General features: G+C 66.8%; 98 protein-coding genes, 3 tRNA genes and 13 pseudogenes (2 of these 114 running past the window's edge). 52 read left to right on the top strand and 62 right to left on the bottom strand.

Features of this window, described 5'->3' with window-relative positions:
- The 6 genes and pseudogenes from C7T91_RS26485 to mgrA all read right to left on the bottom strand — a co-directional run.
- A protein-coding gene (locus C7T91_RS26485) for a hypothetical protein (protein WP_108262758.1) crosses the window boundary here: on the bottom strand, positions 1-109 show its beginning. It extends 575 nt beyond the left edge of the window; only the first 109 of its 684 coding nucleotides appear in the window; the start codon lies at positions 107-109; the stop codon falls past the left edge of the window.
- Between the two features lie 3 nt (positions 110-112).
- Complete coding sequence (locus C7T91_RS26490; protein WP_108262760.1) at positions 113-964, bottom strand: N-acetylmuramidase domain-containing protein; 852 nt, start codon at positions 962-964, stop codon at positions 113-115.
- Between the two features lie 36 nt (positions 965-1,000).
- Positions 1,001-1,315: pseudogene (locus tag C7T91_RS26495) on the bottom strand (hypothetical protein); the annotation flags it as partial.
- Positions 1,278-1,658: pseudogene (gene ssb / locus C7T91_RS26500) on the bottom strand (single-stranded DNA-binding protein); the annotation flags it as partial. The pseudogenes C7T91_RS26495 and ssb, both read right to left, overlap by 38 nt.
- A 1-nt stretch (position 1,659) precedes the next feature.
- Positions 1,660-1,848 (bottom strand): annotated as a pseudogene (locus C7T91_RS26505) (cyclic pyranopterin phosphate synthase); the annotation flags it as partial.
- An 84-nt stretch (positions 1,849-1,932) separates the two neighbouring features.
- Positions 1,933-2,961: an L-glyceraldehyde 3-phosphate reductase gene (mgrA, locus tag C7T91_RS26510; protein WP_108262762.1), complete on the bottom strand. Its 1,029-nt coding sequence runs from the start codon at positions 2,959-2,961 to the stop codon at positions 1,933-1,935.
- A gap of 147 nt (positions 2,962-3,108) precedes the next feature.
- Here mgrA and C7T91_RS26515 point away from each other — a divergent pair, with 147 nt between their 5' ends.
- The 6 genes from C7T91_RS26515 (at position 3,109) to C7T91_RS26545 (ending at position 7,509) form a co-directional block, all read left to right on the top strand.
- Entirely contained in the window at positions 3,109-3,846 is a 738-nt protein-coding gene (locus tag C7T91_RS26515) for a cell wall hydrolase (RefSeq protein ID WP_161556122.1), read from the top strand.
- Positions 3,847-4,284: 438 nt separating this feature from the next.
- A complete protein-coding gene (locus C7T91_RS26525; protein WP_108262766.1) occupies positions 4,285-4,749 on the top strand; it encodes an Hsp20 family protein in 465 nt (154 codons plus the stop codon).
- Between the two features lie 244 nt (positions 4,750-4,993).
- Positions 4,994-5,401 (top strand): DUF805 domain-containing protein, encoded by a 408-nt coding sequence (locus C7T91_RS26530; protein WP_108263105.1) that lies wholly within the window; start codon positions 4,994-4,996, stop codon positions 5,399-5,401.
- Positions 5,402-5,512: 111 nt separating this feature from the next.
- Positions 5,513-6,007 carry a DUF805 domain-containing protein gene (locus tag C7T91_RS26535; protein WP_108262768.1) on the top strand — a complete coding sequence of 165 codons (495 nt, stop codon included), beginning with the start codon at positions 5,513-5,515 and terminating at the stop codon, positions 6,005-6,007.
- A gap of 117 nt (positions 6,008-6,124) precedes the next feature.
- Positions 6,125-7,288, top strand: a complete 1,164-nt coding sequence (locus C7T91_RS26540) for a sirohydrochlorin chelatase (protein WP_108262770.1) — start codon at positions 6,125-6,127, stop codon at positions 7,286-7,288.
- Complete coding sequence (locus C7T91_RS26545) at positions 7,285-7,509, top strand: precorrin-8X methylmutase (RefSeq protein ID WP_108262772.1); 225 nt, start codon at positions 7,285-7,287, stop codon at positions 7,507-7,509. Before C7T91_RS26540 ends, C7T91_RS26545 begins: the two co-directional genes overlap by 4 nt.
- Before the next feature lie 38 nt (positions 7,510-7,547).
- Here the strand turns inward: C7T91_RS26545 and hpaR are convergent, their stop codons facing one another.
- The gene (gene hpaR, locus C7T91_RS26550) at positions 7,548-8,012 is read right to left on the bottom strand and encodes a homoprotocatechuate degradation operon regulator HpaR (protein ID WP_108262774.1); all 465 of its coding nucleotides are present in this window, start codon (positions 8,010-8,012) and stop codon (positions 7,548-7,550) included.
- Positions 8,013-8,242: 230 nt separating this feature from the next.
- Here hpaR and C7T91_RS26555 point away from each other — a divergent pair, with 230 nt between their 5' ends.
- The 3 genes from C7T91_RS26555 (at position 8,243) to hpaD (ending at position 11,201) form a co-directional block, all read left to right on the top strand.
- Positions 8,243-8,632 (top strand): 5-carboxymethyl-2-hydroxymuconate Delta-isomerase, encoded by a 390-nt coding sequence (locus C7T91_RS26555; RefSeq protein WP_108262776.1) that lies wholly within the window; start codon positions 8,243-8,245, stop codon positions 8,630-8,632.
- 10 nt (positions 8,633-8,642) lie between these two features.
- Positions 8,643-10,154, top strand: coding sequence for a 5-carboxymethyl-2-hydroxymuconate semialdehyde dehydrogenase (gene hpaE / locus C7T91_RS26560; protein ID WP_108262778.1), 1,512 nt, complete (start codon positions 8,643-8,645; stop codon positions 10,152-10,154).
- 66 nt (positions 10,155-10,220) lie between these two features.
- Positions 10,221-11,201, top strand: a complete 981-nt coding sequence (hpaD, locus tag C7T91_RS26565; RefSeq protein WP_108262780.1) for a 3,4-dihydroxyphenylacetate 2,3-dioxygenase — start codon at positions 10,221-10,223, stop codon at positions 11,199-11,201.
- Between the two features lie 242 nt (positions 11,202-11,443).
- Here hpaD and C7T91_RS26570 read toward each other — a convergent pair.
- From C7T91_RS26570 to C7T91_RS40045, 4 genes and pseudogenes are all read right to left on the bottom strand, one after another.
- Positions 11,444-12,055: pseudogene (locus C7T91_RS26570) on the bottom strand (TRAP transporter large permease subunit); the annotation flags it as partial.
- On the bottom strand, positions 12,055-12,567 hold the full coding sequence (locus C7T91_RS26575; protein WP_108262782.1) for a TRAP transporter small permease subunit: 513 nt from the start codon (positions 12,565-12,567) through the stop codon (positions 12,055-12,057). The gene C7T91_RS26575 and the pseudogene C7T91_RS26570, both read right to left, overlap by 1 nt.
- A 49-nt stretch (positions 12,568-12,616) precedes the next feature.
- Positions 12,617-13,660, bottom strand: coding sequence for a TRAP transporter substrate-binding protein (locus C7T91_RS26580; RefSeq protein WP_108262784.1), 1,044 nt, complete (start codon positions 13,658-13,660; stop codon positions 12,617-12,619).
- A gap of 249 nt (positions 13,661-13,909) precedes the next feature.
- Positions 13,910-14,410 (bottom strand): phosphatidylglycerol lysyltransferase domain-containing protein, encoded by a 501-nt coding sequence (locus C7T91_RS40045; protein WP_161556123.1) that lies wholly within the window; start codon positions 14,408-14,410, stop codon positions 13,910-13,912.
- Between C7T91_RS40045 and C7T91_RS26590 the strand changes: the two genes are divergently transcribed.
- The 3 genes from C7T91_RS26590 to C7T91_RS37090 all read left to right on the top strand — a co-directional run bounded on the left by C7T91_RS26590 (position 14,400) and on the right by C7T91_RS37090 (position 19,704).
- Positions 14,400-14,885 carry a type VI secretion system baseplate subunit TssG gene (locus tag C7T91_RS26590; protein WP_108262788.1) on the top strand — a complete coding sequence of 162 codons (486 nt, stop codon included), beginning with the start codon at positions 14,400-14,402 and terminating at the stop codon, positions 14,883-14,885. The two genes, C7T91_RS40045 and C7T91_RS26590, sit on opposite strands and share 11 nt — an antisense overlap.
- A gap of 10 nt (positions 14,886-14,895) precedes the next feature.
- The gene (gene tssH, locus C7T91_RS26595) at positions 14,896-17,583 is read left to right on the top strand and encodes a type VI secretion system ATPase TssH (RefSeq protein ID WP_108262790.1); all 2,688 of its coding nucleotides are present in this window, start codon (positions 14,896-14,898) and stop codon (positions 17,581-17,583) included.
- Positions 17,584-17,649: 66 nt separating this feature from the next.
- The gene (locus C7T91_RS37090; protein ID WP_108262792.1) at positions 17,650-19,704 is read left to right on the top strand and encodes a type VI secretion system Vgr family protein; all 2,055 of its coding nucleotides are present in this window, start codon (positions 17,650-17,652) and stop codon (positions 19,702-19,704) included.
- A gap of 350 nt (positions 19,705-20,054) precedes the next feature.
- On the opposite strand, the pseudogene C7T91_RS38745 reads toward C7T91_RS37090, so the two are convergent.
- From C7T91_RS38745 to C7T91_RS26620, 4 genes and pseudogenes are all read right to left on the bottom strand, one after another.
- Positions 20,055-20,669, bottom strand: a pseudogene (locus C7T91_RS38745) (class I SAM-dependent methyltransferase); the annotation flags it as partial.
- A 209-nt stretch (positions 20,670-20,878) separates the two neighbouring features.
- Positions 20,879-21,064: pseudogene (locus C7T91_RS26610) on the bottom strand (MFS transporter); the annotation flags it as partial.
- Positions 21,022-21,774: pseudogene (locus C7T91_RS26615) on the bottom strand (DUF1365 domain-containing protein); the annotation flags it as partial. The pseudogenes C7T91_RS26615 and C7T91_RS26610, both read right to left, overlap by 43 nt.
- Entirely contained in the window at positions 21,771-23,066 is a 1,296-nt protein-coding gene (locus C7T91_RS26620) for an NAD(P)/FAD-dependent oxidoreductase (protein WP_108262796.1), read from the bottom strand. The pseudogene C7T91_RS26615 and the gene C7T91_RS26620, both read right to left, overlap by 4 nt.
- A 273-nt stretch (positions 23,067-23,339) precedes the next feature.
- Here C7T91_RS26620 and C7T91_RS26625 point away from each other — a divergent pair, with 273 nt between their 5' ends.
- Together C7T91_RS26625 and C7T91_RS26630 are read left to right on the top strand one after the other, a co-directional pair.
- Positions 23,340-23,852 carry a sigma-70 family RNA polymerase sigma factor gene (locus C7T91_RS26625; protein ID WP_236638544.1) on the top strand — a complete coding sequence of 171 codons (513 nt, stop codon included), beginning with the start codon at positions 23,340-23,342 and terminating at the stop codon, positions 23,850-23,852.
- Complete coding sequence (locus C7T91_RS26630) at positions 23,849-24,202, top strand: cupin domain-containing protein (protein ID WP_145963028.1); 354 nt, start codon at positions 23,849-23,851, stop codon at positions 24,200-24,202. Before C7T91_RS26625 ends, C7T91_RS26630 begins: the two co-directional genes overlap by 4 nt.
- Positions 24,203-24,207: 5 nt before the next feature.
- Here the strand turns inward: C7T91_RS26630 and C7T91_RS26635 are convergent, their stop codons facing one another.
- The gene (locus C7T91_RS26635) at positions 24,208-24,912 is read right to left on the bottom strand and encodes an HAD family hydrolase (protein WP_108262802.1); all 705 of its coding nucleotides are present in this window, start codon (positions 24,910-24,912) and stop codon (positions 24,208-24,210) included.
- Positions 24,913-25,064: 152 nt separating this feature from the next.
- Between C7T91_RS26635 and clpS the strand changes: the two genes are divergently transcribed.
- Together clpS and C7T91_RS26645 are read left to right on the top strand one after the other, a co-directional pair.
- A complete protein-coding gene (gene clpS / locus C7T91_RS26640; protein WP_108262804.1) occupies positions 25,065-25,385 on the top strand; it encodes an ATP-dependent Clp protease adapter ClpS in 321 nt (106 codons plus the stop codon).
- A gap of 67 nt (positions 25,386-25,452) precedes the next feature.
- Positions 25,453-26,454, top strand: a complete 1,002-nt coding sequence (locus tag C7T91_RS26645) for a helix-turn-helix transcriptional regulator (RefSeq protein ID WP_161556124.1) — start codon at positions 25,453-25,455, stop codon at positions 26,452-26,454.
- A 304-nt stretch (positions 26,455-26,758) separates the two neighbouring features.
- On the opposite strand, the gene glpK is transcribed toward C7T91_RS26645, so the two are convergent.
- The 4 genes from glpK to C7T91_RS26665 all read right to left on the bottom strand — a co-directional run bounded on the left by glpK (position 26,759) and on the right by C7T91_RS26665 (position 32,166).
- Positions 26,759-28,246: a glycerol kinase GlpK gene (glpK, locus tag C7T91_RS26650; RefSeq protein ID WP_108262808.1), complete on the bottom strand. Its 1,488-nt coding sequence runs from the start codon at positions 28,244-28,246 to the stop codon at positions 26,759-26,761.
- A gap of 207 nt (positions 28,247-28,453) precedes the next feature.
- The gene (locus C7T91_RS26655) at positions 28,454-29,548 is read right to left on the bottom strand and encodes a site-specific DNA-methyltransferase (RefSeq protein ID WP_108262810.1); all 1,095 of its coding nucleotides are present in this window, start codon (positions 29,546-29,548) and stop codon (positions 28,454-28,456) included.
- Positions 29,549-29,661: 113 nt separating this feature from the next.
- Positions 29,662-30,303 (bottom strand): ribonuclease HII, encoded by a 642-nt coding sequence (locus tag C7T91_RS26660; protein WP_108262812.1) that lies wholly within the window; start codon positions 30,301-30,303, stop codon positions 29,662-29,664.
- A 183-nt stretch (positions 30,304-30,486) separates the two neighbouring features.
- Entirely contained in the window at positions 30,487-32,166 is a 1,680-nt protein-coding gene (locus C7T91_RS26665) for an acyl-CoA dehydrogenase family protein (RefSeq protein WP_108262814.1), read from the bottom strand.
- A 162-nt stretch (positions 32,167-32,328) separates the two neighbouring features.
- On the opposite strand from C7T91_RS26665, the gene C7T91_RS26670 reads away from it, so the two are divergent.
- Positions 32,329-33,105 carry a sulfite exporter TauE/SafE family protein gene (locus C7T91_RS26670; protein WP_108262816.1) on the top strand — a complete coding sequence of 259 codons (777 nt, stop codon included), beginning with the start codon at positions 32,329-32,331 and terminating at the stop codon, positions 33,103-33,105.
- Positions 33,106-33,166: 61 nt separating this feature from the next.
- Here the strand turns inward: C7T91_RS26670 and C7T91_RS26675 are convergent.
- Positions 33,167-34,764, bottom strand: a pseudogene (locus C7T91_RS26675) (phosphoenolpyruvate carboxykinase).
- 267 nt (positions 34,765-35,031) lie between these two features.
- Between C7T91_RS26675 and C7T91_RS26680 the strand changes: the two are divergent.
- The 3 genes from C7T91_RS26680 (at position 35,032) to C7T91_RS26690 (ending at position 36,815) form a co-directional block, all read left to right on the top strand.
- Positions 35,032-35,829 carry a response regulator transcription factor gene (locus tag C7T91_RS26680; protein ID WP_108262818.1) on the top strand — a complete coding sequence of 266 codons (798 nt, stop codon included), beginning with the start codon at positions 35,032-35,034 and terminating at the stop codon, positions 35,827-35,829.
- Positions 35,830-35,854: 25 nt separating this feature from the next.
- Positions 35,855-36,337 carry an acetate and sugar kinases/Hsc70/actin family protein gene (locus C7T91_RS26685; RefSeq protein WP_108262820.1) on the top strand — a complete coding sequence of 161 codons (483 nt, stop codon included), beginning with the start codon at positions 35,855-35,857 and terminating at the stop codon, positions 36,335-36,337.
- Between the two features lie 61 nt (positions 36,338-36,398).
- Complete coding sequence (locus C7T91_RS26690) at positions 36,399-36,815, top strand: hypothetical protein (protein WP_108262822.1); 417 nt, start codon at positions 36,399-36,401, stop codon at positions 36,813-36,815.
- Here C7T91_RS26690 and C7T91_RS26695 read toward each other — a convergent pair.
- The gene (locus C7T91_RS26695; protein ID WP_108262825.1) at positions 36,763-37,407 is read right to left on the bottom strand and encodes a GntR family transcriptional regulator; all 645 of its coding nucleotides are present in this window, start codon (positions 37,405-37,407) and stop codon (positions 36,763-36,765) included. The genes C7T91_RS26690 and C7T91_RS26695 overlap by 53 nt on opposite strands.
- A 229-nt stretch (positions 37,408-37,636) precedes the next feature.
- On the opposite strand from C7T91_RS26695, the gene C7T91_RS26700 reads away from it, so the two are divergent.
- From C7T91_RS26700 to C7T91_RS40480, 8 genes are all read left to right on the top strand, one after another.
- On the top strand, positions 37,637-39,703 hold the full coding sequence (locus C7T91_RS26700; RefSeq protein ID WP_108262827.1) for a hydantoinase/oxoprolinase family protein: 2,067 nt from the start codon (positions 37,637-37,639) through the stop codon (positions 39,701-39,703).
- Positions 39,700-41,442, top strand: coding sequence for a hydantoinase B/oxoprolinase family protein (locus tag C7T91_RS26705; protein WP_108262829.1), 1,743 nt, complete (start codon positions 39,700-39,702; stop codon positions 41,440-41,442). Before C7T91_RS26700 ends, C7T91_RS26705 begins: the two co-directional genes overlap by 4 nt.
- The gene (tnpB, locus tag C7T91_RS37095) at positions 41,439-41,630 is read left to right on the top strand and encodes an IS66 family insertion sequence element accessory protein TnpB (protein WP_108262831.1); all 192 of its coding nucleotides are present in this window, start codon (positions 41,439-41,441) and stop codon (positions 41,628-41,630) included. The genes C7T91_RS26705 and tnpB overlap by 4 nt, the downstream gene beginning before the upstream one ends.
- A 91-nt stretch (positions 41,631-41,721) precedes the next feature.
- Complete coding sequence (locus C7T91_RS37100) at positions 41,722-41,919, top strand: hypothetical protein (RefSeq protein ID WP_236638546.1); 198 nt, start codon at positions 41,722-41,724, stop codon at positions 41,917-41,919.
- Between the two features lie 17 nt (positions 41,920-41,936).
- Positions 41,937-42,011 (top strand) — tRNA-Asn (locus tag C7T91_RS26715).
- Positions 42,012-42,104: 93 nt separating this feature from the next.
- Positions 42,105-42,179 (top strand) — tRNA-Asn (locus C7T91_RS26720).
- A gap of 93 nt (positions 42,180-42,272) precedes the next feature.
- A tRNA-Asn gene (locus C7T91_RS26725) sits at positions 42,273-42,347 on the top strand.
- A 797-nt stretch (positions 42,348-43,144) separates the two neighbouring features.
- Positions 43,145-43,675, top strand: a complete 531-nt coding sequence (locus C7T91_RS40480) for a GGDEF domain-containing protein (protein ID WP_456237871.1) — start codon at positions 43,145-43,147, stop codon at positions 43,673-43,675.
- Between the two features lie 5 nt (positions 43,676-43,680).
- Here the strand turns inward: C7T91_RS40480 and C7T91_RS32950 are convergent, their stop codons facing one another.
- The 5 genes and pseudogenes from C7T91_RS32950 to betC all read right to left on the bottom strand — a co-directional run bounded on the left by C7T91_RS32950 (position 43,681) and on the right by betC (position 48,914).
- A complete protein-coding gene (locus C7T91_RS32950; RefSeq protein WP_161556127.1) occupies positions 43,681-43,833 on the bottom strand; it encodes a hypothetical protein in 153 nt (50 codons plus the stop codon).
- Between the two features lie 91 nt (positions 43,834-43,924).
- Positions 43,925-44,350: pseudogene (locus C7T91_RS26735) on the bottom strand (NAD(P)/FAD-dependent oxidoreductase); the annotation flags it as partial.
- 35 nt (positions 44,351-44,385) lie between these two features.
- Positions 44,386-45,531 carry an alanine racemase gene (locus C7T91_RS26740; RefSeq protein WP_108262837.1) on the bottom strand — a complete coding sequence of 382 codons (1,146 nt, stop codon included), beginning with the start codon at positions 45,529-45,531 and terminating at the stop codon, positions 44,386-44,388.
- Between the two features lie 98 nt (positions 45,532-45,629).
- Positions 45,630-47,306, bottom strand: a complete 1,677-nt coding sequence (locus tag C7T91_RS26745; RefSeq protein WP_108262839.1) for a BCCT family transporter — start codon at positions 47,304-47,306, stop codon at positions 45,630-45,632.
- A gap of 87 nt (positions 47,307-47,393) precedes the next feature.
- The gene (betC, locus tag C7T91_RS26750) at positions 47,394-48,914 is read right to left on the bottom strand and encodes a choline-sulfatase (protein ID WP_108263107.1); all 1,521 of its coding nucleotides are present in this window, start codon (positions 48,912-48,914) and stop codon (positions 47,394-47,396) included.
- Positions 48,915-49,038: 124 nt separating this feature from the next.
- On the opposite strand from betC, the gene C7T91_RS26755 reads away from it, so the two are divergent.
- Positions 49,039-49,956 (top strand): LysR family transcriptional regulator, encoded by a 918-nt coding sequence (locus tag C7T91_RS26755; RefSeq protein ID WP_161556128.1) that lies wholly within the window; start codon positions 49,039-49,041, stop codon positions 49,954-49,956.
- 11 nt (positions 49,957-49,967) lie between these two features.
- Here the strand turns inward: C7T91_RS26755 and C7T91_RS26760 are convergent, their stop codons facing one another.
- From C7T91_RS26760 to C7T91_RS40050, 3 genes are all read right to left on the bottom strand, one after another.
- A complete protein-coding gene (locus C7T91_RS26760) occupies positions 49,968-50,468 on the bottom strand; it encodes a pyridoxamine 5'-phosphate oxidase family protein (RefSeq protein WP_108263111.1) in 501 nt (166 codons plus the stop codon).
- A gap of 69 nt (positions 50,469-50,537) precedes the next feature.
- Positions 50,538-51,014: a UdgX family uracil-DNA binding protein gene (locus C7T91_RS26765; RefSeq protein WP_108262841.1), complete on the bottom strand. Its 477-nt coding sequence runs from the start codon at positions 51,012-51,014 to the stop codon at positions 50,538-50,540.
- 34 nt (positions 51,015-51,048) lie between these two features.
- The gene (locus C7T91_RS40050; protein ID WP_108262843.1) at positions 51,049-51,423 is read right to left on the bottom strand and encodes an FAD-dependent oxidoreductase; all 375 of its coding nucleotides are present in this window, start codon (positions 51,421-51,423) and stop codon (positions 51,049-51,051) included.
- Positions 51,424-51,640: 217 nt separating this feature from the next.
- Here C7T91_RS40050 and C7T91_RS26775 point away from each other — a divergent pair, with 217 nt between their 5' ends.
- Positions 51,641-52,480, top strand: a complete 840-nt coding sequence (locus tag C7T91_RS26775) for a LysR family transcriptional regulator (RefSeq protein WP_161556129.1) — start codon at positions 51,641-51,643, stop codon at positions 52,478-52,480.
- On the opposite strand, the gene C7T91_RS31890 is transcribed toward C7T91_RS26775, so the two are convergent.
- The 7 genes and pseudogenes from C7T91_RS31890 to C7T91_RS26810 all read right to left on the bottom strand — a co-directional run bounded on the left by C7T91_RS31890 (position 52,470) and on the right by C7T91_RS26810 (position 60,540).
- Complete coding sequence (locus tag C7T91_RS31890; protein ID WP_145963030.1) at positions 52,470-52,817, bottom strand: hypothetical protein; 348 nt, start codon at positions 52,815-52,817, stop codon at positions 52,470-52,472. The genes C7T91_RS26775 and C7T91_RS31890 overlap by 11 nt on opposite strands.
- Positions 52,818-53,204: 387 nt before the next feature.
- Positions 53,205-53,561, bottom strand: a complete 357-nt coding sequence (locus C7T91_RS26780) for a DUF1636 family protein (protein ID WP_108262847.1) — start codon at positions 53,559-53,561, stop codon at positions 53,205-53,207.
- Positions 53,562-53,567: 6 nt separating this feature from the next.
- Entirely contained in the window at positions 53,568-53,921 is a 354-nt protein-coding gene (locus C7T91_RS26785; protein WP_330848896.1) for an ArsR/SmtB family transcription factor, read from the bottom strand.
- Positions 53,922-54,059: 138 nt separating this feature from the next.
- Positions 54,060-55,034, bottom strand: a complete 975-nt coding sequence (locus tag C7T91_RS26790; protein ID WP_108262849.1) for a threonine ammonia-lyase — start codon at positions 55,032-55,034, stop codon at positions 54,060-54,062.
- Positions 55,031-56,602: a haloacid dehalogenase type II gene (locus tag C7T91_RS38750; RefSeq protein WP_330848897.1), complete on the bottom strand. Its 1,572-nt coding sequence runs from the start codon at positions 56,600-56,602 to the stop codon at positions 55,031-55,033. Before C7T91_RS38750 ends, C7T91_RS26790 begins: the two co-directional genes overlap by 4 nt.
- A 653-nt stretch (positions 56,603-57,255) precedes the next feature.
- Positions 57,256-57,363 (bottom strand): annotated as a pseudogene (locus C7T91_RS26805) (IS5/IS1182 family transposase); the annotation flags it as partial.
- Positions 57,364-57,597: 234 nt separating this feature from the next.
- Entirely contained in the window at positions 57,598-60,540 is a 2,943-nt protein-coding gene (locus C7T91_RS26810; RefSeq protein WP_108262851.1) for a hypothetical protein, read from the bottom strand.
- An 832-nt stretch (positions 60,541-61,372) separates the two neighbouring features.
- On the opposite strand from C7T91_RS26810, the gene C7T91_RS26815 reads away from it, so the two are divergent.
- The 3 genes and pseudogenes from C7T91_RS26815 to C7T91_RS40055 form a co-directional block, all read left to right on the top strand.
- The gene (locus C7T91_RS26815; protein ID WP_145963031.1) at positions 61,373-62,863 is read left to right on the top strand and encodes a hypothetical protein; all 1,491 of its coding nucleotides are present in this window, start codon (positions 61,373-61,375) and stop codon (positions 62,861-62,863) included.
- Positions 62,864-63,055: 192 nt separating this feature from the next.
- Positions 63,056-63,769 carry a hypothetical protein gene (locus tag C7T91_RS26820; protein ID WP_108262855.1) on the top strand — a complete coding sequence of 238 codons (714 nt, stop codon included), beginning with the start codon at positions 63,056-63,058 and terminating at the stop codon, positions 63,767-63,769.
- 205 nt (positions 63,770-63,974) lie between these two features.
- Positions 63,975-64,217: pseudogene (locus C7T91_RS40055) on the top strand (hypothetical protein); the annotation flags it as partial.
- Here C7T91_RS40055 and C7T91_RS26830 read toward each other — a convergent pair.
- From C7T91_RS26830 to C7T91_RS26845, 3 genes are all read right to left on the bottom strand, one after another.
- Positions 64,190-64,540 (bottom strand): hypothetical protein, encoded by a 351-nt coding sequence (locus C7T91_RS26830; protein ID WP_108262857.1) that lies wholly within the window; start codon positions 64,538-64,540, stop codon positions 64,190-64,192. The pseudogene C7T91_RS40055 and the gene C7T91_RS26830 overlap by 28 nt on opposite strands.
- A gap of 79 nt (positions 64,541-64,619) precedes the next feature.
- Positions 64,620-65,354 carry an HAD-IA family hydrolase gene (locus tag C7T91_RS26835; protein WP_108262859.1) on the bottom strand — a complete coding sequence of 245 codons (735 nt, stop codon included), beginning with the start codon at positions 65,352-65,354 and terminating at the stop codon, positions 64,620-64,622.
- Between the two features lie 372 nt (positions 65,355-65,726).
- A complete protein-coding gene (locus tag C7T91_RS26845; protein WP_201742269.1) occupies positions 65,727-66,494 on the bottom strand; it encodes an IS110 family transposase in 768 nt (255 codons plus the stop codon).
- Positions 66,495-67,669: 1,175 nt separating this feature from the next.
- On the opposite strand from C7T91_RS26845, the gene nifH reads away from it, so the two are divergent.
- From nifH to C7T91_RS40485, 5 genes and pseudogenes are all read left to right on the top strand, one after another.
- Positions 67,670-68,554: a nitrogenase iron protein gene (gene nifH / locus C7T91_RS26850; protein WP_108262861.1), complete on the top strand. Its 885-nt coding sequence runs from the start codon at positions 67,670-67,672 to the stop codon at positions 68,552-68,554.
- 86 nt (positions 68,555-68,640) lie between these two features.
- Positions 68,641-70,152 (top strand): nitrogenase molybdenum-iron protein alpha chain, encoded by a 1,512-nt coding sequence (gene nifD, locus C7T91_RS26855; protein WP_108262863.1) that lies wholly within the window; start codon positions 68,641-68,643, stop codon positions 70,150-70,152.
- 185 nt (positions 70,153-70,337) lie between these two features.
- A complete protein-coding gene (gene nifK / locus C7T91_RS26860) occupies positions 70,338-71,879 on the top strand; it encodes a nitrogenase molybdenum-iron protein subunit beta (RefSeq protein WP_108262866.1) in 1,542 nt (513 codons plus the stop codon).
- A 240-nt stretch (positions 71,880-72,119) separates the two neighbouring features.
- Positions 72,120-72,677 (top strand): annotated as a pseudogene (locus tag C7T91_RS37115) (cytochrome-c peroxidase).
- 191 nt (positions 72,678-72,868) lie between these two features.
- A complete protein-coding gene (locus C7T91_RS40485) occupies positions 72,869-74,446 on the top strand; it encodes a LuxR C-terminal-related transcriptional regulator (protein WP_456237870.1) in 1,578 nt (525 codons plus the stop codon).
- 6 nt (positions 74,447-74,452) lie between these two features.
- Here the strand turns inward: C7T91_RS40485 and C7T91_RS37125 are convergent, their stop codons facing one another.
- From C7T91_RS37125 to C7T91_RS26890, 3 genes are all read right to left on the bottom strand, one after another.
- Positions 74,453-74,641: an amidohydrolase family protein gene (locus C7T91_RS37125; RefSeq protein WP_236638523.1), complete on the bottom strand. Its 189-nt coding sequence runs from the start codon at positions 74,639-74,641 to the stop codon at positions 74,453-74,455.
- A gap of 445 nt (positions 74,642-75,086) precedes the next feature.
- On the bottom strand, positions 75,087-76,166 hold the full coding sequence (locus C7T91_RS26885) for a hybrid-cluster NAD(P)-dependent oxidoreductase (protein WP_108262868.1): 1,080 nt from the start codon (positions 76,164-76,166) through the stop codon (positions 75,087-75,089).
- A gap of 10 nt (positions 76,167-76,176) precedes the next feature.
- Positions 76,177-77,415, bottom strand: a complete 1,239-nt coding sequence (locus tag C7T91_RS26890) for an aromatic ring-hydroxylating oxygenase subunit alpha (protein WP_108263121.1) — start codon at positions 77,413-77,415, stop codon at positions 76,177-76,179.
- A gap of 158 nt (positions 77,416-77,573) precedes the next feature.
- Here C7T91_RS26890 and C7T91_RS26895 point away from each other — a divergent pair, with 158 nt between their 5' ends.
- Positions 77,574-78,494, top strand: a complete 921-nt coding sequence (locus C7T91_RS26895; RefSeq protein WP_108262870.1) for a LysR family transcriptional regulator — start codon at positions 77,574-77,576, stop codon at positions 78,492-78,494.
- A gap of 872 nt (positions 78,495-79,366) precedes the next feature.
- Entirely contained in the window at positions 79,367-81,388 is a 2,022-nt protein-coding gene (locus C7T91_RS26900) for an ATP-dependent nuclease (protein WP_108262872.1), read from the top strand.
- A gap of 298 nt (positions 81,389-81,686) precedes the next feature.
- Here C7T91_RS26900 and C7T91_RS31895 read toward each other — a convergent pair whose 3' ends face one another.
- The 4 genes from C7T91_RS31895 to C7T91_RS26915 form a co-directional block, all read right to left on the bottom strand.
- Complete coding sequence (locus C7T91_RS31895) at positions 81,687-81,950, bottom strand: hypothetical protein (RefSeq protein WP_145963032.1); 264 nt, start codon at positions 81,948-81,950, stop codon at positions 81,687-81,689.
- A 425-nt stretch (positions 81,951-82,375) separates the two neighbouring features.
- A complete protein-coding gene (locus tag C7T91_RS26905; protein ID WP_108262874.1) occupies positions 82,376-82,822 on the bottom strand; it encodes a RipA family octameric membrane protein in 447 nt (148 codons plus the stop codon).
- Positions 82,813-84,132: a WD40 repeat domain-containing protein gene (locus tag C7T91_RS26910; RefSeq protein ID WP_108262876.1), complete on the bottom strand. Its 1,320-nt coding sequence runs from the start codon at positions 84,130-84,132 to the stop codon at positions 82,813-82,815. The genes C7T91_RS26905 and C7T91_RS26910 overlap by 10 nt, the downstream gene beginning before the upstream one ends.
- A gap of 223 nt (positions 84,133-84,355) precedes the next feature.
- On the bottom strand, positions 84,356-85,561 hold the full coding sequence (locus tag C7T91_RS26915; RefSeq protein ID WP_145963033.1) for a GIY-YIG nuclease family protein: 1,206 nt from the start codon (positions 85,559-85,561) through the stop codon (positions 84,356-84,358).
- An 80-nt stretch (positions 85,562-85,641) separates the two neighbouring features.
- Between C7T91_RS26915 and C7T91_RS26920 the strand changes: the two genes are divergently transcribed.
- Positions 85,642-85,899 (top strand): helix-turn-helix domain-containing protein, encoded by a 258-nt coding sequence (locus C7T91_RS26920; RefSeq protein WP_108262880.1) that lies wholly within the window; start codon positions 85,642-85,644, stop codon positions 85,897-85,899.
- Positions 85,900-86,659: 760 nt separating this feature from the next.
- Positions 86,660-87,112 (top strand): hypothetical protein, encoded by a 453-nt coding sequence (locus C7T91_RS37130; RefSeq protein ID WP_236638524.1) that lies wholly within the window; start codon positions 86,660-86,662, stop codon positions 87,110-87,112.
- 918 nt (positions 87,113-88,030) lie between these two features.
- Here C7T91_RS37130 and C7T91_RS37135 read toward each other — a convergent pair.
- The 6 genes and pseudogenes from C7T91_RS37135 to C7T91_RS26950 form a co-directional block, all read right to left on the bottom strand.
- A pseudogene (locus tag C7T91_RS37135) lies at positions 88,031-88,557 on the bottom strand (helix-turn-helix domain-containing protein); the annotation flags it as partial.
- Positions 88,558-88,694: 137 nt separating this feature from the next.
- A complete protein-coding gene (locus C7T91_RS26930) occupies positions 88,695-89,252 on the bottom strand; it encodes a F0F1 ATP synthase subunit B (protein WP_108262882.1) in 558 nt (185 codons plus the stop codon).
- 4 nt (positions 89,253-89,256) lie between these two features.
- Positions 89,257-89,841, bottom strand: coding sequence for a F0F1 ATP synthase subunit B' (locus C7T91_RS26935; RefSeq protein WP_108262884.1), 585 nt, complete (start codon positions 89,839-89,841; stop codon positions 89,257-89,259).
- A gap of 83 nt (positions 89,842-89,924) precedes the next feature.
- A complete protein-coding gene (locus C7T91_RS26940; RefSeq protein ID WP_108262886.1) occupies positions 89,925-90,161 on the bottom strand; it encodes a F0F1 ATP synthase subunit C in 237 nt (78 codons plus the stop codon).
- Between the two features lie 55 nt (positions 90,162-90,216).
- Positions 90,217-90,972 carry a F0F1 ATP synthase subunit A gene (locus C7T91_RS26945; RefSeq protein WP_108262888.1) on the bottom strand — a complete coding sequence of 252 codons (756 nt, stop codon included), beginning with the start codon at positions 90,970-90,972 and terminating at the stop codon, positions 90,217-90,219.
- Positions 90,973-91,008: 36 nt separating this feature from the next.
- Complete coding sequence (locus tag C7T91_RS26950; RefSeq protein ID WP_108262890.1) at positions 91,009-91,362, bottom strand: AtpZ/AtpI family protein; 354 nt, start codon at positions 91,360-91,362, stop codon at positions 91,009-91,011.
- 236 nt (positions 91,363-91,598) lie between these two features.
- Between C7T91_RS26950 and C7T91_RS26955 the strand changes: the two genes are divergently transcribed.
- Positions 91,599-91,994 carry an ArsR/SmtB family transcription factor gene (locus C7T91_RS26955; protein WP_108262892.1) on the top strand — a complete coding sequence of 132 codons (396 nt, stop codon included), beginning with the start codon at positions 91,599-91,601 and terminating at the stop codon, positions 91,992-91,994.
- A 247-nt stretch (positions 91,995-92,241) separates the two neighbouring features.
- On the opposite strand, the gene C7T91_RS26960 is transcribed toward C7T91_RS26955, so the two are convergent.
- The gene (locus C7T91_RS26960) at positions 92,242-93,123 is read right to left on the bottom strand and encodes a LysR family transcriptional regulator (protein ID WP_108263123.1); all 882 of its coding nucleotides are present in this window, start codon (positions 93,121-93,123) and stop codon (positions 92,242-92,244) included.
- 602 nt (positions 93,124-93,725) lie between these two features.
- On the opposite strand from C7T91_RS26960, the gene C7T91_RS40490 reads away from it, so the two are divergent.
- Positions 93,726-94,214, top strand: coding sequence for a calcium-binding protein (locus tag C7T91_RS40490; RefSeq protein ID WP_456237872.1), 489 nt, complete (start codon positions 93,726-93,728; stop codon positions 94,212-94,214).
- Between the two features lie 16 nt (positions 94,215-94,230).
- Here the strand turns inward: C7T91_RS40490 and C7T91_RS26970 are convergent, their stop codons facing one another.
- The 5 genes from C7T91_RS26970 to C7T91_RS26990 form a co-directional block, all read right to left on the bottom strand.
- Positions 94,231-95,526: a Gfo/Idh/MocA family protein gene (locus C7T91_RS26970; protein ID WP_108262902.1), complete on the bottom strand. Its 1,296-nt coding sequence runs from the start codon at positions 95,524-95,526 to the stop codon at positions 94,231-94,233.
- 209 nt (positions 95,527-95,735) lie between these two features.
- Positions 95,736-96,803, bottom strand: coding sequence for an ABC transporter ATP-binding protein (locus C7T91_RS26975; protein ID WP_108262905.1), 1,068 nt, complete (start codon positions 96,801-96,803; stop codon positions 95,736-95,738).
- 18 nt (positions 96,804-96,821) lie between these two features.
- On the bottom strand, positions 96,822-97,700 hold the full coding sequence (locus C7T91_RS26980; RefSeq protein WP_236638525.1) for a carbohydrate ABC transporter permease: 879 nt from the start codon (positions 97,698-97,700) through the stop codon (positions 96,822-96,824).
- Complete coding sequence (locus C7T91_RS26985; RefSeq protein ID WP_108262907.1) at positions 97,693-98,628, bottom strand: carbohydrate ABC transporter permease; 936 nt, start codon at positions 98,626-98,628, stop codon at positions 97,693-97,695. The genes C7T91_RS26980 and C7T91_RS26985 overlap by 8 nt, the downstream gene beginning before the upstream one ends.
- Before the next feature lie 10 nt (positions 98,629-98,638).
- A complete protein-coding gene (locus tag C7T91_RS26990; RefSeq protein ID WP_108262910.1) occupies positions 98,639-99,925 on the bottom strand; it encodes an ABC transporter substrate-binding protein in 1,287 nt (428 codons plus the stop codon).
- Positions 99,926-100,113: 188 nt separating this feature from the next.
- On the opposite strand from C7T91_RS26990, the gene C7T91_RS26995 reads away from it, so the two are divergent.
- The 5 genes from C7T91_RS26995 to C7T91_RS27015 all read left to right on the top strand — a co-directional run bounded on the left by C7T91_RS26995 (position 100,114) and on the right by C7T91_RS27015 (position 105,423).
- Positions 100,114-101,055: a LysR family transcriptional regulator gene (locus C7T91_RS26995; protein WP_108262912.1), complete on the top strand. Its 942-nt coding sequence runs from the start codon at positions 100,114-100,116 to the stop codon at positions 101,053-101,055.
- 196 nt (positions 101,056-101,251) lie between these two features.
- Positions 101,252-103,429, top strand: a complete 2,178-nt coding sequence (gene katG, locus C7T91_RS27000; RefSeq protein ID WP_108262914.1) for a catalase/peroxidase HPI — start codon at positions 101,252-101,254, stop codon at positions 103,427-103,429.
- 195 nt (positions 103,430-103,624) lie between these two features.
- A complete protein-coding gene (locus tag C7T91_RS27005; RefSeq protein WP_236638526.1) occupies positions 103,625-104,260 on the top strand; it encodes an energy-coupling factor ABC transporter ATP-binding protein in 636 nt (211 codons plus the stop codon).
- On the top strand, positions 104,241-104,846 hold the full coding sequence (locus C7T91_RS27010; protein WP_108262916.1) for an energy-coupling factor transporter transmembrane component T: 606 nt from the start codon (positions 104,241-104,243) through the stop codon (positions 104,844-104,846). The genes C7T91_RS27005 and C7T91_RS27010 overlap by 20 nt, the downstream gene beginning before the upstream one ends.
- Positions 104,847-104,877: 31 nt before the next feature.
- Positions 104,878-105,423: a biotin transporter BioY gene (locus C7T91_RS27015; RefSeq protein WP_108262918.1), complete on the top strand. Its 546-nt coding sequence runs from the start codon at positions 104,878-104,880 to the stop codon at positions 105,421-105,423.
- Between the two features lie 50 nt (positions 105,424-105,473).
- Here the strand turns inward: C7T91_RS27015 and C7T91_RS38145 are convergent, their stop codons facing one another.
- The 3 genes from C7T91_RS38145 to C7T91_RS27025 all read right to left on the bottom strand — a co-directional run bounded on the left by C7T91_RS38145 (position 105,474) and on the right by C7T91_RS27025 (position 108,200).
- On the bottom strand, positions 105,474-105,791 hold the full coding sequence (locus C7T91_RS38145) for a TIGR00366 family protein (RefSeq protein ID WP_269102635.1): 318 nt from the start codon (positions 105,789-105,791) through the stop codon (positions 105,474-105,476).
- Complete coding sequence (locus tag C7T91_RS27020; RefSeq protein WP_269102636.1) at positions 105,686-106,771, bottom strand: short-chain fatty acid transporter; 1,086 nt, start codon at positions 106,769-106,771, stop codon at positions 105,686-105,688. Before C7T91_RS27020 ends, C7T91_RS38145 begins: the two co-directional genes overlap by 106 nt.
- Positions 106,772-106,940: 169 nt before the next feature.
- Positions 106,941-108,200 (bottom strand): replication initiation protein, encoded by a 1,260-nt coding sequence (locus C7T91_RS27025; RefSeq protein ID WP_236638527.1) that lies wholly within the window; start codon positions 108,198-108,200, stop codon positions 106,941-106,943.
- 598 nt (positions 108,201-108,798) lie between these two features.
- Here C7T91_RS27025 and C7T91_RS27030 point away from each other — a divergent pair.
- From C7T91_RS27030 to C7T91_RS27040, 3 genes are all read left to right on the top strand, one after another.
- Positions 108,799-110,169, top strand: coding sequence for an AAA family ATPase (locus C7T91_RS27030; protein ID WP_108262922.1), 1,371 nt, complete (start codon positions 108,799-108,801; stop codon positions 110,167-110,169).
- Positions 110,166-111,251, top strand: coding sequence for a ParB/RepB/Spo0J family partition protein (locus tag C7T91_RS27035; protein ID WP_108262924.1), 1,086 nt, complete (start codon positions 110,166-110,168; stop codon positions 111,249-111,251). Before C7T91_RS27030 ends, C7T91_RS27035 begins: the two co-directional genes overlap by 4 nt.
- 161 nt (positions 111,252-111,412) lie before the next feature.
- Positions 111,413-113,207 carry the 5' portion of a phosphoenolpyruvate carboxylase gene (locus tag C7T91_RS27040; protein WP_108262926.1) on the top strand. It continues 782 nt past the right edge of the window, so the window shows 1,795 of its 2,577 coding nt (coding positions 1-1,795); its start codon is at positions 111,413-111,415; the stop codon falls past the right edge of the window.

Here is a 113,207-nt window from a genome sequence, read left to right on the forward strand (position 1 = left end):
CGGTGTGCTTGACCGCATCGGCCTGCTTGTCGCCGACGAGGAAGCGGACCATCGGCGGCAGCACGTCGGCCACCAGCGGGATCAGCGAGGTGGCAAGGGCAAGGACCATGGTTCAGGCCTCCGCTTGCGCCGCTTCGAACTGGCGCATCATGTGATAGGCGGCCTGCACGGCCGCGCGGACCTCCAGCGTGAACTGCCCGGTGGGCGGCAGCTTGGCGAAGCGCTGGAACTTGGTGATCGCCGCCGTGGTCTTGGGGCCCATCTTGTTGTCGACGATGCCGGGATCGATGGCGAGGTATTGCAGCGCGCGCTGCAGGTCGCGCACGGTGCGGATCTCGAATGTGTCGGGCGCGGGCGCGGCGGCGGGCTTGGCCGGGGCGGAAGGTTCGGCCGCATATTGCTGGTAGGCGGCGGCCATCTTCTCGTCATATCGGTTCTGGCGGTAGTTCTGGCCGTTGTAGCCGAGCGCGAACTTGCGCCAGTTGAGCGAGCGCAGGTGCCGGTCGAGGTCGCAGCCCAGCACGAAATCGACGAAGGCGTCGAGATGGTTGTCGACATCCGCGACCAGCGCCTCGACGAAGCTTTCGACATCGGAATAGCCCGCGAGTTCGTGGTTGAAGCCCATGATCTGGAACTGGCCCCAGGAGGCGGATTTCAGCGCGGCCTCCTCGTCGAGCTTGAGCGCGTCGAGCATCTTCGGCCATTGCTCCGAGAACTTGCCGTAGTTTCCGGCCGGACCCGACAGCACGGGATGGCTCTGGCTGAACCGGCCGCCGGTATATTTCCGGAACTTGTGGCGCTCGAACAGGATGGTGGGGCGGCCGTCGCCGTCGAAGGGCGCGCGGCGGGATTCGACTTCGGCCACGGCCTTGATCGCGGCGATGTCGCAGTCCAGTTCCTCGGCGGCCTTCTGGTAGGCCTCCTCGGAAATGGCCTTGTTCGGGGTCGGGCAGGAAAATTCCATGGCAGTCCTCCTGCGGGTCAAATTCCTTACCTTACGTTAACAACTCGTGGGGCCATCGCAAACCGGATTCTGCGGCGGGTAGGGATTCCCTGCATCGGGCGGCGGAAAGCCGGGGGTCAGCCGGGCGCGCAGCAGGGCCATCGGATGGGCGCGCAGGCTGAGGCGCAGATGCACGTAATCCTCGACCATTTCCTCGCCCAGGCTCATCTGCGGCAGGGTCACGGCCGGCTCGGCGATGCCTTCGCCCTCCATGTCCCGGGCAAAGAGCGGCAGCGGGGCGGAGCCGGCCAGCGCGCGGGCCTGCCAGAGCGCTTCGCGCCGCGCCAGCGGGCCAGCCGCCGCCCGATCCGCCCGAACCGCCGCCATAGCCGCCGCGGTCATCGCCGTAGCCCGGATCGTTGCCGTAGCTGCCGCCCGATCCGCCGCCGTCGCCGCGGCCGCCCAGCAGGGTCATCTCGCCGCGATAGGGGCGCAGCACGATCTCGGTGGAATAGCGGTCCTGGCCGGACTGGTCCTGCCATTTGCGGGTCTCGAGCTGGCCCTCGATATAGACCGTGGAGCCCTTGCGCAGATATTGCTCGGCGATTTTCGCGAGGTTCTCGTTGAAGATCGCCACCGAATGCCATTCGGTGCGCTCGCGGTTCTCGCCGGAATTGCGGTCGCGCCAGCGCTCGGAGGTCGCGATGCGCAGGTTGCTTCTCCACGCCGAGGCGGATGAAGGCCGAGCAGACCCGGTCCAGTTCCTCCAGCGTCAGCAGTTCCTTCTTGGGAAGGAAGGTCATGTTCTCCGCCATGCAATACACGCAGCGGAAGTCGCAGCGATCCGTCACGGAGACGCGCAGATAGCTGATCGGACGGGCGAAGGGATCGATGAGCGGGGCCATGCGCGGAAACTAGGCGCTCCTTGCGCCGGGGACAAGGGCGCTGCGCATCACGTGGTGCGGCGCAGCGCCGGTTCCGGGCCGGTCTCAGACGCCTTCGGAGGACGAGGACCAGAGGGTTTCGTCCTTGGCCGGCTTCAGCGCGTCGATCGCGGCCAGCTCCGCGGCCGTGAAGGACGTGTTGCCGAGCGCGCCGCAGCTGTCGACCACCTGGTCGGGACGCGATGCGCCGATCAGCGCCGAGGTCACGCCGTCGCGCAGCACCCAGGCGATGGCCATCTGCGCCAGGCTCTGGCCGCGGGCCTTGGCGATTTCGTTCAGCCCGGCGATGCGCTCGCCCAGGTCGGGGGTGATCTTTTCGCGCGCCAGGAACCGGTCCTCCGAGGCGCGGCTGCCCGGCGGGACGCCCTTGAGGTATTTCAGCGTCAGCATGCCCTGGGCCAGCGGCGAGAAGGCGATGCAGCCGAGCCCGAGCCCGGCCAGCGTGTCCTTGAGCCCGTCGCGCTCCACCCAGCGGTTGAGGATGTTGTAGGCCGGCTGGTGGATGACCAGAGGCGTGCCCATCTGCTTCAGAATGGCGGCGGCTTCGCGGGTGCGGCGCGAATTGTAGGAGGAAATGCCGACATAGAGCGCCCGGCCGGAGCGCACGATATGGTCGAGCGCCGCCATGGTTTCCTCCAGCGGCGTATTCGGGTCGAAGCGGTGGCTGTAGAAGATGTCGACATAGTCGAGTCCCAGCCGTTTCAGCGAGCGGTCGCAGGAGGCGATCAGGTATTTGCGGCTGCCCCATTCGCCGTACGGCCCGGGCCACATGTGGTATCCGGCCTTCGAGCTGATGATCAGCTCGTCGCGGTGGTCCCTGAAGTCGCGGCGCAGGATCTCGCCGAAGGCGGTTTCCGCGGCACCGGGCGGCGGCCCGTAATTGTTCGCGAGGTCGAAATGGGTGACGCCGTGGTCGAAGGCCGCGCGGCAGATCTGGGCCTTGCCGTCCGGCGCGCGGTCATCGCCGAAGCTGTGCCACAGTCCGAGGCTGATGCGGGGCAGCTTCAGCCCGGACGTGCCGCAATGGGCGTACTCCATCCGCTCGTAGCGGTCCTGCGCCGGAACATAGCTCATGCGGGCTCCTCCCTTTCGGCCAGCTTTAGGGTGAAGAAATCACCAAGACGCAAACGCGGGCAATGTTTTTTGCCGGACCGGCATGCACCATTCGTTAGCCATGCCTGCGCTAGGACAGGGCATTCCAGAACGGATGGACGGTTCGCGATGTACCTGTACCTGTTCCGGGCCCTCCTGGGGTCCCTCCTGTTTGCCTGCCTCCTTGCGGCTCCGCTCCCGGCGCAGAGCCTGTTCCAGCCCGGCGGCTTCGGTGCCAGGCCCGCATCCGACGGCGGCGCGCCGTTCTTCTCCCGCGCCGCGGCGCCGATCCGGGCGTCAGCGCCAGTGCCGCTGATCGAGCAGAGGGCGCTTGCCCTTGCCGATACAGGCGGGCTGGCTGCGCGCCGCCGCAATTTCCTCGCTCCCTTTTCCGGCCAGGGCTACAGCCCGCCGAACGCGCGGGCGGTCCGGGAGGAGGCCGCCTGGCTCGCGGCGAATCCGCCCAGGGACTTCTCGCGCGAGACCGACCTCATGTGCATTGCCGTCTCGATCTATCACGAGGCGCGCAACCAGCCGCGCGACGGCCAGGCGGCGGTGGCCAGCGTGATTCTGACCCGCGCGGCAGATCCGATGCGCTGGGGCATGACGCCCTGCTCGGTGGTGGTGCCGGTGCAGTTCTCCTATCTGACGCCGAAGCGCGGTTTCGCCCCGATCCGGGATCTCCATTCCTGGAGCCTGGCCGTGGAAATTGCCGCCGAGGTCCTGATGGCGGGTCCTGATCCGCGGCTCAAGGGGGCGGATCACTACCATGCGACCTATGTCGATCCGGTCTGGAACAAGCATATGGATCTGGTCGAGCGGATTGCCGATCACCTGTTCTGGCGCTCCCGGCCCGAGGCCTCCTGACGTCGGACATTCCCCGGGGCGGCTTGCCCCCGGTTCCGGAGGGCGGGCGGACTTCTTCCCGAAGAGGGAAACCGGCAGGCGCATCCAGCCCGGGCGCTTCGTCGCCGCCGAGGTCAAGGAGCAGGCCATTGCCCGGCTTTCCGGGCCGGGCGCGCCGCAGGCTGGCGCTGCGCCGGAGCTCGGCGCTTGGCCCTCGCAGCTGGGAGGCTGGATCCTGAAGCGGCGGCCGGGGCTTCGCGCCGTGGTCGTGCCGGTGGATGCCGCGCGGCTGGCGGAGCTGGCGGCCGATCTGGGCGGCGGCTGAGCGGTGGCGCGGGGCTTGAAACGGTCCCCGCGGCTTCCTAGCTCTGTTCTGCGGGACGCCGGCAGCCGGGTTCCGCATCTGCCCGTCCGGCAAGGAGGGCATCACATAGGACATCGCTCAAGGAGGATATCCCCATGCGCAGCTTCGATCTCGCGCCGCTCTACCGCGCAACGGTCGGCTTCGACCAGATTGCCGAAATGATGGACCGTGCGCTCGCCACCGATGTGAGCCGCGAAAGCTACCCGCCCTACAATATCGAGAAGACCGCGGAGGACACCTACCGCATCTCGATTGCCGTTGCCGGCTTCACCGAGGACGACCTGACCGTCGAGCTGAAGGACCATGCGCTGGTCGTTTCCGGCCGCAAGGCCGAGGAGGCCGAGCCGCGCACCTATCTGCATCGCGGCATCGCCACCCGCGCCTTCGAGCGCCGCTTCACGCTGGCCGATCATGTCCGCGTGACCGGAGCAGCGACCGAGAACGGCATGCTCCATATCGACCTGAAGCGCGAAGTGCCCGAGGCGCTGAAGCCGCGGCAGATCGAAATCGCCCGCGGCCTGGCCCGCGGCGCGGCCACCGAGCCGAAATCCGTCAACTGACGGAGCACGCTCCCGGAGCGGTTTCCGGGAGCGGCGCGGTCCGCGGCGGACCATTTCCTGCGCCTGTCCGCCGCCCGGCCGCGTTCCTTCCCGGATTCCGCCAGGGCCGCCGGTTTTCCCGGCGGCTTTTTTGCGTCCGCAGCTTCCCGCGACAGAGCGTGCCCTTGGGGGAAGGGAACGGATCTGCGACGGTGGGATACATTTGAATGAAATCAACCGGGCCGCTGCGGGCGAGGGGGACGACATGGAAGACATGATTGCCGCATTCAGGAAAGTGTTCCTGAGGAACTACGCGACCTTCGCGGGCCGGGCATCGCGCAGCGAGTTCTGGTGGTACGTGCTGGCCGTTTTCCTGCTGAACATCGTCGTGAACCTGATCGACGCTTTCGCCGTCTCGCCGCTTCTGGGCATGCCGGGCGAAACCGGGATCCTCTCGGCGCTCCTCGGCCTGGCGCTGATCCTGCCCGGGCTCGCGGTCTCGTCGCGCCGCCTGCATGACACCGGCCGCTCGGCCTGGTGGCTTCTCCTGTGGCTGATCCCGCTCATCGGCATGCTGGTGCTGATCTATTTCTACATCCAGCCCAGCGAGGAGGGCCCGAACCGCTTCGGCGCGCCCGATCCCTGGGGCGGGGCCGGGTCCGGGACCGCCTGACCGGCAGCTGCGGCATCGGCCGATCTGACCCTCCTCTGCCGGAGCTGCGATGGCCGGCCGGGCCATTGCGACAGGCCCGGTCCGGGCCGGAGGGGTTTCGCACAAGATTTGATGGCCGCCTTCGGCAAGGTGGTCCTTCGGAACTGTCTGACGTTTTCGGGGCGCGCCTCGCGCCCGGAATTCCGGTGCTACGTTCTGGCCATCTATCTGCTCTGCTTCGCCGCCAACATTGCCGTCTTCCTCGCGGCTCTTGCGCCAACGGCGACCGTCCATGTCCCGCAGGCCGTCAACACGCTGATCTTTCTGATCTTTGCCGCGGCGGGGCTTGCCGGTCTCGCCCTTCTCCTTCCCGGCCTTGCGGCGGCGTCCCGCCGGCTGCATGATGCGGGGCGGTCTGCCTGGTGGCTGCTTCCGGCGCCGGTGCCGATGATCGGCTTCCCCGTCCTGCTGGTCTTCCTGCTCGCGCGCAGCGAGGACGGCCCGAACCGCCACGGCCCGCCCGAGCCCTGGACCGGCGCCTGGCTGGCTTGTCTCCGCGACCGAGGTCGCGCTTGCGGCAATGGCCCGCGCCTGCTAGGCCCTCCGCCGACGATGCCGCGAGGCTAGCAAGGAAATGGCGGAGCGCCGACCCATGCCGGGGGCGGGCCGCCATGTCGTCGGACCGGGCAGCGCCGCTGCCCCGCGATGGCTTGCGACCTCGGGCGATGCATGAGGAGCGAGCCGATGACCAGCCACACTCACGATACGCCCGAGAAGATCGGCGTCATGCTCTGCGGGCACGGCTCGCGCAGCGAGGCGGCGGTGGCGGAATTCGCGGTCCTGGCCGAGAAGCTGCCGCAATACCTGCCGTCCGACTGGGCGGTCGATTACGGCTATCTCGAATTCGCCAACCCGGTGATCCGCAAGGGGCTCGACAACCTGCGCGAGGCGGGCTGCACCCGGATCCTCGCCGTTCCGGGCATGCTCTTCGCCGCGATGCACGCCAAGAACGACATTCCCTCCGTGCTGAATGCCTATGCCGCCGAGCATGGCGTCAAGGTCGAATACGGCCGCGAGCTGGGCGTCGATCCGCGCATGGTGCGCGCCGCGTCCGCCCGGATCGAGGAGGCGCTGGCCGCCGCCGATGCGGCCGATGGCCCGGTCGCCCGCCATGATACCTGCCTGGTGGTGATCGGCCGCGGCGCCTCGGACCCGGACGCCAATTCCAACGTCTCGAAGATCGCCCGGCTCCTCTGGGAGGGCATGGGCTTCGGCTGGTGCGAGGTCGGCTATTCCGGCGTGACCTTCCCGCTGGTCGAGCCCGCGCTCGAACATGCCGCGCGGCTGGGCTACAAGCGGGTCGTCGTCTTCCCGTATTTCCTGTTCACCGGCATCCTGATCGACCGCATCTACGGCTTCGCCGACATGGTGGCCGAGGCGCATCCCGACACCCAATGGGTCAAGGCGGGCTATCTCAATGACCACCCGGACGTTCTGGCCACCTTCGCCGAGCGCGTGACCGAGATCATCGGCGGCGACACCGCGATGAACTGCGCCATGTGCAAGTACCGCACCCAAGTGCTGGGCTTCGAGGCCGAGGTCGGCATGGCGCAGGAAAGCCATCACCACCATGTCGAGGGGCAGGGCGCCTCGGCGCCGGGCTCGAACGTTGCCGATTGCCGGCTCTGCGACAGCTTCTGCACCGGCGCCTGCCGTCTCGATGCGGGCCATCACCACCACCACCATGGCGACGGTCACGGCCATTCCCACGACCATCACCATCACGACCATGATCACGGCCATTCCCATGATCACGATCACCACCATCACCACCATCCGGCCTATCCCCATGCCGACCATCCGCTGGGGCCGGAAAGCGTGCGCAAGCATCTGAAGGACGGCGCATGAGCCTCGCCTACGAGCGCGACCCGGCCCGGATCTACGCGGAGAGCTTCGCGGCCATCGCGCGCGAGGCGCGGCTCGGCCATCTGGAGCCGGAGGCGCATGACCTTGCGGTCCGCGTCATCCATGCCTGCGGCATGGTCGAGGTCGGCGCCGAGCTGGCCGTAAGCCCCGGCGCGGTTTCCGCCGGGCGCGCCGCCCCGCCCGCCGCCGCGGCTGCCCTCTGACGAGGCACCTGCCCGGCGGTCCTCCGCCGGGCGGCAGGTCAGCGCGCGCTGTCGAGCGCGTCGAGCAGCGCCTGCAGCTCGTCCATGATGTGGCTGATCCGCTCGCGGCCGATCCTCGCCTCGATCTCCTCGTAGACCTTCGCGCTCGAAGGCGAGACCGAGGCGATGAACACGTCGCCCTTGGGGCTGAGCCGGACCAGGTTGCGCCGCGCGTCGGAGGGGTCCTTGCAGACCTCGACCATGCCGCGCGCTTCCAGCGCCTTGAGCATCCGCGTCAGCGACGGCGGCAGGACGCAGGCCAGCACGGCAAGCTGCGAGCTGTCGGTCTGGCCGCGCTCGTGCAGGATGCGGATGACGCGCCATTGCTGTTCGGTGATGTCATGGGCGTTCAGGATCGGGCGGAACCGGTCCATCACCGCTTCGCGCGCCCTGAGCAGCAGGATCGGCAAGGTTCTCTGGGTGTTCGAAAATTCGAAGCCGTCGCGGTAGCGTTCTCGGTCCATCCTGTCCCTTTCCTTATGGTTCCTCCTCGCCCGCAACCCCGGAAATTGCAACCTGGGATCGTTGCGCACGGCAATGAAACGGTCGGAATCCTGAAAAATGATTATTTCACAGACGTTCAAGATCCTTGCTTGACCATTAACGCGTTAATGGTATAGGCCATGACCCATGGAGGCGTCGCTGACACGCGCCGAAATGATTAACGCGTTAATGGTGGAGCGGGAGGAGAGCCGTGCCGCATCTGAGCATTGAATATTCCCCGGAGGCGGAGCGGGCCGCGGATATCGCGGAGCTGTGCCGGGCGGTCCATGCGGTGCTGGCCGCATCGGAGGACTTTCCGCTGGCGGGCATCCGGGTGCGGGCGCATCGCGCCGACCATGCCATCACCGCCGACGGGCATCCCGGGAACGACTTCGTCGCCATGACCCTGTCGGTCGGCGCCGGGCGGTCCACGGAGGTTCTGAAGGCTGCGGGCGACGCGATCTTCGCCGCCGCGCAGGGCGTGCTCGCTGCGCCGCTCGCCAAGCCGCATTTCGCCCTGTCGCTGGAGATCCGGGTCATCGATCCGGCGCTCAGCTGGAAGGACACCCCCATTCATGCCCGCCTGCCGGGTCGCAAGTGAAGGATCGGACATGCAAGTTCTGAACGACAACATCTCCCGCGCCAATGCCTACATGGCCCGCTTCCGCGAAGAGGGCGTGATGAACCATAGCGGCGGCGAGAACGTCCCCGCCGCTTCCGGCGAGACCTTCGAAACCGTGTCGCCGGTCGACCTGAAGCCGCTGGCCAAGGTCGCCAAGGGCGGTGCCGCGGATGTCGACCGCGCGGTCGCGGCCGCCACCGAGGCGTTCAAGACCTGGGGCAAGATGCCCGGCAAGGAACGCCGCAAGATCCTGATCCGCGTCGCCGAGGCCATCGAGTCCCGCGCCGAGGAAATCGCCTTCACCGAATGCATGGATACCGGCCAGGCGCTGCGCTTCATGTCGAAGGCGGCGCTGCGCGGGGCGGCGAACTTCCGCTTCTTCGCCGACCAGGCTCCGACCGCCGAGGATGGCCAGGCGCTGCGCACGCCCGAGCAGATGAACGTCACCTCGCGCCGCCCGATCGGTCCGGTGGGCGTCATCACGCCCTGGAACACGCCCTTCATGCTGTCGACCTGGAAGATCGCCCCGGCGCTGGCGGCGGGCTGCACCGTGGTCCACAAGCCGGCCGAGTTCAGCCCGATGACCGCGAAGCTGCTGGTCGAGATCGCCGAGGAGGCCGGGCTGCCCAAGGGCGTGCTGAACCTCGTCAACGGCTTCGGCGAGGATGCCGGCAAGGCGCTGACCGAGCATCCCGGCATCAAGGCGATCGCCTTCGTCGGCGAGAGCGGCACCGGCTCGATGATCATGTCGCAGGGTGCAAAGACGCTGAAGCGCGTGCATTTCGAGCTGGGCGGCAAGAACCCGGTCATCGTCTTCGACGACGCCGATCTGGAGCGCGCGGTCGATGCCGCGACCTTCATGATCTACTCGCTGAACGGCGAGCGCTGCACCTCGTCCTCGCGCCTCTTGGTGCAGGAAACGATCTATGACGACTTCACCGCCAAGGTCGCCGAGGTGGCCAAGCGCATCAAGGTCGGCCATCCGCTCGACCCCGAGACCGTGGTCGGCCCGCTGATCCACCCGGTCCACGAGAAGAAGGTGCTGAGCTATTTCGGCAAGGCCCGCGAAGAGGGCGCGACCATCGCCGCAGGCGGCGAGAAGGTCGGCGAGGAAGGCTGTTTCGTGGCCCCGACGCTCTTCACCGGCGCGACCAACGGCATGGCGGTGGCGCAGGAGGAAATCTTCGGCCCGGTCCTTACGGCGATCCCGTTCAAGGACGAGGCCGATGCCATCGAAATCGCCAACGGCGTGGAATACGGGCTCTCGGCCTATCTCTGGACCTCCGATCTCGGCCGCGCCATCCGCATGACCGACACGCTCGAAGCCGGGATGATGTGGGTGAATTCTGAGAATGTCCGCCATCTCGAAACCCCGTTCGGCGGGGTGAAGGCCTCGGGCATCGGCCGCGACGGCGGCGACTGGTCCTTCGATTTCTACATGGAGACGGTCAACGTCTGCTTCCCGCGCACCGAGCACGCGATCCCGAAACTGGGCGGCTGAGCCCGCCCGCGGCGCCTCCGGGCGCCGCATCCCGACCCCATTGCCAAGTCCCAGGGAGGACCCCCCATGCCCATTCCGGCACCGAACCTCTATCCGCCCTTCAACATCATCCGCCTCAGCCACGCCGTGTTCGGCGTCGAGGATCTGGCCGCGTCGCGCCGGTTCTACGTCGACACGCTGGGCCTGCAGGTCACAGACGAGGACAGCGAACACATCTTCCTGCGCGCCCTCGAGGAACGCGGCCACCATTCGCTGGTGCTGCGCAAGTCCGAGCTGCCGCAGGTCCGCGCGCTGGCTTTCAAGGTCTTCGACGAGGGCGAGCTGGACAAGGCCGAGCACTGGTTCAAGGCCAAGGGCCACAAGGTCGAATGGGTCGAGCGCGCCTATCAGGGCCGCACCATGCGCACCCATGACTGCTTCGGCACGCCGCTGGAATTCTATTTCAAGATGGACCGCCTGGAGCCGATCCACCAGAAATACGAGCTCTACAAGGGCGTGAAGCCGCTGCGGATCGACCATTTCAACTGCTTTGCCTCGGATGTCGACAAGGCGGTCGGCTTCTACAACGAGCTGGGCTTCCGCGTCACCGAATACACCGAGGACGAGCAGTCCGGCAAGCTCTGGGCCGCCTGGACCCACCGCAAGGGCGGCGTGCATGACATCGCCTTCACCAACGGCCTCGGCCCGCGGCTGCACCACACCGCCTTCTGGGTGCCGACGCCGCTGAACATCATCGACCTGTGCGACCTGATGGCCACCACCGGCTATGTCGCCAATATCGAGCGCGGTCCGGGCCGCCACGGCATCTCGAACGCCTTCTTCCTCTACATCCTCGATCCCGATGGCCACCGCATCGAGATCTACTGCTCCGACTACCAGACCGTCGATCCGGATCTGGAAGCGATCAAGTGGGACCTGAAGGACCCGCAGCGCCAGACGCTCTGGGGCGCGCCCGCGCCGCGCAGCTGGTTCGAGCACGGCTCGGTCTTCCAGGATGTCGAACCGGCGATGTCCCAGCTCGAAGCCACCCCGATCGTGGCACCGTAAGATGCTGACGACACCCGAGCTTCTGCGCGAGGCGTGCCTGATCGGCGGGGAGTGGATCCCCGCCGGCGAGGACGCCATCGACGTGACGAACCCCGCCACCGGCGCGCTGATCGGCCGGGTGCCGCGGCTGGGCGCCGCCGAGACCGGGGCCGCCAGCCGAGGATCGCCGGTCCCATCGGCTGCCGCGGCCCCTCGCGGCGGTAGCGCGGCATGGCGGAGGGCACCAGCAGCGCCGCAACCACGATGAAGGCGACGAAGGCCGCCGCCAGCCCGACCCCCGGCAGCAGCGCGCCCATGAAGAGGTCGCCCACCGGGATGCGCAGCTGGTCGCCCATCACGACCAGCATGATCGAGGGCGGGATCAGGATGCCGAGGCAGCCGGTCGCGCCGACCGTGCCGAGGCTAAGTTTCCGCGAATAGCCCGCCTCGAACATCGTCGGCACCGCAATGGTCGCGAGCAGCACCACCGAGGCGCCGATGATGCCGGTCGAGGCCGCCAGCACCACGCCGATCGCCACCACCGCGATCGCCAGCCCGCCGGGCGCGGGGCCAAGGAGCGCGCGCATCGCCTTCAGAAGGCGCTCGGCAATGCCCGAGCGGTCGAGCATGAAGCCCATGAAGATGAACATCGACATCGGGATCAGCGAATAGCTGGAAATCGTGTCGAAGACCCGGTTGGCGACGAAGCCGATCATCCGCAGCTCCGCCACGTCGGCGATGTTCAGCGGCGCGATCAGCGTGCCGAGCGCGGCGAAGAGCACGCCGGTGCCGCCCAGCACGAAGGCCACCGGGTAGCCGGAGAACAGCAGGCAGAGGAAGGTCGAGAAGAACAGGAAGATGAAGAGCACGTCCATCAGCGGATCTCCTGCCAGCCGGTGCGCAATTGCCGGAGCGCGCGCAGGAGGACCGCCAGCCCCTGCAGCGCCAGAAGGCTGAGCCCCGCCGCCACGATCCCCTTGATCACGTAGCGCGCGGGCAGGCCCGAGGGCATCGGCGAGCCCTCCTTCAGGTCCCAGGAATAGCCGAAGATCGTCCAGGCGTTCCACGCCACCAGCCCCGTGAAGGGCCAGAAGAGAAAGAGGATGCCGAGGATCTCGACCACGGCACGGGCGCGCGGCCGCATCCTGGCGTGGAACATGTCGACGCGGACATGGTCGCCCTCCTGGTAGGCCCAGGCGAGGCTGAGCATCACCGCGATGGCGTTGAGATGCCATTGCAGCTCCTCGAGCTCGATCATGCCGATGTCGAAGACATAGCGCAGCACGACATTGGCGAGGATCGTCAGGATCAGCAGAGGCAGGAACAGCGACCCCGTCCTCCCGGCCAGGGCCGAGAGGCGGTCGATGAGACGGATCAGGACGGACATGCGGGCCCTTTCGCTGGGCGGCGCGAGGACGGCCCCGCGCCAGACGGGCTTACTTCTTGTACGCGGACCAGCCCGCGACCGAGTCGCGATAGGCCTGCAGCGACGCCCAGGTGCGGGCGAAATCCTCGTCCTTCTCCGACTGCTCGGCCATCACTTCGGAGGTGGCCTGTTCGAAGGCCGCCAGGACCTCCGGCGGGAACTGCATGATCTGCGTGCCGGCCGCCTTGAATGTCTCCACGGCTTCGGCATTCGGCACCGAGGTCGAGGTGATCGACCAGATATGCGTCTCGCGGCAGGTATCCTCGATCAGCCCCTGCTGCGCCGGGGTCATCGCGTCCCATTTGCGCTTGTTGATGATCAGCTCGTTGATCGCGGCCGGCTGGTGCCAGCCGGGCAGGTAGTAATAATCCGCGACCTTCTCGAAGCCCATGGCGGCGTCGATGGCGGGCATCGAGAACTCGGTGCCGTCGATCACCTTGCGCTCGAGATTGGGATAGATGTCGCCGCCCGCCAGCAGCACGATCGAGGCGCCCATCTTGGCCATCACCTCGCCCGCCAGACCGGCAAAGCGGATCTTCTTGCCCTCGAGGCTCTCGACGCTGTCGATCGGGAAGGTGTACCAGCCGCCGGCCTCGCTATCCATCAGCCCGCAGGGCACGCTGACCACGCCCTGCTTGGCGTAGATCTCGCGCCAGATGTCGAGCCCGCCGCCATTGTAGAGCCAGCCGAGATAGTCCATCGCATCCGGCCCGAAGGGCACGCCGCCGAAGAGCTGCACCGCCGGGAAGCGGCCGGCGACATAGAGCGGCGAGGTATAGCCCGCATCCAGCGTCCCCTGCTGCACCGCGTCGAAGATCTGCAAGGGCGGCACCAGCTTGCCCGCATCGTAAAGCTTCACCGACACGGCGCCGCCCGAGATCTCGTTGATCCGGTCGGAGAAATGCTGCGCGTTCTGCCCCGAGGCCGGCAGGGTCAGCGGCCAGGCGGATTGCAGGTCGAGCTTGACCTCCTGCGCCAGCGCGGGCAGCGCGGCGATGGCGGCGGCAAGCGACAGGGCGGCGGGACGGAGGATGGCGGCAAGGCGGTCGGGCATGGCTCTCTCTCAGCAGCGCGGCCCGCGGCAGGCGGGCGCTCTTGCCGCGAGCTTGCGCCCCGGATCCCCGGTCCTGCACGGCAGAGCGCCGGGCGGTGCCCCGGAAAACAGCCCCTGCCCAATCAAGATGCGTGAATATTCACGCTTTGATCAAATCTTGATCCAATTCAGGTGAATATTCACCTGAACTTTCCCCGGCCCGCGCCGGTCATTTGCGCGGCCCCAGCGCCCTGCCGAGTCCGCCGCCGATCAGCGCGACGATATCCGCCGCCGCCGCGACCAGGTTGGCGCGGGCCGGAATCGCGACATCGACCGGCTCCCCTGCGCAGATCGAACTTGTCCTTGAAGCTGCGCGGCCCCTCGAAGCTGCAGAACTCCCCGCCATGCCGGCAGAAGAAGGCGCCGAGCCGCGCGATCCCCGGCGCGCCTCCAGTCCCGACCGCGTCGCGTTGCCCGTGGAGAACCCGGCGAAGCCCTCCGCCTTGAATGCAGCAGCTCGGTGAACAGGACCTCCGTCATCCCGGTCGGCGCATCCCCGGCATGGCGCATCAGGTCGAGCGTCGCACGCGCCCTCGCATCGGTGGTCCGGAAATTGGCGAAGGCGTCGGGGCGGCCCTCGAAGCTGACCTCCGCGATCGGCGTGCGCGCCAGATAGGCCGGCTCGAAGGCGTCGGCCGAGCCCCCTCCTCCGCCGCCGCCTCGGCTGCAGGGCTCCGTCGCGGCCAAGGCCGGGGCGGGGGTGGCGGGCAAGGGGATGCAGGACCGCGACGCGATGCCGGATCTGGCGAAGCGCTTCTTCGCCGGGCTGCTGGGGCAGGGGCCGAAGAATGCCGACGGGCTGCGTCAGCTCCTGTCGGCCTATCTGGCGGCGCCGGTCGAGGTGCTGGAANGCGGCACGGTGATCGGCTCGCGGGTCTGGAGCCGCAGCTCCAAGATCCGCATCCGGCTGGGGCCTCTGGGCATGGCGGCCTACGAGCGGATGCTGCCCGGCGGGCCAGGGCTGGCGCAGCTCGCGGCGCTGGTCAGAAGCTATGCCGGGCTGGCGCTGGAGTTCGACGTGAACCTGGTGCTCAGCGCGGAGGACGTTCCGGCCGCCCGGCTGGGACGGGACACCCGGCTCGGCCAGACAAGCTGGCTCGGGGCGCGGCAGGGGGGCGGAGATGCCGGGGACCTTGTCCTGACACCTCCGGACGGGGCCGCAGCGGCCCCCATCGGTGCGATCTAGGGAGGGACCCATGGCGGAAATCAGCCGCGCGGCATTGTTCGGCAAGCTCAACACACTGGGATACAAGACCATCGACGAGGCGACGGTCTTCTGCAAGCTCCGGGGCAATCCCTATGTCGAGCTGGTTCATTGGCTGTTCCAGATCGTCCAGCAGCCCGACAGCGACCTGCACAGGATCATGGAGCACTGCAAGCTGGAGCCCTCGGCGGTTGCCCGCGACATGACCGCGGCGCTCGACAAGCTGCCGCGCGGCGCCGCCTCGATCAGCGATCTGAGCGCGCATATCGAGGATGCGGTGCAATGGGGCTGGCTCTACGGCTCGCTGCAATTCGGGACCGCCCATGTCCGCACCGGCCATCTGGTGATCGGCATGATGAAGACGCCCGCGCTGCGCAACATCCTGCTCGGGATCAGCCGCGAATTCGCCAAGATCAAGGTCGATGACCTCGTCGAGAATTTCGCGTCCGTCACCTCGGGCTCGCCCGAGGAAAGCCTGCGGGCGCAGGACGGCTCCTCGATGGGCGACGATCCCGGCGCGGCCTCGGGGGCGATGCATTCGGCGCAGCTCGGCAAGCAGGAGGCGCTGGCGCAGTTCTGCACCGACCTGACCCAGCAGGCCCGGGACGGCAAGATCGACCGGATCGTCGGACGCGATGCCGAAATCCGCCAGATCGTCGACATCCTGATGCGCCGCCGCCAGAACAACCCGATCCTCACCGGCGAGGCGGGGGTCGGCAAGACCGCGGTGGTCGAGGGCTTCGCGCTCAGGATCGCGCGGGGCGATGTGCCGCCCGCGCTGCGGGAGGCGCGGCTGCTGTCGCTCGATGTCGGGCTCCTGCAGGCCGGGGCCTCGATGAAGGGCGAGTTCGAGAACCGGCTGCGCCAGGTGATCGAGGAGGTGCAGGCCAGCCCCGTGCCGATCGTCATGTTCGTCGACGAGACCCACACGCTGGTCGGCGCCGGCGGCGCGGCGGGCACCGGCGATGCCGCGAACCTGCTGAAACCGGCGCTGGCGCGGGGCACCCTCCGCACCATCGGCGCCACGACCTGGGCCGAGTACAAGAAGCATATCGAGAAGGACCCGGCGCTGACCCGGCGCTTCCAGGTGGTGCAGGTCGAGGAGCCCGACATCGCCCGCGCGGTGATGATGATGCGCGGCATCGCCTCGATGCTGGAGGCGCATCACAAGGTGCAGATCCTCGACGAGGGGCTCGAGGCGGCGGTCAGCCTGTCGGCGCGCTACATCCCGGCGCGGCAGCTGCCGGACAAGTCGGTGAGCGTGCTCGACACCGCCTGCGCCCGCGTCGCGGTCAGCCAGCATGCGGTGCCCGCCGAGGTGGATGATGCCAGGAAGCGGCTCGAGGCCTTCGAGACCGAGCTGGCCATCATCGCCCGGGACGAGAGCGCCGGGCAGGACGTGGCCGAGCGCCGCGCCGCGATCCTGCATGCCGAGGAAGAGGAACAGGCACGGCTTGCGGACCTGGAATCCCGCTGGGAGGCCGAGAAGGCGGTTGTCGCGCGCATCCTCGAACTCAGGGCGAAGCTGCGCGAAGGCGGCGCCGCGGTCGAGGACGAGGCGGCAGAGGGCTCGCCGATGAGCCCGGAAGAGCGCGAGGCGGCGCTGGCGGATCTGCGCGCGGCGAATGCCGAGCTGGCGGGACTGCAGGACGAGAGCCCGCTGATCCTGCCGATCGTCGATGCCCAGGCAGTGGCGGGCGTGGTCGGCGACTGGACCGGCATCCCCGTGGGCCGGATGGTCCGCGACGAGATGCAGACGGTGCTGGATCTGGACACCCACCTGGCCAAGCGCGTCATCGGCCAGGACCACGCGATGCAGATGATCGCCAAGCGCATCCAGACCAGCCGCGCCGGGCTCGACAACCCGTCGAAGCCGATCGGCGTCTTCATGCTGGCGGGCACGTCGGGCGTCGGCAAGACCGAGACCGCGCTGGCGCTGGCCGAGGTGCTCTATGGCGGCGAGCAGAACGTCATCACCATCAACATGAGCGAGTACCAGGAGGCGCATACGGTTTCGAGCCTGAAGGGAGCGCCGCCGGGCTATGTCGGCTATGGCGAGGGCGGCGTTCTGACCGAGGCGGTGCGGCGCAAGCCCTATTCGGTGGTGCTGCTCGACGAGGTCGAGAAGGCGCATCCCGACGTGCACGAGCTGTTCTTCCAGGTCTTCGACAAGGGGATGATGGAAGACGGCGAGGGACGGCAGATCGATTTCCGCAACACGCTGATCCTGCTCACGTCGAATGTCGGCTCCGAGCTGATCATGGACATGTGCGCCGACCCGGACCTGATGCCCGCGCCCGAGGGCATCGCCAAGGCGCTGCGCGAACCGCTGCTCAAGGTCTTCCCGGCGGCTCTGCTGGGCCGGATCGTCACCATCCCCTATTACCCGCTCAGCCCCGCGATGCTGGGCGAGATCACCAAGCTGCAGCTCAACCGCATCCGCAAGCGCGTCGAGGCCACCCATGGCGTGCCCTTCGGCTACAGCGAGGGCGTCGTCGAGACCATCGTCTCGCGCTGCCAGGAACTGGACTCGGGCGGGCGCATGATCGATGCTATCGTCACCAACACCATGCTGCCCGACATCAGCCGCGAATTTCTCATGCGGATGATCGCGGGAGAGGAGGTCAGCAAGGTGGAGATCGATGTCAGCGGCAGCGAATTCACCTACGCCTTCGACTAGGGCAGGCCCCCCTCGCGGGGCGCGCGCCGCGCCCTGCGGGACAGGAACACGGAAAGGAACGGTCCCATGGCCGAGACGACGCAGCCGATGACCATGACCAGCGTGCTGGGCGAGAAGGCCCTGCCGGTGGCGCTTGTCATGACCGAGGGCTTCAGCACCCTCAGCGAGCTGCGCGTGGATTTCGTCCATCCCGAGAAGACCGTGAAGCTCGGCGATCTGGTCGGCACCTCCATCGGCATCACGCTGCACCGCAGCGAGGGGCCGGAAAAGAAGTTCAGCGGCCATGTGATCTCGGCCGAGGCGCTCGGCAGCCACAAGGGCCACGCGCTCTACACGCTCGAGATCCGGCCATGGCTGTGGTTCCTCGGGCGCAGCAGCGACTGCCGGGTCTTCCAGGAGAAGACCGCGCTCGAGATCATCAAGGAGGTGATTTCCGATTACGGCTTCTCCGGCGACCTGACCGACCGCACCTCGGAGAGCTTCCGCACCCGCACCATCTGCGTCCAGTACCGCGAGAGCGACCTCGATTTCGTCTCGCGGCTGATGGAGGAGGAGGGGATCTACTATTTCTTCGAGCATCAGGACAGCAGCACCAAGATGGTCCTGGCCGACAGCGCCTCGGCGCATTCGCCGATCCCGGCAAAGCTGCCGCTTGAATTCAAGGATGTCGCGACCAACATCCAGTCCGACCATGTCTATGCCTGGGAAGAGGCCGAGGCCGCGCCCTCGGGCAAGGTGACGCTGGCGGATTTCGACTTCGAGAAGCCGCGCGCCGACCTGACCGCGCTGAAGGCGATCCCGAAGGGCAAGCATTCGCTCAAGGATCTCGAGGTCTACGACTATCCCGGCCTCTATGCCGAGACCGGCGACGGCGACCGCTATGCCAAGGTGAAGATGGAAAGCCGCGCCTGGCGGCATTCGACCTTTTCGGGCGGCAGCAATGTCGCGGCGGTGACCTGCGGCGGCACGCTGAAGCTCGACCGCCACGAGCGCACGGCGAAATCCGAGGAATTCGTGGTGATCGGCCTGACCCATACCGCCATCGCCGCGCGGAAATTCGACCCCACCGCCGGCAGCGGCATCGGCGCCGGGCGGCGCATCCTGCGCGGGGACGGCAACCCGGATGACGACCATGTCGACGTGCAGCTGCGCGCCCTGCCGAAATCCGTGCCCTACCGCGCGCCGCAGGTGACGCCGCGCCCGGCCATCGCGGGGGTGCAGACGGCGATCGTGACCGGTCCGTCGGGCGAGGAGATCCATACCGACAAATACGGCCGCATCCGCATCCAGTTCCACTGGGACCGGCTGGGCGGCGCGGACGAGACCTCGACCTGCTGGGTGCGCCACATGACGCCCTGGTCCGGCAAGAACTGGGGCATGATCCACATTCCCCGGATCGGCCAGGAGGTCGTCGTGCAGTTCGAGGAGGGCGATCCCGACCGGCCCCTGGTCACGGGCATGCTCTACAATGCCGACACGATGCCGCCCTGGGGGCTCGACGGCGCCAAGACCCAGTCGGGGATCAAGACCAATTCCTCGAAGGGCGGCGGCGGCTTCAACGAGCTGATGTTCGACGATGCCAAGAACAAGGAGCTGGTCCGCTTCCAGGCCGAGACGAATTACGAGCAGATCGTCAAGAACGATGCGACGATCACCGTGGGATCGGCCAAGAAGGACCCGGGCAGCATGACGCTGACCGTGCATGACGACCTGACCGAGACGGTGACCGACGGCAACCATTCCTTCACGGTGGCGAAGGGCGACCAGACGATGGAGGTCTCGAAGGGCAAGCAGACCGAGACGGTGCAGGGCAATGTCGCGCTGACCGTCAAGCAGGGCAATGTCACCCGCGACGTCAAGATGGGCAACATGACCACGACGCTGAACACCGGGAACTATTCGCTGAAATGCTCGGCCGGCAAGATCGCCGAGGAGGCGATGCAGAGCATCGAGATGAAGGTGGGGCCGAGCTCGATCAAGATCGACCCGACCGGCGTGACGATCAAGGGGCCGATGATCAAGATCCAGGCGACCGCGATGCTGGAGGCGAAATCGCCGATGACCACGGTGAAGGGCGACGGGCTCCTGATCCTCAAGGGCGGCATGACGCTGATCAACTGAGGCAATGGCAATGGACGAGCGCTTCGCAGACCTGAAGAAAATCCCCGCCGACCCGGCGATGCGGCTGCTGGCGGGCGCCAATGCCAAGCTGGCGACGAAGCTGCCGCTGCCCGCCAGCGCACCGGTCGGCGAGGTGCTGGCCGGGCTCGGAGCTCGATCGCTCCGCCGCGGTCCAGCCGCTCCGCCAGCAGCGCCTTCAGCGCGGCGCGCCGGTCCGCAGCGAGATGCGCGCAATAGCCCGGCGCCGGTCCGGCCCCCAAGGTGAAGGGATGCCAGAACGCCTCGAAATCCTCGAACCGCGTGGCGATTTCCAGCGAAACGATCTTCGCGCCGCCGATGCCTGCTCCGGCGCAGAGCGCGGCCAGCCCTTCGGCCGTGCACATCGGAAACCGTGCGGCCTCGTCCATCGCGGCAGCCTCCGGGTCGATCGCGGCCGCGGCTTTCCAGAAGGCGTCGATGAAGCCGGTTCCGCCGCCGGGATAATCCCAGACATAGAAGGACAGAAGCCCGCCCGGACGCAGCACCCGGCGCATCTCGCCGAGCGCCGCCGGAGGGTCGGAGACGAAATTCAGCATGAGGCCCGAGGTTGCGGCATCCATGCTCCGCGGTGCCGTCGGCAGCGCCCGCGCATCGGCGGTCCGGAACCGCGCCCTCGGATCGCCGATCGCCACATGCGCATGGGCGATGAACTCCTCCGAGGCATCGGTGGCCAGAATCGAGGCCGGGGCGCAGCTCCGCAGGATGGCAGATGTCAGCGCGCCGGTGCCGCATCCCGCCTCGATCCAGTCGGCCCCGTCCGGCGGGTCCAGCCAATCGAGGAACTGGTCGGCGATCTGCCGGCTCCAGCGTCCCATGTAATGGTCATAGCTCCGGCCTGCGCTCCACGCGTCATGGCCTGTCTGCGCCGACATGCTGTCCTCCGGTGGCGGAGCGGCAGATCCGGGAGGGACCTGCCCCTGCAGCATCCTAGCACGGGTTCCGCGGCGCTCAGAGCGTCTTTTCGAAGAACAGGTCGGGATAGGGGTCGTCGTTGAACCGCGGGATCCCGGTCCAGCCGTCGCGGCGGTAGAGCGCGACCGCCTCTGGCAGCGCGCTGTTGGTGTCGAGCCGCAGCACGCGGATGCCGAGCTCCCGCGCGCGGGTTTCGGCCGCCGCCATCAGCCGCCGCGCCAGGGTCGGCGAGCCAGCCGAAAAACGGGTCCTGCACCAGATCGACCAGCCGCAGCCCGGCCAGCACCGCGCCGAGCGCGGCCAGCGGCACGCCGTAGCTGTCGACGTAGAATTTCGGCGCATGCAGGTAGATCGGCAGCCCCGCCACCGACAGGAAGGCTCGGCGGGCGGCTCGGGACGGACATGCCAGCCCGCGCCCTTGAGGCGCAGCTTCAGCGCCTGCCAGTAGATCAGCCCCAGCACCCGGCGCGAGCCGAAGGGGCGGCGCAGGCACATGGCGAGGATGCCGCGCGAGCTCAGCGGGCGGCGCGGCCCGGTCAGCGTGGCGAAGAGCCGGCCCTTCTGCGAGCGGTAGTCGATCCAGATGCCGATCCGGCCGGGACGGATGTCGAAGCGGAAGGCATAGCCGCCCTCGATCGGCAGGAAGGGCGAGACATGGAAGATCTTGCGCGCCTCCAGCCGGTCCTGCGGGCCGATCGGCCGCTGGTCGGGATGGTGCACCAGATAGGAATGCCGGTCGCCATAGGTGTTCGACACCTCCGCCACCACCGCGCGCAGCCCGCCCTCCCGGTCATGGCAGAGCCAGAAGCTGACCGGGTTGAAGACATGGCCGAGGACCCGCGGCTGCGCCAGGAGCAGCACCCGCCCGTCGCAGGCCTCGAGCCCGTGGGCCGCCAGAACCTCGCGCAGCCAGGCGAGGCCGCGCCCCTGTCCGGGCGCTCCGCCATGGTCGGCGTCATGCAGCGAAGTCAGGTTGGCGCGGTTGCGGGAAAACAGCCGCGGCCCCTCGCACGCCTCGGGATCGACGATCACGTAGTCGACGCCATAGCGGAAGGCGTTCTCCACCTGGCCCTCGCGGCCATGGAAGGTCTCGCCGTGCAGGTGCTCGGCCCGGGTCACGCCGCGCTCCGGCCGGCAGGCTCCGCCGCACCGATCCCCGACGCGACCGCCAAGCCGGTCGACAGCCCGTCCTCGTGGAAGCCGTTCTTCAGCCAGGCGCCGCAGAACCAGGTGTTGCGGCGGCCGTTGATCCGATGCACCGCCTGCTGCGCGCGCAGCGTGTCCGTGGTGTAGACCGGATGGCGGAAGGTCGCCATGTGATGCACCTTGGCCGGGTCGATCGCCCGGTCGCTGTTGAGGCTGACGAACAGCGGGTCATCCATCGGGATCGGCTGAAGCGAGTTCATCCAGTAGGTCAGCCCGATCCGCTCGCCCGGCCCCTCGCGGCCCTCGGTGTAGACCCAGGAGGCCCAGGCCTTGCGCCGCCGCGGCATCAGCGACGTGTCGGAATGCAGCACCACGTCGTTCGGCTGGTAGGCGATCCGGCCGACGGAGGACAGCTCCTCCTCCGCCGGATCGGCGATCATGCGGATCGTGTCATCGGCATGGGTGGCGAAGACCACGTCGTCGAAGACCTCCCAGTCGCCGCCCGCAGCCTTCACCCGGACAAGGCCGTCCTCGCGCAGCACGGCATCGACCTGTGCATTGGTGCGGATCTCGGCATTGCGCCGCGCCAGCAGCTGCTCCAGCCGCGAGACATATTCGCGCGAGCCGCCCTCGACCGTGTACCACTGGTGCTGGCCCTTGGTGTCCAGCAGGTGGTGGTTCTGGAAGAACCGCACCAGCGCCGCCGCCGGGAAGTCCAGCACCTCGCGCACCGGAGTCGACCAGATCGCCCCCGAGAAGGGCAGCAGATAGTAGTCGCGGAACCAGTCCGAGCTGCCCAGGTCCTCCAGCATCGCGCGCACGGTCAGGCTGTCGTCATCGGCATAGCGCCCGGCGCGGGCATTGAAGCGCAGGACGTCGCGCAGCATCCGCCAATAGGCCGGGCGGGCCAGGTTGCGGCGCTGCGCGAAGAGCGCGCCCATGTCCTGCAGCGCATATTCCAGCTGCCCGCCGCCGATCGACACGCCGAAGGTCATGGCTGCGGGCGCCACCGGCACCTCGAGTTCGGCAAAGAGCCGGGTCAGCTGCGGATAGTTCACCCGGTTGAACACGATGAAGCCGATATCGACCGGCTGGTCGCCGCGCCTGCCGCCCAGCACGGTATTGGCATGGCCGCCGAGCCGGGACGACGCCTCGAACAGGGTGACCTTGTGCCAGGGCGACAGCCCGAGCGCCGCGCCCATGCCGGAGATGCCCCCGCCGATCACCGCCACGCGCCGCGGCGCGCCCGTTCCGTCTGCTGCCATGTCCCGGTCCTTTTTTCCGTGTCGGCTTGGGTACGGCCGGGCCGGCCGGATGGATCACAAATTTTCCGGGAACAATTCGCGCGCCGGGCCGTTCCGGTTGCGGGGGTCCGCATGGACAGGGAACCGCGACGGGGAACAGACATCTTGCAGGACATGAGCCGATCTCCCAAGCTGGATCCGACCGCACAGGAAGGACATCCGAGGCAGGCCGTGGCCGCGCGCATCCCCAAGACCCAGATCCCAAGGACCCAGGACGACGCCTGGCTCGGCGCGATGCGCCGCATCCGCGACGACCGCGACCAGGAGGCCTTTGCCGAGCTGTTCCGCCACTTCGCGCCGCGGGTGAAGGGCATGCTGATGAAATCCGGCAGCGATCCGGCCACCGCCGAGGAATGCGCCCAGGAGGTGATGGCCACTGTCTGGAACAAGGCGGCGATGTTCGACCCGTCGCGCGCCAGCCTGGCCGCCTGGATCTACGCCATCGCCCGCAACCGCCGCATCGACATGGCCCGGCGCGCCGCCCGCCCGGACCCCGAAGAACTGCCCTGGGGCCCCGAGGCCGAGCCCGACCAGGCCGATGCGCTGGCCTTCCAGCAGGAGAGCCGCGCGCTGGCCGCCGCGGTGAAGCGCCTGCCGGAAAAGCAGCGCGCACTGGTCGAGCGGGCGTATTTCTCCGAAATGACACACGGAGAAATTGCAGACCTGACCGGCCTGCCCCTTGGCACGATCAAATCCCGCATTAGATTGGCGCTCGACCGCCTGAGACGGGAGATCACCAGGCCTTGACCCAAGACGTGACGCATATCCTGCCGGAGGACCTCCTGCTGGCCTATGCCACCGGCCGCCTGCCGGAGGTGTTCGACCTCGTCGTCGCAGCGCATGTGTCGCTGTCGGACGAGGCGCGCGCGCGGCTGGAAAGCTTCGACGCGGTCGGCGGCGCGCTGCTCGACGGCATGGCACCGGCAGCCATGGACGACGGCAGCCTCGACGCCTGCATGGCAATGATCGCCAGCCGCCCCGACGGCACCCCGCGCCGGCGGGCGCTGTCGCGGCTCAAGCGCGAGGGGCTGATCGAGACCGGCCGCCAGCGCATCATGTTCCGCGACACCGCGGCGATGGCCGCGCGCAGCGGCTAGGCGCGTCAGTCTCCGTCCGGGTGCAGCATGCCGGGCAGGGCGCCGAGATCTGCCAGCTCGCGGTAGCGCGGATGGCCCTCGGGCGCCTCGGCATGTTCCAGCGCCCAGCTCAGGTGATAGGGCACGAAGGCCGCCCAGCCGCCGATGCCGATCACCGGCAGGATGTCCGAGCGCAGCGAATTTCCGACCATCAGCGCCCGCTCCGGGTCCTGGCCGTGGCGGGCGAAGACCGCGCGGTAGGTCGCCTCGGATTTCTCAGAGACGATCTCCACCCCGTCGAACAGGTCGCCCAGGCCCGACTGCGCGAGCTTGCGTTCCTGGTCGAGAAGGTCGCCCTTGGTGATCAGCAGCACCCGGTGCGTTCCGGCGGCCGCCTCGACCGCCTCGCGGGCATGGGGCAGCAGGTCGATCGGATGGCGCAGCATCTCCTGGCCGGCCTCGATGATCTCCTGGATCACCTTGCCGGGGACGCGGTTCTCGGTGACTTCGAGCGCGGTCTCGATCATCGACAGCATGAAGCCCTTGATGCCGTAGCCGTAGGGGCCGAGATTGCGCCGTTCCGCCGCCAGGAGGCGCTCGGCCAGGTGGTCCTGCCCGGCGTAATCGGCGAGAAGCTCCGCGAATCGCGCCTCCGTCAGCTTGAAGAACTGCTCGTTGTGCCACAGCGTGTCATCCGCATCGAAGGCCACCGTTGTAACATTCTTGACCATTTGCCACCTATTCTCGGGACCGACTCGGTAACTAGTGTCACCATGGCGGCGCAAACCCCTTTCATCATCGGGGCGCCGGCGTATATTGTGCTGCACCTGAGAGAATTAGAAGAGCTCCGGAGCCCGCGTAAGTGCCTCTAATCGACCCGATCATGTCCGGCAAGGACGGCAAGACCGACAACGACACCGGGGTCATCACCAAGACGCGGCCGAAGACCAAGCGTCCGCCGCTCTACAAGGTGCTGATCCTGAACGACGACTACACGCCGATGGAGTTCGTCGTGCACGTGCTCGAACGGTTCTTCGGCATGAGCCACAGCCAGGCCTTCGAACTGATGCTGACCGTCCACAAGAAGGGCGTCGCCGTCGTCGGCGTGTTCTCCTTCGAGGTGGCGGAGACCAAGGTGGGGCAGGTGATGGATTTCGCCCGCCGCCACCAGCATCCGCTGCAATGCACAATGGAAAAGGAATAGCGGCCCCGCCGCCCGCCCCCACATGCTGAAACGTGTTTCCCTGGCCCTCGAGACGGGCGCAGCGCCGATGCCTGATGCCGGCCGCATCGCTGTCTTCGACCCCTCCGAACCGCCGGTCCTGCCGGGCGTCTCGCCCGAGCGGATCGATGTCATTTCCTCCTCCGCACGGCTCCATGCCGACTGCGCCGCGCGCGGCATCGCCGCCCGGACCGAGCCCGGCATCGGCTATGCCGCCGCGCTGGTCTTCCTCGACCGGGCCCGCCCCGCGGACGAGGCCGAGCTGCACGATCACGGCCTGGGGCTGATCGCCGAGCTCTTCGGGCGGCGCCCGCAGGGCAGAGAGGCACGCCGCGCGACCCATTTCCTCTGCGCCCAGGCCTGGATCGCCGACCATCTGGGCGATCCGGCGCTGTCGGCCGCCGCGATCGCCGCGGCGCTGAACATCTCGCAGCGCCATCTCAACCGGGTCTTCGCGCGCGAGGGCACGACGGTGCGCCGCTCGATCGAGGAGCGGCGCCTGCAGATGGCGCGGCAGATGCTGGAGGACCCGGACCGGGACCATCTGGGTGTCGGCGAGATCGCCTTTGCCTGCGGATTCTCGGACCAGGCGCGGTTCAGCCGGGAATTCCGCCGCGCCTTCGGCGCCACCCCGAGCGGGCTGCGCCGCGACATGCGCCGCGGGGCACCCGGCGGCCAGGACCAGGCTGTCCGACGGGGCGTCGCGCTGCCACAGCGCGGCAGCGAAGGCCCGGAAATCGTCCCGGTCGCCGTCCTGCCACAGCGTCTCGGCCGCACAGCCGGCGATCCCGGCGGGGTCCTGCCGACGCAATTGCCGGGCGAAGGCCGCGTTGTGCCAGCGCAGGACGCCATCCGCGCCGATCAGGGCCATCCCGGAGGACATGCCTTCCAGCGCCGTTTCCGCGAAGGCCGCACGATCCCCGTAAGCACCCACCTGGTCAGTCCCCCACATCTGGCCGGACGCCCGAGCGGCTTGCGGGCGGATATGACGGCCGCCCGGCCTGCGCTGGGCTGCGGACCGGCAGGGGGCAGTCTAGGTCGGCGGAGGTAAAGGAGCTGTTTCTGCAAGCCGGATAAGGCGGGGTTGGTAAATGGCGGCGCGGATGTGCGGCAAGGGCGGGCCTGCGGGGGACTGTCCCGCCCTTGCCGTTGCCGTCCGGCCGTCCGTGCCTGCCGGGCCCCCGGACCGGGAACCGCCCTGCAGGCGCGGTGGCGCGGACGGGACCGTTGTCCCGCGTCCCGGCCATGGATGACGAGGATGCGGCCCGCCAGCGACGCGATCTCGGGCAGCGCCCCGGCGGCGGTGCCGCGGCCGAAGCGGATGTCGCCCGGCAGGCGGAGGGAGAACGGCGCGATCATGCTGCCTGCACCGCGGCAATGGCGCGTTTCCACGCCTCGTATTTCGCCTCGCGGGCCTCCGGCTTCATGGCCGGCTCGAAGCGGCGCTCCAGCGCCCAGCGTTTCGCGAATTCCGCCTGGTCGGGATAGACCCCGGCCTTCATCCCCGCGAGCCAGGCAGCGCCGAGCGCCGTGGTCTCGGTGATTTCCGGCCGGTCGACCGGCGCATCGAGAATGTCGGCAAGGAATTGCATGGTCCAGTCGCTGGCCACCATGCCGCCATCGACGCGCAGCACCGGGTCGGTCTCCTTCGCCGGCAGGTCGGCATGCATCGCCTCCAAGAGGTCGCGGGTCTGGTAGCCGACGCTTTCCAGCGCCGCGCGGGCGAATTCCGCCGGCCCCGAATTGCGCGTCAGCCCGAAGACAGCGCCGCGGACATCGGGATTCCAATAGGGCGCGCCGAGCCCGGTGAAAGCCGGGACCAGGATCGGCGATTGGTGCGGATCGGCCTCTTCGGCCATGCCCTGGGTCTGGCCGGCGCTGTCGATGATCTTCAGCCCGTCGCGCAGCCATTGCACCACCGCGCCGGCGACGAAGATCGAGCCTTCGAGCGCATAGGTGGGCTTGCCGTCGAACTGGTAGGCGATGGTGGTCAGCAGGCGGTGGCCGGACTGCACCGGTTCGGCGCCGGTATTGAGCAGCGCGAAGCAGCCGGTGCCGTAGGTCGATTTCAGCATCCCCGGTTCGAAGCAGGCCTGGCCGATCGTCGCCGCCTGCTGGTCGCCAGCCACGCCGAGGATCGGCACGGCGGCGCCGAAGACCTCCGGGTCGGTGGTGCCGAACTCGGCGGCGCTGTCCAGCACCTCGGGCAGCATGTTCATCGGGATGCGCAAGAGCTCGCAGAGCGAGGTCGACCAGCCGCCCTTGTGGATGTCGTAGAGCATCGTGCGGCAGGCATTGGTCGCGTCGGTGACATGGGCACGGCCGCCGGTGAGCTTCCAGATCAGGAACGTGTCGATGGTGCCGAAGAGCAGCTTGCCCGCCTCGGCCTTGTCCCGCGCGCCGTCGACATTGTCGAGGATCCAGGCCAGCTTGGTCGAGGAGAAATACGGATCGAGCAGCAGCCCGGTCTTCTCCGCAACCAGTGCCTCGTGCCCGGCCTCGTGCAGCTCGTGGCACCATTTCGCGGTGCGGCGGTCCTGCCAGACGATGGCGTTGTAGACGGGCGCGCCGGTTTCGCGGTCCCAGACCACGACGGTCTCGCGCTGGTTGGTGATGCCGATCGCAGTGACGTCCGCCGCGCCGATCCCGGCCTTGTCCAGCGCCCCCTTGCAGGTCGAGCGCACCGTGGCCCAGATATCCGCCGGATCATGCTCCACCCAGCCATTGTCCGGATAATGCTGGGCGAATTCCTCCTGCGCCATGGCGCCGGGCGCCATGTCCGCGCCGAACAGGATGGCGCGGGTGGAGGTGGTGCCCTGGTCGATGGCGAGGATATGGGTCATGTCGGCTGTTCCGCTTCCGGTTTCCTGATTGCGGGTAAATTGGTCGACCAATTCACGGCGGGCAAGGGGCTGCGCCGATTTCCCGCGCGCCCCGCCCCGCACCGACCGAAAAAAATGGCGGAGGCCGGAGCCCCCGCCAGTCACAGGCGATGGTGCGCGCCCCTTTGCGGGGTCGCGGCTGTCCCTCGTTTTTTTGTTTGAAATTGCTTACTTCATTTCCGCGCGGATCTGCTGGCGCAGGACATCGATCGGGACCATGACCCCGTCGCGCTTGTAGCTCCAGTAGGTCCAGCCGTTGCAGGAGGGCGAGCCCTCGAGCGCGGCGCCGACCTGGTGGATCGACCCCTTGCAGTCGGAGGCGATCAGCGTGCCGTCGGCGCGGACCTTGGCGGTCTGGTTGCGCGGCGAGAACAGCACGTCGCCGGGCTGGAGCATGCCGCGCTCGACCAGCTGCCCGAAGGGCACGCGCGGCTCGGCCCGCTTGCCCTTGGTGACCTCCAGCGCGTCGCTGGTGGCCTTGCGCACCTTGGCAATCCGCTTGCGGGCCACCTCGGCATAGGCCTCCTCGCGGTCGATGCCGATGAAGTCCCTGCCCAGCCGCTTGGCCACGGCGCCGGTCGTGCCGGTGCCGAAGAACGGGTCGAGCACCACGTCGCCGGGATTGGTCGTCGCGACCAGCACCCTGTGGAGAAGCGCCTCGGGCTTCTGGGTCGGATGCGCCTTGTTGCCCGCGTCGTCCTTCAGCCGCTCGTGGCCGGTGCAGATCGGGATCACCCAGTCCGAGCGCATCTGCACGTCGTCGTTCATGGCCTTCACGGCCTCGTAGTTGAACGTGTATTTCGAGTTTTCCGATTTCGACGCCCAGATCAGCGTCTCATGCGCGTTGGTCAGCCGCTTGCCGCGGAAGTTCGGCATCGGGTTCGACTTGCGCCAGACCACGTCGTTGAGGATCCAGAATCCCTGGTCCTGAAGCGCCGCGCCGACGCGGAAGATGTTGTGATAGCTGCCGATCACCCACATCGCGCCGTTCGGCTTCAGGATGCGGCGCGCGGCCTCCATCCAGGCATGGGTAAACCGGTCATAGGCCGCGAAAGTGTCGAAGCGGTCCCAGTGATCGTCCACGGCGTCGACCTTGGAATTATCCGGCCGGTGGAGATCCCCGCGAAGCTGCAGGTTGTAGGGCGGATCTGCGAAGATCAGGTCGACGGAAGCTTCGGGCATCCGGTTCATGATCTCGATGCAATCACCCAACATGATTTCGTTGAGAGGCAGCGACATGCCCTCAGACTTGGTTCTTTTCATTGTTCGATCTGCCTCGCGGACGCGCGGTTATCCACGCTGTTATTGTGGATAACATGAGTCAGTCGCGAGTCGCAGTCAATTTCTTTTCCGCTTCAAGACGTTAGAGCCAATCTCTATTCTGTGTCACCGCACAATATCTTGTGTACGGGACCGAAGGATCTGCGGTGATATGGTGTTATCCCCAGTGACTTCAGCGCAACAACATGTGCCTTCGTGGGGTAACCCGCGTTCCGCTCCCATCCATAGCCGGGACATTCGGCGGCAAGCTCCGCCATGATCCGGTCGCGGGCCACTTTCGCGACGATGGACGCAGCCGCGACGGAGAGCGATTTGGCGTCGCCCTTGACCAGAGGCGCGGCCGGGCACGGCATCCCCGGCGGCACCTTGTTGCCGTCGATCAGCAGATGGTCCGGCACCGCCGAAAGCCCGGAGACCGCCCGGCGCATCGCCAGGAACGTGGCCTGCAAGATATTGATTTCATCAATTTCTTCGACGCTGGCATGGGCGATGCAGACATCGGCCACTGCCAGGATCTCCGTCGCCAGCGCCTCGCGCTGCGCCGGCTTGAGCGCCTTGGAGTCGTTCAGCCCCGCGGGCACCCGCTCAGGATCGAGCCGCACCGCCGCCGCGGTGACCGGCCCGGCAAGCGGGCCGCGCCCGACCTCGTCCACACCGGCGATGCGGATCAGCCGCGGATCGCCGCAGAGCGTGCGCTCGGGATCGAAGCTGGGGACAAGTTTCGCTGGGCCGGCCATGGCGGATCCTTTCATCGGTCTCCGCCGCCCCTACCCGATCCGCGCCGCGGACCAAAGCAGGTTGTGGATAAAAGGATGCCCCGACCGTTTCCGACCGGGGCGCGTGCCTGAACTCACGTGGTTGGCACGAGCGTGGCACGTTCTAGTTGTATGTCGATTTTGCGAATATGTCCAGAAACAACCTCACCCCAGGACGCGGCGCGCGATCACCTGGGCCTGAATTTCGCCGGCGCCCTCGAAGATGTTGAGGATCCGTGCATCGCAGAGCAGGCGGCTGATCTGGTATTCCAGCGCGAAACCGTTGCCGCCATGGATCTGCAGGCCGTTGTCGGCGCAGGCCCAGGCGACGCGGGCGCCGAGCAGCTTGGCCATCCCGGCCTCGAGGTCGCAGCGGTGGCCGTTGTCCTTCTCCCAGGCGGAGAAGTATGTCAGCTGACGTGCGATCATGATCTCGACGGCCATCATGGCGAGCTTGCCGGCCACCCGCGGGAAATCGATCAGCGACTTGCCGAACTGCTTGCGGTCGATGGCGTATTGCATCGAGACGTCCATCGCCGACTGCGCCACGCCGATGGCGCGGGCCGCGGTCTGGATGCGCGCGGATTCGAAGGTCTCCATCAGCTGCTTGAAGCCCTGGCCCTCGACGCCGCCCAGCAGGTTCTCGCCCTTGACCTTGAACCCGTCGAAGCCGAGCTCGTATTCCTTCATGCCGCGATAGCCCAGAACCTCGATCTCGCCGCCGGTCATGCCGGGGGTCGGGAACGGCTCTTCGTCGGTGCCCGGGGTCTTCTCCGCCAGGAACATCGACAGGCCCTTGTAATCCGAGGTCTCCGGATTGGTCCGCGCCAGCAGCGTCATGACATGGGTGCGCGCCGCATGGGTGATCCAGGTCTTGTTGCCGGTCACCGTCCAGTCGCCGTCCTCGCCCTTCACCGCGCGGGTGCGCAGGCTGCCGAGGTCCGAGCCGGTATTCGGCTCGGTGAAGACCGCGGTCGGCAGTGTCTCGCCCGAGGCGAGCTGCGGCAGCCATTTTTCCTTCTGCGCTTCGGTGCCGCCGCAGATGATCAGCTCTGCCGCGATTTCCGAGCGGGTGCCAAGCGAGCCGACGCCGATATAGCCGCGCGACAGCTCCTCGGAGACGACGCACATCGAGGCTTTCGACAGGCCGAAACCGCCGTATTCCTCGGGAATGGTCAGGCCGAAGACGCCCATCCCGGCGAGCTCCTCGATGACCTCCATCGGGATCAGCTCGTCCTTCAGGTGCCACTCATGGGCATGCGGGATGACCTTGTCGAGCGCGTAGCGGCGGAACTGCTCGCGGATCATCTCCAGCTCTTCGTCGAGGCCGCAATTGCCCAGCGTGGTGTTCGCCGACTGCTCCTGCATCAGCTCGACGAGACGGACGCGGGCCTGGGTGGTGTTGCCCCCGGCCATCAGCGCCGCGACGGCATCGGTGCCAAGCCCGGACGCGTCCAGCCCCAGGTCGCGCAGGCGGAAGAACTCGGCCTGCCACATCGGGATGCCGCCCTCGATCTGGCTCAGATACTCGCCGAAGCCGATCTGGAGGATCAGCTGCTCGATCTCGCCGAGCTTGCCCTCGTCACTCAGACGCCCGGCCCAGGCGCGCATCTGGCGCAGCGCCTCGACATAGGTGGCCAGCCAGGCAAGGCCGTGGGCGGAGGACTGGTGAAGCTCGAGGAGCTTGCCGGAAATGCGGCCCTCCTCGGTAACCTTGGCCTTCAGCGCCTCCTTCGCCTTGGCCAGCACGGCCTCGGCGGGGGCGACCGCGGCGGCGGTCAGCTCGAGAAGATCGGGGAGGATCGTGGAGACGTCCGCGGGCAGGCTCTGTCCGTCATGGGGCATCGTTCGGTTCCTTCGCTGTTCAGTCAGGGCCGTCTAATCATTTCGCAGTCGCAGCGCAAGATATTTTCAATTGTATACTCCAAAAGGATATAAAATGTCGTACCGGATTTGCGCTGCACAGGCTGTCCGATGCGGATATGCCTGAGTCCGAAAGGACGTTTCATGGATCTTACACTATTCTGGCCGACCGGTCCCGCCGGCGCGGTTGCTGCAGTTGCAATCACCGTCCTGGCCGCCTTCGTGAAGGGCGCGACGGGCTTTGCCATGCCGATGATCATGATCTCGGGCCTTGCCACCTTCCTGCCCGGCGAGTTCGCGCTGGCGCTGCTGATCATCCCGACTCTGGTGACCAACGTGATCCAGGCCTTCGGCGGCGGGCTGGACCATGCCGCAGACGCGGCGAAGCGCTACTGGCGCTACATCGCCATCGTGCTGGCCTTCATCGCGCTCTCGGCGCAGCTGGTTTCGGTCCTGCCGCAGACATTGCTGTTCCTGGCGCTGGGGGGCGCGATCACCGGCTTCGCGATCTGGCAGCTGACCGGGCGGCGGCTCAGCGTGCCGCCGCATCTGAAGACGCGGATCGAGATCGCCGTCGGCACGGTCGCCGGGGTGATCGGCGGGCTGTCGGGGGTCTGGGGGCCGCCGACCGTGGCCTATCTGTCGGCCAGCGGCGCGACCAAGGACGAATCCGTGCGGGTGCAGGGCGTGGTCTATTTCGCCGGGGCCTGCGTGCTGGCGCTGGCGCATCTGCGCTCCGGCGTGCTGAACGCCCAGACGCTGCCGCTCAGCGCGGCGATGGTGGTCCCGGCGATGGCCGGGCTCTTCGTCGGCATGCAGGCGCGCGGCCGGATGGACGAGCAGCTGTTCCGCCGCTGCACGCTGGTCGTGCTGATCCTGGCCGGGCTGAACCTGGTGCGGCGCGGCATCGCCGGCCTCTAGACATGCGGCAGCCCCGGGCTTGACCCGGGGCCTCCTTGTTTCATCGCGATGCGGCGGGCGGTCAGCCGATGGCGACGGCCTTCACGTCTTCGTCGATATGCGCCAGGTACTGCTCGAAGTTGTCCGAGAACATCTTCACCAGCTTGGCCGCGTTGGCGTCGTAGCCGTCCTTGTCCGCCCAGGTCGAGCGCGGGTCCAGCAGCCCGGCATCCACGCCCGGCACGGTGACCGGCACGTCGAAGCCGAAATTCGGATCCTTGCGGAAGGTCGCCTCGTTCAGCGAGCCGTCGAGCGCGGCGGTCAGCAGCGCGCGGGTCGCCTTGATCGGCATGCGCGAGCCGGTGCCGTAGGCGCCGCCGGTCCAGCCGGTGTTGACCAGCCAGCAGGTCGCGCCGTGCTTGGCGATCTTGTCGCGCAGCAGGTTGCCGTAGACTTCCGGGCGGCGCGGCATGAAGGGCGCGCCGAAGCAGGTCGAGAAGACCGGCTGCGGCTCGGTCACGCCGCGCTCGGTGCCGGCCATCTTCGAGGTGAAGCCCGACAGGAAGTGGTACATCGCCTGCGCCGGGGTCAGCCGCGCGATCGGCGGCAGCACGCCGAAGGCGTCGCAGGTCAGCATGATGATGTTCTTGGGATGGCCGCCCAGACCGGTCTCCGACGCGTTGGAGATGTAGTCCAGCGGGTAGGCGCAGCGCATGTTCGGCGTCAGGCTGTCATCCTCGAAATCGAGTTCCTTGGTCTCCTTGTCGTAGACCATGTTCTCGATGACGGTCGCGAACTTCTTGGTGGTCGCGTAGATCTCCGGCTCCGCCTCGGGGGACAGGGAAATCGTCTTGGCGTAGCAGCCGCCCTCGAAGTTGAAGGTGCCGCGCTCGGACCAGCCATGCTCGTCGTCGCCGATCAGCACGCGGTCCGGATCCGCCGAAAGCGTGGTCTTGCCGGTGCCGGACAGGCCGAAGAAGATCGCTGCGTCGACCGGGTTGCCCTTGGCGTGGTTCGCCGAGCAGTGCATCGGCATCACGCCCTTCTCGGGCAGGATGTAGTTGAGCAGCGTGAACACGGATTTCTTGTTCTCGCCGGCATATTCGGTGCCGCCGATCAGGATGACCTTCTTGTCGAAGTTCAGCGCGATGACGGTCTCGGACTTGCAGTCATGCTTGGCGGATCGGCCTTGAAGGACGGCACGTTGATGATGGTGAACTCGGGCGCGAACCCGTCCAGCTCCTCGCGCGACGGACGGCGCAGCAGGTGGCGGATGAACAGGTTGTGCCAAGCGAGCTCGGTCACCATGCGGACATCGAGGCGATGCTCGGGATCGGCGCCGCCGAAGAGATCCTGGACGAACATGTCCTTGCCCTTCATGTGCTCGAGCATGTCGGCATAGAGCGCGTCGAACCCGGCCGGGGACATTTCGGCGTTTGCCTCCCACCAGATGGTGTCGGCGACGGACTCGGTCTTGACGACGTGCTTGTCCTTCGGCGAGCGGCCGGTGAACTTGCCGGTGGAGACGAGGAAGGTGCCGCCCTGGCCCAGCTCGCCTTCGCCGCGCTTCAGGGCCGCCTCGACAAGCGCGGACTCCGTCAGGTTGTAGTAAACGGTGCCGAGCCCGGCAATGCCCTGGTCTTCCAGCTTGTGCGCCGGGTTCACACGTCCGATGTCCATCTCGTAGCTCCTGAGTTCCGCATACTGCGGGTGAAACGCGTTACGCGCTGGCCGGTCCATGCGAACGGGACCGCAGAATTGACGTACAGGTCGTATAACATGACCTAAAAACCGGTGAATAGGACGGATTTTACGAGTTAGCGCAACCACGTACATGTTTGCGCAAACTTGCTTAACCCCCAGCCCGGTTAGCAATTCGTTTGGAACCCCCACGGTAGAAAGCCCCGGGTGGGAATAGCGAATCACAAGTCTATTTGGGGGTGCATCATGGCCGGTACGGCAACAGGGTCGGTTTCGCGACAACAGGATTCCCGGCCGCGGATACGCGCGGCGGTGGTCGAGGACGATCCATCGATCATGAAGACCGTGGCGCTGATGCTCGAAGCCGAAGGCTACGCGGTCGATGCCTATCCCGACGGCCAATCCGCCTATGACGGCATGGCCGCGAACGTCCCCGACATCGCGCTGATCGATCTGGTGATGCCCGGCATGGACGGGATGGAGCTGGTCCGCCGGATCCGGACCGCATGGGACTTCCCGATCATCATGGTCACCGGCCGCGACGACGAGATCGACGAGGCGCTGGGACTCCGGCTCGGCGCCGACGACTACGTGCACAAGCCCTTTGCCCAGCGGCTGCTGCTGGAGCGCATCCGCGCCAACCTGCGCCGCGCCCGCCGCCATCTGGATGCAGCCCCCGCCCCCGCCGCTCCGGCGGCGCAGCCCGAGCCGGACGCGGAGACCGCGACGATGGTCCGGGGGGAACTCAGCATGGACCCCGAACGGCACTCCGTCACCTGGCGTGGCGCGCCGGTCACGCTGACCGCCACCGAATTCCAGCTGCTCGTCGCGCTGGCGCAGCGCCCCGGCGTCGTGAAGTCGCGCGACCAGCTGATGGACGTCGCCTATGACGACAACATCTATGTCGACGACCGCACGATCGACAGCCATATCAAGCGGTTGCGCAAGAAGATGCGCGCCGTGGACCCCGACTTCAGCGCGATAGAGACGCTTTACGGCATCGGCTACCGCTATTCCCCCCGCCCGGCCGCCGCCGGGTCCTGACCGCCGGGCGGCGCCCCCCGGCGCCATGGCCTCGAGCGGCATTGCGGTGCCGGCGGTAAAGGGGCTGGCCTTCGGGGCAACCTGCTCGCTGGTGCTGTCAGACCGCAGCGGCGCGCCGTTGCCGCTCCCCGAGGGCGGGCGCGACACCATTGCCTGGTGCGACCGCCGGGCCGCGGAAGAGGCCGCGATCTGCACGGCCACCGGCCACCGGCTGATCCGTCTGCAGGGAGGGCGCATGTCGCCCGAAATGCAGGTGGCGAAACTCCTCTGGCTGAAGAGGCGCTGCCCCGATCTCTGGCTCCGGCTGGGCCGCGCCGAGGATCTGGTCGACCACCTGACGCGCCGCGCCACCGGCCGCCGGGCCCTGTCTGCCTGTGCGCTGGCGGTGAAATGGCCCTGGATCGCGGATCACGGCGGCTGGCAGGAGGACTTCCTCGCGGCCATCGGCCTAGACGGCCTGCCGGACCGGCTCGGCCTGGCGCAGGCGGGGCTGGCAGGGCGGCGATGACGCCTACCGCTTCGGGCGCGGCAGCGGCCAGGACCGGATCGAGGATGCCGCAGGCGCGAACGTGGTGCTGATGGGCGCGGGCCTCGTGCCGGAGGACGTGCAGCTGGTGCGCGGGCGCGAGACCGTCACCCTGGAAATCGCCGGTACCGCGGACCGGCTGGATCTTGGCACCGGTCCGGACCCGGCCATGGCGATCCGCGAGATCCGCTTCGAGGACGGCACGGTCTGGACCGGCGCGATGCTCGCGGCGATGGCGCTGTCGGGCAGCGACGGCGACGACCTGATCTTCGGCAGCGGCGGCGCGGAGGCGCTCGCGGGCCTTGCGAGCGCTGCGTGGCGGGCCGGCGCAGGGGGCCGGCATCATCCGGGCCGCGCCGCGGCGGCGCTTTCCGTGTCCGGCACATGCAGCGCCCCGGGCTGGGAACCTAGCGGGGGAGCTTCGCCAGGATATGCGCCGGAGCTTCGAGGTGGAGCTTGAGGATCTCGCGGGCGCGGGCGGCATCGCCGTCATCGAGCGCCTCGATCAGCGCGCGGTGCTCGCGGTCGATCACCGCCTTGCGGTCCTGGTCGATCGAGAAGGCCGAGAAGCCGATCCGGGTCACGCTCGCCGACAGGCTCTCGGCCATGCGGATCAGGATCTGGTTGTTGCAATGCGCCATCAGCACGGCATGGAAGCGGCCGTTCAGCTCGACCTGCGTCAGGGCATCCTCGGGCGAGGTCGCCTCCATCTGCACGGCAAGCTGCCTCATCTCCTCCGGCGCGCCGAGGCCGGACTCGCAGATCACCTCGGCGGCATGGCCCTCGATCAGCTTGCGCGCGCCGTAGAGATCGACCAGCTCCTGCGCGGTGACGTGGCGCACCATGGCGCCGCGCCGGGGCAGCATGTCGAGGAACCCCTCCGCCGCCAGCCGGTTCAGCGCCTCGCGCACCGGCGTCCGCGACACCTCTGCCAGGGCGCAGGCCTGGGCCTCCTCGATGAAGGAGCCGGCCGGGAAGTCGCCGTTGAGGATCCCGGCCCGGATCCGGTCATAGGCCCGCACCCGGGCGCTGTCCTTGATCACGGTCGTCATGGCTTCACCCTCACATTCGGCGCGCGCAATGCACGGGGCTTTGCGAATCGTGGCCTGATTTCTGGGAATTGCGCCGTGATCGGCGCCAATTGTAGCGCTAAAACGCCTTCAAAATGTGCAAATGGCATAGTTACCGGTCCCAATGTCAGTTTTTCCTATCCTCGTCCGCCATGCGTATTCTTCATGTATACGAGAGAAGACGCAAGAAATTCCGCAACCGGAGACGAGAATGGGCAAGTGGCGCGTGGGCGTGGACAGCGGCGGGACCTTCACCGATGTCTGCATGTTCGACGAGACCGAGGGACGGGTGAAGATCTGGAAGGTGTCCTCGACGCCGGACGATCCTTCGCGCGGCATCGCGCAGGGCGTCGAGGAAGGCATGCGGGTCCATGGCGGCGCCACCGACGCGCCGCTGAAGGAGATCGGCTATTTCGGCCATGGCACCACCGTCGCCACCAACGCATTGATCCAGCACCGCGGCGCCAAGGTCGGGCTGATCACCACCGACGGCTTCCGCGACCTCTTGGAAATCGGCCGCCAGAAGCGTCCGAGCCTCTATGACATCTTCGCCGACAAGCCGCTGACGCTGGTGCCGCGCCACCTGCGCTTCGGCGTGCCCGAGCGCCTGCTGCATACCGGCGAAGTCGAGCTGCCGCTTGACGAGGCGGCGGTGCGCGGGGCCGCCGAGGCGATGAAGGCCGAAGGCGTCGAAGCGGTCGCCATCTGCTTCCTCTATGCCTTCATCAATGCCGCTCACGAGAAGCGCGCCAAGGAGATCGTCGCGGAGATCCTGCCCGAGGCCTTCCTCTGCACCAGCCACGAGATCGCCCCCGAATTCCGCGAATTCGAGCGGCTGTCGACCGCGACGGTCAACGCCTATCTCGGCCCGCTGATGCACCGCTACATCCACCGCCTGTCGCTGCGGCTCGACGAGCTGGGGCTGAAATCCGCGCCGCACCTGACCCAGTCGAACGGCGGCGTGGCAAGCTTCGAGGCCGCTGCCGATGCGCCGGTGCGCACCGTGCTCAGCGGCCCCTCGACCGGCGTCGTCGCGGCCGAGGCGCTGGGGAACCAGGCAGGCTTCCCCGACATCATCACCTTCGACATGGGCGGCACCTCTTCGGACGTGGCGCTTATGACCGGCGGCGCGACCAGCCAGGCAAACGAGGCCGTGGTCCACGGCTATCCGATCAAGGCGCCGATGCTCGACATCCACACCGTGGGCGCCGGCGGCGGCTCGATCGCGCGGATCGACACCGGCGGCTTCCTCAAGGTTGGCCCGCAGAGCGCCGGCGCCGATCCGGGCCCGGTCTGCTACGGCAAGGGCAATGCCGAGCCGACCGTGACCGATGCCAATATCGCGCTGCAGGTGCTGAACCCGACCCATATTCTCGGCGGCCGCATGGAAGTTCACCGCGACCTCGCCATGGAGGCGATCGGCAAGATGGCCGACGGTCTCGGCATGGGCGTGATGGAGACCGCGCAGGGCATCATTTCGGTCGTCACGGCGAACATGGCCCGCGCAATCCGGGTGATCTCGGTGCAGCGCGGCTATGACCCGCGCGACTACGTCCTGATGGCCTTCGGCGGCGCCGGCCCGCTCCATGCCGTGCGGCTGGCGCAGGAACTGGACATGACCCGCGTGCTGGTGCCGCGGACGCCCGGAACGCTCTGCGCCATGGGGCTCCTGCTGACCGACCTGCGCGCCAGCTTCCCGGTCACCCGCCTGACGCCGCTGGTCGCGGAGTCGATCCCGGCAATCCAGACGGCTCTGGACGAGGTGGTCGCAAAGGCGGGCGCCTGGTTCGAGGCCGAGGGCATCTCCGAAACCGCGCGCCGGGTGATCCTGACCATCGACGTGCGCTACGAGGGCCAGAACTACGAGCTGTCGGTGCCGGTCGGGCCGGGCGCGTTCGATCTGGACAGCCTCGCGCAGCTGATCGCGGGCTTCGAGGCCGAGCATGAACGGCTCTACGGCTTCACCGCCGAGGGCGAGAAGATCAACGCGGTGACCTTCCGCGCCGAGGCCCTGGGGCTCGTCGAGAAGGCGCAGCTGCCGGAACGCCCGCTGGGCGATGCCGCTGCCTCCGCCGCCGTGATCGGGGCGCGCGAGATCTGGTTCCCGGAAACCGGCGCCTTCACGGAAAGCCCGATCTACGACCGGGAGAAGCTGCTGCCCGGCATGGAATTCGCCGGCCCGGCCGTGGTCGAGCAGATGGACACCACCACCCTCGTGCCGCCGGGCGTCGCCGCCCGCGTCGACGCTTTCGAAAACCTGATCCTGGACCTCGCATGACCCGCCTCGAAAAACCGGCCGGCGACCGCCCGGCCACGCTCGATCCCATCACCGTCGAGGTAATCGGCTCCGCGCTTTCCTCCATCGTCGACGAAACCGGCGAGGCGCTGGTGCGCGCCTCCTACTCGACCAACATCAAGGAACGCCGCGACTGTTCCACCGCGCTCTTCGACCGCGAGGGCCGCACGCTCTGCCAAGCCGAGCATATCCCGATCCATCTGGGCAGCTTCATCGAATTCGTGCCGAAGGTGCTGGAGCTGCATGACATCGACGGCATGCAGCCGGGCGACGTCTTCATCGGCAACGACGCCTACATGGGCGGCGGGACCCACCTGCCGGACATCGTGCTGGCGGAACCCATCTTCGTCGACGGCGCGCTGGCGGCCTGGACGGTGAACCTCGCCCACCATTCCGACTTCGCCGACCGTGGCCACGAGCACATCTATCAGGAGGGCCTGCGCATCCCGCCGATCCGCCTCTACCGGGCGGGCAAGCTGCAGAAGGACGTGCAGGATCTGGTGCTGCTGAACTGCCAGGTCCCGCGCGAACGCCTGTCGGATCTGCGCGCGCAGATGGCGGCGAACCGCGTCGGCGTGCAGCGCTTCCAGGGGCTCTGCGCCAAGCATGGCGTCGGCACGGTGCTGGCGGCGGGCGACGAGCTGCTGGACTATGCCGAGCGCAAGATGCGCGCCGGGATCGCCCAGCTGCCCGACGGCACCTATTCCTTCGAGGATGTCTTCGACGGCATCGACATCGACGAACCGATGCCGCTGAAAGTGACGGTGAAGATCGAGGGCGAGACCATGGATCTCGACTTCGACGCGCCGCCGCAGGTGCGGGCGGGCATCAACATGACGATGACCGCGCTGCTGGCCACGGTCTACTACATCGTCAAGTCGGTGGTCGATCCGACCATCCTGCCCAATTCGGGGCTGTCGCGGCCGCTGACCGTCTCGGCGCCGAAGGGGTCCATCCTGAACTGCGCCCATCCCGCGCCGGTGAACGGCCGGGTCCAGACCTGCCAGCGGGTCGCCGACCTCGTGCTCGGCGCGCTCGCCAAGGCGGTGCCCGACCGCGCGATGGCCTGCACCAACTCGGCCTGCACCGTGGCGGTTTTCGCCGGAACCCGCGAGAGCGGTCCCGAAAAGGGCAATCTCTGGGTCTATCTGGAGACCATCGGCGGTGGCGGCGGGGCGCGGCGCGGTGCGGACGGGCTCGATGGCATCCATGTCCATGCCACCAACACCTCGAACCTCCCCGTCGAGGCGCTGGAGCTGGAATATCCGCTGGTGCTGACCCGCTACGAGCTGGTCGACGGCTCGGCGGGCGAGGGCACCTGGCGCGGCGGCATGGGGCTGCGGCGGGTCTACCGCGCGACGGAAGACTGCCGCGTCTCGGTCGACATCGCCCGCACGGAATCGCGCAGCTGGGGCCTCTTGGGCGGCGGCGAAGGCGGCGGCAGCCATTTCACCGCGACCAATGACAGTTTCAAGCGCGGCGACGGCCTGATGAAGGCGGGCGACGTGCTGGAAGTGGTCTCGCCCGGCGGCGGCGGCTACGGCCCCCTGCCGGTGGAGCTGGCCGCCGCAGACAGCACCAGCGGTGACCGCGCCACCGCGATGGCGTCCTTGGCTGGCGAGGTCGCGATCGTGCTTGCCAACGGGCGGCAGCTGCGCTGCCGTGCGGACCTGCCGGAGGCGGAGCTGGCGCGGCTGATCCGGGCGGTCGAGGCGGCATGATCGGGCCCGGCACAGGGGTCAGGGGCTACCTCGCCTGCGGAACCACCGACATGCGCAAGGGCATCGCCGGGCTGGCCGCGCTGGCGCAGGATGTCCTGCGGCAGAAGCCCGCCAGCGGCGCCGTCTTCGCGTTTCGCGGTCGCAAAGGCGACAGGATCAAGCTCTTGCATTGGGACGGCCAGGGGTGACGCGCTGGTCGCCCATCGCCGGAGCCGCGAGGCGCAGATCCTCGCCGCGCTGGACGCCGGTCCCGGCGACCTTCCCGGACTGACCGCGCGCATCTACCACGACACCGACCGGGCGCTCTGGCCTGCCGCCGCGCGCAACCTCCTGGCGCATCTGGTGGAGATGGAAGGCCGCGGGCTGGTCGCGGCGGAGCCCGCGCTTTCGCCGGGCGCCAGCTTTTCCAAACGTCAGGAAGAAAAAAGCGAATCCGGCCGGAAAAAGCCTCTTGCACCCCCCGGGGCGCTTGGATAGATAGCCCCCCACAGCGTTCCGGCGTAGCTCAGCGGTAGAGCAGTTGACTGTTAATCAATTGGTCGTAGGTTCGATCCCTACCGCCGGAGCCAGATCACCCCGATCTGGAAGCTGGGTGCCACAGGCACCGAAACGGGTTCTCAGGCTGGCTGCCTGCTGCAATCCGGGGTTCAGGCCCGAAATGTTCCGGCGTAGCTCAGCGGTAGAGCAGTTGACTGTTAATCAATTGGTCGTAGGTTCGATCCCTACCGCCGGAGCCAGATCACCCCGATCTGGAAGCTGGGTGCCACAGGCACCGAAACGGGTTCTCAGGCTGGCTGCCTGCTGCAATCCGGGGTTCAGGCCCGAAATGTTCCGGCGTAGCTCAGCGGTAGAGCAGTTGACTGTTAATCAATTGGTCGTAGGTTCGATCCCTACCGCCGGAGCCAATCTTCCCAAGACAATCTGAGAGCTGCAGGGCACCGCATCGCGGTGCTTTCCCGTGTCCGCCATCCGGCAGATTGCCTGTCTGCGCGCCACGACCCGGGCAGGACACTGGCACCTCGTCCCTACGGCATGGCAGGACCGGCGGAATGCCCTCCGGATGACCAGCATGACACGCCAGGACGCCCGGCACAGCCAGACCCGGCAGACCGCTGCCGGGAACTTCCGGCCCGCGCGCCGGTTGCCCCGTCGCCACGGCTGCACCCGGACTCCGGACGAATGCCCGGCGAGGCGGTTCCGGCCACGCGCCCCGGCCGTCGACGAACTGGCCGCGCGCAGCCTCACCGAACAGCAGCTCGGGCTCGCGGAAGACCGCACGCCCTTCGTCCACCCGGCCCGCATCGCGCTCGTCACCCAGCGTGCGGTCAAGGGCCGCGCCTGGCAGGCCGCCCTGCGCCCGCTGATGACCGACCAGTTCCTGCGCTTCGACCNGGCCCCCCCGGACCTGTTCATCATCGAGGACAATCCCGACCAGCCCGATGACAGCCTGCGCTTCCTGGCCGAGCTGCGCAGCCGCCGCAGCAGCCGCACCGCCGCCGCGATCCTGGTCTGCGATGGCCGCGCCGGACGCCGGGACGGGAGCGCCGGCCGCATGGCCATGGCGCTCGACATCGGGGCCAATGACGTGATGCGCCACGGCTTCCTCCCCGAGGAACTGGCGCTGCGCAGCAGGCTGCACCTGGCACGCAAGCGCGATGGCGACCGGCTGCGCAACCGGGTGGAGGACGGGCTGCGCGAGGCGATGCGCGATCCGCTCACCGGACTCTACAACCGCCGCTATGCGATGCCGCATCTCGACCGCATCGCCGGGCGCGCGGCGCAGACAGGACGCGGATTCGCGGTGATGATGCTGGATCTCGACCGGTTCAAGGCGGTCAACGACACCCATGGCCATGCGGCTGGCGACCGGGTCCTGATGGAGACCGCCGCCCGGCTTTCGGACAATATCCGCAAGCATGACCTGCTGGCCCGGATCGGCGGCGAGGAATTCCTGATCGCAATGCCCGACACCGATCCCGACCGGGTGCGGCTGGCCGCGGCCAGGCTGCGCCGCGTCATTGCCGACCATCCGATGGCGGCCGGACCGGCCCTGCTGCCGGTGACGGTCAGCATCGGCATCGCCTTCGCGGATATCCCCGCCCTGCGCGAGGCCGTCGCGGCCGATCAGCTGACCGCCTCGGTGAAGCGCCTGCTGGAGCGCGCGGACAAGGCGCTCTACAGCGCCAAGGCGCAGGGGCGGAACACCGTCAATTTCGGACGCACCGCCGCCTGATCCGCTCAGTCGCGGGGATGCGGCGGCCGGTCATGGCCGTCCCATTTGCGCGCGCCGTCATGCGGCCGCCCGCCGCGATAGGTCCCGAAGCGCTTCAGCCGCTCGACATAGTCCGCCCGCACCTCCGGCGGCATCCCGGCCAGCCGCGCGACGATCACCGAATGCGCCTCGCGCGTGAAGCCCGAGAAGGCGGCGCTCGAGCCGTCGAGCAGGTCCTGCAGCGCCCGGGGGCAAGGCCCGGCGCGGCGCTCAGCCCCGGCGCTTCTGCGCGATGGCCTGGCCCGCGGCCCAGCCCGAGGACCAGGCCCATTGGAAATTGTAGCCGCCGAGCCAGCCGGTCACGTCCATCGCTTCGCCGATGACGTGGAGGCCCGGCACCGCCCTGGCTTCCATCGTCCTGGCGTCGAGCCCGTCGGTGTCGATGCCGCCCAGCGTCACCTCGGCCTTGCGGTAGCCCTCCGAGCCGGTCGGTTTCAGCCGCCAGTCCGCAAGCCCGTCGGTGAAGGATTTCAGGAGCTTGTCGGAGCAGTCGGCGAGATTTCCCCGGAGCCCGGCCTCGGCGGCGACATGCGCGGCCAGCCGCTTCGGCAGCGCCTCCGCCAGCACCGTCGCGACGTCGCGGCGCCCGGCCTTCTGGCGCCGGTCCCGGGCATGGCCTTCCGCACCGGTTTCCGGACGCTTAAGGCGCGTCCCGGTCGGGGCGGAGGGCGTCAGTCGACGCAGCCCCGCGCATCCACCGCCAGTTCGCGTTCGCCGAGCCAGAGCCGCGGCGCCAGGGCCACGACCGCGCAGGCGTGGTTCGGCAGGACGCGGACCCGTTCGCCCACGGCAAGAAGTCCCTCGGGGTCGTCAACCACGCCGTGTTCCTCCGACAGCCTTTGGACGGTCAGCATGTGGCGCTGGCCGCCGCGCTGCAGCTCGATCTGTCCGTGGCCGACATCGCCGCCGGTGCCATGCGCCCCCTTGTCGGAACTCAGCACCTTGCTGCCGGCATCGATCACCGCCCGCCCGGGCGCCGTGAACAGAACCGTCGCCTCGACCGACAGCGCGATCTCTTCCGGGGTGCACAGGCCCAGCCGCACGGCCGTAAGGTCAAGGAAGGCGTAGTTTCCCGGGCGCAGCTCGTCCGTGCCGCGCTGCACCGGAGCGCCGAGGCAGGTGGGCGTCGAGCCGACCGAGATGCGCCCTGGCATCTCCAGAACCGGGGCAATTTCTGCCTGGGCGGCATGGAGCTGGTCCAGCTCGCCCGCCGCGATTTCGGCGCGGCGCCCGGGCTCCGGCGCGCCATAGGCATGGCCGGCATGGGACAGCACGCCGAGATAGCGCAGGTCGGGCGTGCCGGCGATGATGCCGGCCAGAACCGCGGCCGCGCCGCTGCCTGCGGTGACGCCGATCCGGCCCAGCCCGGTATCCACCTTGACGAAGACCTCCGCCACGCTGCCGGTCTGGCGCGCCGCCGTTTCCAGAACCTCCAGATGCAGCGCATGGGCGGCGATGAAGCGGAGCCGGGTGCCCGAGCCCTTTGCGGCCGTCATCAGCGCGGCCGCGGAGCCGGCCCGCATCAGCGGATAGGCGACGGTCACCGACGGCAGCCCGGCCCGGACGAAGACCAGCGCCTCGGACGGTTTCGAGGCCGTCACGCCGGACGCGCCCGCCGCGATCTGCATGCGGGCGATCTCGATGCTCTTATGGGTCTTCACATGGGGGTGCAGCTCGGCGCCGGCGGATTTGGCGATCGCGGCCATGCGGGACAGGTTGGCGGCGAGCTTTTCCGGATCGATCCGCACCGCAGGCGTCGCGCGCGGGCTGACGGCCGTTTCCGCGGGATGCGGGTTCGTCGGGAGTATCTGGTCCATGCGCGTCTGTCCTTCCGTCTGCGGGCCGGGCCAGAGTTCCGCCGCCGCGCAGGAAGGTCAAGCAGGCACCGGCCGCCGCTGCGGCCGGTGCCCTAAGGTCATTCGGCGGCTGCCGCGGCCAGTTCCGGACCGTCGACGGTCACTGCGGCGACGCCATGGCGGGCGCGCAGCCCGTCGCGGTAGATCGCCTTGAAGAGCCCGAGGCACATCAGCAGCATCACCACCGAGAAGGGCAGGGCGCCGATCACCATCGCCGTCTGGATCGCGGTCAGCCCGCCAACGAGCAGGAGCGCGGCCACCACGACGCCCAGCGTCACGCCCCAGAAGATGATGTGCGGCCGCGCCTTCGGCCCTTCGTCGCCGGCGGCATTGATCGTGTTGACGATCAGCACGGCGCTGTCGGCGGAGGTCACCAAATAGGTCATCAGCAGGATGACGATCAGCACCGCCATGCCCCAGCCCAGCAGGTCGCCCAGCATCAGCCCGGTCATGGTGAAGATCTTGGCGCCGTCGGTCGAGCCGAAGATCGCGCCCGCGGCCGTGCCGTTCAGTTCCATGTCGATCGCGGTGCCGCCGCCGAAGGAGAACCAGACGAAGCACATGATCGAGGGCACGATCATCGCGCCGAGCACGAATTCGCGGATCGTCCGGCCGCGCGAGATGCGCGCGAGGAACAGCCCGACGAAGGGCGCGAAGGCGACCCACCAGGCCCAGTAGAACACCGTCCAGCCGCCCTGCCAGCCTTCGAGCGCCGCGCCGGTCTCGGTGCCGTCGGTCCGGTAGACGGTCAGCAGCATCGAGGGCAGCTCCATGATGTAGTTGAGCGTGCCCATGACCAGCGCCTGGAACCCGAACCAGGTCGCGCCGAAGATCGTCAGGAAGGCCAGCAGGAAGATCGACAGCGCCATGTTGAGGTTCGACAGCCATTTGATGCCCTTGCCGACGCCCGAGAGCGCCGACAGCGTCGAGGCGCCCATGATGATCAGCAGCGCGACGATGATGCCCAGCGACGAGGCGTTGCCCTCCTCGTTCAGCAGCCAGGCGCCGATGCCGATCTTGCTCATGCCGGCGACGAACTGCTCGACGCCGAAGCCGAGCGTCTGCGCCACGCCGAGGATGGTGGCGATCACCGCGACGATGTCGACCAGATGGCCGAGCGGACCCGAGAGCGACTTGCCGAACAAGGGCGTCAACGACGAGCGGATGGTCAGCGGCAGGCCGCGGCGATAGGTGAAATAGGCCAGCGCCAAGCCCGCGACGGCATAGGAGGACCAGGCCGAGAAGCCCCAGTGGAGATAGCTCCACTTGTAGGCGTTCAGGAAGTTGTCCATGTTCTCGCCGCTCGCCAGCCCCTGGATCACGTCGGGGTTGTTGCGGAAATGGTAGATCGGCTCGGCCACCGCCCAGGTCAGCATGCCGACGCCGATGCCCGCGCCGAACATCATGGAGAACCAGGAGAAATTGTCGAATTCCGGCGTCTCGTCGTCATGGCCGAGCTTGAGCTTTCCGGCCGCGGGCCAGAGCGCCAGGGCGAGGCAGACGAGGACGAAGAAGGCCATCACATAGACGTACCAGGCGGCGAAATTCGCGAGGATGAACTTGTTCAGCCCGCCGAGGATGGTCCCGGCCTGGGCCGGGAAGGCCACCGCCCAGAGCACCAGCCCGCCGACGGCGAGTTTCGAGGTCACGGTCACGTCGAGCGAGAAGCCGTGATAGAACCCGCCCTCTGCCGTCTTGATCGGCAGATGCGAGAGGGGTGGTTCGATTTTTGCCATTCGCGTTTCCCTGTGTCGGACGGATCGGAAAACCCCGGCGGCGCCGCCCATCGTCCGGGCCGGGGGTACTTGGAAAGCGGGGGCGGCCTATTCGCCGCGCGGGAAGCGTGCGTTCTCCTCGACGACGTTGAGGTCCATGTGGTTGCGCATGTAGCGCTCGGAGGCCTTCTGCAGCGGCTGGTAGTCCCAGGGGAAATAGCTGCCGTTCCTGAGCGCCTCGTAGACGATCCAGCGCCGCGCCTGGGAATGGCGCACTTCCGCGTCGAAGCGGGCGAGGTCCCAGCGGTCCTCTGCCATCGCGCGGTAGTGCTGGAGCGTGGCCTCATGCGCCGGATTTCCGGCGAGGTTCGCGAGTTCATGCGGATCGGCGTCGAGGTCGAAAAGCTGCTCGGGGTCGAGCGCGCAGGCCGTGTATTTCCAGCGCCCCTCGCGCAGGCAGACCATCGGCGCATAGCTCGCCTCGGCGGCGTATTCCATCGCCACCGGCCCGCGGGTGCCGCCCGAGGCCAAGGGAACCAGGCTTTCGCCGTCGGTCCAGTCGCGGATCTCGTCGAGGCTGATCCCGGCGAGGTCGCAGAGCGTCGGGCAGATGTCGATATTGCTGACCGGCACGTCCACGCGGCCCGGCGGCATCTGCGGCGCGGCGACCATCAGCGGCACCCGGGCCGAGCCTTCGAGGAAGGACATTTTGAACCACAGGCCCCGCTCGCCCAGCATGTCGCCATGGTCCGAGACCAAGAGGATGATGGTGTTCCCCTCCTGCCGGATGCCGCGCAGCGCCTCCATCACCTCGCCGATCTTGTCGTCGAGATAGGAGATATTGGCGAAATAGGCGCGGCGCGACCGGCGGATATCGTCCTCGGAAATGTCGAAGCTGCGCCAGTCATTGGCATCGAAGATGCGCTTGGAATGCGGGTCCTGACTGTCATAGCCGAGATCGGCGACCTCGGGCAGCAGGCGGTCGCACTCCTCGTAGAGGTCCCAGTATTTCCGCCGCGCCACATAGGGGTCGTGCGGATGGGTGAAGCTGACCGTCAGGCACCAGGGCCGGTCGTCATGGCCTCGGCCGAGATCGTAGATCTTGCGGGTGGCGTGATAGGCGACCTCGTCGTCATATTCCATCTGGTTGGAAATCTCTGCCACGCCCGAGCCGGTCACCGAGCCCATGTTGTGATACCACCATTCGATCCGCTCGCCGGGCTTGCGGTAATCCGGGGTCCAGCCGAAATCCGGCGGGTAGATGTCGGTGGTCAGGCGTTCCTCGAAGCCGTGCAGCTGGTCCGGCCCGACGAAATGCATCTTGCCCGAGAGGCAGGTCTGGTAGCCCGCGCGGCGCAGGTGATGGGCATAGGTCGGGATCGAGGAGGCGAATTCCGCGGCATTGTCGTAGACCCCGGTGCGCGAGGGCAGCTGGCCCGACATGTAGCTCGCCCGCCCCGGGGCGCAGAGCGGCGAAGCGGTATAGGCGTTGCGGAACCGGGTCGAGCGGTCTGCGAGCGCGCGGATGTTCGGGACATGCAGGAACTCCGCCGGGCCGTCGGGGAAGAAGGTCCCGTTCAGCTGGTCGACCATGAAGATCAGGATGTTCGGGCGGGTCGCGTCTGTCATTGTCTCTCGCTGCACGTCGATGCCAGCGCCGGAATGGCGCATTGGCGATATTTCATTGGGAATCCGGAGGAAGCTCCGCGCGAGACTAGTTGACTTTTCCCCATGGTCACGGGGAAATCATCTAATGTCTGACATTGGGAAATCTTATACCAGCTTGTCGCGCCATGCCGCCGATCTCTGCCTGTTCCTCCTGGTGGCGGAGTGCGGGCAACTGTCGCTCGCCGCGGAACAGGCCGGGCTGAGCCAGCCGCGCCTGAGCCAGCGCATCAAGGCGCTGGAGGAGTCGCTGGGCCGCAGCCTGTTCCGGCGCCACCGCCGCGGCGTGACGCTGACGCCGGAGGGGCGCGAGCTCCTCGAGGTGCTGGGTCCGCCGCTGGGCGAGGCCGCCGCGGGCTTTGCCCGGCTGACCGGGAAGCGCCAGCGGCGGCAGGTGGTGATCCAGACCGACCTCGCCTTCGCCGGCTTCCGCTTCCTGCCGGCCTTCCCGTCGCTCTGCGCCGATTTTCCCGATCTCGGGCTGTCGCTGATGACCCGGCAGATGCCCGATCCCGATCCGGACAGCACCGCCGACCTGCTGATCCGCATGGAACCGGCGGGGCAGGAGGGGCCGTCGCGGCGGCTGCTCTTCCCCGAACGCGTGCATGCCGTGGCCAGCCCCGGCTTCCTCGCCCGACACCCCGGGTTATGCAGCCCCGCCGATCTGGCGGGCCTGCCGCTGATCGAGCTGGCTTCGCCCAGCACGCCGCCCTGGTACACTTGGAGCAGCTGGCTGCGCCGCTTCGGCGTGACGCTGCAGTCGCGCTCGGAGCGGATCAGCTTCAACAGCTACGACCACGTGATCCAGGCGGCGGAGGAGGGGCTGGGCCTGGCGCTCGGCTGGCGCGGGCTGACCGATGCGCGGATCGAAGCGGGCACGCTGGTCCCGGCGCTCGCGGCGGAGGCGGACAGCGCCATGGCCTATGTGCTGAGCATGGAAACGCCCGGAGCCTCGAAGGAGGTCCGGGCGGTGTTCGACTGGATCGCCGAACGCTTCGGCGGCTGAGGACCGCCGGATCAGAAGGTCAGGACTGCCTGGGTGCCGACATCCGGCAGCCGGTCCTCGTCCATGTTGGCGCGCGCGATCTCGAAGCCGAAGCGCAGCGTGCTGTCGGAGCTGCCCCAGACTTGGCCGCTGTCGAGCTTGAGGCAGAGCATGGTCAGGTTCGGGTCTTCCTTGCCGCCCCGGAACCAGGCGGCGGCGACCGGCGACCAGAGCTCCTCGAGCTTCTCCGCATCCATCACCTCGGCGAGGCTGCCGCGCAGGCAGGCCTGGAAGTCCTGGTCCTCGCTCATCAGCACGAATTTCGCCTTCGCGCCGAGGGTCAGGCCTTTCACAAGGTCGGTGTCCTTCGAGGTGAGGAACCAGATCTCGTTCTTCGCCCAGTCGGGATAATGGGTCATCGGCTGCATGTGCTCGGCCGAGCCCTCGATCCCCAGCATGCCGGCGCGCAGTTTCTCCATCTCCTTGCTCAGGGCGCTGCGCGGGTCCTTCTCGATGGCGGAATAGGCGTTCATCTCGATCTCCTTCCGGGTTGCATCCGTCTGCACCGTCAACGGCTTGCGTGCCGGGGAGTTCCTTGCCGATCAGCCCGCGAGCCCTGCGGCAAGGCGCAGATCCGCCGTCACCGCCGCCTCGAGCCCGGCGCGCCGCACAGGGTCGGGCAGGCGTAGCAGATGCGCGGGATGCAGCGTCAGCAGCACCGGCGTTCCATCCGCCATCCGTTCGACGCTGCCGCGGCGCCGGGCGATGTCCCGGCCGTTTCCGGTCAGCGACATCGCCGCCGTCGCGCCCATGGCGAGGATCGCCTTGGGCCTGAGCAGCTGCCGCTCCAGATCGAGCCACCAGCGGCAGGCCTCCGCTTCGCCCGCCTCGGGGCGCTGGTGGATCCGCCGCTTGCCGCGCGGCGCGAACTTGAAATGCTTGACCGCATTGGTCACCCAGGCGGCAGAGCGGTCGAGCCCGGCCTCCGCCGCCAGCGCGTCGAAAAGCTGGCCCGCCGGACCGATCAGCGGCCGCCCTTCCAGATCCTCGCGCTCGCCCGGCTGCTCGGCCACGATCATCAGCCTTGCCTCCTGCGGCCCTTCGCCCGCGACGTCATCGTCGCGTCCTTTTCCCTGTCACATGCGCGGCGGCGGTGCGCTCCACCTTGGCGGGCGTCCGCCCGGCATCGAGGAATTTCAGCAGCCAGGGCAGCAGCCGCGGCAGGTGGCGCCAGCGGATGGTCAGCGCGCCCTTGCGGTCGGCGAGATAGCCCGGCACCTGCCGCCAGAGCCCGGGCATCGACATCGGCAGGATCGAGGCGGGGCTGAGGAAGGCGGCATTGCCGAAGCTCGCCGCCTGGGTCCCGCCCGGCGTTCCGGGCTCGACCAGCGTGACCCGGTGCCCGTCCATCAGGAGCGCGCGGCAGGCCGTGACGCCGACGATGCCGCCTCCGATGACCACGATATGCTTGGAAGTCTTCTCTGCCATCTGTATTCCCGTCCCTCTCCCGTCCGTCTCCTGCATGAGCATGGCTCATGGCTCATGGCTTCCGGGGCATCGGCATCGCGGGCAAGGGGGCTGTCCTGCGCAAGTTTCCGGCAGCCGGGCGATCGGCAGCCATCCGGCAGCATGACAGATCTGGCCTCCGGGGCGAACTCGTGAAATTCTCCGTATGCCCTGAGTTTTAGTCATGCCGGAACCGACCATGCGCCGCTTCGTCCCTTCGCACGCCGCCCTGCTCGCCTTCGAATCCGCGGCGCGGCACATGAGCTTCACCCGGGCCGCCGAGGATCTGGCGATCACCCAGAGCGGGATCAGCCGCCAGATCAGCAGTCTCGAGACCCTGCTCGGGGTGCGGCTGTTCGAGCGGGCGGGGTCGCGGCTGATCCTGACCGAGCCCGCCCGCGCCTATCTGGCGGAGGTCACGGCGGCGCTCGACATGATCGAGCGCGCCTCGGTCAATTGCGTGCGCGGCGCGACGCTGGAGGACGCGCTGCGGATCTGCGTGCATCCGACTTTTGCCTCGCGCTGGCTGGCGCCGCGGCTGTCGCGCTTCCTCGCCGCCAATCCCGACACGGTGGTCGATCTGGAAAGCACGGTGCAGGATCTCGATTTCGGCGAGGCCCGGATCGACATCGCCATCCTGCGCGGCCGCGGCGCCTGGGCAAGGGCGCGCGCGCAGGAGCTGTTCCGCGAAGAGCTGGCCGTGGTCGCCGCCCTCGGCATAGGCCCGGCGGTCCCGCCCGCGGGGGTGATCGATTTCGACAGCTTCCCCAGCCTGCAGAATGCCAGCCGCCCCGACCTGTGGCTGACCGGCTGGGCGCCGGAGCTGCGCAAGGTGGTGCGCGACGAGCGGCGCTGGCCGATGGAGTTCGCGCTCAAGAAGGCGCGCGAGGCCGGAGCGGAGAACCAGCGGCGGATGGAGGAACTGGCGGACCGTGTGGCTCGGGGGCTGCCGATCGGGGCGGTCGACGAGGCGTTCTTGGCTCGGCGTCAGGAAATCCTCGCGCGCTGCGAGGCTCTGGTGCGCGAGGTCACGGCATGATGGCGCGTCCGTTCGATGCGGCGAAGGTGGCGGCGCTGGCCGAGCGCGACAGGCGCCGGGCGGCAGCTGCGGAGCGCAGCCAGGAGGAGGCCAAGCGGCTCGGCAAGCTGATCTGGTTCATCGAATGCGTTCGGTCCGCTCGCTCGGACCCATGGCGCTCGGGACCTCGCTCGCCGACAGCAAGACGAGAGGGCTGAACCCCGGGGACACGCGCCTGACGGACACGCGGAAGTTGAACCTCCTGATTGCCATCACCGCAGTCGCCATCGCCCTGGCGTGCCGGGCCGCCATTGATCGCCTCGGCCAGAAATATCCCGCGCGCAAGAAGCATGGCCATTGCGGGCGATCATGGTTCAGGACGGGATTTGACGGACTCCGTCACCGCTTGAGATCAGGTCTCGGCGATCCCATCGCGAGGCGGAAAATCGTCGTGCCGAGATGTTCGAGCGCTGGAGCCGCGTAGTTTGCGCGGCTGGGAGCAGGTTTTGCGGGAAAGCCGATGGCCGCCGCTCTCTGCCACACAACGGAACATCAGCTGCGGGCTGCTGCCAACGTTGCGGGCAAGCGGGGAGGGGCGTGGCGTCTTTTCCGGCGCGGCGGCCGGCGCAAACTTGGATGCCGTCTTGCACCGTCCCGCGGCCTGCTTTCCGGCAATGTTCGGGGGGCATCGCGGGCGCCGAGGTTGCGGCGCCCGTGGCGGCCATCGGGATAGGCCCGGCTGACGCTAGTCCAGCGGCGGCACGCGGGCGATGAAATGGCCCTTCACGCCCTGCGGCCATTGACGGAACGGCACCTGGCCGGTCGCGCTGGCGGCATGGCCGTCGGCAAAGGCCGAGACTGCCGCGGCGTCTTCCGCGCTGCCGCCGAAACGGCCGAGCACATAGGTCAGCTTGCCGTGATCCGAGACGGCGATGTTGCAGCCATGGTCGCAGCCCATCAGGCAGGACGTGCCGCGCACCGCGACCCCGCTGCCGGAGGCGGCCTGCAGCTCAAGAAGAAACGCTTCCCCGCTGGGGGGAAGCGTCCGGTCTTCACGTTCCTCTGCGGTCCGGCAGGTCGTGCAGACGGTGATCGTCGTCATTGCAGCTCAGGCGTCCCGGCAGAACAGCTCGTGCAGCAGTCCGATGACGCGCTTGGTGCGCTCGTCCGCCAGCGAATAGTGGATCGCCTTGCCTTCGCGGCGGGTGCGCACGAGCTTGTCCGCACGGAGCCGCGCCAGATGCTGGCTGACGGAGGATTGGCGCGCCCCGAGCAGAAGCTCGAGATCGGTCACGGTTTTCTCGCCTTCCATGAGGTAGCACAGGATCATGAGGCGGCCCGGATGGGACAGGGCCTTCAGATAGGAGCTGGCCATTTCCGCATTGTCGGCCATGTCGGCCTGCAGAACGGCACCCGAAGGCATGTCGCTGTTCATCTCGGATACGAAGTCAACTTGGGTCACTGTTTCAGTCATTGTACTCGTAGAGCTTAGCACTGGGGATACTGGTTTCAACGCATTCGACATATAACCGAATAAGTTGAATGAAAAGCTTTTGACTCGGTAAATCCTGACTTGAAAACCCAAGTATTGGTGAGTTGACTATTTTTGGAGCAGCTCCAGCGCCCGGGCCAGAAGCCGCGCATCGCAATTGCCGCCGCTTGCGGTGACGATCACGGTCTCTTCGCTCAGATCGTTTCCGCGGAACAGGGCGGCGGCCAGCGCGGCGGCGCCGCCCGGCTCGATCACCAGCTTCAGCCGCAGCATCGCGAGGGCCATCGCCTGCAGGGCTTCGCTGTCGGAGATGACCAGCCCCGGGCCGCAATGTTCCTGGATGAGCGGAAAGGTCAGCTTGCCCGGCGAGGGCGTGAGGATCGCGTCGCAGAGGCTGCCGGACTGGGCCGGGTTGATCTCGCGCTGCCCGGACGCCTGCGAGCGGCGGGTGTCGTCGAAGCCTTCGGGCTCGACCGGGCGGACGGTGAAGTCCGGAGCGGCCTGCGACAGCGCCACGGCGATCCCCGAGGTCAGCCCGCCTCCGCCGCAGCAGACCAGCACCTCGGCGCGTTCGACGCCCATCGCCTGCGCCTGTTCGGCGATCTCCAGCCCGCAGGTGCCCTGGCCCGCGATCACCTGCGGATCGTCGTAAGGGCGCACCAGCGTCATGCCGCGCTCTGCTTCGAGCTCCAGCATCAGCGCGTCGCGGTCCTGGGTGGCGCGGTCATAGGTGACGATCTCGGCGCCATAGGCCCGGGTGTTGTCGAGCTTGATCTGCGGCGCGTCGGACGGCATCAGGATCACCGCCGGAACCCCCATCTCGCGGGCCGCGAGCGCGATCCCCTGGGCGTGGTTGCCGGAGGAGGCGGCGCAGATGCCGCGGGCGCGGGTCTCGGGATCGAGCGCGCTGATCGCCGAGCGCGCGCCGCGGTACTTGAACGATCCGGTATGCTGCAGGCATTCCGCCTTCACCAGCACCCGCCGTCCGGCGATCTCGTCGAGAAACGGCGAGGACAGCAGCGGCGTGACGCGGGCATGTCCGGCAAGGCGGTCACGGGCGGCGGCAATCAGGTCAGGGGTCATGTCAGCCTTTCGAGGAACTCGGAAATCACGGCCTGGGCCTCCGGTTCGTCGAGGAAGGGGACATGGCCGCGGTTCGGAACCTCGCCATAGATCATGTCCGGACGGCGGCGCCGCATCTCCCCGGCGGTGGCGGCCGACAGGATATTCGAGTTCTGACCACGGATCAGCGCGAGGGGCAAGCCCTCGAGCGCGCGGAACAGCAGCCACAGATCCTGGATCGCGTCCGTCGCCGACTGTTCCATGATCGACCGGCGCAGCAGCGCGTCGTAGCGCAGGTCGAGCCCGTCGGGGCTGTCGCAGTAGATCCTGCGGGCATGGAGCTGCCAGCGCTCGGGCGGGACATCGGGGAAGCTCTGGCCGAAGACCTCGGCAAAGCGCCGGGCGGCATCCCCGTAAGTGCCGGCGGCGGGGCGCTTGCCGAGATACTGGCCGATATAGGCGAGGCCCTCGGGCTCGATCTCGGGGCCGATGTCGTTGAGGCAGACGCCGGTGATCCGCGGCTTGTGCCCGCCCGCCAGCGCCATGGCGATCAGCCCGCCGCGCGAGGTGCCGAGGATCGCGGTGCGCGCGATGCCCAGATGGTCGAGAAGGTCGATCGCGTCATGGCTTTCGCGGATCAGGTTGTAGTTCAGGTAGTCGGGGTCCCAGTCCGACTGGCCGCGGCCGCGGGTGTCGAGCCGGAGCACCCGCACGCGGTCCGAAAAGTCCCGTGCCACGAAGTCGAAATCGGCAAGGTTCCGTGTCAGACCGGCAAGGCAGAGCAGCACCGGCCCGTCCTTCGGCCCGTCGTCGCGATAGGCCAGCCGCAGCCCGTCGCGGTTGGAGAAATACGCGGTGGTCCCGATTTCGGCGGGGCTGTCCCGAAGGTTGTGCAGCATCGCCTGCGCGGTGCCGCAGACCTGCGTCAGGTCGGGCTGCTCCATGTCCGGGCGGCCCTGCAGCCGGTCGACCGGCTGGCCTTCGCGGTTGACCCAGAGCGTGCGGAAACCGTAGCTTGCGGCGGCGGCAATGTCCCAGCCATTGGCCGAGACGAACAGCACCTCGCCGCGCGGCCGGTTGAACCGCGCGCTGACCAGTTCGTAGACCCGCGGATCGGGCTTGAAGACCCCGGCTTCCTCCACCGAGATCAGCGCATCGAAGAGGCCGTCCAGCCCGGCCGAGGCCACGGCGGCCTCGATCATCTCCTGCGTGCCGTTCGACAGCACGGCGGTCTCGAAGCCGCGGTCCTTGAGGTCTCGCAGCACGTCGGGGACCTCGGCGAAGGGCGGCAGCCGCCGGTAGAGCGACAGCAGCCGGTCGCGCAGCGCGCCGTCCCGGGCCAGCTCGAAGCCGTGGCGTTCCAGCGTCCAGTCGAGCGCATCGCAGGTGATCTGCCAGAAATCGGCATGCTGGCCGGAAATGCTGCGCAGCCACGAATATTCCAGCTGCTTGCGCCGCCAGTCGCAGGCCAGCTCTGCCGAGCAGGCGCCGAGCTTCTCCGAGGCTGCGTCGGAGGCGACATCGCGGGCGGCTTCGGCCACATCGAAGAGCGTACCGTAAGCATCGAAAATAATTGTCGTAATTTTCATCACCGCCTCCCTCGGCAGGAGAGTTGCATGTCTCCCGCGGGACAAAAAGCAATAATTCGATACATTGTCCTTGCGGAGGGTCAACTATGGCATCGAAGTCCCGGAAATGTGACGCGAAGAGGCAGGTTGCGTCCGGAACGTGCGGCAATGCAGCACGGAGCATGCCGCCGGTGCCCAGGCCCGGCGGAGTTTCTCCACCGGCCAGGCCGATGATTGCCGCGCCGGGCATCCTGCCGCCGCTGCCCGGATTGCGGCGCTGGCGCGTGCAGGAGATGGCGCTGGTTCCGGGCCGGGACGTCAGGGAACCGACCCGGAGGATTGATGCGCCGCGAAAACCGCCACCCCAGCCCGGACAGCTCCAGCAGGCTCGCCACGAAGCCGTTCGCCCCCGGGCTCGGACCGATGGCGCCTTACTGGCTCACCCTGGCGGAGCGGTAGCCCGAGCAGGACCTTGAGGGTGAGGCAAGCCTGGATCGTATTCGTCGGGCAGGGCTCCGCCCGTCCGGCACTCAGGGGCTCCGCCCGTTCCCTCCCCAAACTGTCCGCAGGGACAGTTTGCCTCCTGCGGAGGACCGGAGCGACCCCGCCGGAGGATTTGCCGCTGGCGCGGACCGGCCCGGCCCCCCCCCCGGACGATTTCCTGATCCTCCTCATTCGCTGTAGGCCTGCTGGCGGCCGCGACGCCCGGACGCTACTGCGTCCCACTGCATCTCGGGATCGAACCAGACCGTCAGCGAGCCGCGCCGCCGCAGCGCCTCGCTCGCCGCTGCGCTCGGACCGGTGGCGCGCAACGGCTCGCGAGCCACGCCAGTTGGTGGTCTTGTAGGTCGTCTTTGGTGGTCTGCTCGTGCTGCCCGGCTAGCATGCTGGATTCACGACATGAATCCCATAGATTTGCGCAACGACGCCCCGGCCGGACAGCGACAGAGGCGCGGAGACGCGTGGCGGGTGCCGCACCGCTCTTCGCCGGCAGGTGCAGCGGCCGGATGCGCCGACTACCGGCAGTCGTTCCCGGCCCAGGCGCGCAGGTTGCGCTTGAAGGAGCCGCCCAGCGGATGATCCTTGGCCACCGCCCGCGTCATGCTTTCCTTCAGATAGACCTGCGCCTGGGTGCAGAGCGCCTCGCGCGTCCAGGAATGGCAGCTCGAGCACTGCTTGTCCTTCCAGACGGCCTCGGGCAGGCCCTCGATCGGCGGGTAGAGCGGCGAGAGCTGCGTCACCTCCATGATCGTGCGTCCGACGATCTCGGGCGCGCCGTCGGTCATCGGGCGGTCGAAGAAAACCGGGGCGGGCTCGGCCTGCGGCTCCGGCTCGCGCGCGGCGGGCGCGGCCAAGGCGGCAACGGCCTCGGGTTTCGGGTCGGGATCGGTCGCGGCCTTTGCCTCGATCGTCAGGTCGATATCGATGTCCGACACCCCGAAATAATGCGCGGAATCCGGCGCGGTCGAGAAGGTCTCGCCGAGGATCTCGACCGAAGCCACGGCCGTGTCCTTGTGGTTGCCCGCGACCCAGTCGGTCTGGAAGTAGATCTCGACATCGCTGCCTGCGGCGAGCGTGCCGATCACGATGTCGCCGCCGTCATAGGTGATCGCGGTGTCCGACCAGGAATTGGCGGCGTCGAAGACCACGTCGACGCCGTCCTCCGGGTTCACGGTGCCAGGGTTCCCGACATCCGTGCCGCCGCTGACATGCAGCACGTCGGAGAGATAGACGTCCTGGATGTCGAATTCGCTGTTGTTGATCAGGACGTATTTGAAGGTGATCAGGCCGTCTTCGTCCTCGGTGAAGCTCGGGCCCCATTCGCTGTCAGCCGTGTAGAACACCTCGTTCTCGGTTTCGGGGTCGCAGACCACGCCTTTCTCCAGCAGGAACTCGTTCTCGCGCAGGCTGCTGCCGGTATTGGTGAAGATGACGGTCACGTCATCGCCGGGATTGACCGTGAATTCGCTGGTCTGCAGCCCGGTCCCCGCGGCTTCGGGGGTCGTGAGGTCGCCGTCGGTGTCAATGAACCAGCCGGTCGACCAGTAGATCGAGGAGAAGGCCTCGGCCACCGAGAAGGAGGAGCTGAAGTCGAAATCGGCCGGGAGCTCGTAGGTGACCCAGTTCAGCCCGTCCGCGTTCATCCCGGTGCCCGACACGTTGTCGGTCAGGGTGAAGATCTCGGAGGTGGTGCCGTTGGTCAGGGTGAAGTCGAAATCGACGCCCAGCGGCACGGATTCCTTGATCACCGTGATGGTGGCGCGCGAGGCATTGCCGAAGTTCAGCGTGCCGTCGCCCTCGGCGCCGACCTCGTAGAGGCCGCGGTATTCGGGCGTGGCGCCGGATATCGCGAAGCCGCCCCAGTGATCGGGCGAGGACGGGAAGGTCTGGACGAAGCCGTCGGGCTCGACCTCGGTGACGAAATAGGTCTCGCCGCTCAGGAGCGGCTTGTCGGGCTGCACGGCGGTCGAGAATTCGTAGTAACCGGCCTCGTCGATCGTCCCGTCGCCGTTGACGTCGGTGGTGCCGTCGCTGGTGGTGGTGGTGGAGTAAAGCTCGTCGCCGGCGGTCAGCACGCCGTCGCCGTCGGCATCGCGCCACAGCTGGATCAGCACGCCGTCAAGCCCGGTCTCGCCCTGGCCCTCGTCCCAGTTGCCGTCGGAATTCAGGTCGTTCCACTTGTAGCCCGAGATCACCCCGCGCAGCACCGCATCGAGCGAGAACGGAATGGCGCCGGTCGAGAGCACGTCGAGCGGGTCGCTGGGATCGTTCTCGGTCTGGACGCGCAGGCTGGAACCGGTGAAATCGGCGGCGCCGGGGGCGTCTTCGTAGGCTTCGCCGGGAAGCGCCAGGCGCAGGCCGTAATAGATGGTGAAATCTGCGTTGTCGGCGTTCTGGTCGACGGTGAAGGTGATCTCGGCGCTGCGCAGCTTGTCGCCGCTGCCGCCTTCCAGCGCCAGGTAGGTCAGGCTGGTGATGTCGAGATCGGCGTCGTCGATGAAGAAGGTCAGGTTGGGCGCATCGACCGGCAGCACGCCGGCATCCTGGTCGGTGAAGACATTCGCGGTATCGGCAAACAGGCCCGAGGCATCCGGGAATTCCACATTGGCCGTGGTTTCCGGGTTGCTGATGGTCGAGTCGTACTCATCCATGTAGAGGAACCCGCCGGCGCCGGACGAGCCCTGGAAGTAGTCGAAGCGCAGGATGATCTTGTAGGTCTCGCCGGCCACCATGTCGGTGACATGGAACAGGTGCGGGACGACATCGCCCTCGAGATAGCCCGCGGTCGTGTCGTTCACCGCGTTCTTGGTCCAGCTTTCCTGCAGGTTCTCCCAGTGGTGGTGGTCCTTCAGCGCCGGGGGCGCGTCGGTGAAGCTGGTGGCGGCGATGGCCGCGTAGATGTCGTCGCCGCCGCCCAAGGCGCCGTCCGCGCCGGTCGAGCCGATTTCGGCGGCGGTCAGCAGGAAGCGCTCATAGGCGGAGTCGGGATCGCGGACATACCAGGAGGTGACGATCTGGCCGTTGGCCTCGCCGTCCAGATCGGGCTGCAGCCAGCTGATTTCGTAGCTGCCGAGATCGGGATTGTAGACCGTGTAGCGGTTGATCGTGTCGTCATAGACGAGGTCGTCATCGGTTCCGGAGATCCCGTCGAGCCCCTCGAGGCCGACGCCGTCGATGGCATAGAAGGAGTCGTGGTCGGACTCGAAACCGCCCGGTGCCGGACCGTATCCGTCATCCGCGGTTCCGTAGATCCCGTCGGCCCCGGCATCGAGCTGGTCGTCCAGCGTGCCGTAGATGCCGTCCGGTCCCGGGCCGTCGACATGGAGGATGCGGAATTCGACGGTCCCCCCGACCGTGACCCCGCTGGCTGTGATGGTGACGGTGCTGCCCGGAAGATAGTCGAGCTTGTCCGTTTCCACCGAGAAATTCACGCTATCGATCGAAGTTGCGTCCGACATTGCCAGCCCCCTACTGCAGTCAGCCTGATCCTGAGCAGCCCTGCAGTGCCGCAGGGTCTGCGCGGTCCGCGCATGCAGGTCGGAAGCGATCCGGGTGCTGGCCAAGCCTGGCGCAACTGGAAAAATCTTCAACACACTGGGACGAGCACACCGGTTCCGCTCATGTCACATGCCTGAGCAGCTGCCGAAGGCGGCATCGGTGCGATCATTTCCGGCTCAAAATCCAGCACGTCCGGCCCCGTTTCCAAGCGCGGCCGTAAACGTATTTTTAACTATTTGACGGGCGTTGCCGCTTGGCAAGGGCGTTGCCGGGGGGCGGTGAAGGCGGCAGGGGCGCCTTGCGCGGACCGGTTCGCGGGACGCCCTGATTTTCAAGGAAAATAGTCCAAAAACCGAATACAATCTTGAGGTGATTAAATTCTGTGCGAAATGATATCATATTGGAAAAAAATCTCCTCCGTGGCGCAATCAGAGAGAATGCACCTGGAATCAAGAACAACCCACGCGTGTGATTCGCGCTGGCGCGGCGAAGTGCCGTGTGATTCGATTTTCCGAATCAGGCGTTCCGGCGGGACGTGTAGGGAGGCGCCGCATCGCGTGTTCCGGATTTTCAGCCGGCCTTAACGGCGCCCGTGCGAAGAAGCCTGCGCAGTTCGCCAGCATGGGACACGTCATGAAACGCGATCCGTTCCGGAGCAACGCGGAGGTCTTCGGGACCGGGAGCGGGGACCGCCCGGATTTTGCCCCGGTGGCCTGGCAGTCCGGCGCGGGGTCCGCGCCCGTGCTGCCTGCGCTTCCGGGAGGGGATGCGGTTGCCTCCCTGGCCGCGGCCATGCCCTGGCAGACCGGTCCGGCCGTCCTTGCGGCAGCGGCGCCGACCATGGCCTCCGCCAATTTCTCTGCCATCCGCCACATGCTGACCGTGCACAATGCCGAGGAGATCATGCTGGTGCTCTCTGCCGGGCAGTCGCTGAGCATCGGCTCCACCCTGGCGGCGAATTACCATACGGTCTGGCCGGGGCCGGTGGACGGGCGCGCCTGGATGCTGGATTTCGGCGATCCCGGCCTCAGCGCCCGCGGCTGGAACCACCGGGAGGTGGCGGCGGGGATGTTCCGCGGCAGGATGCCGATGGAAAGCCTGGTGACCGAAACGCCCGCCCCGGCGATGGTGGCAGGGATCCTGGCTGCCTATGACGGCGCCGGCCATGTCGCGCCGGACATCCTGCATGCCTCCACCGGCGCGCTCGGCGCCTCGGTGCTGCAGCTGATGGCGGCGGGCGACGATCTCTACGGCAGCCGCGCGGCCGCTCTGGCGTCGACCGGGCAGGACGATCTCTTCGCGGTCCGCAACGCCCACGGCACCTATGACTATTTCGTCAATGACGGCGGCCGGGCGCATTTCCTCGATACCCACCGCAGGCCGCCCGGGCTCTGGGACACGATGGAAGCGCAGATCGGCTTCGCGGCCGAGGCCGCGGCCCGCGCCGGGCAGGCGGTGCATGGCACGGTCGCGGTCGGCTTCGTGCAGGGCACGGCCGATGCCGGACTGGACGATCCCGAATTCGGCTATGGCTGGGCGCTGTCGCGCTATTTCTCGATGATCGAGGCGGAGCTGCGCAAGGCGACCGGCCTGCCGCGGCTGCAGGTCGAATTCGCCCTGTCCCAGGCCCAGGGCAAGGCAGATGCCGCCGTGCCGCTGGCGCAGCTCGGTTATGTTCTGGCGGAGGACAACGTCCATCTGGCCGTGCCGCAATACCAGTACCGCTTCATCTACGGCTCCGATCCCGGCATCGACAACCGCCACCTGACGCCCGAGGGCTATTTCCATCTCGGCCAGGGGCTGGGGGCGAGTCTGGGGCGCGCGCTGACCGGGCTCCCGGATCCGCCGATCGTCATCGAGGAGGCGGGACATGGAACCGGGACCGAGATCGTGCTGCGCTTCGGCGGGGTGGAGGGGCATCTGGTCGAGGATGCCGCCCTGTTCTCGGAGGAGCAGGGGTTTTCCGCGCCGCCGAACCTGGGCTTCCGGCTCAGCGAGACCGGGTCGGGGCGCTTCGTCGACATCCTGCGCGCCGAGATCACCGGCGCCGACACGGTCAGCCTCTGGACGGCGGCGGAACTCGAGGGCAGCTACCGGGTCTGGCTCGGCGCCCATGGCCTGCCGCTGGGCGAAACGGCCTCGCCCGGCGCGCTGCAGAGCCACAACGCGGTGTCGCTGCGCGACAGCGAAACCGCGCCCATGGCGGTGCCCGGCGGATACCGCGGCGAGATCATCGATGTCTTCGAATTCGCGCCGATCCAGGCCTTCGACCTGGAGCTGTGACGGCTGCGTCATCCCGTGCTGTTGCGCCCCGGGGCGGCCAAGGCGAGTCTGTGCCGGTTGCATTTCCGGGAGCAGGCCGTGATTTCAGTAGATTGCATCGAGGCTGTGCGCGTCCGCGCGCGGGCGGAGCCGGATCCTGCGCAACGCCGTATCCTGATCTGCTTTTCCGGCGTGAACCACAGGATGGGCGGGATGGCCATGCAGGCGCCCGAATTCTTCCGCGCCGGCGAGGCATTCGACAACATGCTGTTCATCGACGATCTGGGCCGCAGCTGGGGGAACGCCATCGATTTCGCCGCGATGTTCGCCCGGCTCGCGCCCTTCCTCGACGGCCGCCGGGTGTTCTGCATGGGCAATTCCATGGGCGGCTTCAACGCGGTGCTGGCCACCAATTTCGCCGAGGTGGAGGTCTGCCTCTCGGTGGTGCCGCGCTTCACCGTGCATCCCGACTGGGATCTGCCCGACGGCGAGGACCGTCCCTATCTGGCCGATATCCGCGACTGGCGCTTTCCGACGCTCGCGGGGCAGTTCAACGGCCGGACGCTCTACAAGGTGCTCTCGGGCTCGTCCCCAACGGAAACCTGCCATTCGCGGCTGTTCCCGGTGCAGCCCAACCTGCATCACTACGAGCTCCGCCCGACCAATCACGGGCTGGCCCGCTCGATGAAGCAGCAGGGCGTGCTGCCGGAGCTGGTGGCCGGCGCCTGGGACGGGACCATGACCGCAGCGCGTCTCGCCGCGCTGACCGGCAAGCAGGTCCGCGTGCTGTCGGGGCCCGAGCGCAGGGCGCGCGACGTCCATCCAATTTCCGCCACGTCCGAGACACGACCATGTCGAGGGCTTTGCCCAGCTGGCTCACGCCTGTCCATGCCCGCAGCCTTGATGCGGACCGGCTTCGGACATTGATCGATGCCCGGGAGCGGCGGCTCCGTCTGCGCAATGATCCCGAACGCCATGTCCGTGGCGTGCTGAAGACCTTCGGCATCCGGATGACCGGCATTCACCAAGGCAAGCTCCGCAAACCGTTCCGCGATCATCTGGCGGATGCCGCCAGGCGCGAACCGGTCCTCGGCGCGATTGCCGAAGGGTTCATGACAGTCCATGCCATGTTGTGCTCGGCCCTCGCTGCTCTCGACAAGGAACTGCGCGGACTCGCGAAGGGATCAGAGCTTGCCCGGCGCCTGATGGCCGTTCCCGGTGCCGCAGCGCTTGTCGCTCTCAACTTCACCGCCCTCGTGGACAGGGAAGACCGGTTCCGGACGTCTGCAAGCCTGGGCGCATTCCCCGGCCTCCCCCGCGCCGCGACCAGTCCCGAGAGACAGATTGTCAGGGGCGCATATCGAAATGCGGGAATGCCGCGATGCGCAGCCTGCTCTTCGAGGCCGCCACGTCATTGATGTGCCGGGGGAAACGGTTCCCGCCGCTCAAATCATTGGCCCTCCGGCTGGCCGCGCGCAAGGGGCTCAAGCAGGCAGCCGTTGCCGCCGCTGCGGATTCCGGAGCATCCGGTCGCTCGTTCCAGGTCGCGGAGCCCAGCAGCGTGCCGCCCGCGGCAAGCGTGACGCCCGAGGCCATCAGCATGCGCAGCAGGTCGCGGCGGGTGGCGCCGCGGCGGATCGCGCTTTCCACCATGGCATCATCGCGGGAGGTCCAGTTGGTCGGCAGTCTGTCGGTCATCTCGAATTTCCCTGTCTGGTGTGATGGAAGGGCCGGGCGGTCTGCTGCCGCCCTCGGCCCGTGTCAAGCAGGCCGCGCCTCAGGCGGCGGTCTTCGCAGCCTCGTCGGCGGCCTCGGCCAGCTCGATCAGCGCGTGGAAGTGGTAGTCCGGTTCGGTAAACTCTTTGGGCTCGATCGTGCCGCCATAGCCCTTCTGGGCGTGGCGCCGCTGGATCCAGGCATTGGTCATGCCGAGCTCGCGGGAGATGCCGATGTCGTGGTACTGGCTCTGCGCGGTGTGCAGGATGTCGTCCTTGGTGCCGCCGTCCTTCTCCACATGGGCGAAGACCTGGTGGAAATAGTCCGGGTTCGGCTTTTCGCAGCCGGTGTCGTCGGTGGTGAAGCCCGCCCAGAACGGCTGGCCCAGCTTCTCGGCGTATTTCTCGAAGGCCCAGCGGCGCGCATTGGTCATCGCGATCAGCTTGTAGCGGGCCTTCAGCTTGGCCATCGCCTCGGCGCTGTCGGGGAAAGGCTTCGCGTCACCGACCTTGTCGATCATGTGCTGGCGGTTCTCTTCGGTGTCGGGCAGGCCGAAGGCGGCGGCGATCTTGGAGAAGCAGCGGCCCAGGTCGTCGGGGAAACGGAGCGCCTCGGGCTCGTAGCGGGCATCGCGGTAGACCGACAGCGCAGCTTCGCCGTCGATTTCCATGCCGGCCGCGGCGGCGATCTCGGCGAGGCCGTCCTTGATGGCGCCTTCGAAGTCGATCAGCGTGCCGACCACGTCGAAGGTGACATAGCGGAACTCGGTCAGCGGTTTCGGGGCGGGTCGTGCCATTGCGGCGGTCCTTTCGGCTGTGCCGCGACCTCGGTCTGCGGCAGGATATGCTGCGGGGTCTCCGGGACGGCGGCCTCTGGCAAATCGCCCCGGATCGGGCCTCTTCCATGCATCTTTGCAGGTCGCGCGCGGCCCCGCGTTCCGAAGGACGGGGCTGCCGTGGCAGAATCTTCCGAAATCGGTTCCCCCACGGCACAATCGTCGGCGGCGCTCAGTAGCCCCGTCCGGGGTCGACCGCGCCGGGCAGCGGCGCGCCGTCCCGGTCGGCACGGATCACCGCCAGCGCATGCGCGGCGCCTTCGCGGGGGGCGCAAGCCGTTGCGGGATGCGCTCTGCCTGCCTGCCGTCGTCGCGATGCGCTGCACCCTGGCCTCAAGGCCAAGCACGCCCAGCTCCGCGAGGCCGGGACACCCGCAAAGCTTGCCATCGCCGCGCTAGCTCCTGCTCGCAGCCAGCGCGCTGGCGAAAGCCGACAGGTTGCGGACCCCAAAAGCCGCTTGCGGATGACGGATACCTGTCTTGCCTCGCGGCAGCCCGCAGCTGCCGGTCGAACCCGGCCACGTGGCTGCGCATGTCGCTCCATGCCCCGAGCAGCGGCAGGATGATCCGCGCCAGATCATCCCGTCCGTCGAGAAGCGCCCGGACATTGGCCTCGAAGATCCGGCCCTTGCCCTTCGGCACGATCAGCCCGAACGTCTTCATGACGCCCCGGATCTGGTTGCCCAGCTGGATCGACATGCCGACGATCTGGCTGCGGAGCGCGATCAGCGTGCGCGTCGGCATCGAGCCGAACGCCTTGGCGCGGACTTCCTTGCAGAACCCGGCCTCTGCGATCCGGGCAAGGCCGTCCGCATCATTGGCATCCGTCTTGTTCAGCGTTTCGTTCAATATCCTCTGGGCATGGCGCGCCTCGATGCAGATGGCGGGAATGCCCTTCGCGGTCAGGGCGTGGCAGAACCACGTCGCGAGCGGGCCGCTCCCGAAGACGGCCCGTTCCGCCCGCGGAGCGTGCCTTCGGATGATCTCCGCGACGCTTCCGGGATCGGAGGCGCATTTTCCCCGCCAGATCCGCGAGCCGTCCTCCCGGACGGAAATTGCGTTTTCCTTCAAGGATACGTCCGGCCCGACATGCTGTCCCATGGTTGTTCTCCGCCTGTTGCCTGGGACAGGATCTCTTTCCGACCCCCTTCCCATCATGGCGCGGGCGGCCCTTCGTAAATCCATCCAGAAGGCCGGGACGGCTCGCTCCGCGATTACGCCATGTACAACAACACCTAACGGCTGCCGGGACCGATCGGGCACGTGCCGCCAGCCGAGGCAGAGCGGCGGCATCTTGAGCACGCTCAGCCGATGGATAAGGTTGCATGACGCGTTGAACGAAATACCCTCAGGGCAAGCCGGGGCGTTCCATGCCGTGCAATCACCTGCCAGTCAGCGGACCGAGGCCGATCGTGGCAATCGCCGTCATGGATGGCGCCCCCCCGGTGGCGACTTCGACAGCACCCGATGCGGCACATTGCGAGGCCCGGAGCGGAAGCCAGCCACGCAATCAATGGCAGGCGATTGCACGTTCCCCGAGACCGGCAAAGAAAGCTGCCGAGGCAAGGCCAACGCGGGGCAGCAGGACCCGGGACGGAGAAGTGACTGGCATTGACCGCCGCATGAACCGGGCACCCTGGACTGCGGGACCGTGTGCTCGTGGAGTGCCGCCGTCGGCGCGAAGACCGCCCATATCGAGCCCGGCAGCCTTGGGAGTGTCGGGGCAGGGCTGCTGCAAAAGCTTCAACGCCAGGCGGGGGGACGGACCGATGAACGGCGAGGCCTTCTGCAACCGGGCGAAGGCGGAGGCCAGCGGCACCGCTGCACCGAAAGGCCCCGCATGCCTTGCCGGGATGCCGGCCGCCCGCGCCGGAGGTCACGCCATGGCCGGCTTCGCCATGCGCCCCAGGCTCTGGCGGCTATCCGGGCCGTGGCGCTGACCTCTGGACGCTGGACCGGCCGTCGCCGGGTCGGGCCACCGCATGACGCCAGGGACGCGCTGCGGGCGGACGGGCGCCGGAACCTCCCTCCAACGGCATGCGACGGGACCGGCGGTGCCGTCTGCGGCGCCGGATGCCGCGGGGCGGCAAATCAATGTCGTCGCATTGTCGGATTTGCCACATCGCCGAATTTCCGGGCGCGCCCTGCGCATCATCCTGAAATAAAGCCTGATTTTTTGCTTTCCGGAGCTGGCACGCCGCCTGCTGTTCAGGCTGCGAGCGCGGCAATGGGGCCGTCTCGAAGATCAAAGACGACCTTGCAAAGGAAACCAAGCAATGAGCGACCTCCGTCAGATCGCCTTTTACGGCAAGGGTGGCATCGGCAAATCCACCACGTCGCAGAACACCCTGGCTGCCCTCGTGGAGCTGGACCAGAAGATCCTGATCGTCGGCTGCGACCCGAAAGCGGATTCCACCCGCCTCATCCTGAACTCGAAGGCGCAGGACACCGTCCTGCACATGGCCGCCGAGATGGGCTCGGTCGAGGATCTGGAACTCGAAGACGTCCTCAAGGTCGGCTTCAAGGACATCAAATGCGTCGAATCCGGCGGTCCCGAGCCTGGCGTCGGCTGCGCCGGCCGCGGCGTCATCACCGCCATCAACTTCCTCGAGGAGAACGGCGCCTACGATGACGTCGACTACGTCTCCTACGACGTGCTCGGCGACGTGGTCTGCGGCGGCTTCGCCATGCCGATCCGCGAGAACAAGGCCCAGGAAATCTACATCGTCATGTCGGGCGAGATGATGGCGCTCTATGCCGCCAACAACATCTCCAAGGGCATCCTGAAATACGCCAATTCGGGCGGCGTCCGTCTCGGCGGCCTGATCTGCAACGAGCGCCAGACCGACAAGGAACTGGAACTGGCCGAAGCCCTGGCAGCACGTCTCGGCTCGCAGCTGATTCACTTCGTCCCGCGCGACAACATCGTGCAGCACGCGGAACTGCGCCGCCAGACCGTCCTCCAGTACGCCCCGGAGTCGCAACAGGCCGAGGAATACCGCCAGCTGGCCAACAAGATCCACAACAACTCGGGCAAGGGCGTCATCCCGTCCCCGATCACGATGGAAGAGCTGGAGGAGATGCTGATGGAATTCGGCATCATGCAGTCGGAAGAAGAGCGCCTGGCAGCCATCGCCGCCTCGGAAGCCCAAGCGTCCTGATTTCGGCCCCGCCAAGCACAGGACCGGCCCCCGCGGCCGGTCCATAGCCCCACATTCCCCAAGCACGCGAAACAGGAGCCAAAAGAATGGCCAAAGATCACGTCGGCGGGTCGGAAGACTACGAAGCCCTCATCGAAGAGGTGCTCGCAGCCTACCCCGCGAAATCCGCAAAGCGCCGCGCCAAGCATCTGACCGTTGCCAAGGCGACCGAGGAAGAGCCCGATGCCACGACCGGCATCGCCTCGAAATGCGACACCCAGAAATCGAACATCAAGTCCGTCCCGGGCGTGATGACGATCCGCGGCTGCGCCTATGCTGGCTCCAAGGGCGTCGTTTGGGGCCCCGTCAAGGACATGGTCCACATCTCGCACGGCCCCGTCGGCTGCGGCCAGTATTCGTGGTCCCAGCGCCGCAACTACTATATCGGCAAGACCGGCGTGGACAGCTTCGTGACGATGCAGTTCACCACCGACTTCCAGGAAAAGGACATCGTCTTCGGCGGCGACAAGAAGCTGGCCAAGACGATCGACGAGATCCAGGAGCTGTTCCCGCTCAACAACGGCGTCACCATCCAGTCGGAATGCCCGATCGGCCTGATCGGCGACGACATCGAGGCCGTTGCCAAGCAGAAGAACAAGGAACACGGCAAGACCATGGTGCCGGTCCGCTGCGAGGGCTTCCGCGGCGTGTCCCAGTCGCTGGGCCACCATATCGCCAATGACGCCGTGCGCGACTGGGTCTTCGACAAGGAAGACAGCGAGGCCGTGAAGGCCTACGAGCCGGGCCAGTACGACGTCAACGTGATCGGCGACTACAATATCGGCGGCGACGCCTGGGCCTCCCGCATCCTGCTCGAAGAGATGGGCCTGAACGTGGTTGGCAACTGGTCGGGCGATGCGACCCTGGCCGAGATCGAGCGCGCGCCGAAGGCGAAGCTGAACCTCATCCACTGCTACCGGTCGATGAACTACATCTGCCGCCACATGGAAGAGAAATACGGCATCGAATGGATGGAGTACAATTTCTTCGGCCCCAGCCAGATCGCCGCCAGCCTGCGCGCCATCGCCTCGAAATTCGACGCGACGATCCAGGAGAATGCCGAGAAGGTCATCGCCAAGTACCAGCCGCTGGTCGACGAGGTCATCGCCAAGTACCGCCCGCGCCTCGAGGGCAAGTCGGTCATGCTCTATGTCGGCGGCCTGCGTCCGCGCCATGTCGTCACCGCCTATGACGATCTCGGCATGGTCATCGCCGGCACCGGCTACGAGTTCGGCCATGGCGACGACTACAAGCGCACCGGCCACTACGTGAAGGAAGGCACGCTGATCTACGACGACGTCACCGGCTACGAGCTGGAGAAGTTCATCGAGAAGATCCGCCCCGACCTCGTCGGCTCGGGCATCAAGGAAAAGTACCCGGTACAGAAGATGGGCATCCCGTTCCGACAGATGCACAGCTGGGACTATTCGGGTCCGTATCACGGCTATGACGGCTTCGCCATCTTCGCCCGCGACATGGACATGGCGATCAACAACCCGGTCTGGGGCCTCTACGACGCACCGTGGAAATCCGCTCCGGAGGCGATCGCCGCCGAGTGATCGGCATTGCGGTTTCAAGATGAAACCGTCCAGGTTGCAAACCGCAACCGCTGACAGGACGAAGCCCGCCTGACCCTCGCAGGCGCTTCTCCGGCGGCCGGGCACGTCCCCTGCGGTCCGGCCGCCCTTTCCCTCTCACCCCTGGCGCGTCTCGGAATGCGGACGGCCATAGAAGGAATGCCACCATGCCCCAGTCGGCAGACAAAGTGCTCGATCACGCACCGCTCTTCCAGCAGCCCGAATACAAGGAGATGCTGGAGAACAAGAAGGTCAAATACGAATGCGGCCATCCCGACGAGATGGTCAAGGAAATCGGCGACTGGACCAAGTCCTGGGAATACCGCGAGAAGAACCTGGCGCGCGAAGCGCTGACCGTGAACCCGGCGAAAGCCTGCCAGCCGCTCGGCGCCGTCTTCGCCGCCGCAGGCTACGAGCAGACCATGAGCTTCGTCCACGGTTCGCAGGGCTGCGTCGCCTACTACCGCTCGCACCTCTCCCGCCACTTCAAGGAGCCGTCCTCCTGCGTCTCCTCCTCGATGACCGAGGATGCGGCCGTGTTCGGCGGCCTCGTCAACATGGTCGACGGCCTGGCCAACACCAAGGCGCTCTACGATCCGAAGATGATCGCCGTCTCCACCACCTGCATGGCCGAAGTCATCGGCGACGACCTCTCCTCCTTCATCGCCCAGGCGAAGCAGAAGGGCTCGGTTGCCGAGGATTTCGACGTGCCCTTCGCGCACACCCCGGCCTTCGTCGGCTCCCATGTCGACGGCTACGACAACATGCAGAAGGGCATCCTCAGCCACTTCTGGGAGAAGGCCGAGCGCACGGTCGACGGCTCGATCAACATCATCCCCGGCTTCGACGGCTTCGCCGTTGCCAATATCCGCGAGATGAAGCGCCTCTTGGCCGAGATGGGCGTCGAGCACTACACCATCCTCGGCGATGTCTCGGATGTCTACGACACCCCTTCGGACGGCGAGTTCCGGATGTATGCCGGCGGCACCAAGCTGGAGGACGCCAAAGCCGCGCTGAACGCCAAGGCCACCCTGTCGCTGCAGGAATACAACACCCCGAAGACGCTGGAATACTGCGCCGACAAGGGCCAGGAAACCGCCGCGCTGCACTATCCGGTGGGCATCCAGGCCACAGACGAGTTCCTGATGAAGATCAGCGAGCTGACCGGCAAGGAGGTCCCCGAAAGCCTGCGCATGGAACGCGGCCGTCTGGTCGATGCCATGGCCGACAGCCAGGCCTGGCTGCATGACAAGACCTACGCGATCTACGGCGATCCGGACTTCGTCTACGGCATGGCCCGCTTCATCCTGGAAATGGGCGGCCAGCCGAAGCACTGCCTGGCCACCAATGGCGGCAAGAAATGGGCGAAGAAAATGGAAGAGCTGCTGGCCTCCTCGCCCTTCGGCGCAGGCTGCCAGGTCTGGCCGCAGAAGGATCTGTGGCACATGCGCTCGCTGCTCTCGACCGAGCCCGTCGACATGCTGATCGGCAATTCCTACGGAAAGTACCTGGAGCGCGACACCGGCACCCCGCTGATCCGGCTGATGTTCCCGATCTTCGACCGCCATCACCACCACCGCTTCCCGACCTTCGGCTACCAGGGCGCGCTGACGGTGCTGGTCAAGATCCTCGACACGATCTTCGACAAGCTCGACGACGACACGATCATCCCGGGCGAGACCGATTACTCTTACGACCTCACCCGGTGAGCCCCGTCCAGCCAGGCTGCACCCTTCCGCAGCCCAGCCAGACCCCGGGCCGGTGCCTCGCGCACCGGCCCTTTTTCCGTTCCGCAGCCCACCCCGCGCAAGGCCGCAATTCCCCGCCGGACCGGCGGAATTGCGTCCGGGGACGCCCGGCCTTGATCCTGATCAAGGTTGCGGGGGCAAAGACCAAGCTTTATGGTCGGGTAAATTTCCCGGAGAGCCGAAATGCGCCGAGTCACCGCCATGGCCGTCCTGGCCGCCACGACCCACGCCCTGCCCGCCGCTGCGGCCGGGGGTTCCCCCTTCGACAGCCTCGAGGCGCTGGGCGAGGCCTTGTTCTTCGACACCGCGCTTTCGGCGAACCGCACCCAGTCCTGCGCCAGCTGCCATGATCCGGAAACCGCTTTCGCCGATCCGCGCGGCGCCGCATCGNCCCGGCGATGACGNGCGTGTCGCTCGGCGACCGCAACGCGCCCTCGGCCGCCTATGCCGCNCTTTTCGCCCGAGTTCCACCGCAAGGAAAACGGCCGTTTCGCCGGCGGCCAGTTCTGGGATGGCCGCGCAGGCAAGCTGGAGGACCAGGCCGGCGGGCCGCCGCTGAACCCGATCGAGATGGGCATGAAGGACAAGGACGCCGTCGTCGCGCGGCTGCGCGGAAACCCGGATTACGTNGGCGGGCTTCGGCAGCTATTTCGGCGAGGGCACGCTGGAAGACACCGAAAAGGGCTATGCCGCGATGACCGCCGCGCTGGCAGCCTTCGAGCGGACGCCGGAGCTCGCGCCGTTCGATTCCAAGTATGACAGGTACTTGCGGGGCGAAGTTGAACTGACCAAAGAGGAAGATCTGGGCCGGTTGCTGTTCTTCTCGCAGCAATTCACCAACTGCAACCAATGCCACCAGCTGCGNCCGCTCGGCCGTCGATGACCGCGAGACCTTCACCAATTACGAATACCACAATATCGGCACGCCCGAGAACACGGCACTGCGCGGCATGAACGGCATCGCGCCCGGCACCGTCGATGACGGGCTGCTGGCCAATCCCGGCGTCGACGACCCGGCCGAACGCGGCAAGTTCAAGGTTCCCTCGCTGCGCAACGTCGCCGTCACCGGCCCCTACATGCATAACGGCGTCTTCGAGAACCTCCGCACGGTCGTGCTGTTCTACAACAAATACAACACGAAGAACCCCGATCGGCTGGTCAATCCCGAGACCGGCGCGCCCTTCGGTCCCGCGCCGGTGCCGGACACGCTGTCGATGGAAGAACTCACCGCCGGTCCGGCCCTCGACGACCAGCGCATCGACGCGATCGTGGCTTTTCGACCGCGGTTTCGCAGCGGCCGCAGGCGCCGCCGCGGCAGGAGGACTCGATCGGCACCGCGGCCGCTTCCAGCGCCTCGAGCAGGCTCTGCTGCGGGCCGACGGAGATGCTGCGCCCCGAGGCGGCGGAGGCACTGGCCGTCACCGCCGGCCGTGTTCCCGTCCCGGGTCCGGCCCGACCGTTGCCCCGGCGCCGGAGAAGCCGGGCATCGAAATGTCGGCAGGCTGTTCGCCTGCAACGGCCGGTGGGAGCTGGCCCTGCCTGGCCGGGTCCCGTGCCGGATCAGGCGGAAATGCCCCGCAGCCTGCGGGCCGGCTGCGCGCCGGGGCGCGGTCGTCCGGCTGCGGAGCACGGAGGCAGAGGCCGGACAAGCTGCACAAGTTAACGGCACCGCAGATGCATCATTTGCCGCCGCCGCGCTTTCGCTTGAGCGGGGCGCCAGAAGGTCATGTTGTAGGGACAAAGTCGGCGCGCCCTCCGGCCTGCCTGTCCTCCCCCGGACCTTTGCCCCAATGCAAAAGGAGACCTCGCCCTTGCCTGCCTCCCCTTCCTGCGAAACCGCGACGGAACGATTGTCCGGCGTGCTGGACCTGCTGCGCCAGACGCTGCGGGCCTCGGCCTCGGTGATCTACTGGGTGGACCCGCCCTTCGGCACGACAATCGCCGAGCGCGGGGTCAGCGCGGGGTTCTTCGATCCCTATTACGAGGGGCTCGGCGGCCATGACCCGATCGGCATCCGCACGGTGCTCGACCGCGGATCGCGCGTCGCCTATCTGAACCAGGTGCTGGAGGGGCCGCAGGACCGGCGCACCGATGCCTATCGCGGTTTCCTCTCGGACTGCGGCTACAAGGACGCGATGACCATCGTGCTGCGCGACGGCGATGCGCCGATGCTGGGGGTCGGGGTGCTGAAATCGCATGCCGACCCGGACATGGATGCCGAGACGGCGCGGGTCGTCGAGGCGATGCAGGCCTATCTGGAGCGGGACCTGATCTACAACCCGGCGATCCGGCGCAGCTATGTCGACCGCAAGCTCGAAAGCCGCTTCGGCCTGTCGCCGCGCGAACGCGAGGTGGTCGCGCTGATCGCCGAGGGTGCCTCGAACTACGACATCTCGGTCGCGCTGGGGATTTCGGCGCCGACGGTAAAGACCCATGTCATGCGCTGCTTCGACAAGCTCGGCGTCGACAGCCGGGCAGCGACGATGCGGATGCTGCTCGAGCCCGACCCGGCAACGATGCGCGCCTGAGCGCGGTCACAGGAGCCGCGCGCGCGGCCGCTCGAAGGTCTGCCGCCCCGCCTTCCAGCCCGCCAGGACCGGGGCGATCTCGCGCACCGCGGCGGCCGGGTCCGGCGCGTCGATCAGCACCAGATCCGCAGGCGCCCCGACCGCGATGCCGTAGCCCTCGCAGCCCATCAGCCGCGCAGCATCCTCGGTGACCATCGCGAAGGCCGCGGNACATTGGCGAAGAGGTTCGCCATCCGCGACAGCGAGGCGTCGCCATAGGGGGTGAAGGGGTTCAGCACGTTGTTGGTGGCAACCGAGGTGCGCACGCCCTCGGCGCGCAGGATGTCCCTGCCGATGCCGCCTCCGGGCAGGTGGAAGCCGAGCACCGGCAGGCCGCTCTCCGCCAGCCCGGCCATCAGCTTGATCCGCGTCTCGGCGGCCTGTTCCGGCGCCTGGTCGGAGCCGAGCAGCGCCCCGGGCCGTGCGAAGGAGACATGCCCGTTGCCGATGCAGTCCCCCAGAACCAGCAGCCCGCCCAGGTCGAAGGACAGGTGGCCCGATGCTGCGCTGCCGGGCAGCGGCACGCCGCGCGGCAGACGGAAAAAGGCCCGGCGCGGTGGAAACCGGCCGGGCCTTCGCAATGTCGCAGATGTACTGCCGGTCAGGCGTCGATCGTGACCTTGCCCATCGGGTTCGAGCAGCAGGCGAGGATGTAGCCTTCCTCGATCTCCTCCTCGGTGATCCCGCCGTTATGCACCATGTGCACGTCGCCCGCGGTCTTCTTCACCTTGCAGGTGCCGCAGACGCCGAAGGTGCAGCCCGAGGGGATCGCGATCCCGGCCGTGCGAGCGGCTGCCAGCACGGTTTCGGTCTGCGGCACGGACTGGGTGACGCCGGTAATGTCGAAGAGGATCTCCGCCATCGTGTCCTCGGCCGGCAGGTCGTCGTCGGGCATCAGCTCTTCGATGAGCCCCGCCACCGGCTGCTGCGGCGCACCGAAGCTTTCCTGGTGGTAGTGGTCCATGTCGAAGCCGAGACCGGCGAGGGCCTCGCGCACTGCCTGCATGAACGGCTCGGGGCCGCAGCAGAACACTTCGCGCTCCAGGTAGTCGGGCGCCATCAGACCCAGCATCAGCTGGTTGAAGCGGCCCTGATAACCGGTCCAAGGCGAGTAGGCGTCATTCTCTTCGACGACCCATTTCAGGTCGAGTCCGTCGATCCGGGTCGCCATGTGCTCCAGGCGGCGCTTGAAGATGATCTCCGAGGGACGCCGGGCGCAGTTGACGAAGACGATGTCGCAGTCCCGGCCGCGGTCGTAGATCTCGCCGGTCATCGACATCATCGGAGTGATGCCGGATCCCGCCGAGATGAACAGGTGCTTCTTCGCCGGGAAGGCAGCCGAGGTGAAGCGCCCGGCCGGACCGGTTGCCTTCACCTTCATGCCGGGACGCATGTTGTCGACGATCCAGCGCGTGCCGATGGAGTCTGGCTGCGCCTTGATGGTGACCGTCAGCGACAGCGGCCGGGAGGGCGGCGAGGAGATCGTGTAGGTGCGGTAGAGCGGCCCGCCGGGGACGGGCAGCTCGAGGGTGATGAACTGCCCGGCCTCGAAGGCGAAGGGCCGCCCTGACGGGGCCTGGAAACAGACCGTGGCGACATCCGGCGACTCGGGCAGGACCGAGACGCATTCCAGTTCCTCTTCGTCGGTCCAGGGACCGGCAGGGGCGGCTTTCTTCGTCATGGTCGGGGGATCACTCCGCGGCTAGGGTGGTCGGAGCCTGCGCGGCGCGCAGACGCGTGAGGTACCAGTCGACGAACTGCATCACGCCGTCTTCGTGGGTCGCCGAGTAGGGGCCGGGCTGGTAGGCCGGGCTGTTGATCCCCTGCTGGTTCTCCTCGACGACGCGGCGGTCCTCGTCATTGGTGTTGGTCCAGACCTTCACGAGGTTCGCGAGGTCGTAATCGGTGCCCTCGACGGCATCCTTGTTGACCAGCCACCAGGTGGTCACCTGAGTTTCCGTCGGGCTGATCGGCAGCACGCGGAAGGTGATCGAGTGGTCGGTCAGGAAGTGGTTCCAGGTCGTCGGGTAGTGGAACAGCAGCAGCGTGCCCGCATCGAGGAACGGCACCTGGCCCAGGCGCTTCTGCACGGCGATCTTGCCGCTCACGGTGTAGCTTTCGGCACCGTCCAGGAGCGGCATGCGCGCCACGCGGTACTGGCCGCTATCGGCCATCTTGAAGCGCGACGGGGCGCCGGCGGCCTCGAGGCGGTTGAAGTGGTTCTCGACCTTCTCGGGGAAGGTGCCGTCGGGCGACACGCCGGTGATCGACGGGTCCTCGGGATAAGTGCGGCACAGGTCGGGGTGGTTGCCGGCGCAGTGGTAGCACTCGCGGTTGTTTTCCCAGACCAGCTTCCAGTTGCCGTTCTCGACGATCGAGGTCTGCTGCGCGACTTTGGCGTTCGACAGGTCATGCACGCCCAGATAGGGGCGGACGGTTTCGGCGAAGGCGTCGAAATCCGGCGCGGTGTCGGCGAGGCAGATATAGACCAGGCCTGCAACTTCGCGGCAGTGGACGGTCTTCAGCCCGTGCTTGGACGGATCGAAATCGCCCGACATGTCGCGCGCCCACAGGAGCTTTCCGTCGAGGTCGTAGGTCCACTGGTGGTAGGGGCAGGTCAGCTTGGCGACGCGGCCCTGGCTGGCACGGCAGATGATCGAGCCGCGGTGGCGGCAGGTATTGTGGAACGCCTGGATGCCGCCCTTGGCGTCGCGGATGACGATGACGTCATAGGCGCCGATCTGCAGGCGCTGGTAGCTGCCGGCCTTGTCGAGCTGGGCGGCGGGCAGGGCAAAGAGCCACTCGCGGTACCAGATCGTCTCCAGGTCGTGCTGGTAGAGCTCGGGAGAGGTATAGAAGGGCTGTGCCAGCGTTTGTCCCGGGACGTGACGGGCCAGCAGATCGGAAAGCGTAGCGGAGAAGGCGGTCATGGCGGCGCTCCAAAGCCAGATGGCGGTTTCCGGCGAGGAAAAGACATTCGGCCGGAAGGTTGACAATTGGCAAAATTCTCATCTCAGATTAGCTCAGATAATCCGTTTTGGCTAGTGACGCACAAGCGGCACTTCCCGTCACAAAAGCGACACGCACCTTGCCCAAGCCCTATGACTTGCCCTCCCTCGGCGACCTTGCCTGTTTCGAATGCGCTGCCCGAAATTTAAGCTTCAAGCTCGCCGCCACCGAATTGAATGTCACGCCGGCCGCCGTGAGCCATAGAATCAAGGCGCTCGAGCAGGATCTCGGGCAGGCGCTGTTCACCCGCCAGTACCGCGGGGTGGAGCTGACCGAAGCCGGGGCGCTGCTCTTCGTGTCGCTGCAGCGCGGCTTCGAGGCCATTTCCGACGGCGTGTCGCGGATCCGCTACCGGCATGACGAGACCGGCGTGACGATTGCCGCCACCACGGCAATGAGCGGGCTCTGGCTCACCCCTCGGCTGGCGGCCTTCTGGCGCGCGCATCCCGGCATCGCGATTTCCCAGATGGTGCAGGACAGCGGAACGCCGCTCAGCCCCGGCGCGGTCCAGCCGGATCTCAGCATCCATTACGGCCGCCCCGAACGCGAAAACGACGAGACGCGGCTGCTGTTCCACGACCGGATCCTGGCGCTCGGCACGCGGCGCTTCGCCACCACGCACGGCATCCGCGGCGTCTCGGACCTGCTGCAGGTTCCGCTGATCCACACGCTTTCGGGCGCCAATGCCTGGACGGACTGGCGCGAATGGTTCGAGACGCTGGGCTGGCCTGCGCCGCAGGGGCCCGGCTTCGCGCTCAACAACTACCTGATTTCGCTGCAGGCCGCGGAGGATGATGTCGGGGCGGTGCTGGGCTGGGAGGGATTGCTCGGCAGCCATCTCGCCAGCGGCCGGCTGGTGCAGCTCGTGCCCGAGACGATGATTTCGCCCTGTCCGTTCTACCTGCGCATCCACGCCCATGCCTCGGCAAATGCCCGGCTCTTCGCCGACTGGCTGGTGGAACAGGACAGTCCGGCGGAAGATCCGTATCCGGCGGGCTGAGACCGCCGCGCCTGCCGTCCCGCGCATCCGCCGGAAGCGGCATGAAGGCCCGCCCCGGCTGGCCCCGGGAGGATGACCCAACCTCGGCCGGGTCGGGCTTGCACCCCGCCGCGACCTTGGCGCGGGGGAGCGATTCCTGTCATAAATCTCCTTCTGTGGCGGGAGGAGCGTAAGCCGCCATGTCGCCAGTTTCAATGACGGCTGAGGGGCTCTCTCCGGTCTTGCGGCGGCGCGGAAGCCTGGCGCTGGTGCCGATAGTTCATCGGATGCGCCCATGCGACGCGGAGGGGCGGAACCTGCCGCTCGCCCTCGGCACCCAGAACGCCTCAACCCAGCCCTTTTCGGCCGCCCGCAAGGGTACCGGGCACGGGAGGCCCGATGCGAACGGCCAAAGGAAGCGGACATGCGGCGCCGCGGCGGAGCCCAAGCGGCGATCCGGCAGAAGCGGTCGTTCGCCGTGATCTTCGGTCGGACGATACCGACCTGGGCGGGCGCCTCCAGTCCGGCCGCTCATCGTTGCCGCCCGTACTGGGGAAGTGCGCAGGAAGCAGTCGCTCGGGCGCCCGCCGCGTGCTGGTGCTTGCGGCCCTGAGCCGACCTTCGTACCAGGGGAAGCGGATGTCTGATCCCAACCCGAACTACCGATCACGACTTGGCTCAGCAACACACCTTGCGCGGTCTCAGATAGCGAAGATCTGATGTTTGCAGCGTTCTAACAAAGGCTGTCTCTGGCGCCTCAAGCAGCGCAAAGGAAGGCTTGGAACTGTCGCGCGCGAAACGATGGCCAGTTCAGACCCCAGAATTGAGGCCCCTTTACAGCCGACTGATGGAACCTGTACCCATAAGTCAAATGAATTTCGAGGCTGTGCTAGATGGACTGTTTTGACGATGGCAAGGACCGCCAAGCACAATTTATTGCTGCGGAATGGGAGGTCGATCCCGAACTTTTAGCCCAGCTAGATTGGGAAATCGAAGGAATATCTGGCAATGATGGCGAGGTCTATGGATTCCTCGTAAGGTTCGAAGAGGGTTCCGACGCTCACATTCTGGAGAGAGTTGGAATTTCCGAAGGCAGGATGACCAGAGAGGTAAGTCTAAATGCATTCGATGAACCTGAACCTGAACCTGAACCTGAAACAACAATCGAAGAAGTTTCCGGAACACGTGTTGTGGACTCCCGCTCCACAAGGGCGAAACGTTGGACGCCGCTAACCGAAGTGTCCGTTCGCGAATTTAAAGCGGCCAAAAACGTAGATATACCGCTTGGGAATGTGACGATTTTGGTCGGGCCGAATGGGTGCGGAAAGTCGTCAGTTTTGCAGGCGATCCACTGGGCAAGCAGGTCCGCAAGCTATGTGCTTCCCAAGAATCAAAAGGAAATGATATCTTTCGAGAGGCTTGACTATATTCCATCAAGTGAGCCCTTGAAGACTTTGCACAACGGTGAGCTTAAGGCCGGTTCTAAGTCGAAAGCTGTAGAGGTCACATTTAAACATTCTTCGGACAGTGATGAACAAGTTCAAGCCACAGTTAGAATTCGTGCGGCCAGAAACAAAGGTGGTATTACAGCATATTTGGAAGGCGGGAGCGCCGTCACTCCATACAAACAGCGTTATCAGTTCATAACGGCTTACATCCCTGGATTGGCCGGTCTTTCCGAGAAGGAAACTATTCTAGCTCAGCCAACGTTGCGTCGCCAAGCTTCAAGTGGAGATGCTGGAGGGGCTCTAAGAAACATTCTATACAACCTCAGCACCGATAGTAGTGGTGACACTGCGCCTGGCGAGGGAAAGGCTCGGCTTGAGGCGCTTAATGCCTTAATTCAGAAGGTTCACCCCACCTCGTCGGTTGATGTTTCTTTTGATGAGCGGGAAGACTTTCACATCTCAGCCTCAATCATAGATGGTCAATCCGGCAGCGTTCGGCCTTTGGAAACGGCGGCAACCGGAATCTTGCAAGTTGTTCAGATCTTTGCTTACTTGGTACTATTCGAGCCCAAGTTGATGCTCATTGATGAACCCGACGCGCACCTCCACCCTGATAAGCAAGAGAGGCTGATCGAGGCCTTGGAGCTCGCCTCCCAAGAACGGGGCACTCAAATTATCCTTACAACTCACAGTCCCAATATTGTTAGAGCGGCTAGCCTCGTTTCTAAGCTTGTGTGGATGAGGGATGGGGTTGTGCAAACAGATGATGATGAAGCAATTTGCCGCTTGCTCGGATGGGGCGGATTGGATAAGTCTGTCTTGTTTTTCGTCGAAGATGAAAATGACAAGCCTCTCCGGGCAGTTCTCAGGCAATGGCCTAGCATATCCGCGCAGGTATCAGTCTGCCGTTGCTTTGGCATAGATAACTTACCGCGAGACAAGTTTCTCGAAGGCCTACTTGTAGACGGAGAGCTCAAGGTGAAAGCCGCAATCCACAGGGATGGCGACTTTATGACCGAGGACGAAGCTAGAAAGTGGAGAGATAGCTTTTCAACTGAAGGCGTTTATCCGTGGGTCACCGCGGGTTCTGACCTTGAGGGCTACTTCTGTTCAGCAAAATATTTGGCAGCTCTATATGATGTGACTGAAGAGGTTTCTGAGGGCTGGAGACAGGAGGCCGTAAAATGTATTGCTGGGGCGCGAAAATCTTTTCTTGAAAAGAGGAAGAAAATTGTTCAGGCACTTTGGCCGAATGGCGGCTCTCCGGACGCTGAAGCCTTGTGGAATGCGGCTGGCGGCCCAACTCCGGAAACGGTGAAAGGTAAAAAGCTGCACAAAGCGCTGAAGCCAATAGTCAAAGCTGCTGGAAAGGATGATAAACTTCTCGATGCGTTTGTTATTCCCAAAGAGTATGTTGTCGCCGAGGATCTGAAGTTGATCTTAGAAACTGCGCTGCATTCGAACTAAGAAAGATAAAGGAGCGTTCTAGGGTAGGTTTAAATATGCAGTGCGAGCCTAAAAAGAAGTCACCGCGTGAACTTGTGGTCTGAAGCGTCCTGTCCGCCTCCTGCGCATTCTGGTCATTCATGTGAAGAGCAGCGAATGGCAACTGTCCGCCCTTATTGACCGATGCCGCCCCAGGCATGGCCGACTGCAAAGGGCTGCAGGTCGCAGCGGGCCTACCGAGTCCGACGCTGGCACGACTGGCAGGAAAGGGCTGCACTCGGGCATTGATCTCGCAGCGAAAATGCATAAAGAATAGAATTCAGCCTTCCGGCGGAAACTTCCTATCCAACTTTTCACTTATCTCACACAGAACCCCAAGTATAAGGCCAGGAATCAAAAGCATAACGCCCTGCCTTATCCATAGGGAAGACAGCTTCCTAGAAAACTCTTCCACTTCCATCACGGAGTAATCTGGAGAAACAAAAAATCCTGCCACAAACGGGGAAATGAAGCCACCTAAAATCGCGGCACATCCCATTAAGAAAGCCAAGAGTGCAACCTTCGACCCATACCGCGTATACATTTGAATTTCCTCCGCGTAGTTGAGTTCCGACCGTTTCTGATTTCCGTAGAATTAACCTGATACCTTTCATGAAGGTCAGGCTATGCGGTGTCAATGATCCGGTAGCTTCTGATTTTCCCGTCAGTTTCGATGAAGACCGAAGCTATCATCGGCTGGACGAAAGACCCCACCATAGCTACCTGCTCGAGACGACAATCGACCGGCCGCAATGGGCTGAGCGCGGGCGCTCTAGCAGTCAGGCGCGACCGGCTGGTCTCGCCCTTCAGCTCGGCATCGTGAAATCCGATGAACCATCGGCGCCATGGCCGGGCTTCCGCGCTGCCGCAAGGCAGGTCAGAGCCCCGAAGCCGACGCTGACCGCACTGTTTGCCAGCGGCAGAAAACCGGCACTAGCGGACAATCCGGACCGCCCTTGGCCGAAAGGCTCATGCGCGGAGGGCAGCGACGAGCAGACAAGCGTAGAGAGCGGCGAAGCACAGCGGGATTGCCTGTTCCATCTTGGACAGCGACAGCCGCTTGTCGGCCTTGTAGTGGGAGCGCTCTTTGGCGAATGGCTGGTGTGGGAAACCGGCTTCGATCTCCTGCAGCACCTTGAACTTGGCGGCGTTGAGCTTGCGGTAGCTTGCTAGAATGGCCGTCCAGGCGAGACAGACCAGAATTCCGGCGCAGGGGATCGCCCAACGCCAGATGATCTGCTCGGCATCTCCGGCACCGGCCTTCCCGGACGAGAGATATCCGTAGAGCCCGACCACGGCGCTGTTCACGCTGAGCAGCCATTGGTTGGCGGCACCGCGGCGGTCGCTGACCTTTTCGGCCGTTTCGAGATAGAGCTTGTAGAGATCGAAGTCGTCAGGGGGCATCGTCATCGGCATCCCTCGCTCTCCAAGTAGAAGGCGCATTTCTGATCGTGATCCAAAACGTCGCTGCGCAGAACTCGCGCCCGCGCACGATCGACCAGCTCTTCAAGCGGAGGCGCATCCCAGACCCGAGCCGTGCCATCGTTCGAGCGGGTGAGGACGCGGCTTCCGTCCGGAGAGAACGCGGCGCTCGTCACGGCGCCCTTGTGGCCGCGCAGCACCGCTATTTCCGTGTTATTCACCATTTCCCATACACGTGCCGTGGAGTCTTCCGAGCCGGTGAGGACACGGCGGCCATCTGGCGAGAAGACGGCGCTCCACAATGGGCCCTCGTGGCCGCTCAGTACCGCGATCTCCCTGCCGTTCGCAGTATCCCAGACCCGCGCTATGCCATCTTGGGACCCAGTGAGGACACGGCTGCCGTCCGGCGAGAAGACGGCGCTTCGCAAGATGCCCTCCAGACCGCGCAGCTCTATGGTTTCCGTCCCAGTAGCCACGTCCCAGATTCGGGCCATCGAGTCCGAGCAAGTAAGGATACGGCTTCCGTCTGACGAGAAAACCGCCTTCCATACGTTGCCCTCCAAGCCGCGCAGCGTCGCAATTTCCGCGCCACTTGCCGAGTCCCAGATCTGCGCCGTGGCTTCCGACGAGCCAGTGAGGACACGGCTGCCGTCCGGCGAGAAGATCGAGCTCCAGAGGGCACTCCCGTGGCCGCGCAGCAATGCAATTTGTGCACCAGTAGCTGCGTTCCATACCCGCGCCGTAGTTTCCAGTGAGAGTGAGGCTCCCAGGGAGTCTGTGAGGACGCGGCGCCCGTCCGGGGAGAACGCGGCGCTCCACACTGGGCCCGCGTGATCGCGCAAAATCAGGATCTCTGCACCACTTTCTGCGTCCCATATGCGTGCCGTGGCGTCCGACGATCCGGTGAGGACGCGACTTCCATCTGGCGAGAAGACAGATTTCGTGACAATGCCTTCGTGACCGCGCATCACCGCGATTTCTGCACCGCTCGCCACGTCCCAGACCCGCGCTGTGCCGTCTTCCGAGCCGGTGAGGACCCGGCGCCCGTCCGGCGAGAAGTTGGCACTCGTCACCCAATCCTCGTGGCCGCGCAGAACTGCGATCTTTGCGCCGCTCAGCGCGTCCCAAACCTGCGCGAAGGAGTTCGACGAATTGGTAAGGACGTGACCGCCATCCGGCGAGAAAACAGCGCGCTCCACGAATCCGTGGTAGCCGTGCATGACTGCGATTTCCGCACCGCTCGCCACGCCCCAAATCCACGCCGTGCCGTCTTCCGCACCGTTCGCGACGTCCCAGATCCGCACCGTGCCGTCTTCCGAGACAGTGAGGCCGCGGCGCCCGGCCTGTCCTGGATGGCCGGGAGCTGCAGAAAATCAAGGACATGACGCCGGATGGCGCGCTCCCGGGCACGCAGGCCCCTTCACCTCGAGCGGCGCGGCACGCGTCCCGGCCGGCGCCGGATCTTCTGCGCGCGCCCGCTGTCCGCGGCATCGGCAAGGCCGATGTGACTGGATTTGGCTGCCCGGATCAGCGGCCGGCATGTCCCGCACTGCCGGGCATCAGGTTCGGGACATCGGCATAGGTCCGACCCTCAAGCAAGCGGCGGACTTGTTCCGGCTTGGCGCGGCGGCGGTCGACGCCGTCGAGTTTCGCCGCGATCTTGTCCGTTCTCCAGCCGCAGGCATGCCAGATCCGGGCGAAGGTGATCTGCAGCTGCGACAGCCGGTCCCCGCGCCCGCAGGTCACGCCGATCCGGTAGGCCAGGTTCTCCGCCCAGAGCCGCGCGATCGCGGAGGCGTCCGGCACGCAGCCCTCCAGCCGCGCGGCGAGCATCTCCGTCAGCGCCGCGTCATAGGCCTCCTCGACCGCGCCCGGCTCCGGCGGGGCGCCCGGGCCGCGCCGCCATTGGGCGATGAACTTCATCCCTGCCTCTCCGCCCGGGATCATGTTCAGGCCCCGCGCATGGATCGGGAAGAGAGAGCGGTCCTCGATCTCGATCTCCTCCAGCCGCATCGCCTCGGCGCGGGTGACCCCGGCACGGAGGATCTCGTGCTCGGTCTTTGCGACCGCGAAGAACGTCCCGCGCAATGCCTGATGGAACAGCGTGCCGCTGCCCGCATGGGCGGCGCGGCGGTGCTCGGCGAGGCGCGTGGCCCAGTTGCGGCTGGTGAGACCCGTGTAGACGAGGCCGGTCCCGGCATAGGCGGCCCAGGGCAGGACCGGGTCCATGCCCGGCCGCATCGGCGCGACCGGCATCGGAGCGGCGCTGGGATAGAGGTGATGGCGGTAGATCTGGTAGCCGCCGTGGCGCAGCGTGATGTCCTCGAGCTCGCGCAGCGCATAGCCGAGCGGCAGGATGTGTCCGGTCTGGAGGCCGCCGGTGACCACGGTGACGATCAGGTGGCAGCCGGTATAGCCTGCCGCCGGGCGGGCGGCATGGGGCAGGATGTCGATGCGCGCGGCCTGCGTCTTGCGCAGCGGGCGGCCCTCTTCGGCCACCACGATCAGCCGCAGGTCGTGAAGCGGCAGGGGCGCGCCGCCGAGCCGGTCCGTCCCGAATGTTTCGCGCGAGCCCATGGCGTTCGAGACCCGCGCCAGCGCGGCGGCGCCGTCGAGAAGCCCGGGCTGGCGCCTGTCCATCTCGGCGAGCTTCGCTTCGAGCGCAGCGTAGAGGCTCGGGTGCAGCGGGAAGAGCAGGTGCTCGAAGGCAAGGCGGGAGAAGCGTCTGGGCATGTCGGTCTCCAATATATCCAAATTTTAGATAATCCGAGAATTGGATGATGGGAAGGGCGATCTGAAAAACGGAGCCCATCATGTCGAAGACCCTCTACAGCGTGCCGCAGCAGGTGCTGGTCGGCGGCATCGCGGAAGCGCGGCGCGGGGCGGGGTTGACACAGGCGGATCTGGCGTCGCGGCTCGGTTGCCACCAGAGCCTGATCGCGCGGATCGAAAGCGGACAGCGGCGGATCGACGTGGTGGAATTCCTGGTGTTGCTGCGTGCCATCGGCGCCGCGCCCGGTCCGGTCCTGGAAGAGGTCGCCGCGGCTATCCCGGAGACGGCGGGGCTGTGAGGCTCTGGTGCGTCAGGTCCTTTGCGGACGGTCAACTCGGTGTTTCAGGGAGCATCCGCGTACCCGGACAAGCCGCGGGCACGTGAGATCCCGCAAGCGGCGGAGTTTGCTCGGTTCCCAGTTGAATAAATGCTTGATTCCGGGTTCTTGTTATGTTCCAAATGGGGTATCCGGCTCCCGTATGGAGCGGCATCCGGTGGTGGAGTTGCGAGAAATCGCAATGTCTAGGTGAAATCCGGGGGTGAGGTCCCCTCGGCGCTATTGATGGGCGAGGCCCTAGCTGGTGATGGACATCTCCATGTCATGTCCGCACCAGTGCTAGCTGCAGGCGCCGGGAAACCGGCGTTACGGTCCGCGTGAGTGTCCGTTCCTGCCCCCCGGGATCTGCTGCCGCAGGGCATCACGATCTCCATCTGCGGGACCATCCCGCAGTCTCAGCGGCCTGAACGGGTCGGCTGGCCGGCGATCCAAGGATCGTCAGGCAACCCCCGGCGCATCACGTCGTGATACGCCTGCCAACAGAGTGCGGGGCGCTCTCCCTGCCGGGCACGCATGCGTGACCACGGCGCAGAATGGTGACGGCGCATCTGCCGTATCCCACAGCCCCATCCCGTTCATACCGGCCTTGGCCTGCCTATCGGCATGCCCGGGGCCTCCCCTTTGACTGTCGGGCCAGCAGCGGCCCGAGAAGATGGAGTGAGTGGCAATGCCAACCTCTGATGCAATTGTCCGGGCACCGCAATTGACGGCCCGGCACCTGATGACCAGACCAGCGAAATTCGTATCCTCAACCAAACTTCAGATTCATCCGGAGGCTCTGTCGAGCCTCGAAATCTACCTGTCGGTCCCGCTCGCGGCCGCGCTGCCTGTGCTCTGGGCCGACCCGCTCGTGGCGGTCCGGGAACGCGGCAAAATACTGGTATTCGGCTCCTTTTCGACTTGGAGGCTTGCCTGCCGCGCTGCTGAGCTGCCGGTCGTCATCGTGCGCGACGTGGACGTCGCAACCATCCGTGCGGTGGCCTGGGCGGAAGTGCTGCAGCTGCCCTACCGCCAGATCTCCGGTCGCGGCGGGCATGCCCTGGCCGCGGCAGCGATCCGCCAGGTGCCCGGGATGTACCGCGGCGATCTCGTCCCGCGTGTTTCCGAGCGGGCACTGGCGGGCCTGATGGGGGTTGATCCCTGCCGCCTTCAGGTCCGGAGGGCCGGAAAATGAGCGAGAGAGCCGCTACCATGGATGACCTGTGCGCGGGCATCGACGAAGTCTCGCGCCAGATCCTGCTGGCCGAGGCCTGGCGTCTGTCGGAGTTGCTTCCGGAGGGCGCCAGGCGGAAGCTGGCAGAAATGCTTGAGAATCTTGCCGGACCCTGGCCTGCGCAGCTGCCCGAAGGGCCGCTCTGCCGGATCCGGTCGCAGGCCTCCCCGCTCGGCGCCTTTTTGCGCGCGGTACCACAAGAAACTGCGATCGGCCGGGAGGCGCTCGATGTGCTGCGTGCCTGGACCTTGGCGGCAGCGATGGATGCAATCTCCCGCGGCTGGGCCCGGCATAGCACCTGGGTCGCCGCGGTGAGGACGGTGCGGCGTCTGTCGACGCGGGCAGACCTGCAGAGCGAGCGCCTGCGGATGCCGCGCACTTGGGGCGATGACATGGCGGCCGTCGGCAGAACCATCAGGGACTGGAACCGGCAAGCAAATGTGGCTGGCAGCGACTTCGCCGCCGCACTTGATCCTCTCGAACGTGCTGTCCGGCAGGTCGAGGAGGGCGGGCGCCGGGTTGTAGGCGGGCGCTCTTCCCGGCGCACAAATGCAAGTCGCCGGCACGCGGCCAGTCTTGCCAATGCTCGGCGCGTCCCGGGCCGTGGTGACGTTGCCGTCGAACTCGGCTGTCCTGATTTCGATTTCCAGGCAGATGATCTGGACAGCATCGAGGAAGCTGCCGATGTGGCCGAGGTGATCGAGATCTGGATGCCGCCCGGCGACCCCGATCTGGACCCGGCCCAGGCGGAGACCGAGGCCGATCTGGAGGTGCTGGAGATCAGCGACGGAGCGGTGGTTCTGGCGACCCGCTCGCTCACGCAGCCGGAGGCCTTGGCGCTCGCGGCAGCGCTGCGGGCAGCTCTCGGCGGGAACGGGGCGGCGCTGGACGGTCCGGCCATTCTCGCGGCGAGCCTGCTGGCCGGGCGGAGCCATGTCCTCCCAGGCCGCCTCCCGGCCGCATTCCCCGGCAAAGGCCAGGCCGCAGAGCCCGCGCGGCGTCGCCATGGCCAGCGCCTCGCCGAAAGGCGTGCCGATCCAGGCGAAGCCGATCTCCAGCCCCGCGCCGCTCTGGGCGTATTCGCCGGGGCTCATCGCCTCCCAGGCCAGGAACAGGTCATGCAGCCGCCCCGCCCCGGACAGCCCCAGAGCCTCGGCCGTCTCGAGCGTGGTGTGCCGCTCGGCCAAAAGCCGCCTTGCATGGCCGAGCGTCAGGTATTGCTGGAATCGCTTCGGCGAGACCCCGGCCCAGGCCGAGAACAGCCGCTGGAAATGCGCGGGCGACATGCCCATCCGCGCCGCAAGCTCGTCGAGCGGCAGCACCCCGCCCCCGGCCCGGTCGATTTCGGCGATGGCGCGGGCGATGACGCCGTAATGGTAGTCGGTCTCGAGGGCGGTGTCGGGCATGGCGGGGTCCTGGCTGTCTGCCCGGCCACCCTAGCGCCGCGCCCCGGCGCGCGCGACCCGGAGCTTGCGCAAATGCAGGAAGCCCCGCAGGGGGCGTCCCTGCGGGGCTCCGGAAAACGCGCCGGAAGAGAGGCTGCTCAGTGCAGCTTCGACTTCACCTGGCTGACGGCGTCGTCGAACATCGCGCCGGTCTCGGCCGGGCCCATCTGCTTGGCGATCACTTCGCCCGCAGCGGCAATGGCGACGTTGACGGCCTGGTCGCGGACTTCCTTGACGGCCTGCGCCTCGGCGGAGGCGAGCTGTTCCTCGGCGGCGGCCATGCGGCGCGCGATCGAGGTTTCGAGTTCGGCCTTGCCCTTCTCGGCAGCCGCCTTGGCTTCCTTGCGGGCGGTCTCGACGATCTTCTCGGCCTGTGCGGCCATCTCGTCCTGCTTGCGCTTGTAGGAGGCCAGCAGCGTCTGGGCCTCTTCGCGCAGCGCCTTGGCTTCGTCCAGCTCGGAGCGGATCGAGTCGGCGCGCTTGTCCAGCATGCGGCCCAGGATGCCCGGCACCTTAAAGTAGACCAGAACGGCCACGAACAGGATGAAGGCGAGCAGCACGACGAAATTGGTGTTGTGCAGCGAGAAGAACGGGCCGGTGGCGGCCAGCGCCGGGCCGGCGGCCATGGTGAGGGCGAGAGCGATGATGCGGGTCATGGTCTTAGCCTTTCACGCGGGTGTCGACGGCGGCGTCGATCGCGGCCTGGTCGGCGGAGATGCCGAGCGCGGCGACCACTGCGGCAGCAGTGTCCTTGGCGACGGCCTCGACGCTTTCCATGGCACCGGCGCGGATCTCGGCAATTGCCTTCTCGCTCTCGGCGGCCTTCGCGGCGATTTCGGCATCGGCCGTGGCGATGGCCGCGTCGAGCTCTGCCTTGATCTCGGCCTTCGCCTCGGCGACGATGCGGGCGCTTTCGGCCTTCGCGTCTGCCAGGGCCTTCTGGTAGGCCTTTTCCGCCTCGACCGCCTGGGCCTTGAGCTCCTCGGCGGCGGCGATGTCATTCGAAATAGTGCCGCGGCGCTCTGCCAAGATCATGGCGATGCGCGGCAGGGCGATCTTCGACAGGATCCAGTAGATCGCGGCAAGCGCGAGGATCAGCCAGAAGATCTGGTTCGCATAGGTCGTGAAATCGAGCTGGGGCATGCCTGCTTCGACATGCTGAAGCTCGGTGGGGTGTTCCACGGTCTGTCCATGAAGGACGACGGCTTCACCGGCCGCGTCAGTGCCATGGGTCTCGTTGGCCATCGTGTCCTCCGGTCGCCGTTATGTCCACGGGCGGGCGCGCTGGCGCGCCCCCACCCGGTCGTAAGGATGATCGAAAGTCCGGATCAGACGGCGAACATCAGGAGCAGGGCAACCAGGAACGAGAAGATGCCCAGTGCTTCTGCGAACGCGATGCCGATGAACAGGGTCGCGGTCTGGTCGGCAGCAGCGGAGGGGTTGCGCAGGGCGCCGGCAAGGAAGTTGCCTGCGACGTTGCCCACACCCATTGCGGAGCCGCCCATGCCCATGCAGGCCAGACCAGCGCCGATGTATGCACCCATTTGAACGATATCGCCTTCCATAGTCGTGTCTCCTTACGTCGGAAGTGGCAAATTGTCAGGTTTTCGGGATCGGACCTCAGTGGCCGGGATGCAGGGCATCCTTCAGGTACACGCAGGTCAGAATGGTAAAGACATAGGCCTGGATGAAGGCCACAAGGACCTCGAGGCCGTACATCGCGGTGATCGCGACGACCGAGAGCGGCGAGATCGCGGCGATGGCGGCGAAGCCCGCGAACACCTTGATCACCGCGTGGCCCGCCATCATGTTGCCGGCAAGTCGGATGGAGTGGCTGACCGGACGAACGAAGTAGGAAATCACCTCGATGATCGCCAGGACCGGGCGCAGCGGCAGCGGCGCCGCGGTGACCCAGAACAGGCCGAGGAAGTGCTTGCCGTGCAGCACGAAGCCGAGGACCGTCACCGAGATGAACACCGCAAGCGCGAGAACCGCGGTCACCGCGATGTGGCTGGTGGTGGTGAAGGCCATCGGCAGCAGGCCAAGGAAGTTCGAGAAGACGATGAAGAGGAACAGCACCATGATGTACGGGAAGTACTTCACGCCGTCCTTGCCCGCGACGTCCTCGACCATCTTGTGGACGAAGCCGTAGGCCAGTTCCGCGATCGACTGGGCCCGGCCCGGGATCACGGAGCGGCCGCGCGCGCCGAGCACCATCAGCGCCGCGATGCAGGCGACGGTGATCGCCATCCACAGGGTCACGTTGGTGATCGTGTACCAGTGAACCTCGCCCTCGCCGAACAGCGGAACGACCTTGAACTGGTCCATCGGGTGAAAGACAAGGCCGCCGCCTTCCGACTGGGCTGCATCCGCCATGCTGCAAGGTCCTCTTCTCTGTCGGGCCGCCGCCCGTTACGCCTCGGGGTCCTGGGACCCGCTGTTCCGTCCGCCGGCGGCCCGTGCCGCCTGCCGTTCCTTCTGGACCTCGCCCGCCGTGTGCATCATCGTCTTGATGCCCGCGGCGAAGCCCAGCAATGTAAACAGTACCAGCATCCACGGACGCGTCCCGAACAGGGCGTCCAGTCCCATGCCAATACCGAGGCCGATCCCCAGACCGGCCACGAGTTCTGTCACCATCGTCCAGGCCATGTTGGCCTGGCTGTATTTGTCGTCCCCGCGCTTCGGCTTCGGCGTCTGCGCGTCGCGCATCGCATCCAGCCGCTCTTCAAGCTTGCGGAGACGATCACCGTCATCCGGGTCCGCCACCGATCGCCTCCGTTGGAACTGGGGTGGTTGTATGCGGAGCTTGCGGGTTTCGTCAATTGTCCGTGCGCAAATGGAAATCATTGAAAACAAAAGGTTTTGCAAACATGCGGCAGAACGCGCAGCAAAAAGCTCGGAAATGCTAATTCAACCTGCGAGTTGAGTTTGCGCTGCCATGCCGCCCGCGCCGCAGCGTCAAGCGGCCTTCCCCGCCCCGGAGCGGAGCGCTAAGGAAGCGCATGACCGATGACCCCCTCGACCTCGTCTTCTCGGCGCTTGCCGATCCGACCCGCCGCGCCATCCTCGCCATGCTTCTGGAGGACGACATGGCGGTGACCGATGTCGCCGCGCCCTTCGAGATGTCGCTGGCGGCGGTGTCGAAGCATCTGGCGATCCTCGCCCGCGCCGGGCTGATCCGCCAGGAGAAGCGCGGCCGGGTGAAGTGGTGCAAGCTGGAGCCCGACGCGATGCGCGGCGCCAGCGTCTGGATGCAGGGTTTCGGCCAGTTCGAGCCGGTCAATCTCGACGATTTCGAGCGCTTCCTGGAACGGGAGTTCAGCGGCACGGATGGCGGCACGGCGGAGACGGTGCGGAATGTCGGGGATTCGGGGGACGCGGATCAGGGAAGAACATGACAGCGGCGCGGCCTCGCTTTGGTGCGGTCTAGCCGCAGCGCGGGCCTTGCGCCGCTGTCATGGGCCCCTCCTGGCCTCCCTGGAAACAGGGTTTAGCATATGAAAACGGAGCGCAACAGCCGTCCGCCGCAGGAATTCGCATGTTTAAGGGACTTTTTGATACTTGATTCAGAATCCGTTCGCCCGGTAGCCGCCGATTGTAGCGTAAAATGATTCGGAATCGCCGCGGAACGCCCGCCGCGGGCGCTCAGGAGAGCGTCCACGATTCGGCGGCTGCCTTCAGATGGGCGAGAATCGCCTGGACCTTGGCGGTGCGGTGCAGATCGACATGGGTCACCAGCCAGAGCGGCGCCGCCCAGTCGGATTTCGGCTCCACGACCTGGACGAGATCGTCGTATTGCGAGGCTTCCCAGCTCTGCATGAAGCCGAGCCCGATGCCGGTGCGGATCGCGTGCTTGACCGAGCGCCCGTCGCTGCCGCGCATCACAATGTTCTGGCGCGGAACGGAATCTTCCATCCAGCGGTAGAACGGCGCGCGGCTGTCCATGTTCTCGTAGCCGACGAATTTCTGCTGCGGCAGCTCCTCCTCGGGGATCGGCAACGCCCGGTCTCCGAGATAGCTGCGCGAGGCATAGAGCGCGACCTGCGCGGTGGCATAGCGCTGCACCACGTTGTCGGGTTCGTTCGGCGCATTGCCCGCGCGGATCGCGACATGGGCCTCGCCATATTCCAGCCGGAACACCCGGTCGCCGGTCACGTAGCGCACCGTCACGCCGGGATTGGCCATCTGGAACTCGGCCAGCGCGGGTGACAGCAAAGGTGACAGCGACTCGATCGAAGTGACAACCAACTCTCCAGTGACCGAGTCCCCCCGCCCCTTCAGGCGGCTCGCCAGCTGGGTGAACTGGTCGTCGGTGGCCTGGGCGACCTGCATCAGGTCCTGCCCGGCCTCGGTGGCGGTGTAGCCGCGGGCATGGCGCTGGAACAGCTTCGTCCCCAGCCGCTTCTCCAGCGAGTCGATGTGGCGGATCACGGTGGCATGGTGGACCCCGAGGACTTCTGCCGCCCCCGAGACGGTGCCAAGCCGCGCGACGTGATAGGCCGTCCGGATTTCATCCCAAGCGTCGATTGACATATCGTGATGTGCACTCATGAACAGAATTATCGATAACCATGCATAGTTTGTTCGTCGGAGCAAGGCCCCATCTTCCGGGCACGAGCAGCGCGATGCCCCCGGGGCACGCCGCCGCGCACAGCACCCTTGCCGCGATTACGGCCGACAGAAAGGAAGACTTCATGATCCGCAAAGCAACCTTCGCCGCCCTTGCCCTTGCCGCCGCTTCCATTGCCGCCTCCGCCCAGGCCAGCGACCAGCTGGCAACCTCGCTCGGCCTCGAACCGGGCCAGTACAGCACCGCCGACCTCTCCCGGATCCGCGCCGCCGCCGAGGATGGCGACACCGCACGCCTCGATTACCTGCTCGGCGGGCCCGCCGCCCCGTCCGCGGCCTCCGGCAGCGGCGCGACATGGCGCGTTCCGGGAAGCCCGGACCGGCGGGGCCTCCGCCCGGCGCGTGGACGCACTGGTGCAGGCGACGGGGCCGGACGGCATCTCCAAGGGCAGGGTGTCCAGNCGGCTCGGCGCCACTTGCCTGAAGGTCCGCCAGGGCGGCCGCGCCGCCATCGTTGCCCGGACCGATGGCGCAATCGATGGCGACGGCCGGGCGCGGCCATGGGACGCGGCGGCGACCGGATGGAGGGCGGCGGCGGATCGGACCGGATGCTCGGCGCGGCAGGCGACGACAAGGTCTGGGGCGGACGCGGCAGCGATCACCTCGACGGCGGGATCGGCAACGACACGCTGAGCGGCGGAGACGGCGCCGACCGTCTCTTGGGCCGCGACCAGAACGACCGGCTCTTCGGCAATGCCGGAGCGGACTGGCTCGATGGCGGGCGGGGCAGCGACCTGATGACCGGCGGCCGGGGCGCCGACAGCTTCGTCTTCGACATCGGCGCCAATCTCGGCGCGCGGGACGAGATCACGGATTTCGACGTGACCGACGACCGGCTTCTGCTGTCGGGCGGCGCTTCCCTTCCCGCGCTGCTCGACCGGGCCGAACAGCACGGCAGCGACGTGCATTTCGCCTTCGGCGGCGGCGCGGAGCTGTGGCTGCGCGATGTCGAGCTGGCGGCGCTCGAGGCCCGGACCGAGCTGCTCTGATCCGGGCCCGGCAGGATCAGCAGGGCAGCGTGATGCCGTGCTCCGCAAGGAGGCCGCCCACCGCGACCTGCTGCCCCCGGTCGATCGACACATTGGCGGCGATGCCGGTCAGGATCGACCAGGCGCCGTCGACATGGCTGGAGCTGCGGCCATAGCGGTCGGGCGCGACGTCCGGGTCGAAGAGATAGCCCAGCATCACCGGGTCGGCGCCGCCATGGTCGCCCTCGCCCTGCCAGACATCGAGCACCTTGGGCGCCTCGCCCGCACGGTGCAGCACGGTGGTCATCGACTCGCGCCCTTCGGCCCGCTCGCGCTGCCCGCCGAAGACGCCATGGACCTCGACATGGCGGTGGGTCAGCTCGCCCTCCGTGCCCTGGAAGGTGATGTCGAGCCCTTCCCAAGGGGAGTAGGCGGTCAGCGTGTAGTTCAGGAGCGCCCCCGAACCGTAGCGGGCATGGACCTGCATCGTGTCCTCGATGGTGATGTCCGGATCGAAGACGCAGCGGTCGCGCAGGTAGCCGTCATCGGCTTCGGCCTCGAGATACATCGTCCTGAGCTTCTCGTCCGCTTCCAGATCCATGCGGAACTGGCAGGCCGCAGACGAGGCGCAGGAATGGCAGCGCGGACCGCGCGGGGTCAGGCCCATCGCGTCGCCGGTCTCGGGACGGTACATGTGCCGCGCGCCATGGGCGCTGACGACCTCCGGCGTGGAGCCGAGCCACCAGTTCACCAGGTCGAAATGGTGGGTGGACTTGTGCACCAGGAGCCCGCCCGAGCGGTCCTTGTAGCGGTGCCAGCGGCGGAAATAGTCGGCGCCATGCACCCGGTCGAGATGCCAGCGGAAATCGATCGCGGTGATCTCGCCGATGGCCCCCGACATCAGCAGGTCCTTTATCTGCGTCCGCGCCGGGGTGTAGCGGTAATTGAAGGTGACCGTGACCTTGCGGCCGGTGTCCTTCTGCGCATCGAGGATCGCCTTCAGCTTCGACAGGTCGATGGTCATCGGCTTTTCCGTGATCACGTCGCAGCCGGCCCGCATCGCCGCCACGATGTAGTCGTGATGCAGGTCGTCCGGGACGGTGACGATCACCGTGTCGGGCTTCTGCTCGGAGAGCATCTTGGGGAACTCCGCCGCGGTGTAGGTGGCAATGCCGTTGCCGCCCGGATCGGGCACCTCGGAGGCCGACAGCGCCAGGCGGCGCTCGTTCACGTCGCAGAGCCCGACAAGGTCGTTCCCCCCGGCATAGGTCTCGGCGACGGCGCTGCGGAACATCGTGTGGCGGGAGCCGGTCCCGACGATTGCGTATCTCATCTCGTGTCTCTCGGTCGGAAAGGCGCAGGCAGGGTCCTGCGTCAGTGTACAGGAACAGGTCCGGAACGGCCAAGGCCGTCCGGGTGGATCGGTCCGCCCGCGCCTGAACAAGGGCGCGGGCGGCCTGGCGGGCCCCATCGGAGTGAGGGCTCCGGAGCCCGCCTGCGGACCGGGGAGGAAGCACCGGCCCGGCGGGATGCGGATCGATGTCAGGCGCGCCGGAGCGCGCTTCCGTCCTCGGCGAAGACATGGGCATTGGCCGGGTCGAGCCGCAGCGGCAGCACGTCTCCGGTGCGGATCACCTGCTGGCCGGGCGCGACCACCGACAGGTTCTCGCCCGAGCGGGTCACGGCATGCAGCACGGTGGTCCCGCCGAGATGCTCGACCAGCTCCACCCGCGCCTCGCCCAAGCTGGCCCCGCGCTCGCCGCCGACTTCGATATGCTCGGGCCGCACGCCGAAGGTCAGACGCCCCGGCGCCGCGCGGGCGGGAATGCCGGCCACGCTCTGGCCCGCCACATCGAGGCCGGACTCCGAGGCCGTGGCATCCAGGAAATTCATCTTGGGCGAGCCGATGAAGCCAGCGACGAAACGGTTGGCGGGGCTGTTGTAGAGCTCCAGGGGCGTGCCGGCCTGCATCACCTGCCCCGCCTTCAGCACCACGATCCGGTCGGCCATGGTCATCGCCTCGACCTGGTCATGGGTCACGTAGATCATCGTGTTGCCCAGCCGTTCATGCAGTTGCGAGATCTCGACCCGCATCTGCACGCGCAGCTCGGCGTCGAGGTTCGACAGCGGCTCGTCGAAAAGGAAGATGTCGGGATCGCGCACGATCGAGCGGCCGATGGCCACCCTCTGGCGCTGCCCGCCCGACAGCGCCTTTGGACGGCGGTCGAGCAGCTGGGTGATCTGCAGCGTCTCGGCCGCCAAGGTCACCCGCCGGTCGATCTCGGCACGGTTCATCCGCTGGGTCTCAAGCCCGAAGGCCAGGTTCTTGCGGACCGTCATGTGCGGGTAGAGCGCATAGCTCTGGAACACCATGGCGATGCCGCGCTTCGAGGCGGGCGTGTCGTTCATCCGGGTGCCGCCGATCATCAGGTCGCCGTCCGAGATGGTCTCGAGCCCGGCGATCATCCGCAGCAGCGTGGATTTCCCGCAGCCCGAGGGGCCGACGAAGACGGTGAACTGGCCCGGTTCGATATCGAGGTCGATGCCCGGGATCACGTCGAGCTGGCCGAAGCGCTTCACGACGTTGCGCAGGCGGATTGGCGTGGACATGGATGGTCTCCTTTGGGCTCAGCGCTTCATGCCGGTGGTGGCGATGCCTTCGATCAGCAGGCGCTGGAAGAAGAGGAAGATCAGGAAGATCGGGATCAGCGACAGCACAGACATGGCGAAGAGGGCGTTCCAGTTGGTCGAGCCCGAACTGTCGATGAAGGAGCGCAGCGCGAGCTGCACGGTATAGAGGCCGGTATCGCTGATGTAGATGAGCGGGCCGAAGAAATCCTCCCAGGTCCAGATGAAGGAGAAGATCGCGGCGGTTGCCAGCACCGGCAGCGACAGGGGCAGCATGATGCGGGTGTAGATCCGCCAGGGGCTGCAGCCGTCCATCATCGCCGCCTCGTCGAGCTCCTTCGGGATGCCGCGGAAGAACTGCACCATCAGGAAGATGAAGAAGGCGTCGACCGCGAAGTACTTGGGCAGGATCAGCGGCAGCCAGGTGTTCACCCAGCCGAGTTCCAGGAACAGGATGTATTGCGGGATCAGCGTGACATGGTAGGGCAGCATCAGCGTGCCCAGCATCAGCGCGAACCAGACCGCCTTGCCGCGGAACTGCAGCCGGGTGAAGGCGAAGGCCGCCAGCGATGCCGCCAGCACGTTGCCGATGGTGGCGAGCGTGGCGATGATCAGCGAGTTCAGGAAGAACTTGCCGAAGCTGATCTGCAGGCCGAACCAGCCGTCCTTGTAGGCCTCGACGGTGACCTGCGACGGGATCAGGCTGGTATTGCCGCCGAAGAGGTCGTCGGCCGGCCTGAGCGACCCCGCCAGCATCCACAGGATCGGGTAGAGCATCACGAAGGACACCGCCATCAGCACGGCATGGCTGATCCCCGAGCGCAGCATCGGATAGGCGGGCGCCTCTCCGGGCATGGTATGGGCCGTGGCATCAGTCATCGTAATGCACCCAGTATTTCGTCGACAGGAAGGAGAGCGCCGTGAAGGCGGCGATGATCGCGACCAGTACCCAGGCCAGCGCCGAGGCATAGCCCATGCGGAAATAGCCGAAGGCCTCCTGGTAGAGGTAGAGCGTGTAGAACAGCGTGGAGTTCACCGGACCGCCGGTTCCGCCCGAGACGATGAAGGCCGGGGTGAAGGCCTTGAAGGCGTCGATCGTCTGGATCACCAGGTTGAAGAAGATCACCGGCGTCAGCAGCGGCAGGGTGATGCGGAAGAACTGGCGCCGCTTGGACGCGCCGTCCATGCTGGCGGCCTCGTACATGTCATGCGGGATCTGCCGCAGGCCCGCGAGGAAGATGATCATCGGCGAACCGAACTGCCAGACCGACAGGATCACCAGCGTGTAGAGCGAATAGTTCGGATTCGAGATCCAGCTCGGCCCCTCGATGCCGAAGGTCCACAAGAGGTCGTTGACCAGCCCGTCAGCGGCGAAGAGCTGGCGCCACAGGACGGCGATGGCCACGGACGCGCCGAGGAGCGACGGCAGGTAGAAGATCGCGCGGTAGATCGGCAGGCCCCTGAGCCCGCGGTTCAGCATCATCGCGACGCCGAGCGCGAAGGCCAGCTTCAGCGGGACGGACAGCGCGACATAGAGAAAGGTGACCTTCATGGCGGCGCCGAAATTCGGATCGGCCGTGGCCATGCGCACGTAATTCGCGACGCCGACGAAGCGCGGCGAGGACAGCAGGTCGTAATCGGTGAAGCTCAGGTACAGCGAGCCGAGGGCCGGACCGATGGTCAGGCAGAAGAAGCCGATCAGCCAGGGCGACAGGAACAGGTAGCCCGGCAGGTTGCGCCGGAGGGCCTCGGAAAAGCGGGAGGCGGGGCGGCGCCCCTCCTCCCATTCGGTGGATGCGGTTTCCATCGTCACCGGCTCACCTCGTCAGGCTGGAGACGGATTCCTCCACCAGCTTGCGGCCGCCTTCCGCCGGGTTCACCATGCCGAAGGCCACCTCCTGGCTGATCTTCAGCTGGATCGAGTAGATCTCGCCCGCGCCCTTCGGCGGCGGCGGCGGCAGATCCCCGGCAAGGTCGCCGAGCGCCGAGATGTAGCTGACCGATTTCTTCTGCGCCTCGCCGAGCTCGGGCAGCAGCGCCTCGCGGATCTCCGGCGAGGCCGGCACGCCGCGGTCGAGCCCGAGGATCAGCGCGCCGCGCGGGTCGCGCACCAGGAAATTGGCGAGGCTGACGGCGGCTTCCGGGGCCTTCGATTTCGCCGAGACCACGAACATCTGCGACGGCTTCAGGTAGTGACCCGGCGCACCGTCCGGAAGCACAGGCAGCGCCGCCATGTCGAGCGAGGCCTTGTTGACCTCCTGATAGCCGACGAACTGGTTGGAGAAGGCGTAATCCGTGGCCGCGGTGCCCAGCGTGATCGGCGAGGTTTCGAGCGAGTTCTTGAACTGCGCCTGAACGTCGGCCGGGACGCAGCCCCTGGCCTCGCGCAGCTTCGCCCAGTAGTCGAACCATTCGCCCGCGTCGTCGGCATCATAGCCGATCCCGCCCGCCTCGGTGTAGAGCCCCTTGCCGCGCTGCGCCAGCCAGACCTCGAAGCTGTTGCCCTGCCCGCTGGTATCGGCGGTGGCATAGAAACGGCGCCGCGGCGTGCCGTCCTTGAAGGCCGCGCATTTCTCGGCGAACTCTTCCCAAGTGGTGCCGAAGCCCGGGGCCTCGATCCCAGCCTCGTCCCAGGCGGCCTTGTCGACCAGCATGCCGAAGGCGTTGACGCCGACATTGGCACCATAGAGCTTGCCGTCGACCGAACAGGACTTCAGGTTGGCCTGGCCGAAATCCGAGATCTTCAACTCATTGCCGAGATACTCGTCCAGCGGCAGAAGCGTGCCCCGACCGGCGTATTCGAAGAGATAGCGGTAATCCATCTGGATCAGGTCCGGCGCATTGCCGCCCGCAACCTGGGTCGCCAGCCGGGTCCAGTAATCGTCCCAGCCCATGTATTCGGTACCGACGGAAACCGCGTCGTCGCTGGCCGCCTCGAAGCCGCGGATCGCCTCCGTGGTGCGGCGGGCGCGTTCCTCGTTGCCCCACCAGACCATGCGGATCGGCGTCCCCGCTGCCCGCGCCATCGGCGCGAGCCCCGATGCAAGCGCAAGCCCCATCCCTCCGGCGAGCAGCTGCCGCCGGCCGATCATCGCGTTCCTCATCCGGTTTCCTCCCTGGACGATGCTGTTTTCGTCGCGCTGCGTCCGGTCTTCCGCCTTGGCCGCAGGCCCGGCAGCGCTGCCCCTCGCAACGCTGCCGCCGGGAAAGGCTAGCAAGCGGTTTTCTATTTATGAAATACAATTTTTCGGCCATTGTATAAAACGTCTTTATAGCGACCGGGGAGGCAGCCATGGACAAGATGCTGGAACAGTTCCTGGCTGTCGCCGAGGCCGGCAGCTTCCTTGCCGCCGCCGATGTCCTGGCCGTGTCGCAGCCCGCGCTGAGCTACAACATCCGCAAGCTCGAGCAGTCTCTCGGCGTCGTGCTGTTCGAACGGACCTCGCGCGGGGTGCGGCTGACCGAGGCGGGCGAGACCCTGCACGAGAACGCGCTGATCATGCGGCGGCTCTACGGCAACGCGCTGGAGCGGATCGAGCGGCAGCGCGCCAAGGCCGAACACGGCATCAGCATCGGATCGGGCTATTCCTCTTGGGACCTGTTCCTGAAGGACATCGTGATGGAGCAGTTCCGCCTGCATCCGCAGGCCCCGATCCATGTCTCGCTGGGCACGGCGCTGCGCTGCATGAACCAGCTTCTGGCCGGGGACATCTCGCTGTTCATCGGCAACCGCATCCCCGGCTTCGCCCATTCCAACGCGGTGGAGTTCCTGCCGATGGGAATGTCGGAGGACTGCTATTTCGCGCGCGAGGGCCATCCGCTGCTGGGCGCACCGCGCTCCAAGGCCGAGATATTCGCCTGGCCGAGCGTGCTGGCCATGCCCTCGGAGTCGCGGCTCAAGCGGCTCCTGACCGAGGAGGCCGAGCCGCTGCCGGTGCTGCCGCCGGGCAGCTACGGCCACGCCTTCACCTCGTCCTCGCTTGCCGTCTGCCTCGACTTCCTGCGCGAGGCCGAGGCGGTACTGACCCACAGCGTTCTGCTGGCGCCCTATCTGGCGCGGGAGGGCGTGCACCAGATCGAGCTGGCCCCGGGCGAGGAGCACCAGGCCTGGCCGCTGGGCATCTACGTCGTGGCGGAGTCGCTCGGAGATCCCAAAGTCTCGGAGATGGTCGAGCTGATTTCGGAACGGCTCCGCGCCCTCGACCTGCCCCCCGTCCCGGGCACTGGCGAATAACATGACTCTCTGATGAAAGTTCCATGAATCGATAAGAACTCCTGATCGCTGTGTTCAGAATTTACGATGTGATTCCGGCGATGCGCTTCGCTAGGCTCCTCGTGACGGGAGGAGACACACCACCGCAGGAACCGGAGCGCCGGCCCTGCGGGGTCTTTCCCTGTAGCCTGAACGCAGCTCGATCCAGGAGGACATCATGGACGGCAACGACATCAAGATGACCGGCAAGTGCCCGGTCATGCACGGTTCCAACACCGCCGCCGGCAGCTCGGTCATGGACTGGTGGCCGAATGCCCTCAATCTCGACATCCTGCACCAGCATGACACCAAGACCGACCCGATGGGCGAAGGCTTCTCCTATCGCGAAGCTCTCAAGGAGCTGGATGTCGAGGCGCTGAAGGCTGACCTGCGCGCGCTGATCACCACCAGCCAGGAATGGTGGCCGGCAGACTGGGGCAGCTATGTCGGCATGTTCGCCCGTGTTGCCTGGCACGCGGCCGGCTCCTACCGCCTGTCCGACGGCCGCGGCGGGGCCGGCACCGGCAACCAGCGCTTCGCGCCGCTGAACAGCTGGCCGGACAACGTCAACACCGACAAGGGCCGCCGCCTGCTCTGGCCGATCAAGAAGAAATACGGCAACAAGATCAGCTGGGCCGACCTGATGATCCTGTCGGGCACGGTCGCCTACGAGGTTGCCGGCCTGAAGACCTTCGGCTTCGCCTTCGGCCGCGAGGACATCTGGCATCCCGAGAAGGACACCTACTGGGGTGCCGAGAAGGAGTGGCTGGCTCCCTCCGACGGCCGCTATGAAGATATCGGCAAGCCGGAGACCATGGAGAACCCGCTGGCCGCCGTGCAGATGGGCCTGATCTACGTGAACCCCGAAGGCGTCAACGGCCAGCCGGATCCGATGAAGACCGCCGCCCAGGTGCGCGAGACCTTTGCCCGGATGGCGATGGACGACGAGGAAACCGCGGCGCTGACCGCGGGCGGCCACACCATCGGCAAATGCCACGGCAACGGCGACGCCGCCGATCTCAGCCCCGATCCCGAAGCGGCGGGCCCGGAATACCAGGGCATCGGCTGGATGAACACCAAGGGCCGCTCGGTCGGGCGCGACACGGTCGTGTCGGGCATCGAGGGCGCCTGGACCTCCAACCCGACCCAGTGGGACATGGGCTGGTTCGACATGCTCTTCGGCCATGAGTGGGAGCTGAAGAAATCCCCCGCGGGCGCCTGGCAGTGGATGCCGGTCGACATCGCCGAGGCCGACATGCCGGCCGATGTCGAGGATCCCTCGATCAAGACCATGCCGATCATGACCGATGCCGACATGGCGATGAAGGTCGACCCGGCCTACAATGCGATCTGCCAGAAGTTCATGGCCGACCCGCAATACTTCGCCGACACCTTCGCCCGCGCGTGGTTCAAGCTGACCCATCGCGACATGGGCCCGAAGGCACGCTATCTCGGCCCGGACGTCCCGGCGGAAGACCTGATCTGGCAGGACCCGATCCCGGCGGGACCGACCGGCTATGACGTGGCCGCGCTGAAGGCCGCAATCGCCGGATCCGGCCTGAGCCTGCAGGACATGGTCGCCACGGCCTGGGACAGCGCACGGACCTATCGCGGCTCGGACATGCGCGGCGGCGCCAACGGGGCGCGCATCCGCCTCGCGCCGCAGAAGGACTGGGAAGGCAATGAGCCCGACCGCCTCGCCCGCGTCCTGTCGGTGCTGGAGCCGCTCGCGGCAGCGGCCGGTGCCTCGATCGCCGACACGATCGTGCTGGCCGGCAATCTCGGCGTCGAAACGGCAGCGAAGGAAGCGGGCTTCCCGCTGGAGCTGCCATTCTCGCCGGGCCGCGGCGACGCGACCGACGAGATGACCGACGCAGCCAGCTTCGACGTGCTCGAGCCGCTGGCCGACGGGTTCCGCAACTACCTCAAGACCGACTACGTGGTCAGCCCCGAGGAAATGATGCTGGACCGCGCGCAGCTGATGGGCCTCTCCGCCAAGGAGATGACCGTGCTGGTCGGCGGCATGCGGGTCATGGGCGCCAATTACGGCGGGTCGTCCCATGGCGTCTTCACCTCGACGCCCGGCGCGCTCAGCCAGGATTTCTTCGCCAACCTGACCGACATGGCGTTCAAATGGGTCCCGGCCGAAGGCGGCACCTACGAGATCCGCGACCGCATGACCGGCGAGGTGAAGTTCACCGCGACCCGCGCCGATCTGGTCTTCGGTTCGAACTCGATCCTGCGCGGCTATGCCGAGCTCTATGCCCAGGACGACAACGCCGCGAAATTCGTCAAGGATTTCGCCGCCGCCTGGACCAAGGTCATGGAAGCCGACCGCTTCGACCTGACCGCCTGACCCCTGCCCTCCCCGCGTGCATGCCGCGCGGGGAGCCCCCACCAAGGTCCCGCGCGGCACTCCCGCGCTTGACATTCACCCTGTTTTGACGCCCCTACGGCTGCCGTGAGGGGAACAGCAGCACCAGCCATCGCGATACGCGGACTGACCTGCCGCCTGGGGGACCGAGAGGTCCTTGCCGGGCTCGACTTGTCCTTGCCGGAACGCCGCATCGGCATCCTCGGCCGCAACGGATCCGGCAAGTCAACGCTGGCCCGCGCCATGGCCGGGCTGATCGACACGGTCGAAGGCAAGGTCACCATCGGCGGCGACGACATCCGCAAGGACCGCAAGACGGCCCTGCGCAGGGTCGGCATCCTGTTCCAGAACCCCGAGCACCAGATCATCTTCCCCACCGGGCTGGAAGAGGTCCGCTTCGGCCTGCTGCAGATGGGCCATCCGAAACGCGAGGCCACCCGGCTGGCAGAGGCGGCGCTGGCCCGGTTCGGCCGTGCGCATTGGGCGGAACGCAGCACGGCGGCGCTGAGCCAGGGACAGAAGCACCTGCTCTGCGTGATCTCGCTCCTGGCGATGGAGCCTGCGGTGCTGATCCTCGACGAGCCCTTCTCCGGCCTCGACATCCCGACGGAACGCGCGCTGCGCCGCGTGCTCGAGGACTATCCCGGCACGCTGGTGCAGATCACCCATGATCCGCAGGTGATCGCCGCCTATGACCGGGTGCTGTGGATCGACGAGGGGCGGGTCCGGGCCGACGGAACGCCCGATGCGGTGATCCCAGACTACCTGGCGGAAATGACTGCGGAGGGCGCGGATGCTTTCGCTGACCTCTGAGACCCCGACGCCGTTCCACCGCATCCCGGCCGGGGCGAAGCTCGGCGCGCTCGCGCTGGCCTCGGCCGCGATCTTCCAGATCCCTTCCCCTGCACTGATGGCGCTGCCGGTCGCCGTGGCCGCGGCGCTCTACCTGTCCTGCGGGCTGCGATTCGCCCGGCAGGGGCTGCGCGCGCTGCGGCCGCTCTGGCCCTTCCTCGCGCTGCTGACGCTCTGGCACGGGATCACGCAGGACTGGGCAAATGGAGCGATGCTCGGGGGACGGCTCCTGGCCACCGTGGCGCTGGCAAATCTCGTGACCATGACGACCCGGCTCGAGGCGATGATCGCGGTGATGGCGAAGCTGCTCGCGCCGCTGCGCCTGATCGGCGCCAAGCCCGGCCGCATCGCCTTCGCGATCGGGCTGGTGCTGCGGCTGACGCCGGCCATGCTCGAGCGCGGACGCCAGCTGGGCCTCGCCTGGCGGGCCCGCGCCCGCAGGCGCCGTCCCGGCTGGCAGATCGTGCTGCCGCTCTTCCTGACGGCGCTCGACGATGCAGACCACATTGCCGACGCGGTGAAGGCCCGCGGCGGCATTCCCGACTGACACCGCGTCCCCATTCGACAGGAGGATTCCAATGGACCGCGACCTGATCATGATCGCCCTTTTCGCCGCGCTGATCGCGGCGCTGGGGCTGATCCCCTCCGTCACTTTGATCTCCGGCGTGCCGATCTCGGCGCAAAGCCTTGGCGTCATGCTCTCGGGCGTCATCCTCGGCGCGAAGCGCGGCGCGCTGGCCGCCGGTCTGGTCGTTCTCATGGTGGCGCTCGGCCTGCCGCTCCTCGCAGGCGGGCGCGGCGGCATCGGCGTCTTCGCCGGGCCGAGCGTCGGCTTCCTGCTGGGCTGGATCGCCGCCGCCTTTGCTGCCGGCTTGGTGATGGAACACACCCGCCGCCTGCCGGTCTGGGCCGCGGGCACGCTGGCCGCGTTCCTCGGCGGGATCGTGGTGCTCTACATCCCGGGCATCATCGGCATGTCAGTGATCCTCGACAAGTCGCTGGCCGAGGCCACCGGCTTCGCGCTGCCCTTCATCCCGGGCGATATCCTGAAATCCGTGGTGGCGGGCGTGCTGGCCGCCGCGCTCCACAAGGCGCGGGCCGGCGTGCTGATGTCCCGCGCCTGACACTGGCGCGGGTGAGGGTCCGGGAGAGGGTTTCCCTCTCCCGGCCTGGTTCAGAGCCAGGTCAGCCCGATCGAGATCACGATGCCCGACAGGATCAGGTGCAGCGTGCAGAACCCCATGATGTCCTTGGCCCTGAGCCCGGCGATCCCGAGGATCGGCAGCGCCCAGAACGGCTGCACCATGTTGGTCCAGGCATCTCCCCAGGCGATCGCCATCGCCGCGCGCGCCGGATCGACGCCGAGCGCCTCCGCAGCAGGCAGGATCACCGGCGCCTGCACCGCCCATTGCCCGCCGCCAGACGGCACGAAGAAATTGACGATGCCCGCGCTGATGAAGGACCAGAAGGGCAGGCTCGCCGCCGAGGCCAGCGAGCCAGCGCATCCGAGATCGTCGCCGCCAGCCCCGAAGACACCATGATCGCCATGATGCCTGCGTAGAACGGGAACTGGATCACGATCCCTGCCCCGCCCTTCACGCCTTCGGCAAGGCTCGCCAGCAGGTTCCGCGCGCTTCCATGCAGCACGATCGCGACCATCAGGAAGAGGAAGTTGACGATATTGAGCGTCAGCGTCCCCGAGCGCAGGAAGTAGTCGACCAGATAGGCCAGCCCTGACAGCCCGACGAGCACCGGCAGGAGCTTGCTGTCCATCATCCGCTCGGACGGCGTGTCCGCCGCCGCGGTTTCCGGCGACGGTTCGCCGAGCAGCTTCGGGTCCACGTAGACGCTTTCGCTCTCGGGCGGCAGCATCGCCCGGTTCACCAGCGGCACGATGACCACCAGTGCCAGGACGATCGCCAGGTTGAAGACCGAGAAGATCGTCTGGCCGGTTCCGATCACGCCGATCTGTCCCGAGAAGGTATGGCCGTCGGTCGCAATGGCCAGCGGGATCGATCCCGCCAGGCCGCCATGCCAGATCAGGAAGCCCGAATAGGCGGAGGCGACAAGAAGCCGGTAGTCGACCCGGACCTTTCGGGCGATCTCCTTGGCGAAAAGCGCGCCGACCACCAGGCCGAAGCCCCAGTTGAGCCAGCTCGCCGCCAACGAGACATAGCTGACCAGCAGGATCGCCGCGCCCGGCGAGGTGGCAAGGTCGGCAAGCCGCGACAGCCCGCGGCGCACCAGCGGGGTCGAGGCCATCATGTACCCGGTGACGAGCACCAGAAGCATCTGCATGGAGAACTGCAGCAGCGACCAGAAGCCGTCGCCCCACATGCGCACCACCGCCAGCGGCGACTGCGCCTCGACGATCATGGCTGCGGCGGCGACCGAGACGGTCAGGATCAGGACGAATATGTAGGGATCCGGAAGGTACCGGTCCATCAGCCGCACGAGCGGCCTGGAAATCACGTTGAGCAAGCTTTGCCTCCCATTCTGGCAATTGTCCGGACGGGCCGGACCTCATGCCTTCAGGTGGCATGGCCACGGGCACCCTGTCGCCGGGACCAGATGTCGGGGGACGCCGCCTCACCCCTTCGTGAACGGCTTCGCCGGCGTCTCGCACGCGAGACAGGCGAGGTCAGGCCTCGCCGCGCTCCGGCAGGCCCTCGGGGATCAGCCCCGACCAGAAGGCATGCACCTTGGGAAAGACGCCGCGCGCCTGCCAGCCGTAGCGGCGGAACTGGCCCTTCTCGAACTCGTCGGTCAGCCCCAGCTCGAACCGGTCTCGGATCGCCTTGCGGCTGACCGAGCTGCGTTTCTCGAGGTTTGCCTCGATCGCCTCGAGGCAGGCGCGGCGCCAGCGCGCCTCCTCCGCCAGCTCCTGCTCGCGGCGCGCCTCTTCCAGCTCCGCCTCGCTCGGCACTGCCGGAGGCAGCGGCGCCGACACTGCCGCGGCCTCCTCGGCTTCGGCACGGCGGTAATCGCCGTTGATCGCCGCGGTCAGGTAGCCGGCCGGAGTCTTACGCACCCTGCCCTTGCGGCGCTCTTCTTCGACGAAGTCGAGCTTTTCCGAGACATAGGCCTCGCCATGTTCGCCAATCCAGCGCTGTGCCAGACGCGCCGAAACCCCGTTTTCGACCAGCCGCCGGAAAGCCTCGGACTTGCGCACCGCGTCATCATCGCCGAGATCGAACAGCGTCTCTTGGCCATTGCGGGTGATCAGGAAGCGGACGAATTTCACCTTTCGGCTTTCGCGCCGGGTCTCGGCGACCAGGGAGATGTCCGAGACCGCGTTCACCTCCTTCACCGCCGGCTTGATGATCTTGGCGTTGAGCTTGGAGAAATCCTCGTAATAGGCGCTGTCATCCACGCCCATCAGGCGGCGGAAGACGTCGATCTCCCACCAGCCGGTCGAGCCTGTGCGCACGAAACGGAAGCAGTTCTCGTAGAGTGCCAGCGCATGGCCGGAGGTGAAGTTGCGCTGGATGCGCATGTTGATCATCGAGAAGACCGACGGATCGTAGAGCTTCGCCGCCAGCGGCGCGGCATAGGCGTATTCGCAGACCCCGCCGGCGAGCTTGGCGTAGGAGATCAGCGAGCTGACGCCCCATTCCTCCTCGCCGTCATCGCCCAGCATGTTCCATTCGGCCGTGGTCTCGGCCAGCGCCCTGAGCGCAGCCTTCAGCGTGTCCCGGTCGCGCGACGCATAGCCCGACATGGCGCAGAGCGTTTCGGCATCGATCCTGTGCGAGGATTTCGTGGTCAAATCGTCATAGGCGTGCAGCAGCAGGCAGTTCGACAGCTTGCGCTGCAACAGCGTGAGCTTGCCGCCGATATGGATCGCGGCCACGTGTTTGCGCAGGCTTTCGCGCTCTGTGATCTGACGGAATTCGGTCACTGCTCGACTCGGTGTTCTGGCATGTTCCAGAGATTTCCCAGACCGACCCGCGTGTCAAGCATCATGGGTCGGTATTGCGGGTATGTTTCGGGCGCAGGACACGCAAACGGGTCGGTTTCCGGAGGAAGCCGTCACGCAGATGGGTTGGTTTTGGGAATCCAGACCGGTGGCGACCGGGAATTCGGCGCTTATAGCGGCCTATTCCGGGCTCCGCGAGTCGAAAATGCCCTGATCGGACCACCTTTTTTTCCTGTCACGCCAAGGGGTAGGTTTCATCACGCAAATGGGTCGGTTTTGACACGCAGATGGGTATCGAAGATCACGCAGACGGGTTGGGTATGTCATGCATCCGGGTCGGAACCTTTATTCAACTTATTGTTTTTACGTGTATTTCGTGGCATCAAAGTTCCTAAAGATCTCCAAAAGGATTCATAGTTTGCTGATGCCTTTTCGAATTTTCGGAAGATCCGAATACTTCGTTGCAGGCGTCTCGCGCGCGTGACAGGAAGGCGCCCTTGGGTTATGAGTCGCTGCAAGAGCTGTGTTCGCGGTTTTCCCGGACAACTAAGCAAATCAGGAACATCGAGGCGGATCGGAAATGAGCAGTCAAACCCCGTCCATCACATTGCAACATATCGATCCGGCGGATGCCTTGGAAGATGTGCCTGCACGCGTGACGACTGACCGGTTCACGGTCGCTGCCGAGATTTGCATGCGCGCCCGCGATGACCTCGCACGCCGCGGCTACAAGCCCGATGGCGCAAAGCAGCTCCGGCTCTTCGGAATCTGGGAAATCACCACCTTCATGATCCCCGTCTCCGCGCAGCATCTGCGGCGCGTGCTCAAGGCCAATCCGGAGCTCCCGCAGGGCGTCTCCGAGAAGCCGGGCGGGGCCAAGATGTTCACGCTCGAAGAAGTCAACACGATCCGCGCCTTCCTGGATCACGAGGGTCAGCAGGGCAAGGGGTACCGTCCTTATCGCCCGGCAGACAGCTCAGCCAAGATCGTGTCGGTCTGCAACTTCAAGGGCGGGGTTGCAAAGACGACGACGGGCGCACATCTCGCGATGGCGGCGGCGCTCGACGGTTACCGCGTGCTGGTCGTCGATCTCGACAGCCAAGCCAGCATGTCGACCATGTTCGGCACGCTGGCCGAGGACGAGGCCCAGACGGCCTATGCCGTGATTGCCCGCCACCGCGCCCGCCATGTCGCCGCCTCGATGGGGATCGACGACTATGACAGCCCGGAACTCGACGAGGATGTGCGCGACGCGGCCAAGGTGACGGCCGATGACGTGATCTTCGGCACGCATTGGCCGACCATCGACATCCTGCCTGCGCAGCTCAACCTCTATTGGGCGGAATTCCAGGTCCCCGTCTGGATGCAGTCGCATCGCAGCTGGCAGTTCTGGGACGCGCTCGAGGGTTTCCTGCATGACGAGCGCCTGCTGGAAGACTACGACATCATCCTGATCGACACGCCCCCTGCCCTCGGCTACCTGACGATCAATGCGCTCTCGGCCGCCGACATACTGCTGATCCCGGTTGGCGCCAGCTTCATCGAGTTCGACTCGACCGGCCGCTTCTTCGACATGCTCTACACCACCTTCGCGTCGATCGAGGACAGCATGGCGCGGATTTCGGATCAGGCGCCGAAGTTTTCCTGGGATGCGGTGCAGGTGTTGCTGACGCGCTATGATGACGCCCAGCAGGCCGAGCTGGCCAACGTCATCCAAGTCTATCTCGACGATTTTGTCGCCCAGCACCGGCAGGAATTCACTGCGCTGGTCGGCCAGGCCGGCGAGCGGGTCTCTGGAATCTACGAGGCCAGCCATGCCGATTTCAACCGCGACACCTACCGTCGCGGACGCGAGACCTTCGACCGCTGCTACCATGAGTTCAAGAAGCTGCTGATCGGCTGCTGGGAACGCGACCGGGTCGAGGCAGAGGCCAGGGAGGCCGCAGAATGAGCCGCAAGCGCCTGGGATCCATAGACAGGGATTCAATCAAGGACATCCGCGCCGGCGCGGAGAAGACGGCCGCCGAACGCCGCGAGCTGGCGCTGGGAAAGGCGCCGCCGATCGGAAAGATGGCCGGCTCCGCCGCCTCAAGCGTCGAAGAGGAACTGCTGCGGCTGCGCAAGGAGAACTCCGGTCTGCGCAGCGACAGCAGCGCCTATGCCGAGGCGCGCGAGGATGGCCGTGTCGTCGAACTGGTGCCGCTCGACGACATCGACCTGCACGCCCTGGCACGCGATCGCCGGATGCTCGACCGGGCGGGCGAGGCCTGGGAAGAGCTCAAGGCCTCGATTGCCGCCCGCGGCCAGCAGGTGCCGGTGGAGCTGGGGCCGCGGGACGGGCCGGACGGCAAATGGCGGCTGATCAGCGGCTATCGCCGGGTCAGCGTGCTGCGGGAGCTTTTCGAGGAAACCGGCGATCCCCAGTTCTCGGAGGTACGGGCGTTGATCCGTGCGCAGCGCGCGACGCTCGAGGACATGGTGGCGATGATCGAGGAGAACGAGATCCGCCAGGATGTCAGCTTCTACGAGCGCGGCCGGATCTGCTGCCTGGCAGCCGAGCAGGGCGTCTGCGAGACGGTGGATGACGCGATCCTGGCTCTGTTCCCGAATTCGAGCCGCAACCGCCGCTACAAGATCCGCAACTTCACCGTCATCCATACAGTCTTCGGTCCCTATCTCGACTACCCGGAGGCGATCGGCGAACGGCTTGGCGCACGGCTGGCGCAGGCGGTGAAGGACGGGCGCGACCATGAGCTGGCTGGCGTCCTGTCCGATCGCGACACCAAGTTTTCCGATCCGTCGGAGGAGCTGGCGCTACTGGAAGCCTTCGCCGATGCCAAGGGGCCGTTCGGTGCGGCGAAGCCGGCCGCTCCGAAAGCCCTGGCTGCCGACTGGGCCGGTGAGGGAATGCGCATCCGTGCCAGCGCAAGGAACGGCAAGGTCACCCTCAAGCTCGAAGGGATCGAAGCGGAAGACGCGGAGGACTTGGAAGATATCGTCGCGCGCATCGCTGAAAGCCTGCGGGACGGCTAGGCGTCTCGCGCGCGAGACGCTCTTGACCCGAGGGCAGATGCCGCATTCCGTCGGTGACCTCAGGCGCTAACATGGGCCTGCGGGGAGGGCGTTTTCCTTCCTCCGCGGGAGTCCCGCCGCCGTTCGGGTGGGGACCGGCCACAGCTTAACGAGGGTCCGCCATGGAAAATGTCGCTGCCACGCAGTCTCTGAACACTCTTGTCTCCGATCTCGGAGACCTGCTGGGGGAGATCATCCGCGAACAGGAAGGCGACCGGACCTTCTCTCTGGTCGAGACACTGCGCCGACGCTCGATCAGCCATTACCGCTCGGGGCTTGCCGAGCTGCGCGCCGAGCTGAGGAACCTGATCGGCGAGAGCGATCCGGAAGAGATCGGGAAGGTGTTGCGGGCCTTCACGCTATTCCTGCACCTGGCCAACATCGCGCAGGGGGTGGTCAACGGCGACTCCTCCGGCGCGCGCATTGCCCTGGACCGGGCGCTGGCCAAGCTCGATCCGAAAGCGCGCGAAAATCTGTCGGTCGGCATCGTCCTGACCGCGCATCCGACCGAGATCCGCCGCCAGAGCGTCATCGACATCGAGGGACGCATTGCCGGCCTGATGGAGCGTGACGGCACCATCCGGGACCGGCGTGCGCTCAAGCGCGAGGTGCTGACCGTCTGGCTGACCGAGATGGCCCGCCGCGAAAAGCTGCGCGTGCAGAACGAAATCGACAACGGCGTCTCGGTCGCGTCACGCTCGATCCTGCCCGCGATGATGGCGGTCCAGACAGAGGTGGAGCGCTTCTTCGGCGGCGACCCGGCCTTGCCGAAGCCGATGTTCAGCTTGGGCACCTGGATCGGCGGCGACCGCGACGGCAATCCGTTCGTCACGCGGGAGGTCTTCGACTATGCCGTCTCGCAGCAGCAGAGCGCGCTGTTCGGCCATTACGTGTCCGAGCTTCACCTTCTGGCGATGGAACTGCCGGTCTCCGACCGCTATCTCGACCTGTCGCCGGAGCTGCGGGACCTTCTGGACAAGGAGCCGAAGCTGACCGATCCCTATCGTGACGGCGAACCGTTCCGCCGCGCGATTCATCACATCCGCAGCCGTCTGGAAGCGACGGCAACCGGCGAGCCCCATGCCTATCCCGGCGCGGAGGCTTTCACCGCCGATCTGGAGACGCTGGCGGGCTCGCTCGATGCATCGCAGGCAGGCGTCATTGCCGAGGGACGCCTGGCCGATCTGCGCGCCACGGTGAAGATGGTCGGTTTCCATTTCTTCACCATCGACCTCCGCCAGAATTCCCGCATCCACGAGCGCACCGTCTCCGAGATCCTCTCGGCCGCGGGCATCACGGACGGCTATGCGGCGCTGGACGAGGACGCCCGCGCCGCCTTCCTGTCGGAGCTGCTGCTGAAGCCCGTGCCGGAATTCGACGCTTCAAGCCTGTCGGAAGAGGCACAGCGCGAGCTCGGCATCTTTGCCACCGTTGCCGCCGCGCGGAAGCGGCTGGGTGCCGGGCTGGTGCGCTATTCCATCGTCTCGAACACCGAGAGCGTCGCCGACATCCTGGAAATCTCCTGGCTCCTGCGGCTGCATGGCTGCTTCGGAGAGGATGTGGCGGAGCCGATCCTGCCGGTTCCGCTCTTCGAGACCATCGAGGACCTGCGCGTCTCCGTGCCGATCATGCAGGCGCTCTACGCGGTCCCGGCCTATGCCGCGGCAATGAAGGCGACACGGGCCGAGATCATGCTGGGCTATTCCGACAGCAACAAGGACGGGGGCATTGTCACTGCCCGCTGGGAGGTCTGGAAGGCCGAGGCCGCGCTGACCGAACTGTTCGAGGGCGTGGGGCAGGGGGTTGCCTTCTTCCATGGCCGCGGCGGGTCGGTGGGCCGCGGCGGCGGGGCCACCCGTGATGCAATCCTTGCCCAGCCGCGCGGCAAGCTCGCCCGCGGCTTTCGCCTGACCGAAC

The organism is Mangrovicoccus ximenensis, from assembly GCF_003056725.1.
Taxonomy (GTDB): domain Bacteria; phylum Pseudomonadota; class Alphaproteobacteria; order Rhodobacterales; family Rhodobacteraceae; genus Mangrovicoccus; species Mangrovicoccus ximenensis.

Coding starts and splice junctions, on each gene's coding strand:
- C7T91_RS26620 (WP_108262796.1), bottom strand. CDS start 23,066: ATGGCAGCAGACGGAACGGGCGCGCCGCGGCGCGTGGCGGTGATCGGC.
- C7T91_RS26945 (WP_108262888.1), bottom strand. CDS start 90,972: ATGGCGGATGCAGCCCAGTCGGAAGGCGGCGGCCTTGTCTTTCACCCG.
- C7T91_RS26655 (WP_108262810.1), bottom strand. CDS start 29,548: ATGAAAAGAACCAAGTCTGAGGGCATGTCGCTGCCTCTCAACGAAATC.
- C7T91_RS26930 (WP_108262882.1), bottom strand. CDS start 89,252: ATGACCCGCATCATCGCTCTCGCCCTCACCATGGCCGCCGGCCCGGCG.
- C7T91_RS26815 (WP_145963031.1), top strand. CDS start 61,373: ATGCCCTGGCAGACCGGTCCGGCCGTCCTTGCGGCAGCGGCGCCGACC.
- C7T91_RS26935 (WP_108262884.1), bottom strand. CDS start 89,841: ATGGCCAACGAGACCCATGGCACTGACGCGGCCGGTGAAGCCGTCGTC.
- C7T91_RS26970 (WP_108262902.1), bottom strand. CDS start 95,526: ATGAGATACGCAATCGTCGGGACCGGCTCCCGCCACACGATGTTCCGC.
- C7T91_RS40485 (WP_456237870.1), top strand. CDS start 72,869: ATGAACGGCATCGCGCCCGGCACCGTCGATGACGGGCTGCTGGCCAAT.
- C7T91_RS26540 (WP_108262770.1), top strand. CDS start 6,125: ATGACCAGCCACACTCACGATACGCCCGAGAAGATCGGCGTCATGCTC.
- C7T91_RS26790 (WP_108262849.1), bottom strand. CDS start 55,034: ATGACCCCTGACCTGATTGCCGCCGCCCGTGACCGCCTTGCCGGACAT.
- C7T91_RS31895 (WP_145963032.1), bottom strand. CDS start 81,950: ATGTATACGCGGTATGGGTCGAAGGTTGCACTCTTGGCTTTCTTAATG.
- C7T91_RS26705 (WP_108262829.1), top strand. CDS start 39,700: ATGACCCGCCTCGAAAAACCGGCCGGCGACCGCCCGGCCACGCTCGAT.
- C7T91_RS26810 (WP_108262851.1), bottom strand. CDS start 60,540: ATGTCGGACGCAACTTCGATCGATAGCGTGAATTTCTCGGTGGAAACG.
- C7T91_RS26670 (WP_108262816.1), top strand. CDS start 32,329: ATGGATCTTACACTATTCTGGCCGACCGGTCCCGCCGGCGCGGTTGCT.
- C7T91_RS26820 (WP_108262855.1), top strand. CDS start 63,056: ATGGCCATGCAGGCGCCCGAATTCTTCCGCGCCGGCGAGGCATTCGAC.
- nifD (WP_108262863.1), top strand. CDS start 68,641: ATGGCCAAAGATCACGTCGGCGGGTCGGAAGACTACGAAGCCCTCATC.
- C7T91_RS26625 (WP_236638544.1), top strand. CDS start 23,340: ATGCGCCGCATCCGCGACGACCGCGACCAGGAGGCCTTTGCCGAGCTG.
- betC (WP_108263107.1), bottom strand. CDS start 48,914: ATGACAGACGCGACCCGCCCGAACATCCTGATCTTCATGGTCGACCAG.
- C7T91_RS26940 (WP_108262886.1), bottom strand. CDS start 90,161: ATGGAAGGCGATATCGTTCAAATGGGTGCATACATCGGCGCTGGTCTG.
- C7T91_RS26665 (WP_108262814.1), bottom strand. CDS start 32,166: ATGCCCCATGACGGACAGAGCCTGCCCGCGGACGTCTCCACGATCCTC.
- C7T91_RS27030 (WP_108262922.1), top strand. CDS start 108,799: ATGAGCAGTCAAACCCCGTCCATCACATTGCAACATATCGATCCGGCG.
- C7T91_RS26645 (WP_161556124.1), top strand. CDS start 25,453: ATGCCTGATGCCGGCCGCATCGCTGTCTTCGACCCCTCCGAACCGCCG.
- C7T91_RS31890 (WP_145963030.1), bottom strand. CDS start 52,817: ATGGCCATGCTTCTTGCGCGCGGGATATTTCTGGCCGAGGCGATCAAT.
- C7T91_RS26905 (WP_108262874.1), bottom strand. CDS start 82,822: ATGCCGATGACGATGCCCCCTGACGACTTCGATCTCTACAAGCTCTAT.
- C7T91_RS26700 (WP_108262827.1), top strand. CDS start 37,637: ATGGGCAAGTGGCGCGTGGGCGTGGACAGCGGCGGGACCTTCACCGAT.
- C7T91_RS26515 (WP_161556122.1), top strand. CDS start 3,109: ATGTACCTGTACCTGTTCCGGGCCCTCCTGGGGTCCCTCCTGTTTGCC.
- C7T91_RS26890 (WP_108263121.1), bottom strand. CDS start 77,415: ATGACCGCCTTCTCCGCTACGCTTTCCGATCTGCTGGCCCGTCACGTC.
- C7T91_RS26780 (WP_108262847.1), bottom strand. CDS start 53,561: ATGACGACGATCACCGTCTGCACGACCTGCCGGACCGCAGAGGAACGT.
- C7T91_RS26830 (WP_108262857.1), bottom strand. CDS start 64,540: ATGACCGACAGACTGCCGACCAACTGGACCTCCCGCGATGATGCCATG.
- C7T91_RS26765 (WP_108262841.1), bottom strand. CDS start 51,014: ATGATCGTGGCCGAGCAGCCGGGCGAGCGCGAGGATCTGGAAGGGCGG.
- C7T91_RS26680 (WP_108262818.1), top strand. CDS start 35,032: ATGGCCGGTACGGCAACAGGGTCGGTTTCGCGACAACAGGATTCCCGG.
- C7T91_RS26575 (WP_108262782.1), bottom strand. CDS start 12,567: ATGTCCGTCCTGATCCGTCTCATCGACCGCCTCTCGGCCCTGGCCGGG.
- C7T91_RS26980 (WP_236638525.1), bottom strand. CDS start 97,700: ATGACTGATGCCACGGCCCATACCATGCCCGGAGAGGCGCCCGCCTAT.
- C7T91_RS26580 (WP_108262784.1), bottom strand. CDS start 13,660: ATGCCCGACCGCCTTGCCGCCATCCTCCGTCCCGCCGCCCTGTCGCTT.
- C7T91_RS37125 (WP_236638523.1), bottom strand. CDS start 74,641: ATGGTCACCGAGGATGCTGCGCGGCTGATGGGCTGCGAGGGCTACGGC.
- C7T91_RS26530 (WP_108263105.1), top strand. CDS start 4,994: ATGGAAGACATGATTGCCGCATTCAGGAAAGTGTTCCTGAGGAACTAC.
- tssH (WP_108262790.1), top strand. CDS start 14,896: ATGGCGGAAATCAGCCGCGCGGCATTGTTCGGCAAGCTCAACACACTG.
- C7T91_RS37130 (WP_236638524.1), top strand. CDS start 86,660: ATGACCAGACCAGCGAAATTCGTATCCTCAACCAAACTTCAGATTCAT.
- nifK (WP_108262866.1), top strand. CDS start 70,338: ATGCCCCAGTCGGCAGACAAAGTGCTCGATCACGCACCGCTCTTCCAG.
- C7T91_RS26740 (WP_108262837.1), bottom strand. CDS start 45,531: ATGGACCAGATACTCCCGACGAACCCGCATCCCGCGGAAACGGCCGTC.
- C7T91_RS26490 (WP_108262760.1), bottom strand. CDS start 964: ATGGAATTTTCCTGCCCGACCCCGAACAAGGCCATTTCCGAGGAGGCC.
- C7T91_RS26525 (WP_108262766.1), top strand. CDS start 4,285: ATGCGCAGCTTCGATCTCGCGCCGCTCTACCGCGCAACGGTCGGCTTC.
- C7T91_RS26985 (WP_108262907.1), bottom strand. CDS start 98,628: ATGGAAACCGCATCCACCGAATGGGAGGAGGGGCGCCGCCCCGCCTCC.
- C7T91_RS27015 (WP_108262918.1), top strand. CDS start 104,878: ATGGACCGCGACCTGATCATGATCGCCCTTTTCGCCGCGCTGATCGCG.
- C7T91_RS26920 (WP_108262880.1), top strand. CDS start 85,642: ATGTCGAAGACCCTCTACAGCGTGCCGCAGCAGGTGCTGGTCGGCGGC.
- katG (WP_108262914.1), top strand. CDS start 101,252: ATGGACGGCAACGACATCAAGATGACCGGCAAGTGCCCGGTCATGCAC.
- C7T91_RS40490 (WP_456237872.1), top strand. CDS start 93,726: ATGGGACGCGGCGGCGACCGGATGGAGGGCGGCGGCGGATCGGACCGG.
- hpaR (WP_108262774.1), bottom strand. CDS start 8,012: ATGGACCGAGAACGCTACCGCGACGGCTTCGAATTTTCGAACACCCAG.
- C7T91_RS26955 (WP_108262892.1), top strand. CDS start 91,599: ATGACCGATGACCCCCTCGACCTCGTCTTCTCGGCGCTTGCCGATCCG.
- C7T91_RS26995 (WP_108262912.1), top strand. CDS start 100,114: ATGGACAAGATGCTGGAACAGTTCCTGGCTGTCGCCGAGGCCGGCAGC.
- C7T91_RS38750 (WP_330848897.1), bottom strand. CDS start 56,602: ATGAAAATTACGACAATTATTTTCGATGCTTACGGTACGCTCTTCGAT.
- C7T91_RS40480 (WP_456237871.1), top strand. CDS start 43,145: ATGCGCGATCCGCTCACCGGACTCTACAACCGCCGCTATGCGATGCCG.
- C7T91_RS26545 (WP_108262772.1), top strand. CDS start 7,285: ATGAGCCTCGCCTACGAGCGCGACCCGGCCCGGATCTACGCGGAGAGC.
- clpS (WP_108262804.1), top strand. CDS start 25,065: ATGTCCGGCAAGGACGGCAAGACCGACAACGACACCGGGGTCATCACC.
- C7T91_RS26915 (WP_145963033.1), bottom strand. CDS start 85,561: ATGCCCAGACGCTTCTCCCGCCTTGCCTTCGAGCACCTGCTCTTCCCG.
- C7T91_RS37090 (WP_108262792.1), top strand. CDS start 17,650: ATGGCCGAGACGACGCAGCCGATGACCATGACCAGCGTGCTGGGCGAG.
- C7T91_RS26835 (WP_108262859.1), bottom strand. CDS start 65,354: ATGGCACGACCCGCCCCGAAACCGCTGACCGAGTTCCGCTATGTCACC.
- C7T91_RS26535 (WP_108262768.1), top strand. CDS start 5,513: ATGGCCGCCTTCGGCAAGGTGGTCCTTCGGAACTGTCTGACGTTTTCG.
- tnpB (WP_108262831.1), top strand. CDS start 41,439: ATGATCGGGCCCGGCACAGGGGTCAGGGGCTACCTCGCCTGCGGAACC.
- C7T91_RS26845 (WP_201742269.1), bottom strand. CDS start 66,494: ATGGGACAGCATGTCGGGCCGGACGTATCCTTGAAGGAAAACGCAATT.
- C7T91_RS26775 (WP_161556129.1), top strand. CDS start 51,641: ATGCGCCGCTTCGTCCCTTCGCACGCCGCCCTGCTCGCCTTCGAATCC.
- hpaD (WP_108262780.1), top strand. CDS start 10,221: ATGCCCATTCCGGCACCGAACCTCTATCCGCCCTTCAACATCATCCGC.
- glpK (WP_108262808.1), bottom strand. CDS start 28,246: ATGACCCATATCCTCGCCATCGACCAGGGCACCACCTCCACCCGCGCC.
- C7T91_RS26755 (WP_161556128.1), top strand. CDS start 49,039: ATGTCTGACATTGGGAAATCTTATACCAGCTTGTCGCGCCATGCCGCC.
- C7T91_RS26760 (WP_108263111.1), bottom strand. CDS start 50,468: ATGAACGCCTATTCCGCCATCGAGAAGGACCCGCGCAGCGCCCTGAGC.
- C7T91_RS40050 (WP_108262843.1), bottom strand. CDS start 51,423: ATGGCAGAGAAGACTTCCAAGCATATCGTGGTCATCGGAGGCGGCATC.
- C7T91_RS26660 (WP_108262812.1), bottom strand. CDS start 30,303: ATGGCCGGCCCAGCGAAACTTGTCCCCAGCTTCGATCCCGAGCGCACG.
- C7T91_RS26900 (WP_108262872.1), top strand. CDS start 79,367: ATGGACTGTTTTGACGATGGCAAGGACCGCCAAGCACAATTTATTGCT.
- C7T91_RS26635 (WP_108262802.1), bottom strand. CDS start 24,912: ATGGTCAAGAATGTTACAACGGTGGCCTTCGATGCGGATGACACGCTG.
- C7T91_RS26975 (WP_108262905.1), bottom strand. CDS start 96,803: ATGTCCACGCCAATCCGCCTGCGCAACGTCGTGAAGCGCTTCGGCCAG.
- C7T91_RS26685 (WP_108262820.1), top strand. CDS start 35,855: ATGGCCTCGAGCGGCATTGCGGTGCCGGCGGTAAAGGGGCTGGCCTTC.
- mgrA (WP_108262762.1), bottom strand. CDS start 2,961: ATGAGCTATGTTCCGGCGCAGGACCGCTACGAGCGGATGGAGTACGCC.
- nifH (WP_108262861.1), top strand. CDS start 67,670: ATGAGCGACCTCCGTCAGATCGCCTTTTACGGCAAGGGTGGCATCGGC.
- C7T91_RS27010 (WP_108262916.1), top strand. CDS start 104,241: ATGCTTTCGCTGACCTCTGAGACCCCGACGCCGTTCCACCGCATCCCG.
- C7T91_RS27035 (WP_108262924.1), top strand. CDS start 110,166: ATGAGCCGCAAGCGCCTGGGATCCATAGACAGGGATTCAATCAAGGAC.
- hpaE (WP_108262778.1), top strand. CDS start 8,643: ATGCAAGTTCTGAACGACAACATCTCCCGCGCCAATGCCTACATGGCC.
- C7T91_RS26745 (WP_108262839.1), bottom strand. CDS start 47,306: ATGGCAAAAATCGAACCACCCCTCTCGCATCTGCCGATCAAGACGGCA.
- C7T91_RS26695 (WP_108262825.1), bottom strand. CDS start 37,407: ATGACGACCGTGATCAAGGACAGCGCCCGGGTGCGGGCCTATGACCGG.
- C7T91_RS26990 (WP_108262910.1), bottom strand. CDS start 99,925: ATGAGGAACGCGATGATCGGCCGGCGGCAGCTGCTCGCCGGAGGGATG.
- C7T91_RS26885 (WP_108262868.1), bottom strand. CDS start 76,166: ATGACGAAGAAAGCCGCCCCTGCCGGTCCCTGGACCGACGAAGAGGAA.